Source organism: Rhodococcus sp. ACT016 (assembly GCF_050477185.1).
Taxonomy (GTDB): domain Bacteria; phylum Actinomycetota; class Actinomycetes; order Mycobacteriales; family Mycobacteriaceae; genus Prescottella.
On record NZ_JBEAET010000001.1, the window covers coordinates 2046579 to 2160433 of the forward strand.

General features: G+C 69.2%; 109 protein-coding genes and 1 tRNA gene (1 of these 110 only partly in view). 58 read left to right on the forward strand and 52 right to left on the reverse strand.

Features of this window, described 5'->3' with window-relative positions:
* Window positions 1–167 precede the first annotated feature (167 nt).
* Window positions 168–1163, forward strand: a complete 996-nt coding sequence (locus ACQ5DX_RS09555; RefSeq protein ID WP_430332394.1) for an alkaline phosphatase family protein — start codon at window positions 168–170, stop codon at window positions 1161–1163.
* Window position 1164: 1 nt separating this feature from the next.
* On the opposite strand, the gene ACQ5DX_RS09560 is transcribed toward ACQ5DX_RS09555, so the two are convergent.
* Entirely contained in the window at window positions 1165–2340 is a 1176-nt protein-coding gene (locus tag ACQ5DX_RS09560; RefSeq protein ID WP_430332395.1) for a lycopene cyclase family protein, read from the reverse strand.
* Window positions 2280–3050 (reverse strand): SDR family oxidoreductase, encoded by a 771-nt coding sequence (locus tag ACQ5DX_RS09565; protein WP_430332396.1) that lies wholly within the window; start codon window positions 3048–3050, stop codon window positions 2280–2282. Before ACQ5DX_RS09565 ends, ACQ5DX_RS09560 begins: the two co-directional genes overlap by 61 nt.
* A gap of 160 nt (window positions 3051–3210) precedes the next feature.
* Between ACQ5DX_RS09565 and ACQ5DX_RS09570 the strand changes: the two genes are divergently transcribed.
* Complete coding sequence (locus tag ACQ5DX_RS09570; RefSeq protein WP_430332397.1) at window positions 3211–4842, forward strand: ABC-F family ATP-binding cassette domain-containing protein; 1632 nt, start codon at window positions 3211–3213, stop codon at window positions 4840–4842.
* A 105-nt stretch (window positions 4843–4947) separates the two neighbouring features.
* Window positions 4948–5169: a helix-turn-helix domain-containing protein gene (locus tag ACQ5DX_RS09575; protein WP_430332398.1), complete on the forward strand. Its 222-nt coding sequence runs from the start codon at window positions 4948–4950 to the stop codon at window positions 5167–5169.
* A gap of 277 nt (window positions 5170–5446) precedes the next feature.
* Here the strand turns inward: ACQ5DX_RS09575 and ACQ5DX_RS09580 are convergent, their stop codons facing one another.
* The 3 genes from ACQ5DX_RS09580 to acnA form a co-directional block, all read right to left on the reverse strand.
* Window positions 5447–6103 (reverse strand): maleylpyruvate isomerase family mycothiol-dependent enzyme, encoded by a 657-nt coding sequence (locus ACQ5DX_RS09580; RefSeq protein WP_430332399.1) that lies wholly within the window; start codon window positions 6101–6103, stop codon window positions 5447–5449.
* A 114-nt stretch (window positions 6104–6217) separates the two neighbouring features.
* Entirely contained in the window at window positions 6218–6787 is a 570-nt protein-coding gene (locus tag ACQ5DX_RS09585; protein ID WP_430332400.1) for a TetR/AcrR family transcriptional regulator, read from the reverse strand.
* 102 nt (window positions 6788–6889) lie between these two features.
* Window positions 6890–9691, reverse strand: coding sequence for an aconitate hydratase AcnA (gene acnA / locus ACQ5DX_RS09590; protein ID WP_430332401.1), 2802 nt, complete (start codon window positions 9689–9691; stop codon window positions 6890–6892).
* Between the two features lie 341 nt (window positions 9692–10032).
* Here acnA and ACQ5DX_RS09595 point away from each other — a divergent pair, with 341 nt between their 5' ends.
* The 10 genes from ACQ5DX_RS09595 to ACQ5DX_RS09640 all read left to right on the forward strand — a co-directional run bounded on the left by ACQ5DX_RS09595 (window position 10033) and on the right by ACQ5DX_RS09640 (window position 19267).
* On the forward strand, window positions 10033–10614 hold the full coding sequence (locus ACQ5DX_RS09595; RefSeq protein ID WP_430332402.1) for a DUF6676 family protein: 582 nt from the start codon (window positions 10033–10035) through the stop codon (window positions 10612–10614).
* Window positions 10615–10921: 307 nt separating this feature from the next.
* Window positions 10922–12397 (forward strand): NlpC/P60 family protein, encoded by a 1476-nt coding sequence (locus ACQ5DX_RS09600; RefSeq protein WP_430332403.1) that lies wholly within the window; start codon window positions 10922–10924, stop codon window positions 12395–12397.
* Window positions 12398–12564: 167 nt separating this feature from the next.
* Window positions 12565–13623 (forward strand): AAA family ATPase, encoded by a 1059-nt coding sequence (locus ACQ5DX_RS09605; protein ID WP_430335607.1) that lies wholly within the window; start codon window positions 12565–12567, stop codon window positions 13621–13623.
* 56 nt (window positions 13624–13679) lie between these two features.
* Entirely contained in the window at window positions 13680–14600 is a 921-nt protein-coding gene (locus ACQ5DX_RS09610; RefSeq protein WP_430335608.1) for a DUF58 domain-containing protein, read from the forward strand.
* Window positions 14597–15577 carry a VWA domain-containing protein gene (locus ACQ5DX_RS09615; RefSeq protein ID WP_430332404.1) on the forward strand — a complete coding sequence of 327 codons (981 nt, stop codon included), beginning with the start codon at window positions 14597–14599 and terminating at the stop codon, window positions 15575–15577. Before ACQ5DX_RS09610 ends, ACQ5DX_RS09615 begins: the two co-directional genes overlap by 4 nt.
* A gap of 80 nt (window positions 15578–15657) precedes the next feature.
* Window positions 15658–16380: a 3-oxoacyl-ACP reductase FabG1 gene (fabG1, locus tag ACQ5DX_RS09620; protein WP_430332405.1), complete on the forward strand. Its 723-nt coding sequence runs from the start codon at window positions 15658–15660 to the stop codon at window positions 16378–16380.
* A 54-nt stretch (window positions 16381–16434) separates the two neighbouring features.
* The gene (inhA, locus tag ACQ5DX_RS09625; RefSeq protein ID WP_280760607.1) at window positions 16435–17232 is read left to right on the forward strand and encodes an NADH-dependent enoyl-ACP reductase InhA; all 798 of its coding nucleotides are present in this window, start codon (window positions 16435–16437) and stop codon (window positions 17230–17232) included.
* Window positions 17233–17274: 42 nt separating this feature from the next.
* Window positions 17275–18342 (forward strand): ferrochelatase, encoded by a 1068-nt coding sequence (locus ACQ5DX_RS09630; RefSeq protein ID WP_430332406.1) that lies wholly within the window; start codon window positions 17275–17277, stop codon window positions 18340–18342.
* Between the two features lie 55 nt (window positions 18343–18397).
* A complete protein-coding gene (locus tag ACQ5DX_RS09635) occupies window positions 18398–18706 on the forward strand; it encodes an antibiotic biosynthesis monooxygenase family protein (protein ID WP_430332407.1) in 309 nt (102 codons plus the stop codon).
* A gap of 72 nt (window positions 18707–18778) precedes the next feature.
* Window positions 18779–19267, forward strand: coding sequence for a helix-turn-helix domain-containing protein (locus ACQ5DX_RS09640; protein ID WP_430332408.1), 489 nt, complete (start codon window positions 18779–18781; stop codon window positions 19265–19267).
* Between the two features lie 7 nt (window positions 19268–19274).
* On the opposite strand, the gene ACQ5DX_RS09645 is transcribed toward ACQ5DX_RS09640, so the two are convergent.
* A complete protein-coding gene (locus tag ACQ5DX_RS09645) occupies window positions 19275–20087 on the reverse strand; it encodes a hypothetical protein (protein WP_430332409.1) in 813 nt (270 codons plus the stop codon).
* 66 nt (window positions 20088–20153) lie between these two features.
* On the opposite strand from ACQ5DX_RS09645, the gene ACQ5DX_RS09650 reads away from it, so the two are divergent.
* From ACQ5DX_RS09650 to ACQ5DX_RS09665, 4 genes are read left to right on the forward strand one after another with little or no spacing between them, the layout of a single operon-like run.
* Window positions 20154–20978 (forward strand): DUF3097 domain-containing protein, encoded by an 825-nt coding sequence (locus tag ACQ5DX_RS09650; protein ID WP_430332410.1) that lies wholly within the window; start codon window positions 20154–20156, stop codon window positions 20976–20978.
* 60 nt (window positions 20979–21038) lie between these two features.
* Window positions 21039–21470: an NfeD family protein gene (locus ACQ5DX_RS09655; protein WP_430332411.1), complete on the forward strand. Its 432-nt coding sequence runs from the start codon at window positions 21039–21041 to the stop codon at window positions 21468–21470.
* A gap of 5 nt (window positions 21471–21475) precedes the next feature.
* Entirely contained in the window at window positions 21476–22645 is a 1170-nt protein-coding gene (locus tag ACQ5DX_RS09660; protein ID WP_430332412.1) for an SPFH domain-containing protein, read from the forward strand.
* 4 nt (window positions 22646–22649) lie between these two features.
* Entirely contained in the window at window positions 22650–23033 is a 384-nt protein-coding gene (locus ACQ5DX_RS09665; protein ID WP_430332413.1) for a ribosomal protein L7/L12, read from the forward strand.
* A gap of 15 nt (window positions 23034–23048) precedes the next feature.
* Here the strand turns inward: ACQ5DX_RS09665 and ACQ5DX_RS09670 are convergent, their stop codons facing one another.
* From ACQ5DX_RS09670 to ACQ5DX_RS09685, 4 genes are read right to left on the reverse strand one after another with little or no spacing between them, the layout of a single operon-like run.
* Entirely contained in the window at window positions 23049–23579 is a 531-nt protein-coding gene (locus ACQ5DX_RS09670; protein WP_430332414.1) for a hypothetical protein, read from the reverse strand.
* Window positions 23576–24157: a helix-turn-helix domain-containing protein gene (locus tag ACQ5DX_RS09675; protein WP_430332415.1), complete on the reverse strand. Its 582-nt coding sequence runs from the start codon at window positions 24155–24157 to the stop codon at window positions 23576–23578. Before ACQ5DX_RS09675 ends, ACQ5DX_RS09670 begins: the two co-directional genes overlap by 4 nt.
* A 60-nt stretch (window positions 24158–24217) precedes the next feature.
* Window positions 24218–24883: a TVP38/TMEM64 family protein gene (locus ACQ5DX_RS09680; protein ID WP_430332416.1), complete on the reverse strand. Its 666-nt coding sequence runs from the start codon at window positions 24881–24883 to the stop codon at window positions 24218–24220.
* A gap of 53 nt (window positions 24884–24936) precedes the next feature.
* Window positions 24937–25773, reverse strand: coding sequence for a PaaI family thioesterase (locus ACQ5DX_RS09685; RefSeq protein WP_430332417.1), 837 nt, complete (start codon window positions 25771–25773; stop codon window positions 24937–24939).
* A gap of 171 nt (window positions 25774–25944) precedes the next feature.
* Here ACQ5DX_RS09685 and mutA point away from each other — a divergent pair, with 171 nt between their 5' ends.
* Genes mutA through meaB form a run of 3 tightly spaced genes read left to right on the forward strand, consistent with a single transcriptional unit; the run spans window position 25945 to window position 31119 of the window.
* Window positions 25945–27855 (forward strand): methylmalonyl-CoA mutase small subunit, encoded by a 1911-nt coding sequence (gene mutA, locus ACQ5DX_RS09690; protein WP_430332418.1) that lies wholly within the window; start codon window positions 25945–25947, stop codon window positions 27853–27855.
* Between the two features lie 14 nt (window positions 27856–27869).
* Window positions 27870–30131 carry a methylmalonyl-CoA mutase gene (gene scpA, locus ACQ5DX_RS09695; RefSeq protein WP_430332419.1) on the forward strand — a complete coding sequence of 754 codons (2262 nt, stop codon included), beginning with the start codon at window positions 27870–27872 and terminating at the stop codon, window positions 30129–30131.
* A complete protein-coding gene (gene meaB, locus ACQ5DX_RS09700) occupies window positions 30118–31119 on the forward strand; it encodes a methylmalonyl Co-A mutase-associated GTPase MeaB (RefSeq protein ID WP_430332420.1) in 1002 nt (333 codons plus the stop codon). The genes scpA and meaB overlap by 14 nt, the downstream gene beginning before the upstream one ends.
* Before the next feature lie 77 nt (window positions 31120–31196).
* Here meaB and ACQ5DX_RS09705 read toward each other — a convergent pair whose 3' ends face one another.
* The 6 genes from ACQ5DX_RS09705 to ACQ5DX_RS09730 all read right to left on the reverse strand — a co-directional run bounded on the left by ACQ5DX_RS09705 (window position 31197) and on the right by ACQ5DX_RS09730 (window position 35809).
* On the reverse strand, window positions 31197–31634 hold the full coding sequence (locus ACQ5DX_RS09705; protein WP_430332421.1) for a VOC family protein: 438 nt from the start codon (window positions 31632–31634) through the stop codon (window positions 31197–31199).
* 45 nt (window positions 31635–31679) lie between these two features.
* The gene (locus tag ACQ5DX_RS09710) at window positions 31680–32318 is read right to left on the reverse strand and encodes an HD domain-containing protein (protein WP_430332422.1); all 639 of its coding nucleotides are present in this window, start codon (window positions 32316–32318) and stop codon (window positions 31680–31682) included.
* An 83-nt stretch (window positions 32319–32401) separates the two neighbouring features.
* A complete protein-coding gene (locus ACQ5DX_RS09715) occupies window positions 32402–33394 on the reverse strand; it encodes a GlxA family transcriptional regulator (RefSeq protein WP_430332423.1) in 993 nt (330 codons plus the stop codon).
* Between the two features lie 97 nt (window positions 33395–33491).
* A complete protein-coding gene (locus ACQ5DX_RS09720; protein WP_430332424.1) occupies window positions 33492–34169 on the reverse strand; it encodes a ScbR family autoregulator-binding transcription factor in 678 nt (225 codons plus the stop codon).
* Window positions 34170–34271: 102 nt separating this feature from the next.
* Window positions 34272–35330: a nucleoside hydrolase gene (locus tag ACQ5DX_RS09725; RefSeq protein ID WP_430332425.1), complete on the reverse strand. Its 1059-nt coding sequence runs from the start codon at window positions 35328–35330 to the stop codon at window positions 34272–34274.
* The gene (locus ACQ5DX_RS09730; RefSeq protein ID WP_430332426.1) at window positions 35327–35809 is read right to left on the reverse strand and encodes an OsmC family protein; all 483 of its coding nucleotides are present in this window, start codon (window positions 35807–35809) and stop codon (window positions 35327–35329) included. The genes ACQ5DX_RS09725 and ACQ5DX_RS09730 overlap by 4 nt, the downstream gene beginning before the upstream one ends.
* A 57-nt stretch (window positions 35810–35866) precedes the next feature.
* Here ACQ5DX_RS09730 and ACQ5DX_RS09735 point away from each other — a divergent pair, with 57 nt between their 5' ends.
* Window positions 35867–36577 carry a lysoplasmalogenase gene (locus tag ACQ5DX_RS09735; protein ID WP_430332427.1) on the forward strand — a complete coding sequence of 237 codons (711 nt, stop codon included), beginning with the start codon at window positions 35867–35869 and terminating at the stop codon, window positions 36575–36577.
* Here ACQ5DX_RS09735 and ACQ5DX_RS09740 read toward each other — a convergent pair.
* Window positions 36529–37794 carry a CoA transferase gene (locus tag ACQ5DX_RS09740; RefSeq protein ID WP_430332428.1) on the reverse strand — a complete coding sequence of 422 codons (1266 nt, stop codon included), beginning with the start codon at window positions 37792–37794 and terminating at the stop codon, window positions 36529–36531. The two genes, ACQ5DX_RS09735 and ACQ5DX_RS09740, sit on opposite strands and share 49 nt — an antisense overlap.
* Window positions 37795–37939: 145 nt before the next feature.
* On the opposite strand from ACQ5DX_RS09740, the gene ACQ5DX_RS09745 reads away from it, so the two are divergent.
* Together ACQ5DX_RS09745 and ACQ5DX_RS09750 are read left to right on the forward strand one after the other, a co-directional pair.
* Entirely contained in the window at window positions 37940–38488 is a 549-nt protein-coding gene (locus tag ACQ5DX_RS09745; protein WP_430332429.1) for a DinB family protein, read from the forward strand.
* A 78-nt stretch (window positions 38489–38566) separates the two neighbouring features.
* Window positions 38567–39442 (forward strand): class II glutamine amidotransferase, encoded by an 876-nt coding sequence (locus ACQ5DX_RS09750; RefSeq protein ID WP_430332430.1) that lies wholly within the window; start codon window positions 38567–38569, stop codon window positions 39440–39442.
* 5 nt (window positions 39443–39447) lie between these two features.
* On the opposite strand, the gene ACQ5DX_RS09755 is transcribed toward ACQ5DX_RS09750, so the two are convergent.
* From ACQ5DX_RS09755 to ACQ5DX_RS09770, 4 genes are all read right to left on the reverse strand, one after another.
* Entirely contained in the window at window positions 39448–40695 is a 1248-nt protein-coding gene (locus ACQ5DX_RS09755) for a saccharopine dehydrogenase family protein (RefSeq protein ID WP_430332431.1), read from the reverse strand.
* Window positions 40696–40736: 41 nt separating this feature from the next.
* Window positions 40737–41111, reverse strand: a complete 375-nt coding sequence (locus ACQ5DX_RS09760; protein ID WP_430332432.1) for a DUF2784 domain-containing protein — start codon at window positions 41109–41111, stop codon at window positions 40737–40739.
* A gap of 47 nt (window positions 41112–41158) precedes the next feature.
* Window positions 41159–41554, reverse strand: coding sequence for a universal stress protein (locus tag ACQ5DX_RS09765; protein WP_430332433.1), 396 nt, complete (start codon window positions 41552–41554; stop codon window positions 41159–41161).
* A 102-nt stretch (window positions 41555–41656) separates the two neighbouring features.
* A complete protein-coding gene (locus tag ACQ5DX_RS09770) occupies window positions 41657–43111 on the reverse strand; it encodes an SDR family NAD(P)-dependent oxidoreductase (protein ID WP_430332434.1) in 1455 nt (484 codons plus the stop codon).
* Between the two features lie 208 nt (window positions 43112–43319).
* Here ACQ5DX_RS09770 and ACQ5DX_RS09775 point away from each other — a divergent pair, with 208 nt between their 5' ends.
* The gene (locus ACQ5DX_RS09775) at window positions 43320–44534 is read left to right on the forward strand and encodes a S8 family peptidase (protein ID WP_430332435.1); all 1215 of its coding nucleotides are present in this window, start codon (window positions 43320–43322) and stop codon (window positions 44532–44534) included.
* Between the two features lie 86 nt (window positions 44535–44620).
* Here ACQ5DX_RS09775 and ACQ5DX_RS09780 read toward each other — a convergent pair.
* Window positions 44621–44706, reverse strand: a tRNA-Leu gene (locus tag ACQ5DX_RS09780).
* A 187-nt stretch (window positions 44707–44893) separates the two neighbouring features.
* Between ACQ5DX_RS09780 and ACQ5DX_RS09785 the strand changes: the two genes are divergently transcribed.
* Both ACQ5DX_RS09785 and ACQ5DX_RS09790 read left to right on the forward strand, forming a co-directional pair.
* Complete coding sequence (locus ACQ5DX_RS09785) at window positions 44894–46258, forward strand: M20/M25/M40 family metallo-hydrolase (RefSeq protein WP_430332436.1); 1365 nt, start codon at window positions 44894–44896, stop codon at window positions 46256–46258.
* Between the two features lie 18 nt (window positions 46259–46276).
* Entirely contained in the window at window positions 46277–46807 is a 531-nt protein-coding gene (locus tag ACQ5DX_RS09790; RefSeq protein WP_430332437.1) for a YbhB/YbcL family Raf kinase inhibitor-like protein, read from the forward strand.
* A 130-nt stretch (window positions 46808–46937) separates the two neighbouring features.
* Here the strand turns inward: ACQ5DX_RS09790 and ACQ5DX_RS09795 are convergent, their stop codons facing one another.
* From ACQ5DX_RS09795 to ACQ5DX_RS09830, 8 genes are all read right to left on the reverse strand, one after another.
* Window positions 46938–48008, reverse strand: coding sequence for a quinone-dependent dihydroorotate dehydrogenase (locus ACQ5DX_RS09795; RefSeq protein ID WP_430332438.1), 1071 nt, complete (start codon window positions 48006–48008; stop codon window positions 46938–46940).
* Window positions 48009–48016: 8 nt separating this feature from the next.
* Entirely contained in the window at window positions 48017–48256 is a 240-nt protein-coding gene (locus tag ACQ5DX_RS09800) for a DUF5703 family protein (protein WP_430332439.1), read from the reverse strand.
* Window positions 48257–48262: 6 nt separating this feature from the next.
* The gene (locus ACQ5DX_RS09805) at window positions 48263–49264 is read right to left on the reverse strand and encodes a hypothetical protein (protein WP_430332440.1); all 1002 of its coding nucleotides are present in this window, start codon (window positions 49262–49264) and stop codon (window positions 48263–48265) included.
* A gap of 114 nt (window positions 49265–49378) precedes the next feature.
* Window positions 49379–50245 (reverse strand): heme ABC transporter ATP-binding protein, encoded by an 867-nt coding sequence (locus ACQ5DX_RS09810; protein ID WP_430332441.1) that lies wholly within the window; start codon window positions 50243–50245, stop codon window positions 49379–49381.
* Complete coding sequence (locus tag ACQ5DX_RS09815) at window positions 50245–51303, reverse strand: FecCD family ABC transporter permease (RefSeq protein ID WP_430332442.1); 1059 nt, start codon at window positions 51301–51303, stop codon at window positions 50245–50247. Before ACQ5DX_RS09815 ends, ACQ5DX_RS09810 begins: the two co-directional genes overlap by 1 nt.
* Window positions 51300–52316: a heme/hemin ABC transporter substrate-binding protein gene (locus ACQ5DX_RS09820; protein ID WP_430332443.1), complete on the reverse strand. Its 1017-nt coding sequence runs from the start codon at window positions 52314–52316 to the stop codon at window positions 51300–51302. The genes ACQ5DX_RS09815 and ACQ5DX_RS09820 overlap by 4 nt, the downstream gene beginning before the upstream one ends.
* Entirely contained in the window at window positions 52313–52996 is a 684-nt protein-coding gene (locus ACQ5DX_RS09825; RefSeq protein ID WP_430332444.1) for a heme oxygenase (biliverdin-producing), read from the reverse strand. The genes ACQ5DX_RS09820 and ACQ5DX_RS09825 overlap by 4 nt, the downstream gene beginning before the upstream one ends.
* 116 nt (window positions 52997–53112) lie before the next feature.
* A complete protein-coding gene (locus ACQ5DX_RS09830; RefSeq protein WP_430332445.1) occupies window positions 53113–54048 on the reverse strand; it encodes an aldo/keto reductase in 936 nt (311 codons plus the stop codon).
* Between the two features lie 207 nt (window positions 54049–54255).
* Here ACQ5DX_RS09830 and ACQ5DX_RS09835 point away from each other — a divergent pair, with 207 nt between their 5' ends.
* From ACQ5DX_RS09835 to ACQ5DX_RS09850, 4 genes are read left to right on the forward strand one after another with little or no spacing between them, the layout of a single operon-like run.
* Window positions 54256–55101, forward strand: coding sequence for an undecaprenyl-diphosphate phosphatase (locus ACQ5DX_RS09835; RefSeq protein WP_430335609.1), 846 nt, complete (start codon window positions 54256–54258; stop codon window positions 55099–55101).
* 37 nt (window positions 55102–55138) lie between these two features.
* Window positions 55139–55828 (forward strand): histidine phosphatase family protein, encoded by a 690-nt coding sequence (locus ACQ5DX_RS09840; protein ID WP_430332446.1) that lies wholly within the window; start codon window positions 55139–55141, stop codon window positions 55826–55828.
* Window positions 55829–55867: 39 nt separating this feature from the next.
* Window positions 55868–56461, forward strand: coding sequence for a DUF3090 domain-containing protein (locus ACQ5DX_RS09845; protein WP_430332447.1), 594 nt, complete (start codon window positions 55868–55870; stop codon window positions 56459–56461).
* A gap of 5 nt (window positions 56462–56466) precedes the next feature.
* Entirely contained in the window at window positions 56467–57288 is an 822-nt protein-coding gene (locus tag ACQ5DX_RS09850; RefSeq protein ID WP_430332448.1) for an SCO1664 family protein, read from the forward strand.
* Between the two features lie 54 nt (window positions 57289–57342).
* On the opposite strand, the gene ACQ5DX_RS09855 is transcribed toward ACQ5DX_RS09850, so the two are convergent.
* Both ACQ5DX_RS09855 and ACQ5DX_RS09860 read right to left on the reverse strand, forming a co-directional pair.
* Window positions 57343–57960: an NAD(P)H-dependent oxidoreductase gene (locus ACQ5DX_RS09855; RefSeq protein ID WP_430332449.1), complete on the reverse strand. Its 618-nt coding sequence runs from the start codon at window positions 57958–57960 to the stop codon at window positions 57343–57345.
* Window positions 57961–58057: 97 nt separating this feature from the next.
* Entirely contained in the window at window positions 58058–58264 is a 207-nt protein-coding gene (locus ACQ5DX_RS09860; protein WP_430332450.1) for a hypothetical protein, read from the reverse strand.
* 267 nt (window positions 58265–58531) lie between these two features.
* Between ACQ5DX_RS09860 and ACQ5DX_RS09865 the strand changes: the two genes are divergently transcribed.
* The gene (locus tag ACQ5DX_RS09865) at window positions 58532–58855 is read left to right on the forward strand and encodes a GNAT family N-acetyltransferase (protein WP_430332451.1); all 324 of its coding nucleotides are present in this window, start codon (window positions 58532–58534) and stop codon (window positions 58853–58855) included.
* 81 nt (window positions 58856–58936) lie between these two features.
* On the opposite strand, the gene ACQ5DX_RS09870 is transcribed toward ACQ5DX_RS09865, so the two are convergent.
* Entirely contained in the window at window positions 58937–61063 is a 2127-nt protein-coding gene (locus tag ACQ5DX_RS09870; protein ID WP_430332452.1) for an FAD-dependent oxidoreductase, read from the reverse strand.
* Window positions 61064–61209: 146 nt separating this feature from the next.
* Here ACQ5DX_RS09870 and mshC point away from each other — a divergent pair, with 146 nt between their 5' ends.
* Window positions 61210–62451, forward strand: coding sequence for a cysteine--1-D-myo-inosityl 2-amino-2-deoxy-alpha-D-glucopyranoside ligase (gene mshC / locus ACQ5DX_RS09875; RefSeq protein WP_430332453.1), 1242 nt, complete (start codon window positions 61210–61212; stop codon window positions 62449–62451).
* A gap of 9 nt (window positions 62452–62460) precedes the next feature.
* Here mshC and ACQ5DX_RS09880 read toward each other — a convergent pair whose 3' ends face one another.
* Window positions 62461–63738 carry an ATP-binding protein gene (locus tag ACQ5DX_RS09880; protein ID WP_430332454.1) on the reverse strand — a complete coding sequence of 426 codons (1278 nt, stop codon included), beginning with the start codon at window positions 63736–63738 and terminating at the stop codon, window positions 62461–62463.
* A gap of 207 nt (window positions 63739–63945) precedes the next feature.
* On the opposite strand from ACQ5DX_RS09880, the gene ACQ5DX_RS09885 reads away from it, so the two are divergent.
* Window positions 63946–64512, forward strand: a complete 567-nt coding sequence (locus ACQ5DX_RS09885; RefSeq protein WP_430332455.1) for a nucleoside deaminase — start codon at window positions 63946–63948, stop codon at window positions 64510–64512.
* A gap of 72 nt (window positions 64513–64584) precedes the next feature.
* On the opposite strand, the gene ACQ5DX_RS09890 is transcribed toward ACQ5DX_RS09885, so the two are convergent.
* The 8 genes from ACQ5DX_RS09890 to ACQ5DX_RS09925 all read right to left on the reverse strand — a co-directional run bounded on the left by ACQ5DX_RS09890 (window position 64585) and on the right by ACQ5DX_RS09925 (window position 77775).
* A complete protein-coding gene (locus tag ACQ5DX_RS09890) occupies window positions 64585–65838 on the reverse strand; it encodes an Nramp family divalent metal transporter (RefSeq protein ID WP_430332456.1) in 1254 nt (417 codons plus the stop codon).
* A gap of 111 nt (window positions 65839–65949) precedes the next feature.
* Window positions 65950–66807, reverse strand: a complete 858-nt coding sequence (locus tag ACQ5DX_RS09895) for a glycoside hydrolase family 19 protein (protein ID WP_430332457.1) — start codon at window positions 66805–66807, stop codon at window positions 65950–65952.
* Window positions 66808–67136: 329 nt separating this feature from the next.
* On the reverse strand, window positions 67137–71309 hold the full coding sequence (locus ACQ5DX_RS09900) for a TIGR02680 family protein (protein WP_430332458.1): 4173 nt from the start codon (window positions 71307–71309) through the stop codon (window positions 67137–67139).
* A 13-nt stretch (window positions 71310–71322) separates the two neighbouring features.
* The gene (locus ACQ5DX_RS09905) at window positions 71323–72759 is read right to left on the reverse strand and encodes a TIGR02678 family protein (RefSeq protein ID WP_430332459.1); all 1437 of its coding nucleotides are present in this window, start codon (window positions 72757–72759) and stop codon (window positions 71323–71325) included.
* Window positions 72756–74204: a TIGR02677 family protein gene (locus tag ACQ5DX_RS09910; RefSeq protein ID WP_430335610.1), complete on the reverse strand. Its 1449-nt coding sequence runs from the start codon at window positions 74202–74204 to the stop codon at window positions 72756–72758. Before ACQ5DX_RS09910 ends, ACQ5DX_RS09905 begins: the two co-directional genes overlap by 4 nt.
* A gap of 122 nt (window positions 74205–74326) precedes the next feature.
* A complete protein-coding gene (locus tag ACQ5DX_RS09915; protein ID WP_430332460.1) occupies window positions 74327–75397 on the reverse strand; it encodes a hypothetical protein in 1071 nt (356 codons plus the stop codon).
* A gap of 309 nt (window positions 75398–75706) precedes the next feature.
* The gene (locus ACQ5DX_RS09920) at window positions 75707–76870 is read right to left on the reverse strand and encodes an MFS transporter (RefSeq protein WP_430332461.1); all 1164 of its coding nucleotides are present in this window, start codon (window positions 76868–76870) and stop codon (window positions 75707–75709) included.
* On the reverse strand, window positions 76867–77775 hold the full coding sequence (locus tag ACQ5DX_RS09925; RefSeq protein ID WP_430332462.1) for a PAC2 family protein: 909 nt from the start codon (window positions 77773–77775) through the stop codon (window positions 76867–76869). The genes ACQ5DX_RS09920 and ACQ5DX_RS09925 overlap by 4 nt, the downstream gene beginning before the upstream one ends.
* 51 nt (window positions 77776–77826) lie before the next feature.
* Between ACQ5DX_RS09925 and metH the strand changes: the two genes are divergently transcribed.
* The 6 genes from metH (at window position 77827) to hisG (ending at window position 85090) form a co-directional block, all read left to right on the forward strand.
* The gene (gene metH / locus ACQ5DX_RS09930) at window positions 77827–81396 is read left to right on the forward strand and encodes a methionine synthase (RefSeq protein ID WP_430332463.1); all 3570 of its coding nucleotides are present in this window, start codon (window positions 77827–77829) and stop codon (window positions 81394–81396) included.
* Window positions 81389–82087, forward strand: a complete 699-nt coding sequence (locus tag ACQ5DX_RS09935; RefSeq protein ID WP_430332464.1) for an HAD family hydrolase — start codon at window positions 81389–81391, stop codon at window positions 82085–82087. The genes metH and ACQ5DX_RS09935 overlap by 8 nt, the downstream gene beginning before the upstream one ends.
* A gap of 2 nt (window positions 82088–82089) precedes the next feature.
* A complete protein-coding gene (locus tag ACQ5DX_RS09940) occupies window positions 82090–82941 on the forward strand; it encodes a rhodanese-related sulfurtransferase (RefSeq protein ID WP_430332465.1) in 852 nt (283 codons plus the stop codon).
* 19 nt (window positions 82942–82960) lie between these two features.
* Complete coding sequence (locus ACQ5DX_RS09945) at window positions 82961–83848, forward strand: pseudouridine synthase (RefSeq protein WP_430332466.1); 888 nt, start codon at window positions 82961–82963, stop codon at window positions 83846–83848.
* A gap of 21 nt (window positions 83849–83869) precedes the next feature.
* Window positions 83870–84151: a phosphoribosyl-ATP diphosphatase gene (locus ACQ5DX_RS09950; RefSeq protein WP_172504527.1), complete on the forward strand. Its 282-nt coding sequence runs from the start codon at window positions 83870–83872 to the stop codon at window positions 84149–84151.
* An 87-nt stretch (window positions 84152–84238) separates the two neighbouring features.
* A complete protein-coding gene (gene hisG, locus ACQ5DX_RS09955; RefSeq protein ID WP_430332467.1) occupies window positions 84239–85090 on the forward strand; it encodes an ATP phosphoribosyltransferase in 852 nt (283 codons plus the stop codon).
* 72 nt (window positions 85091–85162) lie between these two features.
* On the opposite strand, the gene ACQ5DX_RS09960 is transcribed toward hisG, so the two are convergent.
* Window positions 85163–85972 (reverse strand): thioesterase family protein, encoded by an 810-nt coding sequence (locus ACQ5DX_RS09960; protein WP_430332468.1) that lies wholly within the window; start codon window positions 85970–85972, stop codon window positions 85163–85165.
* Window positions 85969–86787, reverse strand: coding sequence for a RecB family exonuclease (locus tag ACQ5DX_RS09965; protein ID WP_430335611.1), 819 nt, complete (start codon window positions 86785–86787; stop codon window positions 85969–85971). The genes ACQ5DX_RS09960 and ACQ5DX_RS09965 overlap by 4 nt, the downstream gene beginning before the upstream one ends.
* A gap of 154 nt (window positions 86788–86941) precedes the next feature.
* Between ACQ5DX_RS09965 and ACQ5DX_RS09970 the strand changes: the two genes are divergently transcribed.
* The gene (locus ACQ5DX_RS09970) at window positions 86942–87793 is read left to right on the forward strand and encodes a tRNA (adenine-N1)-methyltransferase (protein WP_430332469.1); all 852 of its coding nucleotides are present in this window, start codon (window positions 86942–86944) and stop codon (window positions 87791–87793) included.
* Window positions 87794–87813: 20 nt separating this feature from the next.
* Here ACQ5DX_RS09970 and ACQ5DX_RS09975 read toward each other — a convergent pair whose 3' ends face one another.
* Window positions 87814–88305, reverse strand: a complete 492-nt coding sequence (locus tag ACQ5DX_RS09975) for a nuclear transport factor 2 family protein (RefSeq protein WP_430332470.1) — start codon at window positions 88303–88305, stop codon at window positions 87814–87816.
* 184 nt (window positions 88306–88489) lie between these two features.
* On the opposite strand from ACQ5DX_RS09975, the gene arc reads away from it, so the two are divergent.
* Window positions 88490–90253, forward strand: coding sequence for a proteasome ATPase (gene arc / locus ACQ5DX_RS09980; RefSeq protein ID WP_430332471.1), 1764 nt, complete (start codon window positions 88490–88492; stop codon window positions 90251–90253).
* Between the two features lie 47 nt (window positions 90254–90300).
* On the opposite strand, the gene ACQ5DX_RS09985 is transcribed toward arc, so the two are convergent.
* From ACQ5DX_RS09985 to ACQ5DX_RS09995, 3 genes are all read right to left on the reverse strand, one after another.
* Window positions 90301–90807: an NUDIX hydrolase gene (locus ACQ5DX_RS09985; protein WP_430332472.1), complete on the reverse strand. Its 507-nt coding sequence runs from the start codon at window positions 90805–90807 to the stop codon at window positions 90301–90303.
* A 69-nt stretch (window positions 90808–90876) separates the two neighbouring features.
* Window positions 90877–91902, reverse strand: coding sequence for a MerR family transcriptional regulator (locus ACQ5DX_RS09990; RefSeq protein WP_430332473.1), 1026 nt, complete (start codon window positions 91900–91902; stop codon window positions 90877–90879).
* A 23-nt stretch (window positions 91903–91925) separates the two neighbouring features.
* Window positions 91926–92582 carry a HEAT repeat domain-containing protein gene (locus tag ACQ5DX_RS09995; protein ID WP_430332474.1) on the reverse strand — a complete coding sequence of 219 codons (657 nt, stop codon included), beginning with the start codon at window positions 92580–92582 and terminating at the stop codon, window positions 91926–91928.
* A gap of 131 nt (window positions 92583–92713) precedes the next feature.
* On the opposite strand from ACQ5DX_RS09995, the gene ACQ5DX_RS10000 reads away from it, so the two are divergent.
* The 5 genes from ACQ5DX_RS10000 (at window position 92714) to prcA (ending at window position 96657) form a co-directional block, all read left to right on the forward strand.
* The gene (locus ACQ5DX_RS10000; protein WP_430332475.1) at window positions 92714–93097 is read left to right on the forward strand and encodes a nitroreductase family deazaflavin-dependent oxidoreductase; all 384 of its coding nucleotides are present in this window, start codon (window positions 92714–92716) and stop codon (window positions 93095–93097) included.
* 59 nt (window positions 93098–93156) lie between these two features.
* Complete coding sequence (gene dop, locus ACQ5DX_RS10005) at window positions 93157–94656, forward strand: depupylase/deamidase Dop (RefSeq protein WP_430332476.1); 1500 nt, start codon at window positions 93157–93159, stop codon at window positions 94654–94656.
* Window positions 94657–94781: 125 nt separating this feature from the next.
* Window positions 94782–94976 (forward strand): ubiquitin-like protein Pup, encoded by a 195-nt coding sequence (locus tag ACQ5DX_RS10010; protein WP_430332477.1) that lies wholly within the window; start codon window positions 94782–94784, stop codon window positions 94974–94976.
* Between the two features lie 41 nt (window positions 94977–95017).
* Complete coding sequence (prcB, locus tag ACQ5DX_RS10015) at window positions 95018–95854, forward strand: proteasome subunit beta (RefSeq protein ID WP_430335612.1); 837 nt, start codon at window positions 95018–95020, stop codon at window positions 95852–95854.
* The gene (gene prcA / locus ACQ5DX_RS10020; RefSeq protein ID WP_430332478.1) at window positions 95851–96657 is read left to right on the forward strand and encodes a proteasome subunit alpha; all 807 of its coding nucleotides are present in this window, start codon (window positions 95851–95853) and stop codon (window positions 96655–96657) included. Before prcB ends, prcA begins: the two co-directional genes overlap by 4 nt.
* Here the strand turns inward: prcA and ACQ5DX_RS10025 are convergent.
* The gene (locus ACQ5DX_RS10025; protein WP_430332479.1) at window positions 96654–98087 is read right to left on the reverse strand and encodes a bifunctional phosphatase PAP2/diacylglycerol kinase family protein; all 1434 of its coding nucleotides are present in this window, start codon (window positions 98085–98087) and stop codon (window positions 96654–96656) included. The genes prcA and ACQ5DX_RS10025 overlap by 4 nt on opposite strands.
* Before the next feature lie 117 nt (window positions 98088–98204).
* On the opposite strand from ACQ5DX_RS10025, the gene pafA reads away from it, so the two are divergent.
* The 8 genes from pafA (at window position 98205) to ACQ5DX_RS10065 (ending at window position 107615) form a co-directional block, all read left to right on the forward strand.
* Window positions 98205–99563: a Pup--protein ligase gene (gene pafA, locus ACQ5DX_RS10030; protein WP_206612394.1), complete on the forward strand. Its 1359-nt coding sequence runs from the start codon at window positions 98205–98207 to the stop codon at window positions 99561–99563.
* A 72-nt stretch (window positions 99564–99635) separates the two neighbouring features.
* Window positions 99636–100631: a helix-turn-helix transcriptional regulator gene (locus ACQ5DX_RS10035; protein WP_430332480.1), complete on the forward strand. Its 996-nt coding sequence runs from the start codon at window positions 99636–99638 to the stop codon at window positions 100629–100631.
* Window positions 100628–101605 (forward strand): helix-turn-helix transcriptional regulator, encoded by a 978-nt coding sequence (locus ACQ5DX_RS10040; RefSeq protein WP_430332481.1) that lies wholly within the window; start codon window positions 100628–100630, stop codon window positions 101603–101605. Before ACQ5DX_RS10035 ends, ACQ5DX_RS10040 begins: the two co-directional genes overlap by 4 nt.
* A gap of 237 nt (window positions 101606–101842) precedes the next feature.
* The gene (gene tatA / locus ACQ5DX_RS10045) at window positions 101843–102115 is read left to right on the forward strand and encodes a Sec-independent protein translocase subunit TatA (RefSeq protein ID WP_430332482.1); all 273 of its coding nucleotides are present in this window, start codon (window positions 101843–101845) and stop codon (window positions 102113–102115) included.
* Window positions 102116–102185: 70 nt separating this feature from the next.
* Entirely contained in the window at window positions 102186–103142 is a 957-nt protein-coding gene (tatC, locus tag ACQ5DX_RS10050) for a twin-arginine translocase subunit TatC (protein WP_430332483.1), read from the forward strand.
* Window positions 103139–105829, forward strand: a complete 2691-nt coding sequence (locus ACQ5DX_RS10055; RefSeq protein ID WP_430332484.1) for a DEAD/DEAH box helicase — start codon at window positions 103139–103141, stop codon at window positions 105827–105829. Before tatC ends, ACQ5DX_RS10055 begins: the two co-directional genes overlap by 4 nt.
* 152 nt (window positions 105830–105981) lie before the next feature.
* Window positions 105982–106821 (forward strand): DUF4333 domain-containing protein, encoded by an 840-nt coding sequence (locus tag ACQ5DX_RS10060; RefSeq protein ID WP_430332485.1) that lies wholly within the window; start codon window positions 105982–105984, stop codon window positions 106819–106821.
* 113 nt (window positions 106822–106934) lie between these two features.
* Window positions 106935–107615, forward strand: a complete 681-nt coding sequence (locus tag ACQ5DX_RS10065) for an SRPBCC family protein (RefSeq protein WP_430332486.1) — start codon at window positions 106935–106937, stop codon at window positions 107613–107615.
* Between the two features lie 321 nt (window positions 107616–107936).
* Here the strand turns inward: ACQ5DX_RS10065 and ACQ5DX_RS10070 are convergent, their stop codons facing one another.
* On the reverse strand, window positions 107937–108881 hold the full coding sequence (locus tag ACQ5DX_RS10070) for a 5'-3' exonuclease (protein WP_430332487.1): 945 nt from the start codon (window positions 108879–108881) through the stop codon (window positions 107937–107939).
* 37 nt (window positions 108882–108918) lie between these two features.
* Here ACQ5DX_RS10070 and ACQ5DX_RS10075 point away from each other — a divergent pair, with 37 nt between their 5' ends.
* Window positions 108919–110073 carry a M24 family metallopeptidase gene (locus ACQ5DX_RS10075; RefSeq protein WP_430332488.1) on the forward strand — a complete coding sequence of 385 codons (1155 nt, stop codon included), beginning with the start codon at window positions 108919–108921 and terminating at the stop codon, window positions 110071–110073.
* A gap of 12 nt (window positions 110074–110085) precedes the next feature.
* Here ACQ5DX_RS10075 and ACQ5DX_RS10080 read toward each other — a convergent pair whose 3' ends face one another.
* Window positions 110086–110484 carry a hypothetical protein gene (locus tag ACQ5DX_RS10080; protein WP_430332489.1) on the reverse strand — a complete coding sequence of 133 codons (399 nt, stop codon included), beginning with the start codon at window positions 110482–110484 and terminating at the stop codon, window positions 110086–110088.
* A 199-nt stretch (window positions 110485–110683) separates the two neighbouring features.
* On the reverse strand, window positions 110684–111097 hold the full coding sequence (locus tag ACQ5DX_RS10085; RefSeq protein WP_430332490.1) for a PPOX class F420-dependent oxidoreductase: 414 nt from the start codon (window positions 111095–111097) through the stop codon (window positions 110684–110686).
* A 44-nt stretch (window positions 111098–111141) separates the two neighbouring features.
* Between ACQ5DX_RS10085 and ACQ5DX_RS10090 the strand changes: the two genes are divergently transcribed.
* The 3 genes in view from ACQ5DX_RS10090 to cobM are tightly spaced (at most 8 nt apart) and all read left to right on the forward strand, a layout consistent with a single transcriptional unit that may run on beyond the window.
* Window positions 111142–111897: an SDR family NAD(P)-dependent oxidoreductase gene (locus ACQ5DX_RS10090; RefSeq protein WP_430332491.1), complete on the forward strand. Its 756-nt coding sequence runs from the start codon at window positions 111142–111144 to the stop codon at window positions 111895–111897.
* Window positions 111898–111905: 8 nt separating this feature from the next.
* Window positions 111906–113138, forward strand: coding sequence for a precorrin-6y C5,15-methyltransferase (decarboxylating) subunit CbiE (gene cbiE / locus ACQ5DX_RS10095; RefSeq protein ID WP_430332492.1), 1233 nt, complete (start codon window positions 111906–111908; stop codon window positions 113136–113138).
* Window positions 113135–113855, forward strand: partial view of a precorrin-4 C(11)-methyltransferase gene (gene cobM, locus ACQ5DX_RS10100; protein WP_430332493.1) — the 5' portion only. 29 nt of this gene lie beyond the right edge of the window; 721 of the gene's 750 nt are visible here — the first part of the coding sequence; its start codon is at window positions 113135–113137; its stop codon lies off the right edge, out of view. Before cbiE ends, cobM begins: the two co-directional genes overlap by 4 nt.

Sequence of the window (113855 nt, forward strand, 5' to 3'; positions counted from 1 at the left end):
TGGTGTGCGCGTGGGAGCGAAGATCATCACCATCTCGAGACATTTCGGCTACATCGGAGCGACCGTGCGGCGGCCGCGAGCTGTCTGCGGAAAACGCCGGACAAACAGTGAGACAACACTTGCGACAAAGGACGACAATTGGTCTAGGCCGATCCAGGCTGTTACTTGTGACAAACAACATCACCTCACCCAAGGTCCTGTCCCTCCTCCTCGCCGCGGGCACCCTCGCTGCCGGTGTCGCGACGGCAACCGCCGGTACCGCGGCCGCCGCGCCCGCCGCCGTCACGAAGACCGTCGTGATCGGCCTCGACGGCACGATGCTCGACTACGTCAAGTCCGCGAACACCCCGAATCTGCACCGCTTGATCGCCGAGGGCACCAGCGGCCAGTCGTCGATCCTCGGCCACCCGACGATCTCCGGTCCGTCGTGGTCGACGATCCTGACCGGCGTGTGGCACACCAAGCACGGTGTCGTCGACAACTCCTTCAACGGTTCGCGTTACGACCAGTACCCGACCGCGTTCACCCGCATCGAGCAGGTGAAGCCGGAACTGCGCACCGCGTCGATCTCGACGTGGGGCGGTATCGCCACGATCGCCGGATCCGGAAACCCGAAGGCCGACGTCGTCGTGACGACGCCCGGCGTCGGCAGCGAAGCGGCGACGGATGCGGCCACCGCCAACGCCGTCGCCGCCGAGATCACCTCCAACGGGCCGGATTTCGTGTTCACCCAGCTCGATCAGGTGGACGGTGCCGGGCACTCGTCGGGCACCGCCGGACCGGAGTACGTGCCCGCGCTCGAGCGTGTCGACGTCGAGGTCGGCAAGATCGTCGCCGCCGTCGACGCCCGGAGCAAGGCCACCGGGGAGAAGTGGACCGTCCTGGTGACCTCCGACCACGGTCACAAGCCCACCGGTGGCCACGGCGGCCAGAGCGCCGAGGAGGCGTCGACGTTCGTGATCGCCCGCGGCGCCGGCTACCAGGCGGGTGCCACCGACGACGACTACACCATCGCCGACATCACGCCGACGGTCCTCGACAACCTCGGCATCGCGGAGCCCGCCGACCTCGACGGCGCGCCGCTGGCGAAGACGGCGCCGCCGGCGACCGGATCGCTCGGCCTGCTGTCGTCCTGGATCCCGACGGGCTCGCTCGGATCCTGAGTCACGGCCGTCGGACGCCGGCCATGGCCAGCGTTCGACGGATCGGCGGCGGCACCGTCCGGAACAGGTGCCACATCGCGCCGATCGTGCCGGGGGCGTCGGCGCGCCGTGACAGGTAGGCGCGCTGACGCTCCACCGGCAGGGAGAAGAAGGCGTCGAAGAACTCGGGCGTCCGGGCGGGGTCGAGGTCGAGCAGGGCGGACAGGCCCACGTTCCGCAACGAGCGCACGATCCGAGCGGGCCACGGCCACAACACCTTTGCGGGATCGGACCCGGAGATCAGTGCCCCGACGACGTCGTCGACGGCGCTCAGCGTCGCCGCCACGCTGTATCCGGTGCCCGGGTGGATCAGTCCCGCCCGGGCGCCGAACGCGGCTACATCGCTGCGAGCCCGATGTGGCTCTACGGGGAACCGGACCCGCTCCACCTCGAGATTCGCGGGCGGCTCGACCCCGCGCGTGCGCAGGCGTGCGTCGAGCCGACAGCGCAGCTCGTCGAGCGGCAGTCCCGGCCGGCCCACGAGGCAGGTTTCCTCGAGCAGGACGGTGTCGTCGCCCAACGGCATCGCATACAGGAACGACGGTGGATCGTCCGGCGCGGCCGCGTTGTCGCGGCGCCAGTCCATGAACCAGCACCCGGCCTCGCCCATCGCGGGCGCCGCCGCCGATGCCGGCACCACGATCCCGAACGCGGTCTGCTCGGCGAGCGCCGGGTCCGGCGACAGGCCGCGGGCGTCGATCACCCGGCCGGCCCGAATCTCGGTCCCGTCGCGCAGCAGCACGACCCGTGTTCCGACCGCCGCCGCGAACCCGCCGACCACCCGAACCCCAGCGAGGTCCAGGCGGCGGTGCAGCGCCCGGTTGTCGAGCACGCCGTACGCGCGGTCGAGAGCCCGTGGGCGGGTGGTCCAGACATGCGGGCGGGCGACCGTTGCCCGCAGCACCCCCGGGCCGAGCCAGTGGGGGAGTTCGTCCACCCACGCCGCGTAGGTCGGCGTCCACGGCCGGTCCGGATGCGGGTCGACCGCGACGACGTCCAGGCCGGCGCGGGCCGCGCGGTGCGCGAGGGCGCGACCGGCGGGGCCGAGCCCGACGACCGCGAGATCCGGCTGCGAGATCAGAGCGCGCCCGTCGCGAGCAGGCCGCCGTCCACCCGCACGGTCTCGCCGGTGATCCAAGCGGCAGCGTCGGAGACCAGGAACCCGACCAGGCCTGCGACGTCCTCGGGCGTGCCGAGCCGCTTCATCGGGTAGATCGACGACGCCTGATCCTCACCGCCGGCCACGAGCGCGGCCGCGAACTTCGTCTTCACGACACCCGGGGCGACCGCGTTGACGCGGATCTTCGGGCCCAACTGCCACGCGAGTTCCTCGGTGAGGCGGATCAGCGCAGCCTTCGACGCGCCGTACGCGGCGATGACGCCGGTGGACCGGATGCCCGCGACGCTCGCGAGGTTGACGATCGCTCCGCCGTGCTCGCCCATCCACGCCCGGTACGCCTCCTGCACGTACCCGAGGGCAGCGACGACGTTGACATCGAAGATCTTGCGGACCGCGTCGAGGTCAGCCTCCATCAACGCCCCGTAGACGGGGTTGATCCCGGTGTTGTTGATGAGGATGTCCAGCGAACCCAGCTCGGACACGGTCCGCGACACCGCGTCGTGTCGCGCGGCGGCATCGCCGGAGTTGCCGGCGATGGCGACGACGTGCCCGCTCTCGCCGAGTGCGCGCAGTTCCATCGCGGCCTCGTCGAGCGGCTCGGCCTTGCGGGCGGTGACGACGACATTGGCTCCGCGTGCGAGGAGCTCGGCGGCGATGGCCTTTCCGATCCCGCGGCTGGCACCGGTCACCAGGGCGTTACGCCCTTGCAGATCCTTCTCGCGTGTCATGGCACCGCACGTTATAGGAGTCACGTGGCCGCCGTGTGGCGCCGGCCGCATGCCACGGTAAAATCGGTGGTTCTTGTGCTCATTTGCGGGCATCACGACGTCCTGGTCACGCCTTCGCGTCGCCGAAGTTGTGCCTGCGGCTCTCACCGAGGAGATTTGCTTGATTACCGCCACCGACCTTGAAGTTCGTGCCGGTGTGCGGACGTTGTTGTCCGCGCCGGGGTCGGCGTTGCGGGTGCAGGCGGGTGATCGGATCGGACTCGTCGGGCGTAACGGTGCCGGCAAGACGACCACGTTGCGGATCCTGGCGGGTGAGGGTGAGCCGTACGCGGGTGCGGTGATCCGCAGCGGCGATCTCGGGTATCTGCCGCAGGACCCGAAGGAGGGTGATCTCGAGGTCCTCGCGAAGGACCGGGTGCTGTCGGCGCGGGGGCTCGACGAGATCATCACGAAGATGGAGAAGCAGCAGGCCATCATGGCCGAGGCGGTCGACGACGCCACCCGGGACAAGGCGGTCCGCAAGTTCGGCAACCTCGAGGACCGCTTCTCCGCGCTCGGTGGCTACGTCGCCGAGTCCGAGGCCGCCCGCATCTGCCACAGCCTGGGCCTGCCGGACCGGGTGCTGAACCAGCAGCTCAAGACATTGTCGGGTGGTCAGCGGCGCCGCGTCGAACTCGCCCGGATCCTGTTCGCCGCCTCCGACGGCTCGGGTGGCAAGTCGAACACCACGCTGCTGCTCGACGAGCCCACCAACCACCTCGACGCCGACTCGATCACCTGGCTGCGCGGGTTCCTGCAGAACCACGACGGCGGCCTGATCGTGATCAGCCACGACGTGGACCTGCTCGCCGACGTCGTCAACAAGGTGTGGTTCCTCGACGCGGTGCGCGGGGAGGCCGACATCTACAACATGGGCTGGAAGAAGTACCTCGACGCCCGCGCCACCGACGAGCAGCGTCGCCGCCGCGAACGCGCCAACGCCGAGAAGAAGGCCAGCGCACTGCGGCAGCAGGCCGCCAAGCTCGGCGCGAAGGCCACCAAGGCGACCGCCGCGCAGAACATGGCCAAGCGTGCCGACAAGATGATGGCCGCGCTCGACGACGTGCGGGTGGACGACAAGGTCGCGCACATCCGGTTCCCCGAACCGGCGCCGTGCGGCAAGACGCCGCTCATGGCGCGCGAGCTCACCAAGGTCTACGGGTCGCTGGAGATCTTCACCGGTGTCGATCTCGCGATCGACCGCGGCTCGCGGGTGGTGATCCTCGGGCTCAACGGTGCCGGCAAGACCACGCTGCTGCGGCTGCTCGGCGGGGTGGAGACCCCCGACCTGGGTGAGTTGGTGCCCGGGCATGGCCTGAAGATCGGCTATTTCGCGCAGGAACACGACACCCTCGACGACGACGCGAGCGTGTGGGAGAACATCCGGCACGCCGCCCCCGACGCGGGCGAGCAGGACCTGCGCGGGCTGCTGGGGGCGTTCATGTTCACCGGCCCGCAGCTCGACCAGCCCGCCGGCACCCTGTCCGGCGGCGAGAAGACCCGCCTGGCGTTGGCCGGGCTGGTGTCCTCGGCGGCGAACGTGCTGCTGCTCGACGAGCCCACCAACAACCTCGACCCCATCTCCCGCGAGCAGGTCCTCGAGGCGCTGCGCAGCTACACCGGCGCCGTCGTCCTGGTCACCCACGACCCCGGCGCCGCGGAGGCCCTCAACCCCGAACGCGTCATCCTGCTGCCCGACGGCACCGAGGACCACTGGTCACAGGAGTACCTCGACCTCATCCAGCTCGCCTGAATCGTCCCGTCTCCGCTGGCTGAGCGAGTTTCCGGTTTGTTGATCACCCGTCGATCGGTGATCTAGCCTGGAAACTGAGTCTCGCTCAGCTGACCGGAGGACGTCATGGCGGAGATCTCAGGGATTTCACGGGGGGCCCGTATCACCGGGGAATCGCGCGACAAGCTACGCGACGACTTGAAGGCGCAGTACGAGGCGGGTGCGAGCATCCGCTCCCTCGCCGAACAGACCGGCCGCTCGTACGGGTTCATCCACAACGTGCTCGTCGAGGCCGACGTGACCCTGCGGCGGCGAGGTGGGCCGAATCGGCGCAAGAAGACTGTTTGACGCATCGTCGGACGGAAGTTCTGGTCCGGAACCTGTCTCGCGGCCATGGTGATGGTCATCATCCGAGGTATCTGCCGCGCGCCATCGGTGTGATTCACCATCGCGATCCACCGGGACGATGGTCTCGACGAAAAGTCGCCGATACCGTCGAGCTCATGGCGTGGTTGGTACTCGTCGCTCCGGGGATCGTCATGCTGGTGGCCGGGGTGGTGTTGCCTCGGCGCGCTCAACTGAGGCGGGCGCGCCATTACGGCGTCGCGCAAGGCATTAGCGTCCGCTAGACGTTCGCCGGCGGCCGACCGGATGAGGAGCCGTCGATCCGTCCGCGCAGTTTTGGCAGGCCGGGACCCTCGAGCTCGTCTGTAATTCCGCCGCGGCCAGCCATGGACATGAGGAGGGCCTCGCCCTGTCCGCGGACTTCAGGTCCGCGTCCCGCAGTCCAGTCCAGGTCTGTTGCGACCAACCGAATGCCCTGGATTCGTCGGAGCGCGCCAATCGGGGGCGCAATGCGCGCGAAGTTCAGAGCGGGCACCAGCCTCTCCGCCGGGATGTCCCGGGGAAGGCCGAGCGGTCGACGAATGTCCTGCTGGTGAATCATCGCGTCGACGAGCGCGATCCGACTCCCGAAAGCGGTGGTGAGCCCTCGGGGCTGCAGGCTGCGGTCGAGCAGGTCGAGCAATTGCTGCGGGGTGTGCTCGGCGAAGTCGTCGAGCCCGATCGCGTTGGCACGGTCGAACCGCAGCCATCCGCGAGTGAACCTGCTCACGACCCCGCCTGCGCTCAACTCCTCGTAGCTCAGCATGTGGGCGACGACGTCGCGGACGCTCCAGCCCGCACACAGCGACGGCGTCTGCCAAAGCTGCAGGGCCAGTGAGTGCAGGAGATTCGCGAGTTGGGTCCGCTCGGCGCGGGCCAACTCCTTCAGGTCACGCATCGCAGTTCCCGGCCGGTCGGCGATCGGTAGGCATGTATGCAGTATCGCTCGAACCCACCGGGGTGTAGGTCAGTTACATGACAAGGATCGAAGTCGATGAAGAGGTGAGTCGGTTCAGGAGTCTCTCCGCCGCACCGATTCCTCGACGAGATCGAGCACGGCCGACAGGTTCTCGGCGCCGTGCCCGGACGCGATGCGGGCGATGAGGCCGTCGAGGACGAGGTCGAGGTAGTCGAGCAGGACGTCGGTGGGCAGGTCGTCGCGCAGCCGTCCAGCGGACTTCTGGTGTTCGAGCCGACGCACCGTGGCCTCGGTCAACTCGGCGCTGCGCTGGGTCCAGTCGCGGGCGAACTCGGGATCGGTGCGCAGACGGCGGGCGATCTCGAGCCGGGTGCCGAGCCAGTCGAATTGCTCGGGGGAGGCCAGCATGTCGCGCATCACCTGGACGAGACCGCCTTCGGCGACCACGTCGGCCATACGCTTGGCGTCCTCGTGCGCGAGCGCCAGGAACAGGCCGTCCTTGTCCTTGAAGTGGTGGAAGATCGCACCCCGGGACAACCCGGTGGTCTCCTCGAGACGGCGCACCGTAGCGCCGTCGTAGCCGTACTGCGCGAAGCACTGGCGAGCCCCGTCGAGAATCTGGCTCCGCCGCGCCGCGAGGTGGTCTTCACTGACCTTGGGCACAGCCGACATCCTTTCGTACGAAACGGAAACGGCGGGCCCGAGACTGACGTCCCGAGCCCGCCGTCAGCGCACTGCGTGATCGCTGATCACACGAACACGTGACTAGCCACGGATCATGTTGCGCAGCACGTACTGCAGGATGCCGCCGTTGCGGTAGTAGTCCGACTCACCGGGGGTGTCGATGCGGACGACCGCATCAAACTCTGTACGAGACCCGTCCGCCTTGGTGGCGGTGACCTTCACGGTGCGCGGCGTGGTGCCCGCGTTGAGCTCCTCGATGCCCGCGATGTCGAACACCTCGGTGCCGTCCAGACCCAGCGATGCAGCCGACTCACCGGCCGGGAACTGCAGCGGGATGACGCCCATGCCGATGAGGTTCGAGCGGTGGATGCGCTCGAACGACTCGGTGATGACGGCCTTGACGCCGAGCAGGCTGGTGCCCTTGGCAGCCCAGTCACGCGACGAACCCGAGCCGTACTCCTTGCCGCCCAGGACGACCAGCGGGATGCCGGCCTTCTGGTAGTTCTGCGACGCGTCGTAGATGAACGCCTGCGGCGCACCCTCCTGGGTGAAGTCGCGGGTGTAGCCACCGGAGACACCGTCGAGCAGCTGGTTCTGCAGACGGATGTTCGCGAACGTGCCGCGGATCATCACCTCGTGGTTACCGCGACGCGAGCCCAGGGAGTTGTAGTCCTTGCGCTCGACACCGTTGGCGTCCAGGTACTGCGCGGCCGGGGTGCCGGGCTTGATCGGGCCGGCCGGCGAGATGTGGTCGGTGGTGACCGAGTCGCCGAGCAGCGCCAGGACGCGAGCGCCCTTGATGTCGGTGACCGGAGCCGGATCCATCGTCATGCCGTCGAAGTACGGCGCCTTGCGGACGTAGGTCGAGTTCTCGTCCCACGCGAAGGTGTCGCCCTCCGGGGTGGCCAGGTTCTGCCAGCGCTCGTCGCCCTTGAAGACGTCTGCGTAGGACTTGCGGAACATGTCCTGGCTGATCGCCGACTTGATGGTGTCGTCGATCTCCTGGGCGGAAGGCCAGATGTCCTTCAGGAAGACATCGTTGCCGTCCTTGTCCTGACCCAGCGCGTCGGTCTCGAAGTCGAAGTCCATCGTGCCGGCCAGCGCGTACGCGATGACGAGCGGCGGCGACGCCAGGTAGTTCATCTTGACGTCGGGGGAGATGCGACCCTCGAAGTTGCGGTTACCCGACAGGACAGCGGTGACCGACAGGTCGTTGTCGTTGACCGCCTTGGAGATCTCCTCCGGCAGCGGGCCCGTGTTGCCGATGCAGGTGGTGCAGCCATAGCCGCCGAGGTAGAAGCCGAGCTTCTCGAGGTACGGCCACAGGCCGGCCTTCTCGTAGTAGTCGGAGACGACCTGCGAACCCGGAGCCATGTTGGTCTTGACCCACGGCTTGGTCTCGAGGCCCTTCTCGACCGCGTTGCGGGCGAGCAGTGCCGCGCCGAGCATGACCGACGGGTTCGAGGTGTTGGTGCACGACGTGATGCCGGCGACCACGACGGCGCCGTGGTCGAGCACGAACTCACCGCGCTCCTCGGAGCGGACGTCGACCGCGTTGGACGGACGGCCCTTCGAGCCGTTGGCGGCCGACGGAACCGTGGCCTCGTCGTTCGCGGTGGACGGCTCGACCGGATCCGACGCCGGGAAGGACTCCTCGACGGCCTCGTCCAGTGCGGAGTGCGCAGCCTCGGCACCGTTGGTGACGTAGGTGACGATGTCGCGGCGGAAGGCGTCCTTCGACTCCGACAGCAGGATGCGGTCCTGCGGGCGCTTCGGGCCGGCGATCGACGGCACGACGGTGCCGAGGTCCAGCTCGAGGTACTCGGAGTAGGCCGGCTCCTTCGCGGCGTCGTGCCACATGCCCTGCTCCTTGGCGTACGCCTCGACGAGCGCGAGCTGCTCGTCGCTGCGGCCGGTCAGGCGCAGGTAGTTGATGGTCTCGCCGTCGATCGGGAAGATCGCTGCGGTCGAACCGAACTCGGGGCTCATGTTGCCCAGGGTCGCGCGGTTGGCCAGCGGGACCTCGGCGACACCGGCACCGTAGAACTCGACGAACTTGCCGACCACACCGTGCTTGCGCAGCATGTCGGTGACGGTGAGCACGACGTCGGTGGCGGTGACGCCCGGCTGGATCTCGCCGGTCAGCTTGAAGCCGACGACGCGCGGGATCAGCATGGAGACCGGCTGGCCGAGCATCGCGGCCTCGGCCTCGATGCCGCCGACGCCCCAGCCCAGCACGCCCAGGCCGTTGACCATCGTGGTGTGCGAGTCGGTGCCGACGCAGGTGTCGGGGTACGCCTGGCCGTTACGGGTCATGACGGTGGGCGCCAGGTACTCGATGTTGACCTGGTGCACGATGCCCATGCCCGGGGGGACGACCTTGAAGTCGTCGAACGCGCCCTGGCCCCAGCGCAGGAACTGGTAACGCTCACCGTTGCGCTGGTACTCGAGGTCGACGTTGCGCTCGAGGGCGTCGGCGCGGCCGAACACGTCGAGGATGACCGAGTGGTCGATGACCATGTCGGCGGGGGAGAGCGGGTTGACCTTGTTCGGGTCGCCGCCGAGGGTGGTGACGGCCTCACGCATGGTGGCGAGGTCGACGACGCAGGGGACGCCGGTGAAGTCCTGCATGATCACGCGCGCGGGCGTGAACTGGATCTCGACGCTCGGCTCGGCCGAGGGATCCCAGTTCGCGATGGCGCGAATGTGATCGGCGGTGATGTTGGCGCCGTCCTCGGTGCGCAGCAGGTTCTCGGCGAGAACCTTCAGCGCGTAAGGCAGCTTCTCGGTGCCGGGCACGGCCGAGAGGCGGAAGATCTCGTACGAGTTGTCTCCGACCTCGAGCGTTCCCTTGGCGCCGAACGTATCAATACTGGTGGTCACGTCAGCTCCACTCGTCTTTGAGGTTCGCCGTCGACGGGGCTGTGTCGACGGCTGAAGCGAGGCACGCGAACAGTGCCCGGTTCGATCGGCGAACCGAACCCGACAGTTCCGCGGGCGTCTCGGAGCAAGTCTAACAGTACGCTTGTCCTGTGAGACTGCAGGGTCTGGCGACGGAGTGTGTGCAGCGTCGGATCGGCACGCGTCGGTCCAATCCTCACGCAGTCGGCGCGCGGGCGCAACGGAGGGAGACGCTGCGGCGATAGGTCGTCACGTACTGTGCTTTCCAGGCTTCCCCCGCCTGCCCCGCGAGTCCCTGTCTGCCCACCGATCCCGGATGAGAGATGCCTGCTCCTATCGCGCCCGCCCGCCTGCCGTTCGCTGCCACGATTCCCGCCGACGTGTCCGTGGACTCGGTGCTCGCGGATCTGTCGGACGGCGGTGTCTCGGCACCGGAAGCGGACGTCGCGGAACTTCGCGCCGTCGTCGCGCGCGCGAACGAGCACGGGGTCGATCTGAAAATCGTTGTGCTCGAAAAGGATCCGTGGCGTCCCGAGCAACTGCGCGATCTCGCGACCGAGGTCGGTACGGTCGACGGCGGCACGGTGCTGGTTCTGAGCCCGTCCGCGCCGGGGACCTACAGCGACACCGTCAGTCGCGTCGTGCTCGAGGGTGCACAGGACCGCACCTACACCGGGAACGCGGTGCAATCAGCCGACAATTTCGTCGACGAGATCACCGCACCTCACATGTCCTGGGGGCTGATCACGGCGCTGCTCGTGCTCGTCGTCGCGCTCGTCGGCGGGGTGTCGTACGTCGCGAAGGTCCGTCGAGGACCGTCGTCGACGGCGGGCGGGCCCGCCTCCTCGCAGTCGGTCGCGGAAGCCTCCACTGCGGACGCGGAATCCGACCGACTCGCCGACTGATCGGGGCTCGCCGGCCGCGCGTCGCGGACTTGGCCGCGGGTACCCGCGCCCCCGTATCCGACCAATTCTCTCGGGTGGAATTGCAGCGCCGACATTTGTGACAAGAGTTCACCAGAGCGCGCGAAGTGTCGTACGGTGCCAATGGCTCTTTTTGGGGAAGAAGTGTCGCAAGAGTGATGTGACGATTCGCGTGACAGGTGTGTCGTCACGTGACCTGTGCGTCCCCCGGCGGTCCGCCGCCGGGGACGTACCTCCCCGCACGGAACGGGCATACAGCCGTTCCCGTCGCAGCAGTAGGGAGGATGTTGTGAGGCGAAGGAGTTCACGCGCAGGCGTGCGACGTCCGGGCTTCTCACGTGCGCGGTCGCGGCTCGCGCGGGTGGTACTGGGTGTCGGTGTCGTCGGTGCGCTCGTCGTGGGCATGCCCGGCATCACTGCCGCGGTGCCGCCGCCACCGCCCAATCCGTCCGACGCCGAGATCGAGAGCGGCAACGCCCAGGTGTCTGCCGGTGTCGCGCAGGTCGGTGACCTGATCAATCAGGTCGCGACCGCGAACCAGCAACTGGCTCGGCTCGACGACGACGTCGCGATCAAGCGCGAGGACGTCAACCGCGCGCTTGTCGACCTCCAGTCCGCCCGGGACGCGGCCGACGCCGCGGGAGGGCTGGTCACCCAGAGTCAGCAGGCGCTGCGGGACGCGAGCACGCAGATCGAGCAGGCGCAGCAGCGGTTCACCGACTACGCGGTCGAGAGCTACACCAAGGGACGCAACGTCGCGTCGCTGTCGTCCTTCTTCGGCGCCAAGGGGCCCGATGACATCCTGGATCGAGCCCAGGTCATGCGACTGCTCTCCGCGAGCCAGAAGGCAGTGCTCGAGAACCTGCAGCGGGCGCGGACCGAACAGGCCAACAAGGATTCGGCGGCGCGTGAAGCCAAGCAGCGCGCAGACGCTGCGGCGAACGCGGCCGAGTCCAAGAAGACCGAGGCCGAGCAGGCCATCGCGAGTGCCCGCGCCGCTCTGCAGGAACAGGCGTCCCGCAAGGCCGAGATCGAAGCGTCGCGGAATTCCGCGCAGACGCAACTCGACGCCGCCCGCGACAACGTGGCGGGTCTGCAGGGGCAGCGCGAGGCCTACACCGCGTGGGACAACCAGCGCCGAGCGGAGGAAGCGGCGGCCGCCGCCGCTGCAGCGGCAGCGCAGGAGGCGGCCCGGCGCGCCGCCGAGGACCGCGCCGCGCAGGAGCGGGCAGCGCAACTCGCGGACGGTCAGCGCCCGCACACCCAACTCGACGAGGACTCCGGTGGCTGGTCGCCGCCCGCGCCGGCGAAACCGAAACCGATGGCCCCGGCCGTCACCGGTAGTGCAGCTATCGAGACGGTGATCGACCGCGGCATGTCGCAGCTCGGCGTCCAGTACGCGTGGGGCGGCGGCAACGAGAACGGCCCGACGCTCGGGATCCGGGACGGCGGTGTCGCCGACAGCTTCGGGGACTTCAACAAGGTGGGCTTCGACTGTTCGGGGCTGATGATCTACGCGTTCGCCGGTGTCGGGATCTCGCTGCCGCACTACACCGGCTACCAGTACACCGCGGGCACGCAGGTGCCGTCGTCGGAAATGCGCCGCGGCGACATGATCTTCTACGGCGCCAACGCGAGCCAGCACGTCGCGCTGTATCTCGGGGGCAGGCAGATGCTCGAGGCGCCGCAGTCCGGTTCGGTCGTTCAGGTTTCGCCGGTGCGATGGGACGGGATGACGCCCTACGCTGTCCGAATGGTGTCCTAGCTCACGGCGGCTGGCGTCGTCCTTGTGTCGGGTATCGCCGGCACCTGGAATAGTTGAGCGGACAGGCAAGTCGATCCGATCGATCTAGGTGGAAGCGGGGATTCTTGGTGACCTCACGTGACGGTGCTGTGGCGGGATCCGGCTCGGAGGGAGCGGTGCACGGGGGCATGGGAGGTCCGGCCGCCGATCTCGCGCGGGACGTACAGACCCTCGAACGCGCGATCTACGAGGTCAAGCGCGTCATCGTCGGGCAGGACCGGCTGGTCGAGCGGATGCTCGTCGGTGTGCTCGCGAAGGGCCACGTGCTGCTCGAGGGTGTTCCCGGTGTCGCCAAGACGCTCGCGGTGGAGACGTTCGCGAAGGTCGTCGGCGGTTCGTTCTCCCGCGTCCAGTTCACTCCGGACCTCGTTCCGACGGACCTGATCGGCACCCGGATCTACCGGCAGGGCCGGGAGGAGTTCGACACCGAACTCGGACCCGTCGTCGCCAACTTCCTGCTCGCCGACGAGATCAACCGCGCGCCGGCGAAGGTGCAGTCCGCGCTGCTCGAGGTGATGGCCGAGCGGCACGTGTCGATCGGCGGCAAGACGTATCCGATGCCCGAGCCGTTCCTCGTCATGGCAACCCAGAACCCGATCGAGAACGAAGGCGTGTACCCGCTGCCGGAGGCGCAGCGCGACCGCTTCCTGTTCAAGGTCCTCGTCGACTACCCGTCTGTCGAGGAGGAGCGCGAGATCGTCTACCGCATGGGTGTCGCCGCGCCCGAGCCGAGCCAGATCCTCGACGCCCAGGAATTGGTCCGGCTGCAGGCGGTGGCGAGCAATGTGTTCGTCCACCACGCCCTCGTCGACTACGTGGTGCGGGTGATCGCCGCGACCCGCACGCCGCGGCAGTTCGGCCTCGACGACGTCGCCGGCTGGATCGCGTACGGAGCCTCCCCGCGTGCGACGCTCGGCATCATCTCCGCGTCGCGCGCGCTCGCGTTGCTGCGGGGCCGCGATTACGTCGTCCCGCAGGACGTGCTCGAGGTCATCCCTGACGTGCTGCGGCACCGTCTGGTGCTGTCGTACGACGCGCTCGCCGACGAGGTGTCGCCCGACGACGTGATCGTCCGGGTGCTCCAGACTGTCGGGTTGCCGCAGGTCGGTGCGCAGCCTGTGGTGCAGCCGGCGCCGCCGACGTTCGAGCCCGGCGCGGTGCCCGCGGCGACCACCCCGCTGCAGTGAACTCGTCTGCGGCCGCGGTGCCGTCGTTCCGCTCCGGATCGTTGCGCGATCCGGAGATGACCGCCGCGCTGCGGACGCTCGAGCTCACCGTCCGCCGACGGCTCGACGGCGTCCTGCACGGCGACCACCTGGGCCTGATCCCGGGCCCGGGCTCCGAGCCCGGCGACGCGCGCGAGTACCAACCGGGCGACGACGTCCGACAGATGGACTGGTCGGTGACCGCCCGGACCACGCACCCGCACGTGCGGCAGACGGTGGCCGACCGTGAACTCGAGACGTGGCTCGTGATGGACCTGTCGTCGAGCCTGGACTTCGGCACCGCGTCGTGCGAGAAGCGTGACCTCGCGATCGCGGCCGCGTCGGCGGTCACGTTCCTTTCCGGTGGCAGTGGGAACCGGATCGGCGCGATCGTCGCCACCGGGGACCGGCTGCAGCGCATCCCGGCCCGCGGCGGGCGCATCCACTCGCAGGCGATGCTGCGCCGGATCGCGTCCACCCCGCACGCCGCGGACGGTGTTCGCGGGGATCTGCGCGGTGCGCTCGAATCTCTCCGCCGGCCACAGCGTCGCCGCGGGCTGGCGGTCGTCGTCAGCGACTTCCTCGGACCGATCGACTGGGAGCATTCGTTGCGGGCGCTGTCGGGTCGACACGACCTCCTCGCGGTCGAGGTCCTCGACCCCCGCGACCTGGAACTGCCCGACGCGGGCGACGTGGTGCTGTTCGATCCGGAATCCGGTCGGACACGCGAGTTCTCGACGACACCGAAGCTGCGCGCGGACTTTGCGCGCGCAGCGGCCGCGCACCGCGCGGACGTCGAGGCGACGCTGCGCAGGTGTGGCGCGCCGCGGCTGAGCCTGCGCACCGATCGGGACTGGATCGCCGACGTGGTGCGGTTCGTCTCGGCCCGTCGGCACAGTTTCGGCGCCCCGTCGTCCCGCACGGGGTCGGCGGGCGCGGGCCGGGTGGCGCGCGGATGAGCTTGTCGCAGTTCACATCCCCGTGGTGGTTGCTGTTCCTGGCGGTCGTTGCCGTGCTCGCCGTGGGATACGTGCTGATCCAGCGCCGTCGGCAGAAGCACGTGTTGCGGTTCGCGAACATGGAACTGCTCGAGAAGGTGGCGCCCAACCGGCCGAACATCACTCGGCACCTACCCACGGCACTGCTGCTCGTCGGTCTGCTGTTCCTGACCGTGGCCCTCGCCGGGCCGACCGCGGACAAGCGGGTCCCGCGTAACCGGGCGACGGTGGTGCTCGTGATCGACGTCTCGCTGTCGATGAAGGCGACCGACGTCGAACCGAGCCGCCTCGCCGCGGCGCAGGAGGCCGCCAAGTCGTTCGCCGACGGGCTCACGCCCGGGATCAACCTCGGCCTGGTTGCGTTCGCCGGCACGGCCTCGGTGCTGGTGTCGCCGACCCCCAACCGGGACGAGACCAAGGCCGCGATCGACAACCTCTCGCTCAGCGAACGCACCGCGACCGGTGAGGCGATCTTCACGTCGCTACAGTCGATCGACACCCTGGCGGCCGTCCTCGGCGGCAGCGAGCAGGCGCCACCCGCGCGCATCGTGCTGCTGTCCGACGGCAAGCAGACGGTGCCGGAGAGCCCGACCGACCCCCGCGGCGGATTCACTGCGGCCCGCCAGGCGAAGGAGAAGGGCGTCCCGATCTCCACGATCTCGTTCGGCACCAGCCACGGGACCGTCGAGATCGAGGGCGACCGGATCCCGGTCCCGGTGGACGACCCGTCGCTGCGTGAGATCGCGGACCTGTCGGGTGGCAGCTTCTTCACCGCCTCGAGCCTCGAAGAGCTGCGCGACGTCTACGACACCCTCGAGGAGCAGATCGGCTTCGAGAACGCCCGCGGCGACGCCAGCCGGCCGTGGCTCGTACTCGGCGTGCTGTTCAGCGCCGCCGGGCTCGCGACGGCCCTGGTACTGCGCCAGCGGCTGCCCTGACCTCTGCTACACGACCGTCCAGTTCGTCGATTTCCTCCACCTACGCCCGCAATCGATGGTCGAGCAGATAGGTTGATCGCATGTCGAATACCAGCACCCCGCCCCGCTCCGTGCTCGTGACCGGAGGCAACCGCGGCATCGGACTCGCCGTCGCGCAGCGCCTCGTCGAAGACGGACACAAGGTTGCCGTCACCCACCGCGGATCCGGGGTGCCGGAGGGGCTGTTCGGCGTCAAGTGCGATGTCACCGACGCGGACTCGATCGACCGCGCGTTCAAGGAGGTCGAGGAGCACCAGGGGCCCGTCGAGGTCCTGGTCGCCAACGCGGGAATCACCGACGACACGCTCCTGATGCGCATGGACGAGGAGCAGTTCTCGCGCGTCATCGACGCCAACCTGACGGGTGCCTTCCGCTGCGCCAAGCGCGCCAATCGGGCGATGCTGCGCGCGCGCTGGGGGCGGATGATCTTCCTGGGTTCGGTCGTCGGCCTCGCCGGCCAGGCGGGCCAGATCAACTATGCGGCGTCGAAGGCCGGTGTCATCGGCATGGCCCGGTCCATCACCCGGGAACTCGGTTCGCGCTCGATCACCGCGAACGTTGTCGCGCCGGGCTTCATCGAGACCGATATGACCGCGGATCTGTCGGACGACCTCCGCGATACCGCGAAGAAGTTCATCCCGCTGCAGCGGCTGGGTCGGCCCGAGGACGTCGCCGCGGTGGTCAGCTTCCTCGCCTCCGACGACTCCGGCTACGTCTCCGGCGCCGTCATCCCCGTGGACGGCGGCATGGGCATGGGCCACTAGTCCCGTCCGAAACCTCACGCACTCACAGACTTTCATACAGGAGGACCATCACCCATGGGCGGACTGCTCGAGGGCAAGACCATTCTCGTCACCGGCATCATCACCGACGCGTCGATCGCGTTCCACGTCGCGAAGGTGGCGCAGGAGCAGGGCGCGAAGGTGATCATCACCGGCTTCGACCGGCTGCGGTTGATCGACCGGATCGCGCAGCGCCTGCCGCAGCCGGTGCCGCCGGCCGTCGAGCTGAACGTCCAGGACGACGAGCACCTGGCGACCCTCGCCGACCGCGTCCGTGAGCTGGCCCCGGAGGGCATCGACGGCGTGGTGCACTCGATCGCGTTCTCGCCGCGGTCGGGTCTCGGCGCACCGTTCCTGGACGCGCCCTGGTCGGACATCTCGAACGCGATGGAGATCTCGGCGTACTCGTACGCATCGCTGGCCAAGGCGCTGCTGCCGGTCCTCAACGACAACGCGTCGATCGTCGGCATGGACTTCGACCCGTCGCGCGCGATGCCGTTCTACAACTGGATGGGTGTGTCCAAGGCCACCCTCGAGGCCGTCAACCGATACGTCGCCAAGGAGGTCGGCGGGCGCGGCATCCGCTCGAATCTCGTTGCGGCCGGCCCGGTCAAGACTCTCGCCGCGAAGGCGATCGCGGGCGACGCGACCGGCCCGGGTGCCGAGCTGAACAAGCTGAACACCGCGTGGGACGCCGCCGCCCCGATCGGCTGGGACGTCGACGACCCGACGGCCGTGGCCAAGAGCGTGTGCACGGTGCTGTCGGACTGGCTGCCCGGCACCACCGCGTCGATCATCTACGTGGACGGCGGCTTCCACGCGGTGGTCGGCTGACCCGTCCGCGGCGGCGGTTCGGGGACGGGCGAGAATGAGGGCATGAGCGGTCACCGGGACACGGAATTCGACGCACTACTCGTGCTCTCCTTCGGAGGACCCGAGAAGCCGGAGGACGTGCGACCGTTCCTCGAGAACGTCACCCGGGGTCGGGGCGTCCCACCGGAGCGCCTCGACGCCGTCGTCGAGCACTACATGCACTTCGGCGGCGTGTCCCCGATCAACGCCCTCAACCGCGACATCATCGCGCGGGTCGAAGGCGAATTGCGCGAGACCGGAATCGATCTGCGGGTCTACTTCGGTAACCGCAACTGGGATCCGATGATCGAGGAGACCGTCGCCCGCATGCGGGAGGACGGCGTGCGCAATGCGCTCGTGTTCCCGACGTCGGCGTGGGGCGGTTACTCGGGGTGTCGGCAGTACCACGAGGACATCGTCCGGGCGCGCGCCGCGGTCGACGGCGCCCCGACGCTGTCGAAGCTGCGGCAGTACTACGACCATCCGTTGCTGATCGCCTCGTTCGCCGATGCGATTCGTGCTGCGCGGCAGGAGCTTTCGGAGGACGTCCGGGACCGGGCGCGGCTGGTGTTCACCGCGCATTCGGTCCCGGTCGCCGCCGACGCGAACGCCGGGCCGCCCGCGGAGGGTGGACACCTCTACAGCCGCCAGGTCGCCGAGGCGGCGCGCCTGTGCGCGGAGGCGGTCGGCGTCGACGAGTTCGACCTGGTGTGGCAGTCGCGATCGGGTCCGCCGCAGGTGCCGTGGCTCGACCCCGATATCTGCGACCACCTCGACGCGGTCGCGGCGTCGGGCGCACCGGCGGTGATCGTGTGCCCGGTCGGGTTCGTGTCCGACCATCTCGAGGTGGTGTGGGACCTCGACACCGAGGCCCGTGCCAAGGCTGCGGAACTGGAAATCGAATTCGTGCGCGTCGCCACGCCTGGCACCGATCCGCGATTCGCCACGATGGTGCGGGAGCTCGTCGAGGAACGACGCTCGGGTGCGGCGCCGGCGCGGCTCGGCCGCGAACCGCTGCTGGGCACCTCCGTCGACGGACGCCTGTGCGCCGTCGACTGCTGCGCGCCGGTCCGCCGGCCGGGCACCCGCTGATCCCATCGGGGCTCCTGCTTGACCTCAACCACCGTTGAGTTTCTAGGTTCGCTGAATGACCGAGATTCTGCGTATCGACAAGTTCCACGTCCCCGAGTCGTCCCTGGACGAGTTCCTTGCCAAGGTGCGGGAGACCCACGACGTGCTGGGGCACATGGACGGCGTCGTCGCGAACGATGTTGGCCGACTGCAGCAGGGCGACAGCCACTTCAACGTGGTGACCGTCGTGAAATGGAGGGACCGGCCCGCACACGATGCGGCTGGGCGTGTCATGGCTGAACGTGCCCGCACCTCCGGTTTCGACAGAGCCGAGTTCTGGGAACGACTCGGCGTCGAGGCTGATCTGGGCACGTATGCGACGTAGGCGTTCCCTCATCGGAGTGGTGCACGCGGCCTGTTTCCGGATGGAAACCACTCGGCGGGCTATGTTGGGCGGGTGCACGACAGCCTCTACCACCGTTTCGAGTTCACCTTCATCGTTCCGCTGCTGACGGTTTCGCGGGAGGCGACGGTCCAGAAGGAGTTCGACGGTCGGGTCCACGATCACGGCGGCCTACAGCTATTGACCGTGACGGCGGAGGGTATGCGCTGCGCGACGGCGGGGATGAGCCTGGTCGACCACCTGGTGGGCGAGGGAGTTCGCCCGCTGCGCACCCACCCGGACCTGGTGACGCGTCAGGACATCGCCGATCGCGCCGGTGTGACCCGCCAGGCGGTGGGGCAGTGGGTGCGCGGAGTTCGCCAGCGCGGCACCCCGTTCCCGGTCCCGTTCAACACGGTCTCCGGTGGCATCTGGCTGTGGGGCGACGTGTACGCGTGGCTACGCCGGCACGACTACGGCCGCGAGACGGGCCTGCGGTACCCGACGCTGGACGAACACGTCCGGATCGACCGGCACATCGTGATGAACCACCGCGACGGCTGACGTCGGATCAGGCGCGGTGCGTGGAGCGGGCGCAGGCCGACACGGCCGCCACCCGAGCGGTCCGTACCGCCGTCCACAGCGGGCGCAGCAGTTCCTCGCGGGCCGCGGCGCTCGACGCCGACGGGGCTTCGGTAGGTGAATCGTTCTCGGCCACAGCGAGAATCGTGGCCACCTGGTCGGCCGAATCGAGGATGCGCAGCGCGCGGGTCGGCACGGTGTCGGGGTAGCGGTGGTGTGCCCGGTCGTCGAGGGCCTCCGCGATGCGTCTGCGCGGGTCGGTGCCCGGGCGTCCGGTACGCACCGACGACAGCTGCAGGAGGGCGTCGGCGGCGTCCCGGATCGCTTCCCGCATCGCGTACTCGGCCGCACCGAGTCCGGTGTGCTCGCCGGGCGCCGGTACGGTCGCGATCGGAAAGACCGTCCAGCGCAGCACATCCGGTCCCTCGACGACGGGGACGAGTCCGATGCCCGGCTGACCGGTCTCGCCGACGAGGACGCCCTCACCGGCGTCGAGGGCGGCGCGGGCGAAGCCGGTGCCGGCGGGCAGCCCGCGGACGTCGCCGGGCGCGGGCAGCACCAGTCGGACCTCGGCGGCGTCGGCCGCGGCGGCCTGGCGCACCAGACGGAGCAGGATCGGACCCGCGCCGTCCTGCACACCAGGCCAGTCCAGGCCGACCGACAGCGCGGTCGCGGCGTCGGACGCGCCCACGATGTGCATCGGCGCCCACTGGTGCAGGGCGTCGATCACGTCGTCGGGGGCACTGTCGCCGGAGAGCCAGGAACCGGCCCACACGGTCAGCGTCGCGCTGGGAGAACTCACGGTAAACGAGCATAGGACGGCGTGGCGGGATCCGCGCCCACCCCCGCTCGCATAGCGTGAGGTGCCGTGAACGCGAGCAACAAGTACGGCGACATCTTCGCCGGTCATCCCCGGACCCGGAAGCCCCAGACCCCGCAGGTCGCCGCGGATCGGGATCTGGTGGTCGAGGACGCCGCCACCGGATTCTGCGGGGCCGTCGTCGGCATCGAACGCACCTACGACGGCGACTTCGTGCGCCTGGAGGACGCCGCCCGCCGCACCCGGTTGTTCGCGATGCGCGAGGCCGCGTTCCTGATCGACGGCCGTCCCGTCACCCTGGTCCGGCCCACGCCGCAGGCGCAGAAGGCGCCGCAACGGTCGGCATCGGGGTCGACGAAGGTCGCGGGGCTGCGTGCCCGCACGGCGCTGCCCAGCCGGATCTGGGTGGAGGGCGTCCACGACGCCGCGCTCGTCGAGCGGGTGTGGGGACACGACCTGCGCGTCGAGGGCGTCGTCGTCGAGCACCTCGAGGGCCTCGACAACCTGGCCGACCGGCTGGCCGAGTTCGAGCCGGGGCCGGGCCGCAAGGTCGGTGTCCTCGTCGACCACCTCGTCACCGGTTCCAAGGAGGAACGGCTGACGCAGGGGCTCGGCCCGTACGTGATGGTCACCGGGCACCCGTACATCGACGTGTGGGAGGCGGTGCGGCCGAAGGCCGTCGGTATCGAGGCGTGGCCGCGGATCCCGCACGGCCGGGACTGGAAGACGGGCGTGTGCGACACCCTCGGCTGGGGAACCCCGCAGGACGGGTGGCGTCGGGTCTACGGCGCCGTCGACAGCTTCCGGGACCTCGAGGCACCGCTGATCGGCGCGGTGGAACGGCTCGTCGACTTCGTGACGGCGGACCAGTAGTAGTCCACGGCGGGAATTCTCCCGCGTCTCGCTCAGCGGAACCTCTGGTTAGATGGTGCTGTGGCAGCTCTGATTTGGCTGGTGGCGGGGGTGTTGTTGGCGGCTGCGGAGGCGTTGGCGGGCGAGTTCTTCCTGCTGATGCTTTCCGGTGGCGCGCTGGTGACGGCCGGCTTCAGCGCGGTGACCGACTTTCCGGTCTGGGTCGATGCGATCGTCTTCGGCGTCGTGTCGCTCGCCCTCGTCGTGGGGGTGCGGCCGGCGTTGTTGAAGCGTTTCGAGAAGCCGCCGCTCAAGCTGATGAATACTGCTGCCTTGCCCGGCAAGCAGGCGCTGGTCCTCGAGGAGGTCGCCGCGCACAGTGGTCAGGTCAAGCTCGACGGTGATGTGTGGACCGCGCGTCCGCTCGACGTCACCGAGGTGTACCCACCGGGGACGACAGTCACGGTGATGGAGATCGACGGCGCGACCGCCGTCGTATGGAGGGGACCGTAGGAGAGATGGCTGCACTGATAGTTCTGGCGGTACTGGTCGTACTCGTCGTCATCGTGGTCTGGAAGTCGGTGGCACTGGTGCCGCAGGCCGAGGCTGCCGTGATCGAGCGCCTGGGCCGCTATGCGAGGACCGTGTCCGGTCAGTTGACGTTCCTGGTGCCGTTCGTGGACCGGATCCGGGCGAAGGTCGACCTGCGGGAGCGGGTCGTGTCGTTCGCGCCGCAACCGGTGATCACGCAGGACAACCTGACGCTGTCGATCGACACGGTCGTGTACTTCCAGGTGACCAACCCGCAGGCCGCGGTCTACGAGATCAGCAACTACATCGCTGCGGTCGAGCAGTTGACCATCACCACGCTCCGCAACGTCGTCGGCGGCATGACCCTGGAGGAGACGCTGACGTCTCGCGACTCCATCAACGGGCAGCTGCGCGGAGTGCTCGACGAGGCCACCGGCCGGTGGGGTCTGCGCGTCGCCCGCGTCGAGCTCAAGAGCATCGATCCGCCGCCGTCGATCCAGGAGTCGATGGAGAAGCAGATGAAGGCCGACCGCGAGAAGCGCGCGATGATCCTCACTGCCGAGGGACACCGCGAATCGGCGATCAAGACCGCCGAGGGCGCCAAGCAGAGTCAGATCCTCGCGGCCGAGGGTGCCAAGCAGGCGTCGATCCTCGGGGCCGAGGGCGAGCGCCAGTCGCGGATCCTGCGCGCGCAGGGTGAACGGGCCGCGAAGTATCTGCAGGCGCAGGGCGAAGCCAAGTCCATCGAGAAGGTGTTTGCCGCGATCAAGGCCGGCCGACCGACTCCCGAGATGCTCGCGTACCAGTACCTGCAGACGCTGCCGCAAATGGCGCAGGGTGACGCGAACAAGGTGTGGCTGGTGCCCAGTGATTTCGGTGACGCCCTCAAGGGCTTCGCGAAGACGCTCGGCGCCCCCGGCGACGACGGCGTGTTCCGGTACGAGCCCAGCCGCACCGACGACGAGGACCTGCCCCGTCCGGAGGACGACTCCGAGGAGATTGCCGGCTGGTTCGAGACGAAGGCCGATCCCGCAGTCGCCCAGGCAGTTCGCGCGGCCGAGGCCGTGGCGCGGACCCCTGTCGATAGTCCGCTGTCCCAGGAGCACCTGCTCGGTGGCTCCGAGCAGCACGAGGAGCTGCCACCGGGACAGGTGTAGTTCCGTGCTGCGCTGGTTGGAGCGCGAACCGGTCCAGCGTTGGGCCGGGACGCTGTTCCTGGCGTGGTTCGTCGTCCTGATCGGACCGTCCGCCGTCGACCGGATGACGTCCGAACCGTCGGCGTGGGACTGGGCGTGGCTCGGCATCGTCGTGTTCGCCCTGGCAGTCTCTGCTGTGTCCACGGTGCGGGCGTGGCGGAACCGGAACGAACCGCGGGGTGGGACGGCTCGGGTTGCGCCGGCGGACGTTCCGGTCGGGGACGTGCGTGCTGCGATCGCGTCGACGTTCGAGCGGATCTCGGCGATCAAGGCGCTGCGCGAGATGCATCCCGGGCTGGGACTGCGCGACGCGAAGGACCTCGTCGAGTCGCAGCCGCCGTATCGGTAGTCGACGCTGGTCCTGTCAGGTGACCAGCGCGCGCCCGACACCGGCGACAGCGATCGCCCACAGGACGCTGGTGAAGGTGCCGATGATGAACTGCTCCGACGCGTGCGGTTCGCGCAGTTCGGGGTAGCGGGCCAGGCCCTTGACGGCCAACACGATCGCGATGCCCTCGGGCCAGCCGGCGAGGATGGATACCGCGACGGCGGTCCGCTCCAGCAGGCCGATCACGCGGCCGCCGCGGAGCGGGCCGTCGTCGGGTTCCGGTCCGGCGTCGGGCTGCTTGCGTGCGAATCGGAAGGCGGCGAGCACCATCGGGGCGCCGCCGGTCGCTGCCGCGGCCACCGTCAGGACGTACGTGGCGCCGAGGGCGAATCCGTGGACCGGTGGCGCGGCGGTGGCGGCGAGTGCCGCACCGGCCAAGGCGAGAACGGCAGCGACCGGTGCCAGTTGGGCGACGATCCCTGCAGGTCGGGAGGCTGCCCCCAATCGCCCCGCCACCGTCCCCACGAGCGCCGCGATCCCGATGAGCGTGAGGCTGAGTGCGGTCATCGATCGGCCCTCCCGAGCAGTCGTGCGGCAAGCCGCCGTCCGGCTACCTCAGCCTGCCATCCTGCCGCGGAAAGACGTTGCGACACGGCTTGTTTGCTGATCCCGAGTTCGGCGGCGGCCTCGGCCTGGGTGAGTCCGCGTTCCATCAGCTCCACCGCGGCCCGACCCTGCGGCGACCGCCGCGCCACCAGCAGTGCAACCAGGGAGAGGGCCGTGTCGGCGTCCAGCGCCGCATCCGGGTCGGCGGCCTCGACGGCCACGGCGGCGGGCGCCTTCTTCGCCCGTTCGACGGCGGTCCGTGCCGCCTCGAAGGCCGGACCCCGACCCGCCCGCGTCTGGACGGGGAGCGGTTCCTCGACTGCCCCGACGCCCACGCCGACACTCCAGTGCCCGCGGCGGACGAGATCGAGCGCGAGATCGACGACGGTCGCCGGGTCGTCGGCGACCGCCTGGACCTCGTCACCTGCGGTGCGTTCGAACGGTCGCAGGAGTGGGCGCTGCGCGAGGTCGGCCAGGAGCGGCGCGACGCGGTCGATGTCGCGTCGACTGCCGCGTTGGTCCACAGTCAGGACGTACATAGAGCAAGGCTAAGAGCTTGATTCGTCAATATCAAGCTTCAGGGCTTTACTTCTTGAAGTTCAGTCTCGATCCTTGACCGGTGCGTTCGTGACGGGTGTTCGGGCGTCGACGAACAGTCCGAGGACGCCGACGGCGATGCAGACCCCGGACACCGCCAGCATTGCCGGATCGGTCTTGCCGGTGAGCGCGTCCGCCAGCAGTACCACGCCGACTGTGCCGGGGAGGGCCCCGACGACGGTCGCGACGGTGTAGGGGAACACCCGGATCGACGACACCCCGCAGCAGTAGTTGACCACCGAGAACGGGATCGCGGCGATCAGCCGGAGGGATCCGACCGCGAGCCACCCGCGGCGCGCCAGGCGCTCGTCGACGGCCTTCACCGCCGGGTGGGTCAGATGGGCGGCGACCGCGTCGCGACCGATCGCCCGCACCACCAGCAGCGCGAGAACCGCGCTGACCGTCGTGGCGGCGAGCGCAACCGCGATGCCCGTGGTCGCCCCGAACAGCACACCCGCGCTGACCGTGAAGATGGTGCGGGGGATCGGCGCCATCGTCACCACGACGTGCACGAGGAAGAACAGCACCACGAAACCCGGGCCGACGGCATCGGCCCACGCCCGGATCTGGTCGATCGACGGGTGCGGAACCATCGCGGCGACGACGAACAACACCGCCAACCCGGCGAGGGCGCCGAGAACTCGGGGATCCCTCAGTCGCGCAATCACGATCGGTCAGGATACCCCCGCGGCCGCCGCGGCTCCGGCACGAACGCGTCGCCTCAGTGCGCCGGCGCGGCGGGACTGCTCGGCCGCCGACACGTGACGGTGGCGACCGCGCACACCCGGCCGTCGGCGCCGGTGCTCGTCACGCGGGCGACCGCGACCGAGCGACCGGCCCGAATCACCTCGGCGGTGAACACGACATCGACGTCGACCGGCGCCGGGCGGAAGTAATTGATGCGCATCGACGCCGTGTGCATCGGCGCGTCCGGGGTGCTGAGGGCCGCGTTGCCGACCAGATCGATCGCGCTCGCCTGGATGCCGCCGTGCATCACCCCGAGCTTGTTCGCCAGGGCCGAATTCGGGGGCACGACGAGACGGACGCCGTCTGCGCGGTCCAAGCGTCCGCCGAGGCGCGTGAGCGGAGACGCCGAGGCCGCGGGCATCGTGTCGGCGTCGGCGAGCGGACGCACGATGCCGGTGCTGCGGTCGGCGCTGCCGTCGACGAAGTTGCCCCAGGCAGTCCCGGTCGCGACCAGGGTCCCGGCGCTGTCGCGGATCTCCGTGGCGCCGACCCCGCCGTCCTCTGTGATCGTCACCACACGGCCGTCGGCGCGGACTTCGGGGCCGATCCAACCGGTCGGTGTGATGAAGTCCACTGACAGATCCGCGGTGACGAGGCCGGTGCGTGCGCCCCGGTGGTCCCAGAGCGTGAACCCGAGGATGTCGTCGACGAGAATGCCCAGCGTAGCGGTGGGGGAGACGGCCCCGGTGTCGAGGCCGTCGATATCCATGACGATGCGGTTGAAGCCGTCCAGTCGCTGCGGCGAACGCATTCGGAACAGCCGCTGCGGGGTGATCGACACACCTTCTTCCAGGACGTTCGCAACGCTCATGATTCGAGGCTAACGAACCGCGGGTGGCCTCACGCGGGCGATGGGGCGGGTGCGGTTAGCATCACAAGTCAGGGGACGGTAATCGTCCCATTTGTTTGTCCGATTGTTCTGTCCGATTGGAAGACCGTTCGCCATGAGCGATCGCACACGAGAGTGAGAGGGAGTCGCCCCGTGTCACCAGCTTCAGAAGCCGAGGACGCCGCGCGCGCCTACTCGGAATGGCAGCAGGCCGTCGCCGGCGTGCTCGCCAAGTCGCGTCGAGTGGACGCCGCCGAGCTGGGCCCGGAACCGCAGAAGCTTCTCGAGACCACCACGTACGACGGCGTGACCGTGTCGCCGCTGTACTCCGGACGCGACGAGCTCCCCGAGTCCCCGCTGCCCGGACAGTTCCCGTTCGTCCGCGGCGCCGACGGCAGCCGTGACGTCAACGCCGGTTGGCTGGTCGCCGCGCTCTTCGGTCAGGACGCGCAGAACGCCGCCGAGGTCAACCGCACGATCCTCGACGGCCTCGAGAACGGCGTCAGCGCCGTCCGGCTGTCGCTCGGCGGCGAGAACCTCCCCATCGCCGCGCTCGACCTCGCGCTCACGGGTGTCCTGCTGGATCTGGCGCCGCTGACGCTGGAGGCCGGTGCCGACGCCGTCGCCGCCGCGCAGCAGCTGTTCACGCTCCTCGACGCGCGTGCCGCCGCCGGTGACGGCGTGACCGACCGCGCCCAGGTGCGGGTCGGACTCGGTGCCTCGCCGCTCACCGACGCGTTCTCCGGTGCCGCCGGCGTCGAGCTCGCGGACGCGGTCGCTCTCGCCGACACCGCCTCGGCCCGGGCCGAGGCGGTGCGGGCGATCACGGTGGACGGCACCGTTTTCCACAACGCGGGCGCCGGTGACGCCGAGGAGCTCGGTGCGGCCGTCGCGGCCGGCGTCGAGTACCTGCGGGCGCTCACCGAGCAGGGCCTGACGATCTCGGCGGCCCTGGGTCAGCTCGAGTTCCGTCTCGCGGCCACCGACGACCAGTTCCAGACCGTCGCGAAGTTCCGTGCCGGACGCCAGGTCTGGGCGCGGGTCGCGCAGGTGTGCGGTGCCTCCGAGTTCGGTGGCCAGGTCCAGCACGCGGTGACCTCGGCGGCGATGATGTCGCAGCGTGATCCCTGGGTGAACATGCTCCGCACGACCCTGGCCGTGTTCGGGGCCGGTGTCGGCGGCGCCGACTCGGTGACCGTCCTGCCGTTCGATGTCGCGCTGCCCGTGGGTGCCGCAGGCGTCTCGAAGTCGTTCTCCGACCGCATCGCCCGCAACACGCAGTTGCTGCTGCTCGAGGAGTCGCACCTCGGACGCGTCCTCGATCCAGGCGCCGGATCGTGGTACGTCGAGCAGCTGACGCAGCAGGTCGCCGACAAGGCATGGGCGTTCTTCCAACAGATCGAGGCCGCCGGCGGCTACCGCGCCGCGCTCGCTGCCGGTCTCGTCACCGATCGCATCGCCGCCACCAAGGCCGCTCGCGACGCCGACATCGCGCACCGCCGGACCGCGGTCACTGGCATCAACGAGTTCCCGAACCTAGGCGAGGCCCCGCTGCCCGCAGGCGCCGCCGAGGCCGGTTCCACCGTCGCCGGCGTGACCGTCGCCCGCTACGCCGCCGCATTCGAGGCGCTGCGCGACCGCTCGGACGCCTTCCTCGCCGCGAACGGCGCCCGGCCCCAGGTGCTGCTGGCACCGCTGGGCTCCGTCGCCGAGCACAACGTGCGCACCACCTTCGCGACGAACCTCCTCGCCTCGGGTGGCATCGAGGCCGTCAACCCGGGTCAGCTGGATCCGGCCGACGGCGGGATCGCCACGGCCGTCAAGGAGTCGGGCGCGACGATCGCGGTGCTGTGTGGCACCGACAAGCGCTACGGCGAGCAGGGCGCCGCGGCTGTCGCCGCACTCCGCGAGGCCGGCATCGAGCAGGTGCTGCTGGCCGGACCGGAGAAGATCTTCGCCGAGGTCGAGGGTGCCGAGCGCCCCGACGGATTCCTTACCGCTCGCATCGACGCAGTCGCGGCCCTGACCGAACTGCTCGGCGCTATCGACGGTGACAACAAGTGAGTGGGAGCATCGAAGTGACAACGAACGAGGTCAAGCACCTCATCGGCAGTTTTGCCGACGTCGCGTTGACGGACCCGGAGTTCCCACAGCCGGCCGCTCCCACCGCGGAGCAGACCGAGGCGCTGGTCGAGAACCTCGCGACCGCCAACAACTACACCGCCGAGCAGGTCGTGTGGTCGACGCCCGAGGGTATCGACGTCAAGCCGGTCTACACCAAGGCCGACCGCGACGCCGCCGAGGCCGACGGCTACCCGCTGGGCAGCTACCCCGGGGCGGCCCCGTTCCTGCGCGGCCCGTACCCGACGATGTACGTCAACCAGCCGTGGACCATCCGCCAGTACGCGGGCTTCTCCACCGCCGCCGAGTCCAACGCGTTCTACCGCCGAAACCTCGCGTCCGGTCAGAAGGGCCTGTCGGTCGCATTCGACCTCGCGACGCACCGCGGCTACGACTCCGATCACCCGCGCGTGCAGGGTGACGTCGGTATGGCCGGTGTCGCGATCGACTCGATCCTCGACATGCGTCAGCTGTTCGACGGCATCGACCTGTCGCAGGTGTCGGTGTCGATGACGATGAACGGCGCGGTGCTGCCGATCCTCGCGCTGTACGTCGTGGCCGCCGAGGAGCAGGGCGTCGCCCCCGAGCAGCTGGCCGGAACCATTCAGAACGACATTCTGAAGGAGTTCATGGTCCGCAACACCTACATCTACCCGCCGAAGCCGTCGATGCGGATCATCTCCGACATCTTCGCGTATACGTCGGCGAAGATGCCGAAGTTCAACTCGATCTCCATCTCGGGCTACCACATCCAGGAGGCCGGTGCGACCGCCGACCTGGAGCTGGCGTACACGCTCGCCGACGGCATCGAGTACATCCGCGCCGGACTCGACGCGGGCATGGACATCGACAAGTTCGCGCCGCGCCTGTCGTTCTTCTGGGCGATCGGCATGAACTTCTTCATGGAGGTCGCCAAGCTCCGCGCCGGGCGTCTGCTGTGGGCCGAGCTGGTCGAGAAGTTCGCTCCGAAGAACTCGAAGTCGCTGTCGCTGCGTACCCACTCGCAGACCTCCGGCTGGTCGCTCACCGCGCAGGACGTCTTCAACAACGTCGGCCGCACGTGTGTCGAGGCGATGGCTGCGACGCAGGGCCACACCCAGTCGCTGCACACCAACGCGCTCGACGAGGCGATCGCGCTGCCGACCGACTTCTCGGCCCGCATCGCCCGCAACACGCAGCTGCTGATCCAGCAGGAGTCGAACACGGTCCGTCCGATCGACCCGTGGGGCGGCTCGCACTACGTCGAGTGGCTCACCAACGAGCTCGCGAACCGGGCCCGCGCCCACATCGCCGAGGTCGAGGAGGCCGGCGGCATGGCGCAGGCCATCGGTGAGGGCATCCCGAAGCTCCGCATCGAGGAGGCTGCGGCCCGCACCCAGGCCCGTATCGACTCCGGTCGGCAGCCGCTGATCGGCGTCAACAAGTACGTGCCGGACGAGCCGGACAGCATCGAGGTCCTCAAGGTCGACAACACCAAGGTGCGCGCCGAGCAGATCGCGAAGCTCCAGCAGCTGCGCGCCGAGCGCGACGAGGCCGCCACGCAGGCCGCACTCGCCGAGCTCACCCGCGCCGCCGCCTCGACCGAGGGCGGCATGGAGAACAACCTGCTCGCGCTGGCGATCGACGCGGCCCGCGCCAAGGCGACCGGTGGTGAGATCTCCGACGCGCTCGAGAAGGTGTACGGGCGCCACCAGGCCGAGATCCGGACCATCAGCGGTGTCTACCGGGACGAGGCCGGAAAGGTGAGCAACATTTCCAAGGCAATCGAGCTCGTCGAGCAGTTCGCCGAGGAGGAGGGACGTCGTCCCCGCATCCTCGTCGCGAAGATGGGCCAGGACGGTCACGACCGAGGCCAGAAGGTGATCTCCACCGGCTTCGCGGACCTCGGCTTCGACGTCGACGTGGGACCGCTGTTCCAGACCCCCGAGGAGGTCGCCCAGCAGGCGGCCGACGCCGACGTCCACATCGTCGGTGTGTCCTCCCTCGCCGCCGGTCACCTCACGCTGGTGCCGGCGCTGCGGGAGGCCCTCGCCGCGGTGGGTCGCCCCGACATCATGGTCGTGGTCGGCGGCGTCATCCCGCCGGGCGACTTCGAGGAGCTGTACCAGGCCGGTGCCGCTGCGATCTTCCCGCCCGGCACGGTTCTCGCCGACGCGGCGATCGGTCTGCTGCAGAAGCTGTCGGAGCAGTTGGGACACGATCCGATTGCCGCCGACTAACCGTCCGCCGCTCGATCTGGCTGCGCTCGGTGACGCGGTCCTGGAGGGCCGGCGAAGTGACGTCTCCAAGGCGATCACTCTCGTCGAGTCCACTCGGGCCGATCACCGGGAGCAGGCGCAGCAGCTGCTGCTGCGCCTGCTCCCGCACGCCGGCAACGCGATCCGAGTCGGTATCACAGGTGTTCCCGGCGTCGGCAAGTCGACGACGATCGAAGCCCTCGGGATGCATCTGCTCTCGTTGGGGCACAAGGTTGCCGTGCTCGCGGTCGACCCGTCGTCGACCCGGACCGGCGGCTCGATCCTCGGCGACAAGACCCGGATGCAGAACCTGTCGGTGGAGCCGAACGCGTTCATCCGGCCGTCCCCGACGTCGGGCACGCTCGGTGGTGTCGCGAAGGCGACCCGCGAGACGATGGTGTTGCTCGAGGCCGCCGGCTACGACGTGATCCTCGTCGAGACGGTCGGTGTCGGGCAGTCGGAAGTGACGGTCGCCAACATGGTCGACACGTTCACGTTCCTCACCCTCGCGCGGACCGGTGACCAGCTGCAGGGCATCAAGAAGGGCGTCCTCGAGCTCGCCGACATCGTCACCGTCAACAAGGCCGACGGCAAGCACGAGACCGAGGCACGGGTCGCGGCCCGCGAACTGTCCGGTGCGTTGCGCCTGATATATCCGCACGACGCGCTGTGGAAGCCCCCGGTGCTGACGATGAGCGCGCTCGAGAACATCGGCGTCGACAAGTTCTGGGACGAGGTGCTCCGGCACCGCAAGGTCCTCGGTGACGCCGGCGAACTCGAACGCAAGCGGCATCAGCAGCAGGTGGACTGGACGTGGTCGATGGTCCACGACCAGTTGCTGCGGCGCCTCGACTCGAACGAACGGGTCAAGGCGATTCGCGGCGACGTCGAGGCACAGGTGCGCGACGGGTCGCTCACCGCGGCCTTGGCCGCGCACCGGCTTCTCGATGCGTTCGACGGAGCCGAATAGCGTTCACAGCACTGTTTCTCGCACGCGGGCCCCACACCACCGGCAGTGGTGCGGGGCCCGCGTCGTCGCCGGACCGGTCAGATGTCGGTCGTCAGGCGCACCTGCCCGGACGGATCGACGCTCCACCCCGGGTTGTGGCAGATCTCCCAGATCACGCCGTTGGGGTCGGCGAAGTGGCCGTGATAGCCGCCGAAGGCGGCCCGCTGCGGATGTTTGACCAGTGCCGCACCGGCGCGCACGGCCTGCGCGATGAGCACGTCGACGGCCTCCGCGCTGTCGACGTTGTGCGAGAACGTGATTCCCGTGGTCGCGACGTGCGTACCGGGGCGTCCGATGTCGTTGCGGAACTTCTCGGCATCGAACAGGCCGAGCACCGTGCCGGGCGCGGTCTGGAAGAAGATGATTTCCCCGGGGACGTCCAGCAGCGGTTCCCATCCGAGCCCGCCGCAGTAGAACTCGCGCGCCGCATCGAGATCCGGCGTCGCGAGCGTCACGAAGTGGATGCGTTGGTCCATACCGGGCAGTGTGCCCGAGGCGTATGGGCCCCGCAGCCGGAACGATCACTCGGGCCAGGCGTTGTCGCGGATGATCTCGACGAAGTCCTTCCGCCGGAAGGTGGGGTCGAAGTGCGCCAGGACGTCGTCGTTCATGGTGCCGAAGGTGGTGTCGGGTCGATCCACCATGCCCTCGTAGAACGCCTTCAGGATCCGGTTCTTGAAATCGGGGCGTGGATGTGCTGCGACCACCTCGGCTCGCTGCTGCTCGGTGATCTCGTCGAGATCGATTCCGAGGACGTCGGTCTCGACGCCGAGGGGCACGACGGCGACCTCGGGCCCCAGGTGCAGCGGCACCTCGGGAGTCGTGTGCAGCGCGATGGACAACCACACGTCGCGAGCCTCCTGCTCGGAGCGGCCGTGTTCGAGCAGGAAGCTTCGCGCCACCTCGGCGCCGTCGAGTTCGAAACGCCGATTCGCGGTCGCATACGTCGATGTCAGGCCGAGATCGTGGAACATGCCGCCCACGTAGGCGAGTTCGAGATCGACGTCGAGTCCGCGAGCGGCCGCCTTCAGCGCGCCCCAGAGGAACACTCGGCGCGAATGGTTGAACAGCGTCTCGTCGGCAACCTCCCGGACGAGCGAGGTGGCTTCGCGGACCAGATCGGTGTCCGGGACGGTGATTCCTGCAATGATGTCGGGCATTGGGGCCTCCAGAGTCGAGCTTCTCGTTGCCTGCTTCCACTCTTCCGAACGGCTCGCCTCCGGCCCACCGCGTGAACCGACGGCTATCCCACAGATCCGGACACCCGTTCGCCGTTTCCCGTGCCGGTCGTCGCGAACCGCCCGCGGTACTGGCTCGGTGAGATGCCCAGCCGGGCGACGAAGGTGCGGCGCATCGTCTCGGAGCTGCCGAATCCCGCGGCCCGCGCGGCCGCCGCGACCCCGTGGCCTGCGTCCAGGAGCGCCCTGGCGTGATCCAACCGCACCTGTTCGACGAATCTCGCTGGGGTGGTGTCCAATTCGGTCGCGAACAGCCTCGCGAGATGGCGCGGACTGACCCCGACCCGGGCCGCGAGGGAATGGGTGCTGTGGTCGAGTGCGGGCTGTGCCGAGATCAGGTCGACGACGGCCCGGACGGTCGGCGTGCGCGCGGGCCGGACGTCGAGGGGTGCCGAGAACTGGGACTGTCCGCCCGGGCGCTGCATGAACACCACGAGACTGCGCGCCACCGCGCGCGCCAGATCTGGCCCGTGGTCCTGCTCCACCAGCGCCAGCGCGAGGTCCACGCCGGCGGAGACGCCCGCGGACGTGAACACGCCGCTGTCCTCGACGAACAGGGCGTCGGGCAGTACCCGGATGTCCGGGTACCGGCGGGCCAGCAACTGCGCGTGCCGCCAGTGGGTGGTGGCGCGCCGCCCCGACAGCACCCCGGCGGCCGCGAGGGTGAACGAGCCCGTGCAGATCGACACCAGACGACGCGCCCGCGGGTGGAGTCGGCGGACCGCGGCGATCAGATCGTCCGGAACGGGATCGCTGACCAGCACGTCGCCGCCGGACACGACCACGGTGTCGGGCTCCGACACCTCCGCGGCCGTGCCGTCGACCGGTAGCCGAATACCTGCCGACGTGCGCACGGGCGTCCCGGACGGCGACGCATAGCTGAGCGAATAGTCGGCGCCGAACACGTTGGCCTCGGCGAACACCTCCGCCGGCCCCGCCACATCGAGCATCTTCACGCCGTCGAACACTATGAAGACGACTGCTCGACCATGCGCCACGGCTCTGCCTCTCGTGTCGATCGCTTCCACGAGTATTGCAGGACGCCCGCGTCGCACAGTCGCTCGACGCCGCGAAGCCGGCCGGCTCCGATTTCGGTCAGGCGCCCACGGACGAATTCGCCACCGGTGCGATCGATTCGACCGGCGCTGCCCAGCGGGCACCGCGAATGTCGGCGAGTTCGGCGGTGTCGCGCGTGGTGGCGATGCCGGGCAGCAGCAGTAGCCACATCTCGTCGATGCGCTGCTCGAGGTCGCTGCGCCGGGCCAGGACTTGCGACACCAGCTGGACACCGGTGAACGACCCGATCAGGAACCGCGACAGGATGTCCGGTTGGACCGACGTGACGATCTCTCCGCAGGCGACACCGGACTGGATGATCAGCCGGCTGCTCTCGATACAGTCGAGGTACGGCCGGTCCGCTCCGTCGGCGCCGCCCAGCTCGAGTGTGAGCCGGGAACCGGCGCGAACGATCGGATCGCTGCTGATCTGCCTTCCCATTTCGTGGCACAGCATCACGAGCTGTCGAAGGGGGCTGGCGCCGGTCCGGGCGATCGCCCTCGCGGTGTCGACCGAGGTCCGGTGGTGTTCGTCGATGACGACTCGCGCGAGCTCGTCCTTCGATCGGAAGTGGAAGTAGAGCGCGCCCTTCGTGGTGCCCGCTCCGTCGACGATGTCGCCGAGACTTGCCCCCTCGAACCCGGATTGCTCGAACATTCGAGCTGCTCCACTGATGATTTGTTGCCGTGTTGCCACGGCGCGTGCCTGTCGTGCCACGTGTACCGCCTTATTTCCCGACTTGTCGATCCGGCGTGGCGTCCAACCTGCACTAGCCGATTGGACGTTCAACCAGATCGACGAAACGGTACCAGTCAGGAGCTAACGGTCGGTCCGGTTCGAGGATGCCGCCACGACCTTCGCCATCCCGGCGATCCGGTGGATCAGGTCGTCGAGAAATGCGTCGACATCGGTTTCCGAGGTGATGCGCGCATTGGGTGATCTTCCCCACAATCCGTGCCAGTCCGCGACGGTCTGGCCGCGGGTTATCCGGCCCTCGGTCTCGACGTCCACGGTGGCGCTGCGGTACGTGGCGATGCCCGGGTCGAGCGCGACCGCTGCCGCGAACGGGTCGTGCATGTGCGCGATGAATCCCTGCCCGTGGTCGCGGTGGAACTCGAAGTAGAAGCGCACCGCGTCGGACAGATGGCGCACAACGGGATTCGAGGTGGCCGAGCGGGTCGACGGGTGGTCGTCGGTGCGGATGATCTCGGCTGGCGCGCTGTCGGCGAGTTCGGCGAGCCGGTGCAGATGCTCGGGCCGCAGGATGATCCTCTCGGTGATGTCGAGGCCGCAGACGATCGGCGCGCGATCCTCAGGAACCGCAGAGAATGCCGCGAAGACCTCGGCGGCAGCCTCCGGGTCCACCGAGATGTTCCATTCGGCGACGGGCGTCGTGTTGCCCGGGTGCTGGAACGCGCCGCCCATCACGACGAGGCGGCGCAGCCGGCCGGGGAGTTCGGGATCTGCGCGGATCGCGAGCGCGAGGTTGGTGAGCGGACCGGTGACGAGCCCGACCAGCTCACCGGGATGCTCCCGGGTGAGGTCGATCCACGCCTGCGCGGCGGTGCGGTCCGACGGGCGGTGCGTGGGCTGGGGGAGAACGGCGTATCCCAGGCCCTGCGGCCCGTGTGTGTCCTCGGTGGTGCGCAGCGGCGCGCTCAGCGGGCCGTTGGCGCCCACGGCGACCTCGATGTCGCCGCGCCCGCACAGTTCCAGCCAGGCCAGGTTGTTGATCGTGACCTGGGCGGTGGGGACGTTGCCGGCCGTCGACAGGACGGCGACGATCTCGGCGTCCTCGCTGCCGAGCAGGTACAGCAGGGCGAAGGAATCGTCGATCCCGGTGTCGACGTCGACGATCAGCCGTGTGGGTGCGTTCATGACGCCGGACCTGCGACTACGACGTCGCTGCGGTGTTCGACGGGAAAGTTGACCGACCGCGCGATGAAGCACGCGTCGTGTGCGTCGGAGTGCAGTTGCTCGGCGGCCGCCACCATCGACGGGTGCGCCACCGTCACCCGCGGGGCCAGAACGACTTCGGTGAACTGGCCGGAGCCGTCGGGGTTCTCCTGCATCCGTCCGGTCGGGTGGTCGGTGTATCCGGTGACGACGACGCCCGCCCTCGCGGCGAGCGCGAGGTACGACAGCATGTGGCACTGCGACAGCGCGGCCACCAGCAGTTCCTCCGGATTCCAGGCGTCCGGATCACCCCGGAAGGCGGTGTCGGCGCTGCCGCGCAGCGGCGCCTTCCCCGGTGCGGTGACGGTGTGCTCGCGGTCGTAGTCCCGGTAGCCGCTGGTTCCGGTACCGCGGTCCCCGGTCCACGCGATATCGAGGGCGTAGCTGTGTTCTGCTGCCATGACTCTCATCATTGCGGATTGCCCGGTCAGCGGTGGACCACGACCTAGCATGTGACCGTGAGAGCTCAGCAGAACATGCCGATTCGGCTCGTGTGGTGGGTGTTCGGGGCGTTGGCGCTCGTCCATCTGGCGGCGCAACTCGTCGGCGCGGACGCGGCAGCGGACGTCACGCAGTGGTTCCTGATGCCGGTGCTGGCGTCGGTTCTGTGGCTGTCCACCGCTGCCCCGCGCAGCCGGTTGGTCGTTCTGACGCTTGTCGCGCTGGGGTTTTCGTGGCTCGGTGACTCCGCGCCCGACCTGGCGGACGGCGACACCGCGTTCCTGCTGATGGTGGGCTTCTTCCTGCTGGCCCAGATCACCTACATCGTGGCGTTCGCGCCGTACACGACACCAACCGTGCTGCGCCGCAACCGCGGGGTCGTGGTGGCGTACGTCGCGGCGGTGGTGCTGCTGGTCGCGGCGTGTGCACCCGGTGCGGGCGTGCTGCTGGTACCGGCGCTCGTGTACGGCGCGGCATTGGGTGTCATGGCGGTGTTGTCGGCCGGTGTGATCCGGACCGCTGCGATCGGTGGCGGCCTGTTCCTGGTCTCGGACGGGATGATCGCGCTGGGCGCGTTCGCCGATTGGTTCACCCCGCCGGTCGAGGGCTTCTGGGTGATGGCCACCTATATCGCCGCGCAGGTACTGATCGTGCTCGGTGTGCTCGCGGCGGACGGGGGTCACCAGCGCGGCGCGTCGGCTCCCCAGGTTCGGGCCGGGAACGGGTAGTCGTCGAACTCGGCGAGCACCGGGCGGGCCGTGGTGAATTCGCCGTGCGTGACTACGGCGTCCGGTCCAGGTATGCATGCGGCCGGCGGAGACTGCCGGCGATCCGGCCGGTCGAGCAGCCACGCCGCGGTCCGCGCCAGGGCGACGCCGACGTCGCGTCCGGCACCGTCGCCGCGCGCGGCCACGAGGGCGTCGACGACACCGGCGGCCAGCAGGTAGCCGGAGGCGTGGTCGAGCACCTGGGCGGGTAGCGCGCCGGGGCGCCCGTCGTCGCCCTCGATCAGGGCGATGCCCGACGCGGCCTGCACGATGCTGTCGAATCCGCGCCGCCCGGCCCACGGGCCGGTTTGCCCCCACGCGCAGACGCGACCGTGGATCAGGCCCGGCCGCGCCGCCGCGGGCTCGCCGACCAGGGCCTCGAGCGCGCCGGGTCGATAGCCGGTGAGGAGCACGTCCGCGGCGGAGACCAATTGCCGAAATCGGTCCCGGGCCGCCGGATCACGAAGATCGAGCAGCGCCGTTCGCTTGCCCTGGCCGGTCTCGAGGTGTTGCCACTCGATCTCGGGCAGTTGCGGAGGGTCGACGCGCAGCACGTCCGCGCCGAGAAGCGCGAGGGCGCGCGAGGCGACCGGACCGGCCAACACCCGCGTGAGATCGAGGACACGCACACCGGCGAGGGGCGCCGTGCCGGTGCCGGACCACCGCTGCGGACCTCGGTCGGCGCGGGCGCGGACGGTCACGAGGTCGCCCCCCGCCGCGGCGATACCCGGTTCCGACGACGCCCATTCCTCGGCCGTCCGGACCCGGACCGCGATCGCACCCGCCGACGCGGCCAGCTCTTCGATGTCGGCGGCCGACAGAGCCGCGACGTGACGCCGGAACCGCTCCCGATCGCTGGACTCGTCGAGTCCAACCGTGTCGAGCAGGCGGTCGCGGTGATGCGGGTAGTTCGCGTGGGTGCGGATCCATCCGTCGGCGGTCGCGAAGAAGCCCGACAGCTCCGCGAACGCGTCCACCGGCCGGCCGTCGACGCGAAACATCTTGTCGCCCGCGAAGGATGCCGCGATCCGTTCGGGGTGCAGCGCCGTGACGTGCGGCGGGAAGCCGAGCGTGACGCGCACGGTGTTCGCCGCCGCTTCGAGGGCCGAGACGGCGTGGGCGGCGAGGTCGTACACGGGTAGGCGCGCCGCGAGGTAGTCGTGTGGTCCGGTGCTCACGACGTCGAGGCTAGGGCCGGTGGGCGGCGAGCACGCTTCGACACGCGATTTCTCCGTATCGGAGCAATAGCGGACCGAAGTTGTCCGCAATCGGCAATAGCGTGGTTTCAGTCGAGAACACCGAACCTGATCGAAGGGCAACGAGATGACCGAGAAGCCGACCCAGAACACCACCATCGGCGGCGAGCGGGCCGACATCCTGGCACTGCTCGCGGACCAGCGGCACAACTTCCTCATCACCATGCGCGGAATCGACGACGAGCAGGCCCGCGCGCGCACGACGGTCAGCGAACTGACGCTCGGGGGTCTGCTCAAGCATGTCGCGCGCACCGAGCAGAACTGGGTGACGACGATCCTCGAACGCGACGAAACCGCCGAGTTCGACATGGAGTGGGCGATGCAGCAGTACCGGATGACCGAGGAGGAGACCGTCGCCCAGCTGCTCGCCGAGTACGAGGAGACGGTGCGGGCGACGGAGGCCGCCGTCGCATCGCTCGACGACCTGGACATGCTGGTCCCGCTTGCGACCGCGCCGTGGGCCCCGGAACGCGAGTGGTGGACCGCCCGCCGGGTGCTGCTGCACATCCTGCGCGAGACCGCGCACCATTCGGGCCATGCCGACATCATTCGTGAGTCGCTCGACGGCGCGAACACGACGCTCCAGATGGGCGCCGACGCCGGCATGGAGTTCTGAGTCCGCGAACGCGCACGGCGGCGCCGCGACCGCGGTCATACTGGTCCGACACCGCCCCTCGAGGCGAGGAGGACGACGATGTGTCGACTGTTCGGGATGTCCGCGGCGCCGCACCGCGTGCACGCGACGTTCTGGTTGCTGGATGCGGAGGACAGTCTCGCGGAACAGAGCCGGCGCATGCCGGACGGCACCGGGCTGGGCACCTTCGCGTCCGACGGGACGCCGCGGGTCGAGAAGCAGCCTCTCGCCGCGTACGAGGACCGGCAGTTCGCGCTCGAAGCCCGGGAACGTGAATCCGAGACCTTCGTCGCGCACGTCCGGTACGCGACCACCGGCGAAGTAGTCCCCGCCAACACGCATCCCTTCGAGCAGAAGGGGCGGCTGTTCGCCCACAACGGGGTGATCGAGGACCTCCCGACGCTCGAGGCCGAACTCGGCGACTACCGCGACCTGGTCCGCGGCGACACCGACTCCGAGCGGTTCTTCGCCCTGATCACCCGGCACATCGACGAGCACGACGGCGACGTCGGGGCCGCCGTCGCGGCCGCCGTCGGGTGGATCGCCGACAACCTCCGCGTCCTCGCGCTCAACTTCGTGCTGGTGAGTGCCGACGAGATGTGGGCGTTCCGATATCCCGACGCGCACGACCTGCTGGTGCTGCTGCGTCGGCCCGGTGGACCCGGCGGCCGCCGGCATCTCGAACATGCCAGCGGCGCCGGGACCGTGCGGGCCCGCTCCGGTGCGCTGGCGACGCTGCCCGCCGTCGTGGTCGCCACCGAGCAGATGGACGAGGATCCGGGCTGGGAATCGCTGTGCCCGGGCGAACTGCTGCACGTCGAGCCGAACCAGGAGGTGGCGCGGACGATGATCCTCGACCGCCCGCCGAAGCACCGCCTCACCCTCGACGACCTCACCGGCCGCGCCGCCGCCGCGCAGGCACCGAGCCACCGTTGACGCGGCTACTGCCGCCGCGCGTGGATGTCGAGCCCGGCGTTCCTCAGCCGCTGGACCAACACGTCGCCCAATGCGGTGGCCGGCGTGAGGACGCCGCCCCCTGAATCCGGCAGCGCATCGCGCTCGAGTGCGAGCGCCAACGCGGACTCGCCGAACATCACCGCGGTCGCCGCGTAGCCGGGGTCGCCCTTCGCGGCGACGCGGGCGGTGTACCGGGCGCCGGTCGTTGTCCGGCCCTGCACGTCCATCGTGAAATGACCGCTGCGCTGGGACTTTTCGCTCGGCCCCTGTCCCGGCTCGGGCAGCACCCGGTCCAGCAGCCACCTGGTCGGCGGAAAGGCCAGTCCGGCGACGAGGGCGCCCATGCCCGCGGCCACCCCGCCGGCGATCGCCGGGGACGCGAACGACGATCCGACGTTCATCACCTCGCGGTACCGGAACCGCCTGCCGTACGCGTAGCCGGTCAGAGCGTTGCTGCGGCGCACCACGCGAGTGTTGTACGGCCCCATGAAGAACGGTGCCTTCCAGCCCGACAGCCCCGGAGCGATGTCCGACCCGCGGACCAGTGCCATGTCCGACTGGCGTCCCAGATCCGGTTCGGCGGCGCGATCCGGGCTGAGAGAGTAGGGCGACGCGGTCAGTCGGCGCAGCGCCGCGTCGTGCTTGGTCATGTCGATCTGGGTGCGCAGCGAATCTATCGTGCCGCCGCTGACCCCGCCACGCATCGACGTCACCACCAGCGTCGTGTCCGTCAGCTCACCGCCGCCGTCCGCCTCGACCTGCCGGTGCAGGACGTGGACGCCGAGGTCGGACGGAATGGAGTCGAAACCACACGAATGCACGATCCGGGCACCCGACGACGCCGCGGTGTCGTGGAAGAGGTCGATGCTCTCCCGCGTGAACGGGGTCTCCCCGGTGAGATCGACGTAGTCGGTGCCGGCCTCGGCGCACGCCCGCACCAGTGGCAGTCCGTACTTCGCATACGGTCCGACGGTCGTGGCGACGACGTGCGCGGTGTCCGCGAGGGCGCGCAGCGAGGCGTCGTCGGTCGCGTCTGCGCGCAGCAGTGGCCAGTCTTTCGCGGCCGACCCGAGTCCGGCCCGGACCTGCTCGAGCTTGTCGACGGACCGCCCGGCGAGTCCGATCCGCGTCCCGGCCGGCGCCTTCCGGGCGAGGTACTCGGCCACGAGTCTGCCGACGAAGCCAGTGGCGCCGTAGACGACGACGTCGAGATCGCGTGCGCGTGAGGTCATGCACCAACCTTACTTGCGGGTAAGGATGTGTGCGACCGATGTCACACCGCGGCGTGCAGACGCTCGCGTCGTCGGATCACGACGTAACCCACCCACGACACCACGACACAGATCGCGGCGAGGGCCCGAACCAGGTTCAGGGCGTGCTCGGGGTACACGACGCCCGTCAGATAGTGCGCGATGAACCCGGAGGACGGAAGCTCCGCCTCGCCGCCGCGTTCGCGGGCCCAGTTCTCGAGGTTCGTCAGCGGGCATTCGAAACCGATGAGCACGCTCCCCAGCCCCCAGGCGGCCGCGACCAGGTGCAGCCAGATGGTGCGGTGCCAGCGCCACGCCAGGAATCCACCGAACACCACGTAGCCGATGAAGACCAGGTGGACGAGGACCGTAGCATCCGCCAACGCCCGATACAGCACCGCGACACACCTCCCGTCGCCGGGATGTGAACACTCTCCTGCTCAGGCTACTGCGGTTCTTTGACGACCAGAACGGGAACGTCGACCTCGAGCAGCACGCGCTGCAGCGAGCGTTCGAGGAGGAACTTCCCGACCGGGGTCATACGGCGGCTACCGGCCACGAACAGTCCGGCGCCGCAGTCGGCGATCAGATCGATCAGTGCGCCGACGCGATCACCGCTGTGCTCGGCGGTGCGGATCTCCCACGACGATCCGACGACCTGCCCCTCGTCCAGCGCCGACTGGGTGGCGGCCCGGACCGCCTCCGACTCGGCCGGAGACGCCGCGTCGTCGACGATCTGCAGCACCAGCAGTTGTTCGTGCCGCTGCAGCGCCTCCCGCGCGGCGTACACCAACGCATTGCGGCCTTCCGGACTGTCGCTGAATGCAACGGCGATGGCCATGGAGCCTCCCGGGTCGGTCGATGTCGGTGCGTTCGTCCAGTATCCCCGGTTCGTTGGGGAATCCGGGTGTGGCACACATCGCTTCCCGACTGTCGCCCCGGACTACCAGGGGGACGGTTCGTAGTCCTTGAGGAAGCATCCGTGCAGGTCGACGCCTCGCTCACCCTGCACGATCGGGTCGTAGACGCGGGCCGCGCCGTCGACGAGATCGAGCGGGGCATGGAAGCCCTCGTCGGCGAGACGCAGCTTGGTGTAGTGCGGCCGCTCGTCGGTGATCCAGCCGGTGTCCACCGCGGTCATGAGGATGCCGTCCTCGAGCATCTCCGTGGCGCTGGTGCGGGTGAGCATGTTCAGCGCCGCCTTCGCCATGTTGGTGTGCGGATGCCCCGGACCCTTGTATGCGCGGCTGAACTGGCCCTCCATCGCCGAGACGTTCACCACGTACTTGCGCCGCGCCGCCGCCGCGGCCATCGCCGGACGCAGGCGGGAGACGAGGATGAACGGGGCCACCGAGTTGCACAGCTGCACCTCGAGCAGCTCGATCGGGTCGACCTCGTCGACGGTCTGCACCCAGCTGTTGGTGTGCGCGAGGTCCGGCAGCAGGCCGCCCGCGTCGATCGCGACTCCCTGCTCGATACGCGCCGGCGTCGCCGATCCCGCGACCAGCGCGAGCGAGCTGACCTCGTCGGCCGACAGGTTCGCCGACGCCACGAGTGCCGTCGTCGACAGCGACCCGGCCAGTGCTGCGGGGTGTGCCTCGCTGGTCTTGCCGAACGTCACCACGTCGGGCAGCTCGCCGGCCGGGAGCGGACCCGACTCGGCGTCCGCGAGTGCGCTGTACGCGCCGGGGGAGCGGCGGACGGTCTGCGCGGCGTTGTTGATGAGGATGTCGAGCGGGCCCTGCGCCGCAACGGAATCGGCGAGCGCGACCACCTGTGCGGGATCGCGCAGGTCGATCCCCACCACCCGGAGGCGATGGATCCAGTCGGCACTGTCTTCCATCGCCTTGAACCGTCGGATGGCGTCGTTCGGAAACCGCGTGGTGATCGTCAGATGGGCGCCGTCGCGCAGCAGTCGCAGCGCGATGTACATGCCGATCTTGGCGCGGCCACCGGTGAGCAGGGCGCGTCGGCCGGTGAGGTCGGTGCGCTGGTCCCGCTTCGCGTGGCTGCTCGCCGCGCACTCGGGGCACAGCTGGTGGTAGAAGGCGTCCACCTGGGTGTAACGCTGCTTGCAGATGTAGCACGGGCGCGGGCGGATGAGGGTGCCCGCGGTGGCGCCGACGGTGTTCGACGTCAACGGAATTCCCGCGGTCTCGTCGTCGATGCGCTCGGGCGACCCCGTCGCGGTGGCCGCGACGACCGCGCGATCGGCCTCGGACACGGCGTCGCGGGTCTCGTTCCGGCGACGGCGCTTGAGCTTCTTGAACAGGTTGCCGACGGCACGCTGGAGCGTGACGGAGTCGGGGTGGTCGGCGTCGAGCTGCGACGCCTCCGACAGCACCCGCAGGCAGACGTCGAGGTCAGCGGGATCGATCCCCGTCATCGGTTGTGCCATCGGTTCGAAACTCAGTCCTGATCTCGTGCGGGTATCCGGCCCGACGTGGGCTGGCCGACGCCCGAGTCTACCGACTACGCGAACCGGGACTTTCGGGCGTCGCCCTGGTGACACCGGGCGTGCGCCGGAGGAGCATTTGAAGTACCAGGGGGAGTGCCCTGGGGGCAGTTCCCCGCTCGAGAGATGACACTCGAGGAGGGTGAGGACAATGAAGGAGTCGAAAGGGCCGTCCGGCCAATCCGGCTTGGACGCCACGCCGACGAGTAGTGCCGTCGGCACATTCGAGACGTTGCACGCGGAATCGGTGGTGCCGGTCGAACCGCCGGTGCAGAAGGAAGGTCCGTTCCTTCCCGAACTGACCGAAGTCGATCTGTTGGTCCGGGCGCCGCAGGCGCGCCGTGACTTCAACGTGTCGGGATCCGGCGTGACCATGGCGGTGCTCGACACCGGACTGCGGTCCACGCACGTCGATTTCGCGGGAAGGGTGCTGCCCGGCCGCAATTTCACGGCCGACTACGGCGGCGATCCCGCCGAGGTGGCGGACGGGCACGGTCACGGTACGAGCGTCGCGGGGATCGCGGGTGCGGGCCGCATTCACACCGGTGTCGCGCCGAACGCACGAATCGTGCCGCTCAAGGTGCTCGGGAACGACGGCACCGGCCGTTTCGCAGACATCCGGGACGCGTTGGACTGGGTGCTCGATCGGCGGGAGTCGCTCGGGATCTCGGCACTGTGCCTGGCAACCGGCGCAGCCGACAACCGGACGACCGACACCGACATGCCGGGCGACGCGATCGGTGCGCTGCTGCAGGAGCTCACCGACGAGGGCGTGTGCTGTTGCCTCGCGGCCGGTAACGACTACTACGCGCACGGCGGCATGCAGGGTATGTGCTACCCGGCGATCTTCCGTCAGACGATCAGCGTCGGGGCCGTGTACGACGCCGACGAGGGCAGCTTCCGGTACCGCGACGGCGCGAAGGCGTTCGCGTCGGACTCCGACCGGCTCACCCCGTTCACGCAGCGGCTGCACCGCACAGTGGGCGGGCCGTGCGCGACCGACACGTTCGCGCCGGGCGCGCCGATCACATCGTCGGGCATCCTCAACGACACCGGCGAGTCGATCCAGTACGGCGCAAGCCAGGCGACGCCGGTGGTGCTGGGTGTGGTGGCGCTGCTGCAGTCGTTCTACCTGCGGACGATGGGGCACCTGCCCGGTGTGGTCGACGTCAAGCGGTGGCTCATGCGCGGTTCGACGGTGGTCTACGACGGGGCCGACGACCACGACAACGTCAACCACACCGAGCTGACCTTCCCGCGTGTCAGTGCGATGGGTTCGTTGTTGGTGTGCGCGAAGGATCTCGCGGTGCGGGAGTTGACGAAGGCCGACCGTGCCGGAATGAGGACCGAGGCGATGCCGCATTGATGATGCCGCACTGATGTGGAACACCCGAGAACGAGAAGACCCCGGTTCCGAGGAACCGGGGTCTTCTCGTCTGTCTCAACTCAGAGTGTCCGAGGGGGGACTTGAACCCCCACGTCCGTTAATAGGACACTAGCACCTCAAGCTAGCGCGTCTGCCATTCCGCCACTCGGACTCATTCGTTGCTCGCATGTCTGCGAGGCATTCAGTTGTTTTTCGTTTGCCCCCGCTCTCCGGGTGCCAGGAAAGATTATCCGATATTGCTCCAGGTCCAAAATCGGCTGGTCAGACGGTGTTTTTACGCCATATCCGGCTACTTGTCGGCTCGCGTGCGACGCGTCCGACGGTGGTAGGAAAGTGGGGTGGCATCAATTGACGAAGCAGTGTCCTCGCGCGGGCCGGTAGGCCGCGCGGAATCGGAGGTCGTCGACCTCGTCAGCGCGCTCATCCGGTTCGACACCTCCAACACCGGTGAACTCGAGACCACCAAGGGCGAGCGCGACTGCGCGCTCTGGGTGAAGGAGAGGCTCGAGGAGGTGGGATACGAGACCGAGTACGTCGAGTCGGGTGCGCCGGGACGCGGCAACGTGTTCGCGCGCCTGCGGGGCGCGGACCCGCAGCGCGGGACGCTGATGATGCACGGTCACCTCGACGTCGTGCCGGCCGAACCGGCCGACTGGAGCGTGCACCCGTTCTCCGGCGCCGTCGAGGACGGCTATGTGTGGGGACGCGGAGCCGTCGACATGAAGGACATGTGCGGCATGATGCTGGCGCTTGCCCGCCAGTTCAAGGTCGAGGGCACGGTGCCCCCGCGGGACATCCTGTTCGCGTTCGTCGCGGACGAGGAGGCCGGCGGCAAATACGGGTGCCAGTGGATGGTCGACCACCGGCCGGACCTGTTCGAGGGCGTCACCGAGGCGGTCGGCGAGGTCGGCGGATTCTCGCTGACCATCCCGCGCGCGGACGGCACCGAGAAGCGCCTGTATCTCGTCGAGACGGCCGAGAAGGGCCTCGGATGGATGCGGTTGACCGCGAAGGCCACCGCGGGCCACGGGTCGTTCCTGCACGAGGACAACGCGGTGACGATGCTGGCCGACGCGGTGTCCCGGCTCGGCAACCACACCTTCCCGCTCGTGATGTCGGACTCGGTGGCCGAGTTCCTCACCGTGCTCGCCGAGGAGTCGGGGGTGGCGTTCGACCCGAAGTCCCCGGACATCGACGGCGCGCTCGCCAAGCTCGGCTCCATCGCGCGGATCATCGGCGCCACGCTGCGCGACACCGCGAATCCGACGATGCTCAAGGCCGGCTACAAGGCGAACGTCATTCCGCAGACCGCCGAGGCCGTCTTCGACTGCCGCGTCCTGCCGGGACGGCAGGCCGCATTCGAGCGGGAGGTGGACGAACTCATCGGCCCGCACGTGACCCGCGAGTGGATCACCAAGCTCGACTCCTACGAGACGACGTTCGACGGTGACCTCGTCGACGCGATGAACGATGCAATCCTGGCGCACGACCCCAACGGGCGCACCGTCCCGTACATGCTCTCCGCGGGTACGGACGCAAAAGCGTTCGCGCGATTGGGGATTCGATGCTTCGGCTTTGCTCCGCTGCGGCTGCCGCCGGACCTGGACTTCGCCGCGCTCTTCCACGGCGTCGACGAGCGTGTGCCGGTGGACGCGTTGCACTTCGGCACCCGAGTGATGGAACACTTCTTGCTGCACAGCTGATCGCGAGAGAGGAATCTCATGGCTCACAACCCGTACGACGGACTGCCCGACTTGCCGTCCTTCACGCTGACGTCCGAGGACGTCACCGACGGTGCGCCGCTGAAGAACGATCAGGTCAGCGGGATCTTCGGTGCCGGTGGACACGACATCTCCCCGCAGCTGTCGTGGTCCGGCTTCCCCGCGGAGACCAAGAGCTTCGCCGTCACGATGTTCGACCCGGACGCGCCCACGGCATCGGGCTTCTGGCACTGGGCGGTCGCCAACATCCCGGTCACCACGACGTCGCTGGCCGCGAATGCCGGTGACGAGAACGGCTCCGGCCTGCCCGCGGGCGCCGTCACGCTGCAGAACGACGGCGGTCTCGCCCGGTTCCTCGGCGCCGCCCCGCCGAAGGGGCACGGCCCGCACCGCTACATGTTCGCGGTGCACGCGGTGGACGTCGATCACCTCGACATCACGCCGGACTCGAAGCCGGCGTTCCTGGGCTTCAACCTGTTCTCGCACGCGATCGCGCGCGCGGTGATCACCGGAACCCACGAGCAGAAGTAGGTCACAGACCGCGACGGCCCGCCGCCTCAGGGTGGCGGGCCGTCGCGGTCCGGTGTAGATCAGCTGTGTCCGCCCCAGCTGGGGGTCTGCGCCATGAGCGAGGACGTCAGCTGCCGGGGCCTGCTCCGGACTACGTGCGCGCGCCCGCGCCCACGGCGTCGGAGATCGACCGGAAGCCCGCCTCGCGGACCTTGCGGGCCAGTCCCTTGTGCAGTTTGCGGGCGTAGAACGGGCCGCCGTAGATGAAGCCGGTGTAGCCCTGGACCAGCGTCGCGCCCGCGAGGATGCGCTCCCACGCCTGATCGACGGTCTCGATACCGCCGACGGAGATCAGCACCAGCTTGTCGCCGACGCGCGCGTGCAGGCGTCGAAGCACCTCGAGCGAGCGTGCCGCGACCGGTGCGCCCGACAGGCCGCCCGCACCGATCTCGTCGATGCGCGACTGCGGCGTGTTCAGGCCGGTGCGCCCGATCGTGGTGTTGGTCGCGACGATGCCGGCCAGTCCCAGCTCGACGGCGAGATCGGCGACGGCGTCGACGTCCTCGTCCGACAGGTCGGGCGCGATCTTCACCAGCACCGGGATGTGGACGGTGTCGAGCACGGCCTGCAGCAGCGGCCGCAGCGCCTCGACCGCCTGCAGGTCACGTAGGCCCGGGGTGTTGGGGGAGCTGACGTTGACGACGAGGAAGTCGGCCAGCGGTCCGAGCAGGCGCGCGCTGGCGGTGTAGTCGCCGGCTGCCTCCTCCGCGGGCACGATCTTGGTCTTGCCGATGTTGGCGCCGATCGGCACGTCGCCACGCCGATGCCGCAGGTAGTTGGCCGCGTTCCCGGCGCCGTGGTTGTTGAAGCCCATGCGGTTGATCAGCGCTCGATCGTCGGGGAGACGGAACAGCCGCGGCGCCGGGTTACCGGGTTGCGCCTGCGCGGTGACCGTGCCGACCTCGGCGAATCCGAAGCCCATCGGCCCCCACGTGTCCACCCCGGTGGCGTCCTTGTCGAAGCCCGCCGCCAGGCCGACGGGGGCCGGGAAGTCCACACCGAACGCGCGGGTGCGCAGCACCGGATCGTCGACCACGAGCACCTTGGCGACCAGCGCGCGGATCGGCGCGAACCGGGTGACGAGTCGCATCGCGGCGAACGCCAGATGGTGGATGCGTTCCGGCGGAACCCGGAACATCAGACGCAGAAACAGGTAGTACACGAATCTCCCTAGATTCCAGGTGCCGGAACGTGATGGGTGGTCTTGCGGCGACGGAGCAGGACGCGGCGGCTGCCGTCGGTGTAGAGGCGCACACGCGAGAGTTCCCAGCCGCCGAACTCGGCCTGCAGGGCCAGGCGCATCGATGCGCTGACACGGGTCACGTCACGGGGCAGACGCAGCGGGAGGTACTCGAACTCGTCCGATTCGATGTCCCACTCGCGGGGCAGTCCACGACCACGACGTGACACGGCGGCTCACCCCGCTGCCAACGGGATCCGCTGCAGGCCGTCCCCGGTCGCGGACCCGACCAGGAGGGCGCCGCCGGCGGTGTCGACGGTGACCGAGTTGGGCTGGCGGACGGTGTCGTAGCGGGCCTTCTCGACGGGGATTCCCGTCGAGATGTCGTAGCCGATCACCTTGTTGTCCCCGGTGGTCGTCACCCACACCAGGTCGGTGCGATCGTCGTACGCGATGCCGTACGGGGCGTCCGCGATCGGGTAGCGCTGTCGCATGATCAGCGGGTCGGCGGTGAAGACCAGCAGTTCGTCGCCGCCCGTGTCGGTGACGAGGATGCGGCCGTACTCGTCGGTGACGAGCTGGGTCGCGCCTTCGCCCGCACGCAGCGCCATCCCGAGCGACGAGCCGTCGACGTCGATCTCGGTGAGCGAGGTCTGCCGACGGTCGAGGGCGCTGAGATCGCCCTTCGCCAGGGCGAGGGCATCGACGGATGCGAGGCCGGAGATCGTTGCGGACACCGCACCGGCCGGGTCGACGACCTGGATCCGGCCGCTGGCGAGACCGACCGCGAGCTTGCCGTCGGGCAGGTACACCGCCGATCGTGCGTCGCCGTCGACGGTGATCGACGACTTCTCGCCGGACGTCGTGTCGACGATCTGCACGCGGCCGTCCATGGGGAGCAGCACCCGCCCGTCCGGGGCGACCGTCAACTGTGCGGCGCGGCCGTCGAGCACGACGTCGCGCGGTGCGCCGCCGCCCTCGCCCTGCAGCAGCAGGCGGGTGCCGTCGTCGACGAGGATCGCGGTGGTCTTCGAGGCAGGGTCGAATGCGAGTGCGTCGATCTGGTGGCCGAGGTTCTGGACCGTGCCCGCCGGGGTCGCGCCCGCGGGGGACACGGCCGCGGTGGCGGGCTCGATCGTCTGCAGGTTGTCGCCGTCCTTGTTCGACGAGCACCCGGTGAGTAGCAGCAACGCGGCCCCGATCGCGGTGGCGGTGATGCGCGGTGCGGGTACTCGCATGGATGTGCTCCTCGGGTGATGCCGGCGTGCCGCTCGTGGCACTTGCCTTCTAGCATCCATGATCGACGGGGCGCGCCGGAATCCGAGTCACCCCTCGCGTGAGGCTCGTGACACTCACAGCGTGCTGTCGGCCGGTTCGTCGCGCCGCGGTTGGACGAGGGTGGCCCCGGAGCGCGGGTGCGCGAACACCTCGACCGGATGCCCGTACACGCGGCTCAGCAACTCCTCTGTGAGCACCTCGGCGGATGGTCCGTCGGCGGCGGAGCGCCCGTTCTCGAGGATGCAGATCCGGTCCGCGTACGCCGACGCCAGCCCCAGATCGTGCAGCACCACGACGACCGCGGCCCCGTTCGACGCGCGCTCGCGGGCGATCCGCATGACGGCTTCCTGGTGCCCCAGGTCCAGCGCCGCGGTCGGCTCGTCGAGGAGGACCGTCTCGGTCGACTGCGCGAGCACGCGGGCGAGTGCCACCCGGGCGCGTTCACCGCCCGACAGGACGCTGAACGGGCGGTCGGCGAGGTGTCGGACATCACAGACGTCCAGGCAGTCGTCGATCATCTTGTCGTCGTCGGCCGCGCGCGGGGTCCGTTGCCACGGCGCCCGGCCCATCCGGACGACCTGCCGGGCGGTGAACGAGAAACCAACGGTGTGCTGCTGGGGCAGCACTGCGCGACGCCGAGACATCTCGCTCGGCGACCAGTCCGACAGCGGTCGCCCGTCGAGCTCGACGACCCCTGCGGCCACCGGCTGGTCACCGGAGAGGGCCGCCAGCAGCGTCGACTTGCCGGCGCCGTTGGGTCCGACGAGCGCGAGCACCTCGCCGGCGCGGACCTCGATGCTGACGTGGTCGAGGACGGTGCGTCCGCCGCGCTCGACGCTGATGTCGGTGGCGCGCATGGTCACCGCACCGCTGCCGGTGGGGGCGGGGACGTCGTCGGCGCGGCCGAACAGGCTCCGCGAGCGTTCGAGAAGTGATGCCATCACGCCCACCCACCTTGACGCGACCGCGTGCGGCGCAGCAGCCAGAAGAAGAACGGTCCGCCGACCAGTGAGGTGAGCATGCCGAGGGGAAGGTCGGCGTTGGGCACCAACGTGCGGGCGCCGAGGTCGGCGGCGAGCAGGACGACCGCGCCGCCGAGCACGCTGGCCGGCAGCAGCAGGCGGTGGCTCGGTCCGACGAGCATGCGCATCACGTGCGGCACGACCAGTCCCACGAACAGGATGATGCCGGTGAACGCGACACCGGACGACACCAGGACGGCGACGATCACGATCGCGAACAGCCGCAGCTTCTCGACGTCCACACCGAGATGCCGGGCCGCGCTCTCACCGAGCGCCAGCAGATCGAGCTTGGACGCGATCAGCATCGACGCGGCGATGCCCGCGATCGCCATCGGCGCCACGATCGCCACCGCATTCCAGGTGGCGCCGTTGAGGCTGCCGAGCTGCCAGAACACGATCTGATCGCGGGCCGCGGGGCTCGCGACGAACGTGAAGAAGGCGATCAGGCCGCCTGCGAACGCGTTGATCGCGACGCCGGTCAGCACCAGCGTGACCACCTCGGTGCGGCCCTCCGACCGCGCCAACAGGTAGACGAGCATCGTGGTGATCAGTCCGGCGACGAACGCCGCGCCCGCCACGGTGGGACCGGCGGTGAACGCGCCACCGACGACGATGGCCGCGCTGGCGCCGACCGCGGCGCCCGCGGACACGCCGATCACGCCGGGCTCGGCGAGCGGATTCGAGAACACGCCCTGTAGTAGGGCGCCGGAACAGCCGAGGGCGGCGCCGACGAGGATCGCGAGAACGACCCGCGGGAACCGCACCTGCCACAGCGTCACCTCACCGCTCGGGTGCGACGGCATGGGGCCGACGTCGAGCCCGACGCGGTGCAGGATGCTGCCGAGGACCTCGGCTGGGCTGGTGGGTACCTGCCCGATGCAGGCGGAGACCAGGGCGAGGACGGCCAGCAGGATCGCCAGGCCCGCGATGACCGTCCCCGCACGGACTCGTGGGCGGGTCGTGACTACTGTGCTCATTCGTTGCCGGGGTGGTAGATCGCGTCGGACAGGGCGGCAAGGACCTCGCCGGTGTTGGGACCGAAGCTGAGCAGGGTGGTGTCGGACATGTCGACGACGCGCTTGTTCTGCCCCGCGGGGGTCTGCGCGATGCCGGGAACCTTCGCCAAGCCATCGACCCCACCGATGGACTGCAGCCCGCCGGTCATCATCAGCAGGACGTCGGGCGCGGCGGCGATCATGGCTTCGCTGGTGATCGGCACGAACTCGTGGGTGAGGCCGGACGCGGTGCCGGCGTCGGTCGCCCCGAGGGCCTCGATCAGCGAATCCGCGCCGGATCCGGGGCCCGCGAGCATTGTGATCGACGGTCCACGCATGTAAAGGAACGCGATCTTGAGCTTGTCGCCGTCCTGCGGGACGGACGCCGTCGCGTCGGCGATCTCCTTCTCGGTGCGCGCGACGAGTTGCTCGCCCTGGGCGGGGACACCGAGTGCCTGCGCGACGGCGTTGATCTGACCGGGCAGGCCCTCGAGCGTGCGTTCCGGATCGAAGTACACGACCGGGATCCCGGCGGCGCGCAACTGGTCCTGCACCGACTTGGGGCCGATGCTGGTGTCGGTGAGCACCACGGTGGGGGCGAGATTGAGGATCGCCTCGGCGCTCAGCGCCTGACCGCCCGGGGTGATGTTCGGGATGTCCTTCGCGGCCGGGAAACCGGACGCGGTGTCGCGGCCGACGATGTTGTCACCGAGACCGAGCGCGAACACCGTCTGGGTGAGCGTGCCGTACCGGTCCGCGGTGACGATCCGGCTGACGTCGGTGACCGTGACGTCGACGCCGTCGAAGCTGCGCACGGTGGCGGGAAGCTGCGGTGCCGGGTCGGTCGTGACCGGACGCGGGTCCGGGTCCGCGACGACGGCCGTCGTCTGGCCGCGCTGTTCGGTGTCGCCGGTCGTGACCGAGGTGCACGCCGCGAGCGCCAGCGTCGCCAGGACCGCAGTCCCGGCGACGGCGAGTTTGGAGAAGGGTCTCATTTCACAAGGTAACGATCGATGTCGGCTTCGAGGTCGGCGAACAGTGCACCGTTGAGTCCGTACGCCAGGTTCACTTCGGCGATGAAGCGGGCCTGCTCCTCTGCGTCCAGCGGCGCCTGATCGAGCTTGGCCCGGTACTCGTCCTTGAACACCTTGGGCTTGGCGATCTGGTCGAAGATGTAGAACCGCAGGCCGTCCACCTCGTAACCGTACGCGCGCTCGAGCATGCGGCGGATGATCTGACCGCCCGACAGGTCGCCCATGTAGCGCAGGTAGTGGTGCGCGACGAAGTCGGCGGGCGAGGTGAAAGCGACCTCCTCGAGACGCGCGACGTACCGGGCGGTGGCCGGCGTGGCGGCGATCTCTTCACGCCACTGCGGGCCGAGGAGGAACTCGAGGTCGGCGGCCAGCGACGGCAGGCGGATCAGCTCGGGTGCGATGAACGGCGCCGCGAGCGGATCGCCGGCATGGGACTCACCGGCTCGCTCGAGCGCCTCGTACACGAGGTACGTCTGCGCCAACAGCGCCGCGTAGCCGTCCTTCGTGAGCTTGCCGCCCAAGAGGTCACCGACGAATCGGGACTGCTCGGTCGCGCGGTGTGCCGCGTCGGTCTCGGCCTTGATGCGCTCGGCAAAACCGGCGACCTCGTCGACCGTGGCTCCCTGATCGAGCACGTCCATGTGATCTCCTTCACGATGAAAAATGTCAGACACGATGGAGCGAGGTTAGCCTATCCTGCGCACCGTTGTCGTTGCTAATCACCGCAAATCAACCGAAAGTTGGACGCGCGACCGGATCAGGCGCTGACGTCGTCGAGCGCCGCCGCGATCGCCGGCGGAAGTTCCAGCTCCTCGGCCGACAACACACCCGTGAGCTGTGCGAGATCACGCGCACCGACCACAGCGCTCGCGACACCGGGCCGATCGCGCGCCCAGGCCAGCGCGACCGCGAGCGGCGAGGTGCCCAGCCCGTCGGCGGCGGTGAGCACCGCGTCGACCACCCGCACCGACGTCTCGGTGAGGTAGGTGCGGACCTCGGTGGCGTGCACCTCGTCCGCCCCGCGGGAATCGGCCGGGATGCCGTCGCGGTACTTGCCGGTCAGCACGCCCCCGGCGAGGGGGACCGCGGCGAACACGCCGACGCCGTGATGGACCGCCGCCGGCAGCAGTTCTTCCTCGACGCCCCGGGCCAGCAGTGAGTACTCGGCCTGCGTCGCGACCAGCCGACCGGGACCCCGATTGCCTGCCGCGGTCGCGAGCTGCCATCCGAGGTATCCGCGGGCTCCGGTGTAGCGGACGCGGCCGCTGGTCACTGCGTAGTCGAGTGTCGCCGCGATCTCGTCCACCGGAGTCAGCGGATCCCACGTCGCGACCTGCCACATGTCGAGGTGGTCGGTGCCGAGTTCGCGCAGCGTCGCATCGAGTTGGGTCAGCAGGCCGCGGCGGGAGCAGTCCACCCGCTGCCCGCCGGGGGCGGACGGGTTGATCCCCGCGCTGGCGCTGAGGATGAGGTACTCGCGCGGCACGACGTCGTCGAGCAGTTCCGCGAGAATGCGCTGTGCCTTCCCGTCACCGTAGGCGGGGGAGGTGTCGACGAGCGTGCCGCCCGCGTCGACGAACGCAGACAGCTGCGCGGCGGCCTCGTCGCCGTCGGTGTCCCGTCCCCAGTGCAGGGTGCCGAGACCGAGCCTCGACACTCGTAGTCCGCTCGTTCCGACTGCTCTGTGTTCCATAACCGTCCACGTCTCGACACCGGATGTTCACCTCGGCAGATCGGGTCCGCCGGTCAAGAACATTAGTGGTGCGCACGGCGCGCCGAGAACAGCCACGCCGGGTACCGTCTGTCCGGTGAAACTTGGACCACACGTGTGTATTCCGGATGCCCACAACTGCATCCGCCGTCCGGCTCCCGCACCGAGTGGCCCGGGGTTCCGCGCATGATCGGGGAGGCCATGACCTGGCTCCAGGCGATCGTGTTGGGCGCGGTTCAGGGTCTGACCGAGTTCCTACCGATCTCGTCGTCGGGGCACCTGCGGATCGTTTCGGAGATCTTCTTCGGCACCGATGCCGGTGCGTCGTTCACGGCCGTCACCCAACTCGGTACGGAGGCAGCGGTTCTGCTGTACTTCGCGCGTGACATCGCTCGCATCGTCGTCGGCTGGTTTCGTGGCCTCTTCCACGCCGAGCATCGCAGCGATCTCGACTACCGGATGGGTTGGTACGTCATCCTCGGCACCATTCCCGTCGGTGTCCTCGGATTCGTGTTCAAGGACGAGATCCGTACCGTGGCAAGGAATCTCTGGTTGATCTCGACGATGCTCATCGTGTTCGCGCTCGTGATCGCGGCCGCCGAGTACTACGGCACCAAGAAGCGCCCCCTCGAGGAACTGCGCGCCAAGGACGGCATCGTGATGGGAACGGCGCAGGCGCTGGCGCTCATTCCGGGTGTCTCCCGCTCGGGCGGCACCATCAGTGCGGGTCTGTTCCTCGGGCTGACCCGTGAGGCCGCGGCCCGGTACTCGTTCCTCCTGGCCATTCCGGCGGTGCTGGCGTCGGGTCTGTTCAGCCTGCCGGACGCTTTCGAGCCGGCGGGCGAGGGCCTCAACGCGTCCGGGGCGCAGCTGCTGGTCGCGACGCTGATCGCGTTCGCGATCGGTTACGCCTCGATCGCGTGGTTGCTGAAGTTCGTCGTGAACCACTCGATGTACTGGTTCGTCGGATACCGGGTCATCCTCGGCGTCATCGTGCTCTCGCTACTCGCCACGGGTGTCGTATCGGCGACGTGACCGGGTTCCGGACCGTGCCGCAACTAGGCTGGAGCGCATGACGGTCATTCTGCTGCGTCACGGGCGCTCGACGGCGAACACGTCGCGCATTCTCGCCGGCCGGTCTCCGGGCGTCGCGCTCGACGAGGTCGGCGTCGAACAGGCCAAGGGTCTGGTGGACCGGCTCGCCGGTCTCGCGATCGAGGAGATCGTGCATTCACCGCTGTTGCGCTGCGAGCAGACGGTGGCACCCCTCGCCGTCGACCGAGGCCTCGAACCGCGAACCGACGAACGCTTGATCGAGGTCGACTACGGGCAGTGGACCGGTCGCGAATTGAAGGACCTGGTCGAGGAGCCGCTGTGGAAGGTCGTCCAGCAGCACGCCTCGGCGGCGGTGTTCCCCGGTGGCGAGGGGCTGGCCCAGGTGCAGTCCCGGGCTGTCGCCGCCGTCCGGGAACACGATCGTCGGCTCGCCGACGCTCACGGCCGGGACGTGGTGTGGATCGCGTGCAGCCACGGCGACGTGATCAAGTCCGTCCTCGCCGACGCGGTGGGAACCCATCTCGACGGGTTCCAGCGCATCGTGACCGAGCCGGCGTCGATCAGCGTGGTCCGGTACACCGCCACCAGACCGTTCGTCCTGCGGATGAACGACACCGGCAGCGATCTCGCCGGATTGGACGGCGGCGGTCGGTCACCCGACGCGCAGCAACCGGTTCCCGGCGGTGAGGTGGGCCGTGACCGGTAGGCGGATAATGAAGCGGTACGCATAGTTCGAGGAGGTGCAATGCCACGCGCGATACACGTTTTTCGCACCCCTGATCGATTCATTGCGGGGACGGTCGGCGAGCCAGGTGACCGGTCGTTCTATCTCCAGGCCGTGCACGATGCGCGGGTGGTGAGCGTCCTGCTCGAGAAGCAGCAGGTGCAGGTGCTCGCCGACCGCATGGGGTTGCTGCTCGACGAAGTGCATCGCCGGTTCGGTACCTCGGTGCCACCCGAGGGCGGCGAACTCGGCGACCTGAGTCCGTTGGTGACGCCACTGGACATCGAGTTCCGGGTCGGCACGATGGGTCTCGGTTGGGACGCCGAGGCCGAGGCGGTCGTCGTCGAGTTGCTCGCGGTGAGCGAGACGGAGTTCGACGAGTCGGTCGTTCTCGACGACGCCGAGGAGGGACCGGACGCGGTGCGGGTGTTCCTCACCCCGGTCCAGGCGCGAGAGTTCGCGCTCCGCTCGGAGCGGGTGGTGGCAGCAGGACGGGCGCCGTGCCCCCTCTGCGGTGAGCCGCTGGGCGCGGACGGGCATGTGTGCATTCGCACCAACGGTTATCGACGAATCGCCGGATTCGATTCGTCGGTCGAGTTCGGGGAAGAGCTCTGACGTCGGTGCCGGTCGACCCGATGGATCCCTCGGCCCGCACGCTGCTTGCCGAGGGGGAGCTGACGCTGGTCGGCCGGATCGTGCACGCGAGCAACGCGACGTTGGTGTGCGACGCGTCGTCTGACGGGCAGTCCGTGCGGTGCGTCTACAAGCCGATTCGAGGCGAGCGCCCGCTGTGGGACTTTCCCGACGGCACGCTCGCCGGCCGGGAGGTCGCGTCCTACCTGATCTCGGAGGCGCTCGGGTGGGGCGTCATTCCCCACACGATCCTGCGTGACGGCCCGCTGGGGCCGGGCATGGTCCAGCTGTGGGTCGAAACGCCCGATCGGCATCCGGAGTCCGGCGGGCAGCTCGATCTGGTGGACATCTGCCCGCCCGAAGAGGTACCGCCGGGGTGGCTCGAGGTGCTGCGCGCCTACGACGTCCAGGGCGTCGAGGTCGCCCTGATCCACGCGGACGATCCGCGGTTGCAGCGGATGGCGGTGCTGGACGTCCTGCTCAACAATGCCGACCGCAAGGGCGGTCACGCGCTGGAGGGGATCGACGGGTCGGTGTACGGCGTCGACCACGGGATCTGCCTGCACGAGGAACCCAAGCTGCGCACGGTGTTGTGGGGGTGGGCGGGCAAGCCGATCGCCGACGACATGATGGCCGACATCGAGGCGCTCGCCGACCGTCTCGGTGGCGACGAACTGCCCGCGGTTCTGGCCGAGCACATCACGGACCGTGAGGTCGACGCCTTGCGCACCCGCGCGAAGGCGCTCGTTGCATCCCCGGTGATGCCGCATCCGGTCGGGTCCCGGCCGATTCCGTGGCCCGCGTTCTAGCGGGAATTACGTAGTACCGCAATCGGTTCTGTGCCGCCGGCCGATCGGCCGCGACTAGCCGGTCGTTCCCGGTGGCGGTGCGGCGACGAGCGCGGCGACCTGTTGGCGGGCTTGCTTCAGCCACAGCGCACGGGTCTGCTCGTCGGAGTCGTTGACGGTGCGGAACACGACCCGCTGGACGTCGCGGATCCCGACGTAGGGCAGCACGCATGCCGCCCAGATTCGTTCGAGGGGATCACCGAATTCGGCGTGCTCGCGGTCGGCCGGCGTGTCCGAGGTGTTGAGTATCAGGGCGCGCTGCGCCCGCAGGAGCCCGACCGGTTCGCCATCGGCGGTCTCGAGCTTGTACGCCACGGCAGGCGCGAGTACGCGTTGCACCCAGCCGGTCAGGATCGCCGGTGGCATGCCCCACCAGTTCGGGTGGACGAACACCAGTGCGTCCACCGTCCCGAGCTCGGCCTGATGCGCACGTACGAGGGCATCTGCCTGCGCACCGGCGTCGGCGAGGGTATCGGTCTCTCCTGCGGTCAGACACGGATCGAACCCCTCCGCGTACAGGTCGTGCGCCACCACCTCGGCCTGCAGGGCCGTCAGTTCGGCGACGACCGCGTCGAACAGGGCCCGATTGAAACTGTCGGGGCGAGGGTGTGCGAGGTAGACGGCTACGCGCATGCCCAAGACAGTGCCACAGCGCACGTCCGGGCCGGAACGGTGCATGTGGCGAGCCCCGACGCCGGGGCGACCGCCGCACGAACATCCGGGGGATCGGTCAGGGGAGGTGCATCAGCTGCCGGGCGAGAGTGAGGAGGCGGCCGGCGAGTTTCATGACGGGGATACCCAGCGGAATCAGGATGAGCGTCACGCACAACACCGCGCCGACGAGCCACAGCACGGCCGCGACGATTCCGAGCACCGTGCTGAGCAGGGCTGTGACGATTCCGAGGAGCGCGTTGAGCAGGCCCTCCAGCGCTCGCACGTCGACCTCCTGGTTCCGCCGGCGCGCCTCCGCGCCGGCTCGGACCCTCTTGGCTGGCCGCGAACTGACCGGCCGCGAGGCCTTGGGCCGATCGGCCGAATGTCGGGCGCGATGCTCGATCGCCTGCGAGTCGGTGTGGGTGCTTTCCCGATGGTGTTCCCGCAGGGGCGCGGCTCAAACCCGCGGGGTGCTGTGCCGCCTCGGTGGGGAGCTGCTGCGCGATCATCTGGGCTACGAGGATGCGCTGCCGGTTCCGGTCGCGCCCGGATGCGTGCGCGGTCGTTCGCACTTCGCCGCGCTGTGGTCCCCGGCGGGACTCGACGGCTATGTGGCGGCCGAGTATTCGGCCGACCGGACCCGGCAGGAGAATTCACGGGTATTGGGCACGGGTCAGTGCTGCTCGGTTCCGTACTCGAATTCGCGGTCGAGCACGACCGGCAGGTGGTGTGGCTGGACGTGCTGAAGGAGAACGACGGCGGGCGGCGTCTGTACGAGAGGCACGGGTTCACCGTCGCAGGGGAGTTGCCCTTCGCGACCGATCTGCGCGAGATCGGGTTCTGGGTGATGACGCGACCGACTGATGGGCGCTAACGACTCGCCCCGACGTCACCGGGGCCCGTCTCCTCTGCGGGTACGGGCCCCGTTGACGACACCGCGATCCTGCGGTGGAACCTACAGCGCCGTGGCGACCTTCCACGCCGAGTGCATCGCGCCCTCGATGTAGTCGACCTCGGTCGCGTCACCGACGACGCGGACCTCCACGCCGGCCCGGGCCAGCTCGTCGGCCAGCGGCGCCGACGCCGAGACACCCGAGGCCACCACGACCATGCTCGCCGGCGCGGACAGGGTCTTGCCGCCGACCGTGAACTCGACGGTCTTCGGGGTGATGCGCTCCACCGTCGCGTGGCGGTGGATGTTCACACCCAGCTCACCCGCGTGCTTCACCGCGGTCCAGCGGCGCGGCATCGCCATCGGCACACCGAGCTGCTGACCCTCCGCGAGCAGGGTGACCCGGCTTCCCCGCTCCGCCAGGAACTCGGCCAGCTCGAGTCCGACGAGTGATCCGCCGATGACGACGACGTTCTTGCTCATCGGCAGGAACTTGAGGAACTTGCGGCTCAGGTCGCGGATCTTGGCGGGGCTCTTGGTGATTCCGACGAGCGCGCCCAGCTTGCCCATGGTCCGCAGGAACAGCGACTGGTCGGAGACGTCTCCGGTGCCCGTCATCAGGGCGCGCAGGGTGTCGCCGGTGTGGACGTGGGGCAGGTTTCCGCCCGGCACACTCGGGCGCTCACGCACCGCACCCGTGGCCACCACGACGACGTCGGGCGCGAGCGCCTTGATGGTCGCGGCCGTGGCCTCGGTCTTCAGCCGGACGTCGATGCCGAGCCGCTCGACCTCCTGGGTGAGCCACTTCAGCAGGCGCTCGTTGTCGGGCGTGGTCAGCGTGGAGAACCACAGGGTGCCGCCGAGGCGGTCGGTCTTGTCGAGCACGGTGACCCGGTGTCCACGCTCGGTCGCGACGCGGGCGGTCTCGAGGCCACCCGGACCGGCGCCGACCACGACGACGTGCCTGCGCTTGGTGGTCGTGGGGAAGGGCAGCAGCGTCTCGTTGCCCAGCGCCGGATTGACCGCGCAAAGCGGGGTGTCGTCCCAGAAGTTCTCCTGCACGCACACGTAGCAGTTGATACACGGGCGGACCTGTTCGGCGCGCCCGGCCTTCAGCTTGTCGACCAGGTTGGGGTCGGCCAGCAGCTGACGGCCCATCGCGGCGAAGTCGGTGCGGCCTTCGGCGATCATCTTCTCGCCGACCTCGGGAAGCATGCGGCCGACGGTGATGATCGGAATCGACACCGCGCGCTTGATGACGCCGGCGTTGTCGGTGTAGAAGCCCACCTTGTTGGGCAGCGGGCCGTCGGTGAAGTTCGCGAACGCGTTCAGTGCGGTGCCGGTGACGTGGATGGCGTCCGCGCCGGCCTTCTCGAACATCGCGGCCGCGCCGGCCGCCTCGGCGGGGGTCAGGCCGTCGGACTCGCCGTACTCCTGCCCGGCCAGACGCACGATGACCGCCAGGCTGTCGCCGACCTCGTCCTTGACCGCGCGGATCACCTCGCAGGTCAGTCGCGCCCGATTCTCCAGCGACCCGCCGTACTCGTCGGTGCGCTGGTTCGAGTAGCGGCTCAGGAAGCCGCCGAGGACGTAGTTGTGGGCGCAGTGGATCTCCACCGCGTCGCCGCCGGCCGCCTTCACACGACCCGCCGCCTCGGCGAACATGCGGACCAGCCACTCGAGGTCCTCATGGGTGGCCTCGTGGTAGCTGGCCTTCTTGCCCTCCTGGATGGCAGCCATCTTCCCGAGTTCCTCGGGGGTGCAGTCGGCCATCGCGCTCATGTCGCCGGGCGGCTTCGGAATGGACGGCACCAGCTGCGGGCGGCCGTCCAGGGTGTCGATCCGGGCGACCTTGCCGTGGTGCGTCATCTGCACGCACAGCTTGCTACCCGCCTCGTGGATCGCGTCGGCGAGCGCCTTCAGGCCGGGGATGAACCGATCCTCGGACAGGCCCGGCTCCTTGCGGCTGGTGCAGCCCGCCGGGTACGCGACGGCGCAGCAACCCGTGATGATCATCCCGGTGCCACCGGCGGCACGGGCGGCGAAGTGGTCGATATCGCCCTGGTGGATCTCACCGTCCTCGCAGAGGTTCATGTCCATCGCGGGGAGCACGACCCGGTTGTCGAGCGTGATGGGCCCGATCTTGCCGGGGGCCAGGAGGTTTGGGAATGCGTCGTCTCGGATCGTCACGACCGGAAAGCTAGTGACCGAGCACACCGCGATGGTGCCGTTTCCCGCTCAACGGGACTGCTGTGGGGCGATCGGCGGGGCACGTGGGACCTCACCGACGACGCCGCGCGTCAAGGCGGAATCGGGTCTCCACTAGGCTCGTTGCCATGCAGTCTTGGTCCGACACCGCTGTCCCGTCCGTGCCTGGTCAGGGCCCGGCTCTCCGGCTCTACGACACCGCGGACCGGCAGGTCCGGCCGGTCACCCCCGGCCGGACGGCGAAGATGTACGTGTGCGGCATCACGCCGTACGACGCGACGCACCTCGGTCACGCAGCGACCTATCTGACGTTCGATCTGGTGAACCGGATCTGGCGTGACGCGGGTCACGACGTGCACTACGTGCAGAACGTCACCGACGTCGACGACCCGCTGTTCGAGCGGGCCGAGCGCGACGGCGAGGACTGGGTGGTGCTGGGTATGCGCGAGACCGCACTGTTCCGCGAGGACATGGAGGCGCTGCGCGTGCTGCCGCCCCGTGACTACATCGGTGCGGTGGAGTCGGTCAACGAGGTCGTCGAACTGGTCGAGAAGTTCGTCGCCTCCGGTGCGGCTTACGTCGTCGACGACCCCGAGTACCCGGACGTCTACTTCCGTGCCGACGCGACCGACCAGTTCGGTTACGAGTCCGGCTACGACCGCGCCACGATGGACCACTTCTTCGCCGAGCGCGGCGGCGACCCGGACCGTCCCGGCAAGAAGGATCCGCTCGACGCGCTGGTGTGGCGCGCACAGCGCCCGGGGGAGCCGTCGTGGCCGTCGCCGTTCGGTCCGGGCCGTCCCGGCTGGCACATCGAGTGCGCGGCCATCGCCCTCAACCGGATCGGATCCGGCTTCGACGTCCAGGGCGGCGGCAGCGACCTGATCTTCCCGCACCACGAGTTCTCCGCGGCGCACGCCGAATCCGCCACCGGGACCGGGCGTTTCGCGCGCCACTACGTCCACACCGGCATGATCGGGTTGGACGGCGAGAAGATGTCGAAGAGCCGGGGCAATCTGGTGTTCGTCTCGAAGCTGCGCGGCGAGGGCGTCGACCCTGCCGCGATCCGGCTCGGGCTGCTCGCCGGCCACTACCGGACCGACCGTGCGTGGACCGACGAGGTGCTCGCCGACGCGCAGGCGCGACTGGCGCTGTGGCGCAAGGCCGCCGCGCTCGAGTCGGCACCGTCCGCGGAGGACACGATCGCCCGCCTGCGTCAGCACCTCGCCGACGACCTGGACACGCCCAAGGCGCTCGACGCGATCGACGGCTGGGCCCGCCGGGCCGTCGACCACGGCGGACCGGACGCGACGGCACCGGCCGCGCTGGCGACCGCGGTGGATGCGCTGCTGGGTGTGGACCTGCGCTGACGGCTCCGGTCACAGCCGGGTGAACTGCCCGCGGTCCTCTTCGAACTCGGCGAGGATCTCCGAGGTCAGGGTGGGCCGGGTGTCGGCGATGGCGGTCAGGTAGTCGTCGGTGGTCGCCGGCCGCCCCGACCGCTCGGACACCTCGCGTTCGAACGCGGCCTGCGACCCCTTGCGGGCCGCGAACTCGATATCGGCCGGGGTGAACAGTTCGCTGGCGGCGACGAGTCGCTCGAGGTCGACGTGCTGCGCCGACTCGCCGAGATACCGTCGCCACACGGCGCACCGCGCAGGTGCGTCGGGCGGACCGACCGGGATGAGGTAGTCGAACCGGCCCGGCCGCAGGAACGCCGAGTCCAGCGACCGCACGGAGTTCGTCGCGCACACCATCAGGCGGTTGTCGTTCTCGCGGAACGACGGGATCAGTTTGAGCAGTTCGTTGGTGACGCCGTGGGCCGGGTTGGTCGCGAGTCCGGTTCTGGCACTGGCGATCTCCTCGACCTCGTCGATGAAGAGCACCACCTGCTCGAGGTCGGCGAGATCGGCGAACACCTCGCGGAGGGACGCGGCGAGTCCGCCGGGTCCGGACGCCGCGAGGCGGGACGGGAACAGTTCCACGAACGGCCAGTCGAGACGCGACGCGATGGCCTTCGCGAAGCTGGTCTTGCCGGTGCCCGGAGGCCCGAACAGGATCACGGCCTTCGGCGGTGTGACACCGTACTGGTCTGCGAGGTCGGGGTGTTCGAGGGGCGACACGACCCGGAGTTCGATGACGTCCTTGACGGCCTCCATCCCGGACATCCGATGCCACAGGCCACCCGGCATGACGCGCCCGCCGAGTTCGCTGAGGAGGGTCTTGTCCGGGCCGAGCGGCTCGAGCAGTTCGTAGTAGACGAGTCCGTCCCGGCGCAGGTAGCCGGAGTGCTCGAACGCGGCCGAACCGGTGGCAGCCTCGGGCATCACCGCCGAGATCCGGTGTGCGCCGGCGCTTCGCAGTCGCCGCTCGAGGTGGGCGAGCAGGTCGCTGCCGATTCCGCGGTTGCGCCACCGCGATCCGAGTGCGACGAGCAGGATCCACGCGCGTTCGCCGTGAACCTGCGCCACCGCCATGCCGACGAGTTCGTCACCGACGACCGCGACGACGGCGGGTTGGCCCGCGCGTGCCGCGGCCATCACTTCGGCGAGGGTGAAGACCGGTTCCGGTGATCCGGGCACCCGACTCTGGTCCCAGATCTGAATGGCCTGATCCAGGTCGTCGTTCTGGAAGTCTCGCAATCGCCACACCGGCATGTGCGTTCACCTCGATCCCGTCGTCGGCGTCCCTCCAGTAGACACGTCGGGGTGTGCGCTGTCAGGGCGTGTGTGGAATCGATTCGGCTCCGAAACGCGATAAAGCGCCAGGTCACAGCGTTGATTCGATGGAAGTCCGTGTGGTGGGCCTCACCCGGTCGGTAGATTGTGTCGAGGTCTACCGCGACGCTCGGAGGCGAAGCGCACATGACACCCGACGAACTGATGAACGAGGCGTGCAGGCTCGCGATCGAGTCGGTGACGAACAACTGGGGCGGGCCGTTCGGCGCGGTCATCGCCCGCGACGGCGAGATCGTCGCGCGGGGACAGAACCGGGTGCTGCTGACCGGTGACGTCACCGCGCACGCCGAGATCGAGGCGATCCGCAAGGCCGTTCAGGTTCTGAACGCGGAGGCACCCAGCATCGCCGACGAGCACCGCAACGAGTCGACGCTCGCCCTGATCCCGCGGCCGGAGGGCTCGCCGGACACATTCCCCGAACGTGCCCGCATGCTGACCGGGATGGAGATCTACGTCAGCGGCGTGCCGTGCCCGATGTGCATGAGCGCTGTCTACTGGTCCCGCCTCGATGCGGTGTACTTCGCGAGCGATCTCGCTGCGACCAGCGGCATCGGATTCGACGACGCGTTCCAGTACGAGGACTTCACGAGGCCGCTCGCCGACCGGTCCATCAAGATCGAGCAGATTCGTCCCGACCTCGGCGCCGCGGCGTACGCAACCTGGGCCGCGAAGCCGGACAAGCATCCGTACTGACGTGGCGGACAAGGGATGCCACGTGCCGACCGCCGGTGACCGTGGTCGTTGCCGTGACCGTTCGTCGTCGTGTCAGCTCGATCCGGTGACAGTGAGCCACAGCAGTGCGATGTTGAGTGCGATGATCAGTCCGGCGCACACCCACGCGATCGCGGTGGTGGCGGGTGCGTTGCGTTCGGGGCCCATGAGTTCGCGATCGGATGTCATGCGCACCAGGGGAATCAGGGCGAACGGGATGCAGAGGCTCAGCACCACCTGGCTGAGAATGAGCGCATAGGTGGGGTCCACGCCGATGCCGAGAACGATCAGCGCGGGAATCAGCGTGACGATGCGGCGGGTGAGGACCGGGATCCGCATTTTCAGCAGCCCGTGCATGATCTCGGATCCGGCCGCGCAGCCGACCGACGTGGATGCGAGGCCCGACGCGAGCAGACCGACACCGAAGACGATCGCGACGCCCGGGCCCAGCGCCGCCTGAATCGCAGCGTGTGCGCCCTCGATGCTGTCGGTGTCGGGAACGCCGCGCAGGGCCGAAGCCGCCAACAGCAGCATGCCGATGTTGACGCCGCCGGCAACGACCAGCGCGCTCGCGACGTCCCAGCGGGTGATGCGCAGCAGCCGGTGCAGGCGGGGGCCGTGTCCCGCGGCACCGTGCCGGTCGCGGGCGAGTGCGGAGTGCAGGTAGATCGCGTGGGGCATCACGGTGGCACCGAGCATGCTCGCGGCGAGCAGGACGGTCTCGGCACCGTCGAACCGCGGGACCAGACCCTCGAGCGCCTCGCCGCCGGAGACATCGGTGAACGCGAGCCCGGCGAGGAACCCGATCGTGATGATCGCCAGCAATCCCATGACGACGAACTCGAACGTCCGCTGTCCGCGGCGGGACTGGACCGACAGGATCAGCATCGACACGACGCCGGTGATCAGTCCGCCGAGAAACAGGGGCAGACCGAACAGCAAATGCAACGCAATGGCCCCGCCGATCACCTCGGCAAGGTCGGTTGCTGCCGCCATCACCTCGGCCTGCAGCCAGAACGCTCGCCGGTTGCCGGTGCGCAGCCGTGCTCCGAGCATCTCGGGCAGCGAGCGCCCCGTGACGAGTCCGAGTTTGGCCGACAGGTACTGGACCAGCACGGCCATGCCGTTGGCGAGGACCAGCACCCAGATCAGCAGGTAACCGTACTTTGCGCCGGCGGTCAGGTTCGCGGCGACGTTCCCGGGGTCGACATAGGCGATGGCGGCGACGAACGCCGGTCCGAGAAGGGCGACGGAACGCAAACCGCCCCGCGGATGATGCGGGGCGGGTGCGTCGATATCGGTGCTCACGGATCTCCACAGGGGGCGTCTCGAACAACCGACCATCGGTTATTCGCTACTTCGCACTATAGAGTTCGGTGGCCCGAAACCTCAACCGGATGGGGTCCGGCCGGCCACTCTCTAGTGGAGGATGGACAGTGCGCGCTGGAAGCTGTCGATGCGCTGCATCAGACCGTTGGTGCCGCCGTTGACGATGCGGGAGACGCTCTCGATGCTCCCGGTATCCGAGACGGCGTTGAGGTTACGGGACTGCCAGTACCAGGCGGCGGTCTCGAACGCGTTCTCCGGCGTCGCCATCAGTTCGGGGTGCGCGATGAAGTCGATGCCGAGGTAGTTGCTCACGCTTTGGTAGTTGTCGCGCCCGGTGACCTGGATCGCACCGCGGCCCTTGTATCGCTCACCGTCGCCCGGGGCGAAGTTGCCCAGATCGGAACGTCCCTCGTAGGCGCGGCCGGACGCGTACTCCTCGAAGGTGCGGAAGGAGTCCGACTCCACGACGAGCTGCGCGATGAATGCGGCCTTGCGCACGGGCGTGTCGATGCCGGCCTTGGCGAGTGCCTCGTTGAGCGGCGCGACGTACCCGGCGAGCTGCTGGGGCGAAACCTGCGGCACGATGCCGACGAGCTCGTCCAACGTGACCGAGGCGGGGCTCGGCGGCGGCGGGGGCGGGGGCGCGATGGCCGGGATGATGCTGGCCTGCGGGGCGGCGGCGGGTGCCGGGGTCGACTCGGGCAGGTTCAGTGCCTTCAGCAGGCCCGTCGACTCGAGGAACTGCGCGGGTGCGACTGGGGCAGCCAGTGCTGGCGGCGGGCCCGGTAGGGGCTGCGCCTGGCTCGAGGCGAGCGGTCCGAAGACCGCGTTCCCGAGCAGGCCCGCGGCGGCCATGGTGGCAACGCCGGCGATGCGGGCCCGTGAGATGAAGCCACAACGGGAGGTGGTCGACGTCTGGTCGAAGGTGTTCGTACGCGAATCATGCAAGGTTCGTGCTCCAGCTTCGGGCTGCAGACGGGGCAGCCTCCGGACGTGAGCACCGGTAGAGTCGGGAAGAGGTTGTTCCGACCGTTGCAGTTGCATCACCCGGTGGTCACGGCAAGGTCACAACCAGATAACAGGCGCCGCGACTGAAAGCGCAAGTTGCGGAGACGAGGGTCACAATTAGGAAACATTGTGACCTGGGCCACATGATGTCCGGAATGTGTGACAGGTCTTTTCGCCCGCGGTGATGGTCGACACAGACGTCGGCGCCGCCACCCACACGCGTTCGGTGGGGCAGCGGCGCCGTTACGGACCGGCCGGTTCTCCGGCGGCTACACCTCGGCGAACTCCAGTCCGCCCTGCGCGGTGGAGGGCACCCGGCGGCGCATCGGCGAGCCGAGGGCACGGGCCAGATTGCTGCCGTCGTGCTCCGCGAGCAGTTCGCCGCCGGACCACACGAGCAGTGCCGCGCTGACGCTCTGCTCCGCGGTCGAGTGCGCGAGGTCGTAGTGCGCGCAACCCGGGACGCCGGCGTACGTGATCCACAGGTCGTAGCCGGTCATGAACAGATCGAGATCGAACTGCACGCTCAGACCGAGCAGTTCGCTGCGGCCGTTGTCGTCGACACCGGCGAACGCCTCGTCGAGCCCGAGCAGCCGCGGCGAGTGGGGATCGGCCGACGACAGCATGACGTGCGCCGCGGCGAACAGCGGCAGGTGCAGCGACACCGACTGCTCGCCGCCCGACAGCGCGCTGTGCCGCGCCACCGTGAGGCGGTCCTCGCTGCCGTCACCGCCGATCAGGGTGAACGAGAACACCCGCCAACGCCGGTAGTCGAGCGCGGCCGCCAGGATCTCCGGGTACGACCGCTCGGGGTGGGCGGCCCGGGCGATACGCACCTGCGCGGCGAAATGTGCTCGGATGGTTGCCAATTCGTCGGCACTCAGCGCGGACGGTGCTCGATCGAGGAGCTTCGACACCGCGCGCGAGCTGTCGTCGAGGTTGTCGGCGAGGACCCAGTGGACACCGATCGTGCTGCCCGACGACATGCGTCGCTCACGCATCTCGGCGCCCATCTGGGCGATGAGGTCGCGGGCGTCGGCGGTGCGCTCGTGGATCTGCTGGGCGAGGCCGGTCAGCAGAGCGTCCTCGAGGATCCGCCGCTCCGAATCCGTCAGCAGTACTTCCTGGTCTCGGCGTGCCGCGCCGATCCGCGTCGCGAATTCGCCGATCGACGAGTAGCCCTGGTCGTCCTGCACCCGGACGACGGTGAGCCCGTCCGGTGCGTCCCACTGCAGGCGGTAGTCCTGCCCGGCGGCCGCCAGCTGGGCGTCGAAGTCCTGGAGTGCGGCGGTCAGCGCCGACCGCGTCGACTTCTTCGCGTTCTCGCTGGTCTTCACCGACGCGGTCGCCGCGTCCATCGCGCGGTACAGGGCCTCCACCTCGGGCGGCAGGATCGGTGCGTCGGGATCGCCCTCGGTGGCGATCCGGTACACCAGCTGGTCCGGCGTCAGCCACGCCGCCGAGCTCTGCGGCCACGCGTGCTGCGTCTCGACGCCGAGCAGATCCAGCAGGTCTCGTCGTGCGTAGGGCGCGAGTCGGTTTGCGTCCGAACGGGTTTCGGTCAGCGCGCTGCGCAGGGTCTCGATCGCGGCGGCATGCGCCCCCTCAGCCTTGCCGATCTGCTCCACGGCGGCGTCGTACGCCTTGCGGGCCGCGCGCTGTTCGGTCTTGCATACCTCGATGCGGGCGCGGGCCTGCTCGAGGTCGGCGTCGATCTGCTCGGCGCTGGCGCCGAGCGCCTCACGGAGCGTCTCGAGCCGGGAGACCTGCTGGGCGTAGTTCTCCTCGGCGACGGTGGCTTCCTCGACGAACTCCTCGGCGTTCCCGCGCGCCTCCTCGAGGCGGTCGTTCGCCTCTCGGTGCAGTTCGAGTTCCTTCTCGTGTTCGCGCCGGCAGCGCAACAGCTGCTCGCCCTGGTTCTCGAAGTGCCGGATCGCGGCGGCGACCGCGTCGACGTCGCGGGCCTGGTGTGACGTGCGGTGCGTGACGGCGACCGCGCGCAGCTGCTTCTCCTTGGCGGTGTGGTCCGCAATGGCCTGATCGAGTTCCTCGCCGACGGAGGTGGTCGACTCCGATCGGGTGCGCAGGGCGCCGGCCGACTCGGTGAGCTTCTTGATCGCGGCGAGCACACCGGTCGTCCGCGGCAGCGCCTTGGCGGCGCCGGCCAGGCGCTCGAGGACGGCGGCGGTCTCGGCCTCGGCGTCGCGGGCGGCCGCGAGGGCCTCCTCGGCGGCCGCGATCTCGGCGTCGAGTTCCTCGAGCCGCTGGGCGCGGCGTCGTTCGCGCGCGGTAGTGCCGATGTACTCGGCGTCGGTCTTGACGTGACGGCCGCGCTGGACGCCCTGCCAGAAGTGGCCGTCCACCCCGACACCGACCGCGGCGGTCGAGCCCGTGCCGGTGCGGTCGAGGGCCACCGATTCCAGGATCGCCTGCACGATCGCCTCCGGCACGCCCGCGTCGGGCTCGACGGCGAGGACGTCGGCCAACGTCGGGCCGTCCGGGCGACGGTCCTCCGGCAGCGGCGTGAGGAACTGTTCGGACTCGACGTCGGGTAGCGTGCCGTCACCGCCGAAGACCCAGCCGTCGAGGAGGTTCGCGGCGGCCAGGGCCGACTCGACACCGGCCGCGATCGCGGGCTCGACGTCGTCGGCGAACCGGACCAGGCGCCACAGCGGTGCCCCCGTCAGACCGGCGCGGTCGCCGGTGCGGAAGGGGAATCGTGCCGGGGCGTCGTCGTGTTCGGCGGCGACCCGCTTGCGGTCGGCGCGTAGCGCGGCGATCCGCTCGGTGGTCGCGGTCTGTTCGGCCACCGCGTCGCGTCGCTGGGCCCGCTGCTCGTCGAGCGCCGACTGCGTCTGTTCGTGCAGAACGGTCGTCAGCGCGGGGGAGTCGTCCTCGCCGGCCTGGGCGAGCGCAGTGTCCAGCGCGGCGAACAGGTCCGCGGTCACCCCGATCGAGGCGTACTCGGTGGAGTGCTCGGTCCACCATCCGCGCAGTGCGGCAGCGCAATCGGCGCGGGCCAGTTCGACGGCCGCCTCCGTCTCGGCGACCGCGGCCTGCGCGGTGTCGAGCAGTTCACGGCCCTTGTCGGCGGCGCGGGAGGCACGGTCGCGCTCGGTGGTCGCCTTCTCGACCGTGGCGAGCGCCGCGCGGACGGCGCGGACATCGCCGTCTCGCTCCTCGGCGTGCCCGCGGACGGCGGTCGTGATCTGGTCGGCGCGCGCGCCCTCCGGCAGCGGGGTCCACGCGATGCCGGCCTGCTCGGCGGCCTCGGCGAGTTCCTCCTCCGCACGCACCATCGCGGCGCTCGCGCGGCGGACGGCGTCGGCCGCCCGCGCAGCCTCGTCGGTGCGCTGCTCGAGGGTCGCCTGCGACTTGCGGGCCTTGTCGGCCTGCTGCGCGGTGGACACCTTGAGCTGTTCGACCGCGGCCGCGAGGTCGTCGAGCTGCTGCTTGCCCTCGTAGGCGCCGGAGCGCTGCAGGGTCTCGAGGTCGGCTCGGGCCTGTTCGAGGGCGCGCTCGGCGACGGTGAATCGTTCCTCGGCGAGGAGGCGCTCCTCCTGCCGGGTCGTCTGGAGCGTGAGTGCCTGGTCGAGGACGGCCTTGGCCCGGTCGACCGCCTCGAGGCGGCGGGCCACCTGCTCGACGTCGGTGCGGGCCTGCTGCGCCAGGTACTTCGAGTACACCGTCACGAAGCTCTGCGCGGCCTGGTCGGCGGCGGCGAGGCCCTCGAGTGCGCGGCCCACCTCCTCCATGTCGCTGAACGAGCGGGCCGCCTCGAGCACCAGCTGCTCGTCGAGCGGGCGCAATCCGTCGGTGAGTGCCTGCGACAGGCCCTTCGGGTCGAGGTTCTTCGCGAGCTGCGGCCGGCGCAGGGTGAGGATCAGGTTGATCAGCTGGTCGTAGCGCTCGGCTCCGAGACCGAAGAGGCGGGCGTCGATCGCGGCGCGGTAGTCGACGGGGCGGTCGGTGATGGCGTCGCTGCCGAGCTGCTCGGCGAGCTGCTTCTTGGTCAGCGGCCGATCGTCGTTGCCCAGCAGGGAGAAGTCGACGCCCACGCGGCCCTCGGCGACGAAGTACCAGCGCGTGACCTTGTCGTTCTGGCGGGTGGCGCGCATGCCGATACCGACGGTGACGGCCTCCGGGTCGTCCTGCGGGCCGCGGCAGAACTCCATCCACACGTACGAATGCGCCGAATCCTGGCCGCGGTAGAGCAGATTCGACTTCATCGTCCGCTCCTCACCCGCGAACGGGTTGAGGCGACGCGGCTCGATGCGTCCGTCGAACACGAACGGGAACAGCACCTCGAGCGCCTTGGTCTTGCCTGAGCCGTTGGGCCCGCGCAGCACTAGGCGGCCGTCGGCGAACGAGAACTCCTGGTCGCGGTAGTCCCACAGGTTGACGATCCCGGCGCGGGTCGGCTTGAAGCGCGCGTGTGCCATGCGAAAGATGCCTCTACTTCTCTACTGTTACGTCGCTACGGGGGTGCTCGTCGGTGTTCGAAGGTTCGCCGGGAACGGGTTCGTGGAAGAGGTCGGACTGGGCCGTGCGGTCGCGGATGTTGACGACGACGCCGCGGAAGCGGGCGATTGCCGGCAGCACCAGGACGCCGTCGTCGACGCGGCGGACCAGGTCCAGACGATCGAGCAGCGCCACGGCGCTGCGCTGCAGCCCGGCGTGATCGGCCTGCCACTGCGCGGCGAAGGTGCGTCCGAACTGGTGGACGAGTTCCTCCACCGCCGCGGTCAGCCACGCGTCGTCGAGCAGCGCGTAGCGGGCCGGTTCGGGACGGTCGTCCACCGGCGTGAACAGGTCGGCGGCCACGTCCTCGCTGTCCTCGGCGAGCTGCTCGAAGATCCCGGCGCGGGGAATCGCGGCGTCCAGGTGGGTGATCAGGTCGCGCTGATCGGACGCGGGCAGCGGGTGCCGGGGGAGTTCGGGTGCGTCGAGATCGAGTACCCGGTCGGCCATCTCGCCGGCCAGCAGCAGCGCGACCTGCGCGACGGTGCCCGTGCTGGGGAACCGGACGTCGGACATCCGGCCCGACGGGTCGATCATCGCGATGCCCTCGGCTCGGCGCTCGGCCACCAGCCCGGTGAGGTCCTCGACGTCGGCGGCCGTGCGGGGGAGCGCCAGTTGGAGACGTTCGTCGTCGGTGAACTCGTCGGCGTAGACGACGGGGCGTTCGACCAGTGCGCGGCGCATCCGGCGGGCGATCTCGCGCGGATCGGCGGGGCGGTACCCGATCGCGTCCTCGTCCAGCGGCTCCATCTGACCGGCGAGCAGCGACCGCGCCGACGTCAGATGCTGCAGGGCCCGCGGCGGCCGGAACAGCGCGACGACCACCGACCGGTCGATGTCGTAGAGCGCCTCGCCCGCATCGGGATTCGACGCCCATCCACCGGCGTCACCGTCGGCGAGGACGATCGCACCACGGGCGGCGAGCCAGCCGACGGCGTCGACGAACGCGTCGCGGTCCGCGGCCCGGTCCGTCGACAACGCCACCCCGGGCACCTGGGCGGCCTCGGCGGCGACGTGATCGGCCAGCTCGGACAACGTGATCTGGTTGCCGGCCCGGCCGAGCGCCGCGAGCGCGAGCGCGAGGTACGCGTAGCGGTGGCGGTCGAAGGTGCGGTCGTTCGCGGTCCGGGCCGGGGTGCCGGGGGAGAGGCGGTCCGACACGGTGAACAGGCGGGCCGTCGTCTCGGTCACCTCGAGGCGGTACCCGAACAGTTCGAGCAGGTCGTCGCGCAGTTCGGTGGCCCACCGGCGCAGCAGCGGCAGCGCGAGGCGGTCCGGGTAGGTCTGCGTCACAAGGTGATTCGACAGGATGACGCGGGCGGCCCGCTGGTACGAGTCGAGGTCCAGCGGGGAGACGGTGCGGTTCCTCACTTCACGCTCACCTGCAGTCCGTCGAGGTGGAGCCGACCGCGGGCGGTCTGCACCACCGTGGATTCGGTGTGTGGGCTCAGCGTCAACCGGACACCGTTCTCCGACCCGGTCGAGCTGGGAACCGTGCCGCTGACCGGCACCCGCGCGGTGAGCGCGGCGTTGAGCAGGCTGAGCAGGACATCGGTCTCCTCCGCGTCGAGCACGCGGTCGTAGGCGCCCTTGGCGGCGAGCGACGACGCCGCGACCGCGCGGGCGCGCTGCCCCGCCAACTGCTCCTCCCGCAACCGCCGGATGCTGCCCTCGTTGCGCTGGACCCGCGACGGCATGCCCGGTGACGCCGCGCGCCCGGTCTCGGCGAGCGTGCGGGAGATCTCGACCGGCGTGGCATCCCACCACGACCGCGAGTCGGGGATGATGTCGGCGTCCGGGTGGACCATCGACAGGTGTCGCGGGCGACCGAGGTCGAACACGAGCTGGAACAACGCGTGGGCCGACTCCTCGGTGGGGGTCGCGGCGAACCAGCCGGCCAGGTGCCTGAGCTGGCTTTCCCGGCTCACGCCGCCCCGGCGGGTCTCGGTGACGCGGCGCAGCAGCGACAGCACGGCCGCGATCGCGCTCATCGTGCCTTCCCGCAACCGCTCGGATTCGCTCGGCCCGGCGGCTGCGACGAACCACTGGGCCAGCCCCGACCAGCGTGCGCGCCAATCGGATTCGCGTTCCTCCCGGGACATGAACAGGCGCTCGTCGCTGGCGGCCGCGCGTGCGATCAGTGAATCGATGCCGGTGGACTCGACGAGCTCGATCGCCGCCGCGAGCTTGGGCGCGTAACGGGCAAGGTCCGAGCTGAACTCCCGCATGTGGCTCAGCAGCGCGTCCTTGTGCGCGAGGAAGGCCTCGGGGGTGATCTCCGTGGTGCGCACCAGATCCCCGAGCATCAGGTAGAACTGCGCGGCCCGCGCGGCCATGTCGGTCAGCGTGGAATCCAGGCGCGCGAGCTTGCGATAGATCAGATCGTCGTCGCCGCGGCGATTGGCCTCGGCGAGTTCCTCGAGGTCGGCGAGCAGGTCCGGCAGGGCGAGCCGGGACAGCGTCGCGTCCTCGAGCCGGGCACCGAGCAGGTCCTCGACGGCCCGGAACGCCAGGTACCCCGCCTGACTGAACTGGTACACGAAGTGCCGGTTGCGGTACTCGGCCAGCGTGGCCGCGCGGCTGCCGTCGTAGCTGCGCTCCAGGACGCCCCACGTGTGCAACTGTTCGAGGAGCGGGGTGATCTCGGCCGTGGTGAGCACGCCGTGCGGATCGTCGCCGGCGGTGCGGGCCAGGATGTCCGCGACCTCACCGGCGTGCAGCAGGACGACGTAGTTCGCGCGGGCATTGTCGAACGCGCGCAACACCCACAGGTACTCGGCGCGTTTCTCCGCCGTCGTGAAGGAGAACAGTCGCAGCCGGTCCTCACGCGCGGCGAAATCGACGTCCGTCGAGGACTCGGCCGTCCGCGTGTCACCTGAATCGCTCACTCGTCACAGCCTAGGGCGTCGGCGGGTCCTCGAGCGAACAAGCCGGTCGGTCACCGCGTGCGCCGCAGCGCACGACGCCACGAGGATTCGTCGGCGGTGAGTGTCGTCAGCAGGTACTCGGCGGCATCGGGGTGCCGGAACGGGCCGGCGACGAGGTCCGCGTAGGCGTGCGCGGGTGCGACACAGCGCAGTCCGTCGCGGTACTGCATGCGATCGAACACCACCGCCGACCACGGCGTCGCCACCACCACGTCGGCCGCGCCGTCGACGGGCCGCAGATCCAGGGCGGCGGCGAACGCGTCGACGTCGTCGGCGTACACCTCGAGCACACTGGGCGTGGCGTAGTCGGTGGCGCCGATCCCGGTGACGGCGTAGCCGAGATCACCGTTGGTCGCGGCGAGACGGGATCGGAGGTCGTCGAGACCTGCCGGTGCGGCGAAACCGCGTGTCGGACAGGGTTTACGATCGGCCGCCCAGGCGCGCAGCATGTGCGGCCAGCGGACGTCGCTGATCGGCCCGCGTGGCAGGCGGGTGAGCAGTTCACGCTCGAAGAGCACCTCCACCACCCGGTACGCCGCGCCCGTCGAGGCGCCGGAGAGTCGGATGAGTTCCGGGACCGACATCTCGCCGGCATGATCTGCGAGCGCGCGGACCACACGTTCGGACGGTTCGCCGGTGAGGACGCCGGAGGGTCGGCCGGGGCCCCGCCAGGGGTCGGCGTCGGCGCCCCGATTGCGCACCCAGATCGCAGGGCGTGGGGCGACCAGGTTCACGTTGCCCGTCGCGTCCGCGTACGAGATCTCGTGCCCGTCGAGTTGCCGGCGCACCGGGTCGGACAGGTAGTGCGCACACACGAATGCCCGATCGCCGTCGGACACTTCGGCGGCGATGCGCGCGACGTCGCCGCTGAGAACGCCCTTGGAGGTGACGATCGAGTAGGAGACCGTGTCGCCGTCGGGCGCCGTGATCAGCAGACGATTCGGTGCCGCGGGGGAGCGGGGGCGGTCCGCGGACACCGACCAGCCGTGGGGGAGATGGGTTTCGAGCCACGCCACGGAGCGTCGGTAGATGTCGATGCTCCGTTCGGGCCGCGGATTCGGCGCAACGTCTGCAATGGTCACATCCGCAACAGTAGTCACTCTGTGCGCAACGGAAACGGAAGATAAGCCGAATCGACCGCGGGCGTGTCGCGGTCGGAAGTCGGTGTGGGACGGAACTTATGGAAATCCCGAATCGGTTCCGGCGTCGGGTCACCACAGAAAGCCCGGACGCGGGCCGCCCTCCGGTCGGTGTCGCGGAGTGCACCCGTTCGTCCGCGCCGATTTCATCGGTACAGAACGGAGTCGACGAGTTGTCGAATTCCCTGATCGGACGAGGTGCAGCACGGGGTCACCGCCGAGCGCTCCGAGCAGGAGGCGCCTGAACCGGGGTCAGGAGTCGGGAGCCGGCGCGCGACCTGGTCGGGGCATGAGGAGCGGCGGCAATACGGCCAGCAGCAGCGCGGGGAGCAGGAAGCTCAGGCCCGGGTGGACGGCGTACAGCGGGGTCAACGCGAGCGGCGCCAGCGCGGCCCCCGAGAATCGGAGCGACTGCACCACCGACACGGCGCCACCACGGTTTCCGCCCTCGGCGCCGAGGACCGCGGCGTTGACCCCGACGAGCACGAACTGCGAGGCCACACCCGCGACGAACCAGCCGAGGGCGGCGACGGCGGCGCTGCCGACTGTGCCGACGATCGTCACCAGGACCGCGCCCGCGAGGGCGCCGACCATGACCGTGCGCCGCGCACCGATCCGGTCGATCAGAGTGCCGACGGGGCGTGCGGTGAGGATCCCGGCGACGCCGAACCCGGTCAGCAGCAGGCCGCGGGCGGCCGGGTCCATCCCGAACACGTCCTCGGCCCGGAACGCCAGGAGGAATCCGAGTCCGCCGAGCGCGCCCCAGCCGAGCAGTGCGACCAGGCCGACGCGGAGCACCTCGGGACGCAGCGCGTCGCGCAGGCGGGCGCCGCTCTCGGCCGGGGCGTCACGGGCGGCGTCGGGCAGTCCGATCGCGCCGAGCAGGCCGGCGACGAGCGCGATCGCGAGGAACGCCAGGCGCCAGTTCACCTCGGCAGCGAGACCGCCGATGAGCGGCGCGCTCGTCTGTCCGGCTGCCTGCAGCGCGCCGAAGGCGCCGAGCGCGCGGCCCAGTTTCTGCGGCGGCGTCATCGCGGCGAGCGCCGCGAGGAGCAGGGGAGTGGTGAAGGCGTTCGCGCTGCCCTGCAGCACCCGGGCGCCGAGGAACAACTCGAGCGTGGGAGCCGCGAAGCACGCGACGGAGGTGGCGAGGTACACGCCGTACGCCGTCCGCACCGTCCGCATCCGCCCCCAACGCGTACCGAGCGTTCCGGACACGAGCATGACCAGCGCGAACGGCAGCAGGTAGGCCGTCAGCGAGGTCGCGGCCGCGGAGGCGTCGACGCCGAGTCCGTCGCCGATCTCGGGCAGCATCGACGTGACGACGCCGCCGCCGAACGGCCCCAGGAACCCGCCCGCGTACAGCGCGGCGAGTTGGACGCGGGTGCGAAGGCGCGGCGAGTCTGCGCCGCTCACGCTCCGAATCGTCCGGGCCCGCGGCGGCGCAGGTACCGCTCGAACTCGGCGGCGAGCGCATCGCCGTCGATCTTGGAGATCGCGTCCGAGATGTCGGCCTCGGCGTCGCCGCGCTCCTCGAGGGTGCGCACGTACTCCGCGATCTCCTCGTCGTCGCGGGTCATCTCCGACACCGACTCCTCCCAGTCCTCGGCCTGGTTGGGCAGGTCACCGAGCGGCACCTCGACGTCCAGGACGTCCTCGACCCGCTGCAGCAGCGCCACGGTGGCCTTGGGATTGGGCGGCTGCGAGACATAGTGCGGAACCGCGGCCCAGAACGAGATCGCCGGCACCCCGGCCTTGACGCACGCGTCCTGCAGGACGCCCGCGATGCCCGTCGGGCCCTCGTAGCGGGAGTGCTCGAGATTGAAGCGTTCGGCCGCCTCGGCGCTGTACGCCGTTCCGGTGACCGGGACGGGGCGGCTGTGCGGGGTGTCGGCGAGCAGGGCGCCGAGGATCACGACCGTGTGGACGCCGAGCTCCTCGACGAACTCGAGCAGTTCCTTGCAGTAGCTGCGCCACCGCATGTTCGGCTCGATGCCGCGCAGCAGCAGCACGTCGCGCTCACTGCCGGGAGGCGAGCACACCGACAACTGTGTGGTGGGCCACACGATCTCGCGGGTTACACCGTCGACCTGCCGGATCATGGGCCGATTGACCTGGTAGTCGTAGTAGTCCTCGGAATCGAGTTCGGCGAGCGGTTCGGCGTCCCACGTAAGCTCGAGGTGCTCCACGGCACCACTCGCGGCGTCGCCCGCGTCGTTCCAGCCTTCGAAGGCTGCGATCAGGACGGGGTCGCGCAGAGTCGGCACGGCCGCATCGGTATCGGCCGATGCAGAGGTGTCGGGGAACTCGGGGGAACTCACGTACCCAGCCTACGACCAGCGGCCGTCGAGCCGCCCACTACTCTGGACGGCATGTCTGCACCATTCCACTCTGCCCTGCTCGATGCGCTGAAGCAGCGCGTTGTGATCGGCGACGGCGCCATGGGCACGATGCTGCAGGCCGCGGATCTGACTCTCGACGATTTCCTCGGGCTCGAGGGCTGCAATGAGATTCTGAACGAGACGCGCCCCGACGTGCTGCGCGACATCCACCGCGCGTACTTCGAAGCCGGCGCCGACGCGGTCGAAACCAACACGTTCGGCTGCAATCTGCCGAACCTCGCCGACTACGACATCGCCCACCGCATCCGCGATCTCTCCGAGCGCGGCACCCGCATCGCGCGTGAGGTGGCGGACGAGATGGGGCCGGGCCGGGACGGGATGTCCCGCTTCGTCCTGGGCTCTATGGGTCCGGGCACCAAGCTGCCCACGCTCGGTCACGCGCCGTTCGCAGTGCTCCGCGACGCCTACACCGAATCGGCGCTCGGCATGATCGAGGGCGGCGCCGACGCGATCCTCGTCGAGACCTGCCAGGACCTGCTCCAGGTGAAGGCAGCGATCATCGGTAGCCAGAACGCGATGGAGAAGCTGGGCCGCCGCCTGCCGATCATCACGCACGTCACCGTCGAGACCACCGGCACGATGCTGCTCGGCAGCGAGATCGGCGCCGCGCTCACGGCCCTCGAACCGCTCGGCATCGACATGATCGGCCTCAACTGCGCCACCGGACCGGACGAGATGAGCGAGCACCTGCGGCACCTGTCGCGGCACTCGACGCTGCCGGTGTCGGTGATGCCGAACGCCGGTCTGCCGCAGCTCGGCCCGAACGGTGCCGAATACCCGCTCTCGGCAGAGGAACTCGCGATTGCTCTCTCGGGCTTCGTCAGCGAGTACGGCCTCGCGTTCGTGGGTGGCTGCTGTGGCACCACCCCGGAACACATCCGTCAGGTTGCCGAGGCGGTCCGCAAGGTGGAGAAGGCGCAGCGCACCCCGCAGCCGGAGGACGGCACGTCGTCGCTGTACCAGGCGGTGCCGTTCGACCAGGACGCCTCGATCCTGATGATCGGTGAGCGCACGAACTCCAACGGGTCCAAGGCGTTCCGCGAGGCGATGATCGCCGAGGACTACCAGAAGTGCATCGACATCGCGAAGGATCAGACCCGCGACGGCGCGCACATGCTCGACCTCAACGTCGACTACGTCGGTCGCGACGGCGCCGCCGACATGGCCGCGCTCGCAAGCCGATTCGCGACCGCGTCGACGTTGCCGATCATGCTCGACTCCACCGAACCCGACGTCCTGCGGGCCGGCCTCGAGCACCTCGGCGGCCGCAGCGCCGTCAACTCCGTGAACTACGAGGACGGCGACGGCCCCAACTCGCGCTACCAGCGAATCATGAAGCTGGTCAAGGAACATGGTGCCGCGGTGGTCGCGCTGACCATCGACGAGGAGGGCCAGGCCCGCACCGCCGAGCACAAGGTGCGGATCGCCGAGAGGCTGATCCAGGACATCACCACCACGTGGGGGCTGTCGCAGTCCGACATCATCATCGATGCGCTGACCTTCCCGATCTCGACGGGTCAGGAGGAGGTGCGGCGCGACGGTATCGAGACGATCGAGGCGATCCGGGAGATCAAGCGGCGCTACCCGGACGTGCACTTCACGCTCGGCATCTCGAACATCTCGTTCGGTCTCAACCCGGCTGCCCGCCAGGTGTTGAACTCGGTGTTCCTGCACGAGTGCACCGCTGCCGGCCTCGACACCGCGATCGTGCACGCGTCGAAGATCCTGCCGATGGCACGGATTCCGGACGAGCAGCGCGAGACGGCGCTCGACCTGGTCTACGACCGTCGTCGCGAGGGCTACGACCCGCTGCAGAAGCTGATGGAGCTGTTCGAGGGCGTCTCCGCTGCGTCGGCGCGTGCATCACGGGCCGAGGAGCTCGCGGCGCTGCCGCTGTTCGAGCGTCTCGCGCGCCGCATCGTCGACGGCGAGCGGAACGGCCTCGAGGCGGACCTCGACGCCGCGATGCTCGAACGCCCGCCGCTCGAGATCATCAACGACACGCTGTTGTCCGGTATGAAGACCGTCGGTGAGCTGTTCGGCTCCGGCCAGATGCAGCTTCCGTTCGTGCTGCAGTCGGCGGAGGTCATGAAGGCCGCGGTCGCGCACCTCGAACCGCACATGGAATCGACCGGTGACGAGGGCAAGGGCCGCATCGTGCTCGCCACCGTCAAGGGCGACGTCCACGACATCGGCAAGAACCTGGTCGACATCATCCTGTCCAACAACGGGTACGAGGTCGTCAACATCGGCATCAAGCAGCCGATCGCGACCATCCTCGACGTCGCGCTCGACAAGAAGGCCGACGTCATCGGCATGTCAGGTCTGCTCGTGAAGTCGACCGTCGTGATGAAGGAGAACCTCGAGGAACTCAATGCCAAGGGTGTCGCCGAGCAGTTCCCCGTTCTCCTCGGCGGTGCCGCGCTCACGCGTTCGTACGTCGAGAACGACCTGTCCGAGGTCTACCAGGGCGAGGTGTCGTACGCGCGCGACGCATTCGAAGGCTTGAACCTGATGGACACGATCATGGCCGTCAAGCGCGGCGAGGGTCCGGCGCCGGACAGCCCGGAAGCCCTTGCGGCCGCCGAGAAGGCGGCCGAGCGCAAGGCGCGGCACGAGCGCTCCAAGCGGATCGCCGAGAAGCGCAAGGCCGAGGCGACGCCGGTCGAGGTGCCGGAGCGGTCCGACGTCGCGACCGACATCGACATTCCCACTCCGCCGTTCTGGGGCACCCGGATCGTGAAGGGCATTGCGCTCGCGGAATACTCGGGCCTGCTCGACGAGCGGGCGTTGTTCCTCGGACAGTGGGGTCTGCGTGGCCAGCGTGCCGGCGACGGACCGACGTACGAGGAACTGGTCGAGACCGAGGGACGCCCGCGTCTGCGCTACTGGCTCGACCGTCTCAGCACCGAGGGCGTGCTGCACCACGCGGCCGTCGTGTACGGGTACTTCCCGGCGGTGTCGGAGGGCGACGACGTTGTCGTTCTCGAGTCACCGGATCCGGATGCGGCCGAGCGGTTCCGGTTCACGTTCCCGCGTCAGCAGCGCGACCGGTTCCTGTGCATCGCCGACTTCGTGCGGTCGCGGGTGGATGCGCGTGTGACCGGTCAGGTCGACGTGCTGCCGATGAACCTGGTGACCATGGGGCAGCCCATCGCGGACTTCGCGAACGAACTGTTCGCCGCGAACTCCTACCGCGACTACCTCGAGGTCCACGGCATCGGCGTCCAATTGACCGAGGCGCTGGCCGAGTACTGGCATCGCCGGGTCCGCGAGGAGCTGATCATGCCCGGCGGCCACAACGTCGCCGAAGAGGACCCGGCCAACGTCGAGGACTTCTTCAAGCTCGAATACCGTGGCGCGCGTTACTCGTTCGGCTACGGTGCCTGCCCCGACCTCGAGGATCGGCGCAAGCTCGTCGCGCTGCTCGAGCCGGATCGGATCGGCGTCGAGCTGTCCGAGGAGGTCCAGTTGCATCCCGAGCAGTCGACCGACGCGTTCGTGCTGCACCACCCGGAGGCCAAGTACTTCAATGTTTGATCGAACGGGGATGTCCTCGTCGGGTACCTTGCGCGCGGTCCTGTGGGACATGGACGGCACGCTGCTCGAGTCGGAGAACCTGTGGGACATGGGTGTTCGGGAGCTGTCGCTGCACCTGGGCGGTCCGATGTCGGAGGAGACCCGGCTCGCCACGATCGGGGCGTCCAGCCACAACGCGCTCACCACGGTGTTCGCATCGCTCGACCTGGACCCACATCCGGACGCGCTCGCCGAGGCGAAGCGCTGGCTGTACGCCCGGATGGGGGAGTTGTTCGCCGCCGGGCTGCCGTGGCGTCCGGGCGCGCAGCAGGCGTTGCGAACGGTGCGGTCGGCGGGCCTGGGTTCGGCGCTGGTGACCAACACCGACCGTGAGTTGTGCGAGTTCGCCCTCGACACGCTCGGGCGCGAACACTTCGACCACTCGGTGTGCGGTGACGAGGTGCCGGCCGGCAAGCCGGATCCGGCGCCGTACCTGCGTGCCGCGCAGTTGCTCGGGGTCGACCCGGCGGACTGTCTCGCAGTGGAGGATTCGCCCACCGGCGCGGCGGCGGCGGACGCCGCGGGTTGCACCGTCCTGGTGATCCCGTCCATCACCGATGTGCCGGCGTCGTCGAATCGGGTGTTCCGCACGACGCTCGAGGGCCTGACCGCATCCGACCTGTTCGCGCTCCATCGGCAGGAGGTGGCCTGACCGTGGCCACCCCGAAGATCGTTCTGTTCTACCGGTTCACGCCGCTGGCCGACCCCGAGGCGATCCGGTTGTGGCAGCACACGCTGGCCGCGTCGAACAATCTCACGGGCCGGATCCTGATCTCCGAGCACGGCATCAACGCGACGGTCGGCGGCGACATCGCCGACGTCAAGCGGTACGTGCGCGGCACGCGGTCGTACGCGCCGTTCAAGGACGCCGACATCAAGTGGTCCGACGGTGCCGGTGACGACTTCCCGCGGCTGTCGGTGAAGGTGCGGCCCGAGATCGTCACGTTCGGCGCGCCGGACGAGTTGAAGGTGGACACCGACGGCGTCGTCGGCGGCGGTGTCCACCTGTCGCCGAACGAACTTCACGAACTCGTCGAGCGCCGCGGCGACGACGTCGTGTTCTTCGACGGGCGCAACAAGTTCGAGGCCGAGATCGGACGGTTCCGGGATGCGGTGGTGCCCGACGTCGCGACCACTCGCGATTTCGTGTCCGAACTCGACAGCGGCCGCTACGACCATCTCAAGTCCAAGCCGGTGGTCACGTATTGCACCGGTGGGGTGCGCTGCGAGGTGCTGTCGGCGCTGATGCGCAACCGCGGGTTCGAGGAGGTCTACCAACTCGACGGCGGAATCGTCCGCTACGGAGAGGCTTTCGGCGACGACGGCCTGTGGGACGGCTCGCTGTACGTGTTCGACAAGCGCATGAACCTCGACTTCACCGACCAGGCGGTGACCCTCGGCCGGTGCACGCTGTGTCAGGCGCCGACGTCGCGGTACCGCAACCATCCGGACGTCAACGGACGCGAGCTCACGCTCGTGTGCGCGACGTGCGTGCCCGACGAGTGACTCGTCGAGGACACTGACGATGGCGCGCGTCCCGCTCCCGGTGCGGGACGGACTGGGCCCGGACCGTCTCCGGATGCCGGCCGGGCTCGCGGTTCCCACCATCGTCGAGTACCTGTCGACTCACCATCCGGGCGAGGATTGGGCTGCTCGGATCGCTATGCGGGAGTTGGTCGACGAACACGGCCGCGTCGTCGACCACGACACCCGCTACCAGCCGACGCGATTCGTGTATTTCTATCGGGAGCCGGCCCCGGAGGTGCCGGTGCCGTTCGACGTCGACGTCCTGCATCACGCGGGCGGACTTGTCGTGGTGGACAAGCCGCACTTCCTGTCGACCATCCCGCGCGGAGCGCACATCCGGGAGACCGTCGTCGTGCGGCTGCGCCGCGAGCTGGATCTGCCGGAGCTGGTCCCGGTGCACCGGCTGGACCGGATGACCGCCGGCGTGCTGCTGTGCACCGCCGATCCCGCGCTGCGGCGGCCGTACCAGGAGATGTTCGAGCGGCAGCGGGTACGCAAGGTGTACGAGGCGATCGCGCCGTACCGTGACGGCGTCGAATTCCCGCGGACCGTGCGCAGCCGGATCCGCAAGGTCCACGGCGAGCTGACCGCGTACGAGGAACCGGGAGAACCGAATTCGGAGACGCGGATCGAGATGGTCGAGCGTCGCGGCGACCTCGCCCGCTACCGGCTGTACCCGCGGACCGGACGCACGCATCAGCTGCGGCTGCACCTGAACTCGCTCGGTGCGCCGATCGTCGGCGACAACTTCTACCCGCAGTTCCGGCGCCGCGACCCGGACGACTTCACCGACCCGCTGCGGCTGCTCGCCCGCAGCCTCGAGTTCGCGGATCCAGTCACCGGTGAGACCAGGCGATTCGAGAGCCGACGGCTCCTGGAGTACTGAGTGCGGGCGGTCTCGTGTCTCGTGAGACAATCGATACCCGTGAAGACCTTCGAATCCCTGTTCGCCGAGCTGACCGAGCGCGCCGCTTCCCGCCCTGAGGGATCCGGCACCGTTGCCGCGCTGGACGCAGGTGTCCATGCGCAGGGCAAGAAGGTGCTCGAGGAGGCCGGCGAGGTCTGGATCGCCGCCGAACACGAGACCGACGAGGCTCTCGCCGAGGAAATCTCTCAGCTGCTCTACTGGGTCCAGGTCCTGATGGTGGGCAAGGGACTGAAGCTCGAGGACGTCTACCGACATCTGTGACGGCATCCGTCGTCACCACTGACGGCTGCCGGTGATCGCACTCTTCTGTCGAACAACCTCAGCCAATCGTCCCGGAAGGACCACCCCATGCTGCGCGTCGCAGTACCCAACAAGGGATCGCTCTCGGAATCGGCCAGCCAGATTCTCGCCGAGGCCGGATACCGCCGCCGCACCGACTCGCGCGATCTGACCGTCCTCGATCCCACCAACTCCGTCGAGTTCTTCTTCCTGCGCCCCAAGGACATCGCCATCTACGTCGGCTCGGGCGACCTGGACCTGGGCATCACGGGCCGCGATCTCTCGCTCGACTCGGGTGCCCCGGTCGCCGAGCGGCTCGCGCTCGGATTCGGGGGGTCGACGTTCCGCTACGCCGCTCCGGCCGGCAAGGAATGGAAGATCGAGGATCTGGCCGGTCTGCGTATCGCGACGTCGTACCCGAACCTGGTGCGCTCGGACCTCGCGGCACGCGGCATCGAGGCCACCGTCATCCGCCTCGACGGCGCGGTCGAGATCTCGATCCAGCTCGGGGTCGCCGACGCGATCGCCGACGTCGTCGGATCCGGCCGCACCCTGCGCCAGCACAACCTCGTCGCATTCGGTGAGTCGCTGTGCGATTCCGAGGGTGTGCTGATCGAGCGCGAGGGCTCCGACCAGTCCGACCGCGCCCGTAACCAGTTGATCGCCCGCGTCCAGGGTGTCGTGTTCGCCCAGCAGTACCTGATGCTCGACTACGACTGCCCCAAGTCGGTCCTGGACGAGGCCGTCAAGGTCACGCCGGGCCTCGAGTCGCCGACGCTGTCGCCGCTGGCCGACGAGAACTGGGTCGCCGTGCGGGCCATGGTGCCGCGCAAGGGCCACAACTCCGTGATGGACGAGCTCGCCGACCTCGGTGCGAAGGCCATCCTGGCATCCGACATCCGCTCCTGCCGCGCCTTCTGACGCACAGCAACTTCGAACAGCGCGAGGGCGGCGGCTCCCAGTGGGGAGCCGCCGCCCTCGCGCTTCGCGTCCCTAACGGGCGCGGATCTGCAGAGTCTGGTTGATCCGTCCCACCGCGCCGGTCTCGTCGTAGATCACTCCAGCGCACATGCCGACACCGTCGGGCCCGTACGAGGTCTCCGACGACAGGCCGATCCACTCACCGTCCGGGACTCGGAACAGGTGCACCGTGAGATCGGTGTTGAGGAAGGTCCACTCGCCGGGGTGGATCTTGGCGCCGACGCCGTTGGAGACGTCGACGACGGTGAACAAACGCTGGATCGGAGTCAGCGACTCGCCTTCGACCAGAACGGGATTGGGCCGGGCCCACAGCTGGCCGGGGCCCTCGCCGCCGATCTCGGCGAGCCAACGCCAGTCGAGGCTCGTGACGAATCCGGTGCCCCAGAACGGGCCGCCCATCTCGATCTCGTGGCCCTGCGACACCGGGTCGAGGGGGGCATCGGCGGCGTGCTCGACGGTTGTCGTGTCGACCGTCTGCATCCGCCAACCGGTGCCGCGCGCGACCGCGCGCGACGTGCCGTCCGGCCCGGCGGCCCACAACTCGGAGACCACCAGTTCGACACGCTTGCCGGGTCGCTCGACCCACGAGCGGACCTCGATGTCGCTGATCGGAATTGGACCCAGGATCTCGACGACGACCCGCGTGAGACGGGTGTCGGGGCGCTGTGCGCAGCGCTCGAGCGCGCGAACCAACAGTGCCGACGGCGGGGCGCCGTGCTGCATCGTGTCGGCCCACGTGCTGGCGGTCAGTGGGGTCGACCCGAATCGTTCGACGCCGTCCGACGTCGCTCCGAGTGGAATGTAGTAGGCAAGATCGCTCACTCGACGGTCTCCTCGAAATCCGAACTGGCCGTGGGGGCGACGTCCGGCCAACCCGGATACGGGGGCGGCGTCCCTCCGAAGGCCGGGCAACGGGTTCTATGGTCGCACCAGTCACACAGACGGCTCGGGTTGGGGCGGAAGTCACCCGATTCCCCGGCTTCTCGGATGGCCGTCCAGATCGCCGAAAGCGTCCGCTCGAACCGGCGAAGTTCTGGTTCGTCCGGCTGATAGGTCAGCGCCTGGCCGTCGCCGAGGTACAGCAACTGCAACTGAGCGGGGACGACGCCGCGCGTGCGGAGCAGCACCAGCGCGTAGAACTTCATCTGGAACAGGGCCTTGGTCTCGCCCTGCTCCCACGGAGCCCGCCCGGTCTTGTAGTCCACCACCCGGACCAACCCGGTGGGGGAGACATCGATCCGGTCGACGAAACCGCGCAGCAGCACACCGTCGTCGAGTTCGGTCTCCACGCGCAACTCGCAGGCCTCGGGCTCGAATCGGGTGGGGTCTTCGAGCTTGTAGTAACCGGCTACGAGTCGGCGTGCCTCGGTGAGGAAGCGCCCACGCTCGTCCGGTGTGACGAGGTTCACGAGGTCGGGTGACTCGTCGAGCAGGCGGTCCCACGCCGGCTCCACGAGGGCGCGGGCGCGGTCGGGTACCCGTTCGGCGGCCGGCAGGGCGAACAACGCCTCGAGCGCCGCGTGCACGACCGAACCCTTCACCTGCGCCTTCGACGGAGTCTCGGGAATGCGGTCCAGCGCCCGGAACCGGTAGAGCAGCGGGCACTGCTTGAAATCACTCGCCCGTGAGGGTGACAGGGCGGGGCGACGCGGCGGCTTCCGATCGTGCGTTCGACCGGCCGGGGAGTCGGTGTTGGCAGGGGGTGTCGGAACGATCGTGCTCACACCTGGCAGGCTATGCGCTGGGCCCGACACGGTGTCGGGCACCACGGACGAACGGAGTGGGCTCGAGATGGCATCAGGCGGACTGGGACGTAGCGGACCGTTTCAGGTCGGTGACCGCGTCCAACTCACCGATGCCAAGGGCCGCAAGTACACCGTGGTGCTGGAGCCGGGCAAGGAGTTCCACACCCATCGCGGCGGGATCCTGCACGATGCGCTGATCGGCACCGACGAGGGCAGCGTCGTCACCTCGACCAACGGAACTCCGTACCTGGCGCTGCGCCCGCTGCTCACCGACTACGTGTTGTCGATGCCGCGAGGCGCCCAGGTGATCTACCCCAAGGATGCGGCGCAGATCGTGCACGAGGGCGACATCTTCCCCGGAGCGCGGGTGCTCGAGGCCGGTGCCGGATCGGGCGCGCTGACGTGCTCGCTGCTGCGCGCGGTCGGGCCGACGGGGCGCGTCACGTCGTACGAGGTGCGCGAGGATCACGCCGAACACGCGGTGCGGAACGTCGAGACGTTCTTCGGCGAGCGTCCCGAGAACTGGGACCTGACGATCGCGGATCTGGCGGAGTACGACGCCGACGTCGACGGCAAGGTCGATCGGGTGGTGCTCGACATGCTCGCGCCGTGGGACGTGCTCCCGGCGGTGTCCAAGGCCCTCGTGCCGGGTGGCGTGCTGGTGGTCTACGTCGCCACGACGACCCAGCTGTCGAAGGTCGTGGAGGCGATGCGTGAGCAGGAATGCTGGACCGAACCCCGGTCCTGGGAGTCGATGGTGCGTGGCTGGCACGTGGTCGGACTCGCGGTACGCCCCGAGCATCGGATGCAGGGCCACACGGCCTTCCTCGTCACCGCGCGCCGCCTCGCCGAGGGCACGGTGACCCCCAAGCCGCAGCGCCGCCCGAGCAAGGGCTGACGCCGCGGCGGGGCGATCCGTCAGGAGCAGCTCAGGCGGCCCATGCCGAAGATCTCGCAGGTCGACGCGTCGGAGATCACCCACTGACCGTTCACCTGGGTGAAAGTGACCGGGACCGGCGCGCCGCCGTGCGGGCCCGCGATCTCGGTGACGGCGGTGACGGTGCCGTTCTCGCTCTTGACCTCGGTGACCTTCGCGGTCAGGGGGTAGCCGGCGAGGACCCCGTTGAACTGCTCGACCGTGGCGGTGCGCTCGGCACCGTTCTCGATGACCGCCGTCTTCTCGGCGACCGGGGTGGCCGGGTCGAAGAAGATCGTCAGCTGCTTCTCGAGGACCTCCGCCGAGGGCGCTGCTGCGGCAGCAGCGGCCGAGGTCGTCGCACTCGTCGTGGCCGACGACGCCACCGAGGTCGTCGTGTCTGCCTTGTCGGACGAGTCGTCGGAGCTGCAGGCGGTCATTCCGAGAGCGGCGACCAGCACACCGGCGGCGACGAGGGACTTGCGGATGATCACAGTGAGGCCTTTCGTTCTGGGTCGATCGGACATGACCGGCCGTGAGGAAAGGCAAGGCTAACATGGCTGGAGATGCCGACTTCGAGGCCGAATAGCGACACCGGTACCTGTTCGAACACGTGTCGCACCCCGCTTTGCCCCCTGTGCCGGTAGCGTTGATAGATCGGACTGGGAGGAGCTGCAGATGAACCCGACAGAGAATCCGGACCCGGTTGCGGCGGCACGCGAACTCGACGCACTGAGGGCCGAGGCGGCGGCACTTCGTAGGCAACTCGCGGAATCGCCCGAACAGCTGCGTGAGCTCGAGTCGCGAGTCGACTCACTCACGATCCGCAACGGCAAACTGATGGACACCCTGAAGGAAGCCCGGCAGCAGCTCATCGCCCTGCGTGAGGAGGTCGATCGGCTCGGGCAGCCTCCCAGTGGCTACGGCGTTCTCCTGAGCGTGCACGACGACCAGACGGTCGACGTGTTCACGTCCGGGCGCAAGATGCGCCTGACGTGCTCCCCGAACGTCGACGCCGAATCGCTGTCCATGGGGCAGACCGTTCGCCTCAACGAGGCGCTGACGATCGTCGAGGCGACCAGCTTCGAGCGCATCGGCGAGATCTGTGCGCTGCGTGAGGTCCTCGACGACGGCAACCGTGCGCTGGTCGTCGGGCACGCGGACGAGGAACGCGTCGTGTGGCTCGCGGCCCCGCTCGCCGAGCTCGCGTTCGAGGACGTCGTCAAGGATCCGGATTCCCCGTCGCGCAGGCTGCGGCCCGGCGATTCCCTGCTGGTCGACACCAAGGCCGGATACGCGTTCGAGCGGATCCCCAAGGCCGAGGTCGAGGATCTGGTCCTCGAGGAGGTCCCGGACGTCGGCTACCACGACATCGGCGGTCTCGGACGGCAGATCGAGCAGATCCGCGACGCGGTCGAGCTGCCGTTCCTGCACAAGGACCTGTTCCACGAGTACGCGCTGCGGCCCCCGAAGGGTGTCCTGCTCTACGGTCCGCCGGGCTGCGGCAAGACCCTCATCGCGAAGGCGGTCGCGAACTCGCTCGCGAAGAAGATCGCGGAATCCCGCGGCGAGGACAGCAAGGAGGCCAAGTCCTACTTCCTCAACATCAAGGGCCCCGAGCTGCTGAACAAGTTCGTCGGCGAGACCGAGCGGCACATCCGGATGATCTTCCAGCGGGCGCGCGAGAAGGCGTCCGAGGGCACACCGGTGATCGTGTTCTTCGACGAGATGGACTCGATCTTCCGCACCCGCGGCTCGGGTGTGTCGTCCGACGTCGAGACCACCGTCGTCCCGCAGCTGCTGAGCGAGATCGACGGCGTCGAGGGGCTCGAGAACGTCATCGTGATCGGTGCGTCGAACCGCGAGGACATGATCGACCCCGCGATCCTGCGTCCCGGCCGGCTCGACGTGAAGATCAAGATCGAACGCCCGGACGCCGAGTCCGCGCAGGACATCTTCTCGAAGTACCTCACGGAGACCCTGCCGCTGCACGCCGAGGATCTGGCCGAGTTCAACGGCGACCGGGCCGCGTGTGTGAAGGCAATGATCGAGCGGGTCGTCGACCGGATGTACGCGGAGAGCGACGACAACCGTTTCCTCGAGGTCACGTACGCGAACGGCGACAAGGAAGTGCTGTTCTTCAAGGACTTCAACTCGGGCGCGATGATCCAGAACATCGTGGACCGGTCCAAGAAGTACGCGATCAAGTCCGTGCTCGACACGGGTTCGCCCGGTCTGCGGGTCCAGCACGTGTTCGATTCGATCGTCGACGAGTTCTCCGAGAACGAGGATCTGCCGAACACGACCAACCCGGACGACTGGGCGCGGATTTCCGGCAAGAAGGGCGAGCGGATCGTCTACATCCGCACGCTGGTCACCGGCAAGAACGCGAGCGCCAGCCGCGCGATCGACACCGAATCCAACACGGGGCAGTACCTCTGACCACCTCTGACCACCTCTGACCACCTCTGACTACCGGTGACTACCGGTCAGTCGAAGTAGTTCTCCAGCAGGGCCCGGGTGTCCGGCACGAACGGCCACTCCGGGTCCTGCAGGTGCCGTCGCAGTTCGCCTTCGGTCCACCACCATCCGTCGGTGATCTCACTGGCCTGGTGGTGGACCGGGCCGTCGTAGTGCGCCTCGAACGCGTACAGGTGGCAGCGCAGCGGAGCGCCGTCCCACGTCCCGTCCCAGGACACGCGGGCGATCGGCGTGAGGTCCACGCCCGTGACACCGAGTTCCTCCGCGAGTTCGCGCCGCGCGGTCACCTCCGGCGTCTCGCCCGGATCGACGACACCGCCGGCCAGGCAGTCGTACATGCTCGCGAAGACGGCCTTGTCCGGTGCGCGCCGGTGGACATAGATGCGGGTGCCGTCGAGCGAACGCAGCAGCACGCCGGCGCTGGCGTGCCACAGCCCCTCGGCGTACACCCGGGTCCGGGGCGCCTCTCCGACCGGATTGCCGTGGGCGTCGTAGATCGAGACGACTTCGTCCATGGAGTCATCGTCGCACCGACCAAAGCGAGGCCGACGCCCCGGGACGTTTGGGAAGCCCGACAGGGCCGGTCAACGCGGCGTTCGGCGCCGGCTCCGTCCGCGGTGCTGAACGTTCACGATCGCGGCCGCCGTGGCCGCGACGGTCCGGTCGTCGTCGTGGGTCAGTCGGGTGAGGGCAGCCCGCGACGCCGCGCCGGGAATCTCCGCGAGTGCCTGCACGATTCGCAACCGCGCCGGCGCGTCATCCGTGTTGTCGAGCTTCTGTTGCATCACCCCGACGACGCCGTCGGCCGAGGACGCGACCGCCGTCAGCAGCCCCAGCACCTCGGCGGCCTCGACGTCGCGCCGCCCCGCGACAACCATCTCGAGGAGGACGGGCACAGCGTCGTCGCCTCCCCGTGAGCCGAGGGCGAGGGCTGCGCGCTCGCGGACCGTGGCGTCCGCATCATCGAGAACCCGCTGCAGCAGTTCCGTTGCTTCCGCGGTGGGTATCGCCGCGATCGCCGCGGTAGCGCGACGTCGGACCTCGACCGTCGCCGAATCGAGGCCGACGGCCAGCTCCGGGAGACCCCGGCCGGCGGCCCTCGCCAACGACCAGTGCAGCGCTCCGGCAACATTGGGATCGTTCTCGGCCAGGACCGCCTCCACCAGTGCGTCGACGGGTAGCGGCCCGTTCCCGTCCTGGGACAGGATCGCCTGTTGACGGTGCCCCGCGGACTCCGATTCGAGCGCGCGCAACAGAGTGACGGTGCTCAGGACGTCCTCCCATTCCGCCGGGGCAGCGGCGTCCACACGTCGGAGCGTCGCGAGCAGCTCCTCCTCGGCGGCGATCCGTTGGCGCGTGTGCCGGATGAGATCACCCACCAGTTTGGCCGGCGCGAAGTCGGGCTCGTCCAAAGCGCGTTTGGCGTCGCGCAACGAGAGCCCGAGGGCCCTCAGACTTTCGACGTGGAACAGCCGTCTGATGTCGTCGGCGGAGTACTCACGGTAGCCACCCGAGGTGCGGCCCGTGGGTTGCACCAGTCCCAGCGAGTCGTAGTGGCGCAACATCCGGGTGCTCACACCCGAACGCCGTGAGACCTCGCCGATCAACATCCCGTCTCCTCACTCGTCACTTGTCATTCGTCGGAACCGGCAACCGCGACACGCTTCGCCATCTCGAGCGAGAGGACGAATCCGCTGTCGGGGTCGTGGTACAGCCGTTCGGTGGCCTCCGCGTGGGCCCGAACGTGCGGATCGGAACTCGCGGCGGCGGCGCCCACAACCGGGAGGGCTGCCTCCCCGAGCCCCGCCAACGCGCGGCTCAGGCTGAGCTGCATGTCCCGGTCTCCCCGGCCCAGCTCCGACGCCAAGTCGGCTGCGAGCGCACGCTCGCTGCCGGGCGGCACCAGGGCCACGGCCGCCCGCCAGGCGCTGCGCACGACGTCGTCGTTCGCGTCGTGCACCAGCGCCGACACTCCGGGCCAGGCACTGCGATCACCGATCTTCGACAGAGTGTGCAGGGCCTGGCTGCGGGCCTGCACGCGATCGAACTCGAGCTCGCGGACCAACAGCGGCACCGTGATCTCGGCGGGCAGGCGGCACAGCGCCCAGGTCAGCATGTCTCGGACGAAGAAGTCCGGTTCGACTGCGCACCTGGCGACGAGTGTCTCCGCTAGACGGGGATCGCGATCCGTGCCGGCGGAGAGTGCGGCCCGGAGTCGGCCCGACGGATCGGTTGCGGCCAGAGCGTCGACGAGATGGGCGTTCGGCCCATCGTGGTTGGTTGTGTTCACGAAAACGACCTCCTTCGCCGATCATTCGACCCCTTGACACTGTGTCAGGGTCAAGCGCGTCGACGAGCGCGTTCGACCGAGCGCGCGTAGCGGATCGAGATACGCTGACACGAACGAGAGGTGGTGGCATCGTGCCCCTTCCACGTTCACTCGCCCGGGCGAACCGGGTCGGTCTCAATCGGGTTGTGGTGCTCGTCGCCGGCCACCTGCCGGGGTTCGGCCTGGTCCACCACCGCGGTCGCCGTTCGGGTCGCGCCTACACCACGCCGGTCAATGTGTTTCGGATGGGAAACGGCTACCGGTTCGCCCCGACGTACGGCGCGAACAGCGACTGGGTGCGGAACGTGCTCGCCGCGGGGGAGTTCGATCTCACCGTCCGAGGCCGGAACGTGCACCTCGTGGACCCGAAACTCGAGACCGACCGGTCGGCGCGGTGGGCGCCGGGTCCGGTGGCCTTCGTGCTGCGCAGACTGGGTGCCGACACGTATCTGCAGTGCCGCCAGGTGAGTACATGAATGCCGCGCAGTCCGCGGTCACACGGATGCGCACGCCCGGAACGATCTAGGCTCGTGCCATGCAGCGGATCATCGGCATCGAGGTCGAGTACGGAATCTCGTCACCCAACGAACCTTCGGCGAACCCGATTCTGACCTCGACGCAAGCCGTTCTCGCGTACGCGGCGGCCGCGGGCGTTCCCCGTGCGAGGCGCACGCGGTGGGACTACGAGGTGGAGTCTCCGCTGCGCGACGCGCGCGGATTCGACCTGGGCCGGATGGGTGGACCCGCGCCCGTGATCGACGCCGACGAGGTGGGCGCGGCGAACATGATCCTCACCAACGGGGCGCGACTGTACGTCGACCACGCCCATCCCGAGTACTCGGCTCCCGAGGTGACCGATCCACTCGATGCCGTGATCTGGGACAAGGCGGGCGAGCGGGTCATGGAGGCCGCCGCCCGGCACGCGTCCAGCGTCCCCGGTGCTCCCCGGCTGCAGTTGTACAAGAACAACGTCGACGGCAAGGGTGCGTCGTACGGCACCCACGAGAACTACCTGATGTCCCGCGATACGCCGTTCTCTGCGGTGATCACCGGCTTGTCGCCGTTCTTCGCCTCCCGGCAGGTCATCTGCGGCTCGGGTCGGGTCGGGATCGGACAGTCCGGCGACGAGGCCGGATTCCAACTCTCCCAGCGCGCCGACTACATCGAGGTCGAGGTCGGACTGGAGACGACCCTCAAGCGGGGAATCATCAACACCCGCGACGAACCGCACGCGGACGCCGACAAGTACCGGCGGCTGCACGTGATCATCGGCGACGCGAATCTCGCCGAGATGTCGACGTATCTGAAGGTGGGCACCACCGCGCTCGTGCTCGATCTCATCGAGGCCGGTGTCGAACTCTCGGATCTGCAGCTCGCCCGCCCGGTCACCGCGGTGCACCACATCAGTCACGATCCGACGCTGCGTGCGACCGTCGCGCTGGCCGACGGCCGCGAGCTCACCGGTCTTGCGCTGCAGCGGATCTACCTCGATCGAGTGGCGAAGTTCGTCGACCGCGAGGGCAACGACGATCCGCGCGTGGCCGACATCATCGACAAGTGGGCGATGGTGCTCGATCTTCTCGAACGCGACCCGATGGAGTGCGCGCACCTGCTGGACTGGCCCGCGAAACTGCGTCTGCTCGAGGGCTTCCGGAACCGGGAAGGGCTCTCGTGGTCGGCGCCGCGCCTGCACATGATCGATCTGCAGTACTCCGATGTCCGGCTCGAGAAGGGCCTCTACAACCGCCTGGTGGCGCGCGGATCGATGGAACGCCTGGTCAACGAGCAGCAGGTGCTCGATGCGGTGAACAACCCGCCCACCGACACGCGAGCCTTCTTCCGTGGTGAGTGCCTGCGCCGGTTCGGCGGCGACATCGCGGCCGCCAGCTGGGACTCGGTGATCTTCGACCTGGGCGGAGAATCGCTGGTGCGGATTCCGACGCTGGAACCGCTGCGGGGCAGCCGCGCCCATGTCGGCAAGCTGCTCGATTCCGTGGACACCGCCGCTGAGCTGGTGGATCAGCTTACGAACTGATCACACCGGCGAGTCGCGGTCGCTGCTTGCAGCCCGACGGGCGCCGTCCGTCGGTAGGGTTAGGGTCCGAGCAGGACTCGTCGAGCATGCGCCGACGAGTCCCGGTGAGAAGGAGGTCGGTGGCTATGGCCCAGGAGCAGACCAAGCGCGCCGGTGGTGGCGACGACGACGACGCCCAGATCGGCGAGGGTGCGGCGGGGCAGGAGCGCCGCGAGAAGTTGGCAGAAGACACCGACGATCTGCTCGACGAGATCGACGACGTGCTCGAGGAGAACGCCGAGGACTTCGTTCGTGCCTACGTCCAGAAGGGTGGCCAGTGAGGGCGGATCGTGCAGGGTTGTCGTCGTCCGACGGCCTCGGAATGAACACCGGGTTCACCTACGGGTCGAGCATCTCGTCGTTCTCCGAGCACCTGCGCCTCCATGCCCCGGAGCTGCTGCCCGGGAATCGAATGGACATGAGCCGCACGGGTTCCGACGGCGACACCGCGGACATCGCGCCGCACGGCACCACGATCGTGGCCCTGACGTTCGCCGGCGGCGTCGTGATCGCCGGTGATCGTCGGGCCACGATGGGAAACCTCATCGCCAGCCGTGACGTCGAGAAGGTGTTCGTCACGGACGACTACTCGGCGGCCGGGATCGCCGGCACCGCCGGGGTCGCGATCGAGCTGGTGCGCCTGTTCGCGGTCGAACTCGAGCACTACGAGAAGATCGAGGGCGTCCAGCTGACCTTCGACGGCAAGGCCAACCGCCTGTCGTCGATGGTGCGGGGCAACCTGGGAGCGGCGATGCAGGGGCTGGCGGTCGTTCCCCTGCTGGTCGGGTTCGATCTGGATGCGGCGGATCCGGAGCGGGCCGGCCGCATCGTCTCGTACGACGTCGTGGGCGGCCGGTACGAGGAGCGCGCCGGATACCACGCGGTCGGGTCCGGTTCGTTGTTCGCGAAGTCGTCGCTCAAGAAGCTCTACCGCGAAGGCGGCGACGAGGATTCGGCGCTGCGAATGGCGATCGAGGCGCTGTACGACGCCGCCGACGACGACTCGGCGACCGGTGGACCCGACATGGTCCGCTCGATCTACCCGACCGCGGTGACGGTCTCCTCCGCGGGCGCGGCGTACGTGCCTGCGGAACGCACGGCCGAACTGGCCCGAGCCGTCGTGGCCGGCCGTACCGAGGAAGGACGCACCCCGCGATGACGCTTCCGTACTACGCCTCCGCCGAGCAGATCATGCGCGATCGCTCGGAGCTGGCGCGCAAGGGAATTGCGCGCGGGCGCAGCGTCATCGTGCTCACCTTCGCCGACGGTGTGCTGTTCGTCGCGGAGAACCCGTCCACCGCATTGCACAAGGTGAGCGAGCTGTACGACCGGCTCGGTTTCGCCGCGGTCGGCAAATACAACGAGTTCGAGAACCTGCGTCGGGCCGGGATCGTCCACGCCGACATGCGCGGGTACTCGTACGACAGACGAGACGTGACCGGTCGTTCGCTGGCCAACGGCTATGCGCAGACCCTCGGCACGATCTTCACCGAGCAGCCCAAACCGTACGAAGTGGAGATCTGCGTCGCCGAGGTCGGACCGCACGGATCGGGGCCGCAGGCGCAGCTGTACCGGATCACGTACGACGGGTCGATCGTCGACGAGCAGCAGTTCGTGGTGATGGGCGGAACCACTGAGCCCATCGTGACCGCATTGCGCGAGTCCTACCGTCCCGCCATGGAACTCGCCGAAGCCGTCGCGGTTGCGGTCAAGGCCCTCCAGGACGGGACACCGACCGGTAACAGCGACGTCGAACGACGCACGTTCGGCGTGGCGGGTCTCGAAGTCGCGGTGCTCGACCAGTCACGGCCGAGGCGGGCGTTCCGCCGCATCACGGGAGCCGCGTTGGAGGCGATGCTGCCGGCGCCGTCGGCCCCGGCCCCGGACAAGGGCGAGGAGAAGGCGGGCGGAGCGAAGCCCTCCGCCGGCGACGAACCCGAGGCTCCGAGCAGCTCGGACTAGCCGCCCGCGAGCTTGCGGTAGAGGACCACACTCCGCGGCTCGCTCCGGAACTCGAAGCGGCGGCCGTCGGCGACCACTTCGCCGTCGGTCGCCAACGCGACGGCCTCACCGTCCCCGTCGACCTCCACGGTCAGCGTCGCGGCGTCACGCTGCACGTAGGTCGTCGACGAACCGAGCGTTCCCGTGAGCGCCGTCGCCACGAGCCGGGTGCGGGACAGGCGTCGGTCGGCCCTGATGTACCGCACGTCGAGCGTGCCGCGATGAATCTGCGGGCGCGACATCGGCACCTGGTCGGCTGGGGAGTACCGCCCGTTTCCCACGAACAGCATCCAGATCGAGTGACGGGTCCCGTCGATGGTCACGTCCAACGGCTGGGCCCCGGTGAGGACGCGCGCCATGGCGAGTGCCGCGGCCGGCCACTTGCCGAGCCGGGGCTGCCAGCGTTCGCGCAAGCGCACCGAGTCCGGGTAGCCGCCGAGGCTGGCGGTATTGACGAACGTGGACGCCTTACCGTCGTCCACCTGCACCCGGCCGAGGTCGACCAGCTCGGCGCTGCCCTCGCCGACCGCCTCGGCAGTGGACGCGACGTCACCGACGCCGGCGTCGCGGGCGAAATGGTTGAGCGTTCCTCCCGGGAACACTGCGAGCGGCAGGTCGTGCCGGTCGGCCGCGGATGCGACGGTGACGACGGTTCCGTCTCCGCCGCACACACCGAGCGCTTTCGGTGATCGTGCCGTGATCGCCTCGTCGAGTTGGGTGTCGAAATCGCGGTCGGGATCGAACTCCACGACCTCAGCCCTCGGAAGCGCCGCCTCGAGTTCGGATCGGGTGGCGTCGTCGTCGGTCCCCGAGCCCGGGTTGACGAACACGATCATGCCGTCGCCGTCGGGTAGGGCTCGTGTGCGGCGGTCGGGCCCGAGTGTCGCGGGCTCCTCGTCGCGAACGGCCCACCATCGCCGCGTGGCCAGCGCGACGGCACTCCCGACGCCCATGCCCACCACGACGTCGGACGGCCAGTGCACGCCGGTGTGAACCCGCGAGTACGCCACGGCGGCGGCCAGCGGGGTGAGGACGGCGCCGGCAACCGGGAATTCGAGCGCCACACCGGTCGCGAACCCCGCGGCAGAGGCGGCATGCCCCGAAGGGAACGACGACGAGTTCGGTGCGGGGAGCCCGCGCCGCGTCGCGAACTCGCCGGTACCCGCGGGCGGGCGTCGGCGCGGCAGCAACGGCTTGAGTGCCGCGTTGGTCAGGGCGCTCGCACCGGCCACCGCGAGGATTCCGCGGGTGGCTGCCCGACGCGCCCGTCCGCCGGCCAGTCCCGCGCCGGCAGCGATCCCCATCCACAGCACGCTGTGGTTCGCCGTGGTGCTCAGCGCTCGCAGCCCACCGTCGAGCCAGGACGGCGGCAGAGCGGTACTCAGGCTCATGAGAACGCGGTCGGTACGTTCGACGAAACATCTCACTTCGGCCACGTTCCCACCCTAGGGCGGCGCGACTGATCCTGAACGGCAAGGCAATCGCGTTCGGCGCTGTAGTGTCGAAGTGTGCAGCGACGAATCATGGGAATTGAGACCGAGTTCGGTGTCACCTGCACCTTTCACGGTCATCGACGGCTGAGTCCGGACGAGGTTGCCCGCTACCTCTTCCGGCGGGTGGTCTCGTGGGGCCGCAGTTCCAACGTGTTCCTCCGCAACGGCGCGCGGCTGTACCTCGACGTCGGGTCGCATCCCGAGTACGCAACCGCCGAATGCGACAGCCTGCTGCAGCTCGTCAACCACGATCGCGCGGGTGAGCGTGTGCTCGAGGAACTCCTGGTCGACGCCGAGCAGCGTCTCGCCGAGGAGGGCATCGGCGGGGACATCTACCTGTTCAAGAACAACACCGATTCGGCCGGGAACTCGTACGGCTGTCACGAGAACTTCCTCGTCGTGCGGGCCGGAGAGTTCTCGCGCATCTCGGACGTGCTGCTGCCGTTCCTGGTGACCCGGCAGTTGATCTGCGGCGCCGGAAAGATCCTGCAGACGCCCAAGGCCGCGACGTTCTGCCTGTCGCAGCGTGCCGAGCACATCTGGGAAGGCGTCTCGTCGGCGACGACGCGCTCGCGTCCGATCATCAACACCCGCGACGAGCCTCATGCCGACGCCGAGAAGTATCGCCGCCTGCACGTGATCGTCGGCGACTCCAACATGTCGGAGACGACGACGATGCTCAAGGTCGGGACCGCCGCGCTGGTCCTCGAGATGATCGAGGCCGGGGTGCCGTTCCGGGACTTCGCGCTCGACAATCCGATCCGGGCGATCCGCGAGGTGAGCCACGATCTGACCGGCCGGCGCCCGGTGCGGCTGGCCGGCGGCCGCCAGGCGAGTGCGCTCGACATCCAGCGCGAGTACTACTCGCGGGCCGTCGATCATCTGCGGACCCGGGAACGGGACCCGCAGGTCGATCAGGTGGTCGATCTGTGGGGCCGGACGCTCGACGCGGTCGAGAACCAGGACTTCGCGAAGGTCGACACCGAGATCGACTGGGTGATCAAGCGCAAGCTGTTCCAGCGCTACCAGGACAAGTACGGGATGGAGCTCTCCGATCCCAAGATCGCGCAGCTCGACCTGGCGTACCACGACATCAAGCGTGGGCGCGGCGTCTTCGACCTGCTGCAGCGCAAGGGACTGGCGAAGCGAGTCACCGAGGACGAGACCATCGAAGCGGCCGTGGAGACACCTCCGCAGACCACCCGCGCCAAGCTGCGGGGCGATTTCATCGCGGCAGCGCAGGACGCCGGCCGTGACTTCACGGTGGACTGGGTGCACCTGAAGCTCAACGACCAAGCGCAGCGCACGGTGCTGTGCAAGGACCCGTTCCGCTCGGTCGACGAGCGGGTGGAGCGGCTCATCGCGTCCATGTGATCGCGGTGCGACCGGGCAGTTCGCCCGTTTTGCTACCACTCGGTCCGGTCTGTTGCCACTAGGCTCGGCGGCGTGGCGATATCCAAAGTCGAGCGGTTGATGAACCTTGTCATCTGCCTGCTCTCGACCCGGCAGTTCCTCACTGCGGAGAAGATCCGGGAAAGCGTGGCCGGCTACGACGAGTCGGCGAGTCACGAGGCGTTCAGCCGGATGTTCGAGCGGGACAAGAACGAGCTGCGCGACCTCGGCATTCCGCTCGAGACGGGACCGGCGGGCCGCTTCTCGACAGTCGAGGGGTACCGGATCAACCGGGATGCCTACGAGCTGCCCGACGTCGATCTCGATGCCGCAGAGGCGGCCGCGGTCGCGGTCGCGGTGCGTCTGTGGGGATCGCCCGAACTGACGGCGGCGTCCCAGAGCGCGTTGATGAAGCTTCGTGCGGCCGGGGTGCAGGTCGATGCGGAACTCGACGCCGTGCCGGTGTCGGCGATTCCTGCGCGCACCCGCGGATCGGAGTCCGCGATGCGGCAGCTGCTCGAGGCGATCGACGCGGGCCGCGCGGTGACGTTCCAGCATCGTGGTGCGCCCACCGAGGAGTTCGTGACCCGGACCGTGGAGCCGTGGGGTGTGGTCACGTTGCGTGGCCGCTGGTATCTCGTCGGGCACGACGTCGATCGCGACGCGACCCGCACGTTCCGGCTGTCGCGCATTGCCGATCCCGTCCGGGCGATCGGTCCGGCGAATGCGGTGCGTAAGCCCGCGGACGTCGATCTACGGTCCGTCGTCGACGCGGTCACCGGCGCCGGGTCCGTGACCGGTATCGCGGTGGTGTGGGTCGCAGAGGGGCGGGCGACCGAGCTGCGTCGCCTCGGCACCATTCGGGGTACGCGTGAACTCGGCTCCCGGCCCGGTGCGGTCCTGGAGATCCCGGTGCGGTCGTGGGACTGGACGGCTCGTCTGATCGCGGGCCACGGGGTCGATGCGCTTGTGCTCGAGCCGGAGGCGCTGCGTTCGGCGGTCAAGGAGAAGCTCCGTTTCGCCGCGGAGAGCGTGGAGGTGGAGCGGTGAGCGTCCGACTGTCCCGGCTGGCTCGACTGCTGAACATGGTGCCGTACTTCATGGCGAACCCCGGCATCAGCAAGGACCAGGCGGCCCGCGAGCTCGGTGTCTCCGTCCAGAATCTGATGAAGGACCTGGACCAGCTGTGGGTGTGCGGGCTGCCGGGGTACGGCCCCGGCGACCTGATTGATCTGTCGTTCGACGAGGACACCGTGTCGGTGATCTTCTCGGCCGGCATGGACAGGCCCCTGCGTCTGACGTCGACGGAGGCGACGGTGCTGCTGGTCGCGTTGCGCTCACTGGCCGAACTGCCCGGAATGGTCGACCCCACAGCAGCGCAGGGCGCGATCGCGAAGATCGAATCGGCGGCGGGAACCGCGGCGCGCGCGATGGGCGGAGACGGTCCGGACGAGGAGGGCACGTCGGGTGCGGCACCGGAGAATCCGGTCGCGGCCACCGTCCGCTCGGCATTGCAGCACGATCGCGCCCTCCACCTGACCTACTACTCGGCGTCACGCGACGCGGTATCGGAGCGCGTCGTCGATCCGATCCGGTCGCTCCTGGTCGACGATCACACCTATCTGCAGGCGTGGTGCCGCCAGTCCGAGGGAGTCCGGCTGTTCCGGTTCGATCGGATCGACGCCGCCGTGGAACTGGACGAGGCGGCGACACCGCCGCCGCAGGCCCTGGGGACAGACGAGCATCTCGAGCTGTTCAGCGCCGACGCCGGGCTCCCGCTCGCGCGTCTGCGGATCGCGGCGTCCCACGGCTGGATTCTCGACAACTACCCGATGGACCCGGTGGAGACGCTGCCGGACGGCTCCGTCGAGGTGACGATGCGGTACGGCTCGCTGGAATGGATGGCTCGCCTGGTCCTCGGTTTCGGGTCGGCCGCGCGTGCACTGGGACCGGCGGAACTGGTCGACGCGGTGCGGGATCGAGCGCGGGCCGCCCTCGATGCGTACGACGCACTCGGGGCGTGAGACGGACCCGATCCGACGCCGAATGCACGCGCCCGAATTGTCGTGTCGATCCGGCGGAACGGCCCCGTGGAGACGACGAGAAGAGTAACTTCGAATAGCGGTTGCGTGAACTGGATCGCCGGTAGGTGCGCAAACCGCTCCGGTTGGTTGTTAAGTCACGGTGAACAGGACATTTGCACCAGGACCGACGCAGACACGTCCGGTAGCATCGTTGGCGTCTGATATTTGGAGGTAGTAATGACCGGAGGCTTCAGCCTGTGGCACTGGGCCATCGTGGCGCTGGTGGTCGTCATCCTGTTCGGTTCCAAGAAGCTGCCGGAAGCGGCTCGCGGGCTCGGTAGATCCCTGCGGATCTTCAAGAGTGAGGTCAAGGAGATGCAGAACGACGGCAACCCGTCGGCGAGTGCTGCCTCCGATCCGGCTCCGTCCGCCCAGCTGCCGTCCGCGCCGCTCGATGCCACGGTCGTGGAGACCCCGCAGCAGCCCCGCACCGAGCCGAAGTCGGCCTAGTTCACGTTTCACGAGCATCCGGGGTGAGTTGATCACCCCGGATCACTGCTGACCAAGGCTAGGGCCCATAGTGCGAATTCCGTTCGACCCGCGTCGGAGCAGGCGCAGGACAAATCCAGACGGCACCATGTCGCTCGTCGAGCATCTCTACGAGTTGCGGACGCGTCTGCTCATCGCGGTTGGCGCGATCCTCGTGACGACGCTCATCGGGTTCTTCTGGTACTCGACATCGATCTTCGGGATCGAGAGTCTCGGCGAACTGTTGCGTGGACCGTACTGTTCACTGCCGGCGTCTAGTCGTGCGGAACTGAGCCCCGACGGAGCGTGTCGACTACTGGCGACCGGCCCGTTCGAGCAGTTCATGCTGCGCCTGAAGGTCGCACTGACCGCCGGCATCGTGCTGGCGTGCCCGGTCTGGCTGTACCAGCTGTGGCGGTTCATCACCCCCGGCCTGTACGCGAAGGAACGCAAGTATGCGATGGGCTTCGTGTTCTCGGCGTCGGCTCTGTTCGTCGCCGGTGCCGTCCTCGCCTACCTGGTCGTCGCCCAGGCCCTGCACTTCCTCCTGACGATCGGTGACAACGTCCAGGTCACCGCGCTCAGCGGCTCGCAGTACTTCGGCTTCGTCATCAACGTCCTCATCATCTTCGGCGTCAGCTTCGAGATTCCGCTGCTGGTGGTCGCGCTCAATTTCGTCGGCGTGCTGTCCTACGCGAAGCTGAAGGCGTGGCGTCGTGGCCTGATATTCTCGCTGTTCCTCTTCGCGGCCATCGCGACGCCCGGGCAGGATCCGTTCACGATGATCGCCCTGGCCGCCGCGCTCACGGTGCTCCTGGAACTGTCGATCCAGATCTCCCGCGTCCACGACATGCGCAAGACCCGGCGTGAGGCCGAGGATCTCGCGGCACTGTCGGACGAGGAGGCCTCCACGATCTCCGCGCCCACCGGGATCGACGATGTGTCCCCGGTGCAGCCGTCCGCGGCACCGAAGCCGGCATCCGCGCAGGACTACTCGGATACGTTGTGAGGCCACGAACCCAACTCGATGCGTTCACCGAGCAGCTGAGTTTTCCGCTCGATCCGTTCCAGATCGAGGCGTGCGCCGCGCTCGAGGCCGGTCACGGTGTGCTCGTGTGCGCGCCGACCGGCGCCGGGAAGACGGTCGTCGGTGAGTTCGCTGTCCACCTCGCTCTCGAAGCGGGCCGCAAGTGCTTCTACACGACGCCGATCAAGGCGCTCAGCAACCAGAAGTACGCCGAGCTGAGCGAGCGTCACGGCAAGGACGCCGTCGGTCTGCTGACCGGTGACACCAGCATCAACTCGGACGCCCCGATCGTGGTCATGACGACCGAGGTGCTCCGCAACATGATCTATGCGGAGTCGCCCACGCTGCGTGGGCTGTCCCACGTGGTGATGGACGAGGTGCACTTCCTCGCCGACCGGTTCCGCGGCGCGGTGTGGGAAGAGGTCATCCTGCATCTGCCCGAAGATGTGCGCCTGGTCAGTCTGTCCGCGACCGTCAGCAACGCCGAGGAGTTCGGCGCGTGGATGGAGACCGTGCGCGGCGACACCACGATCGTCGTGGACGAGACCCGTCCGATCCCGCTGTGGCAGCACATCATGGTGGGTCGCCGACTGTTCGACCTGTTCGACGCGAAGGCGACCCCGACCGGTGGACGCGAGATGGTCGTCGACCCGGACCTCGTGCGCCACGTCAAGCAGCGCCTGGCGCTCGATCGGATGAACTCGTGGGAGCCGCGGGGACGCGGTCGATCGGGCGATCATCGCCCGTTGCCGCGGCCCGAGGTGATCGCCCGCCTCGATGAGGAAGGGCTGCTGCCCGCAATCACCTTCATCTTCAGTCGTGCCGGCTGCGAGGCGGCGCTCGCGCAGTGTGTCCGATCGCGGCTGCGGCTCACGACACCGGAACAGACCGAGCGCATCCGGGAGATCGTCGACAAGCACACGCGGGACCTGCCACGCGCCGACCTCGAGGTGCTCGGCTACTGGGGCTGGCGCGAAGCGCTCGAGCGGGGTTTCGCCGCGCACCACGCCGGCATGCTGCCGGCCTTCCGCGAGACCGTCGAGGAACTGTTCGTCAACGGACTCGTCCGGGCCGTGTTTGCCACCGAGACCCTGGCGCTGGGCATCAACATGCCCGCCCGGTCCGTCGTGCTCGAGCGGCTCGTCAAGTACAACGGCGACACCCATGCGGAACTCACCCCCGGCGAGTACACGCAGCTCACCGGTCGGGCCGGGCGCCGCGGCATCGACGTCGAGGGCCACGCGGTGGTGCTGTGGCAGCCGGGTGTCGAGCCGGCCGACGTCGCGGGCCTGGCGTCGACGCGTACGTTCCCGCTGCGCAGTTCCTTCCGCCCCGGATACAACATGTCGATCAACCTGGTCGACCGAATGGGCGCGATCGAGTCGAGGGCACTGCTCGAGCGGTCGTTCGCGCAGTTCCAGGCTGATCGGTCCGTCGTCGGTCTCACGCGGGGAATCGAGCGCAACGAGGAAGCCCTCGCGGAACTGCGCGAGCGCCTCGGCGGCGCCGACGGAGAGTTCTTCGAGTACGTACAGATCCGGGAACAGCTGCGCAGCCGGGAACGTCAGCTCGAGCGACAGAAGCGGAGCGACCGGCGAGGCGAGGCCGTGGAGTCGCTGACCTCCCTACGCCGCGGCGACGTCATCGCCATCCCGGTGGGCAAGCGGTCGGGCCTCGCGGTGGTCCTGGAGAGCGATCAGGACCGCGGCGATCCGCGCCCGCTGGTGCTCACCGAGGAGAAGTGGGCGGGCCGGGTCAGTGCGGCGGACTTCCCGGTGCCGGCACGAGCACTCGGGCGGATGCGGCTTCCCCGCCACGTCGATCACCGCACGGCGCGCGTACGCCGCGACCTGGCGTCGGCGCTACGCAGCACCGGCATCACCCCACCGCGGAGGTTCAAGCGCGACAAGGGCGGTCGGGAAGACCGGGAAGTCGTGGAGCTGCGGAAGGCGCTGCGCGCGCACCCGTGCCACACCCGGCCCGATCGCGAGCAGCTGAGCCGCATCGGTGAGCGCTACAACCGGCTCGCGCGAGAGACGGAATCCATGCGCCAGAAGGTAGCCGCGACGACCAATTCGCTGGCGCGGACCTTCGACCGGATCGTCGCGTTGTTGACCGAGCGCGGGTTCATTGCCGCGGGTGCGGATCCGAAGGCCACCGAGGACGGTCAGCGACTGAGCCGGATCTACTGCGAGAGTGACCTTCTCGTGGCCGAGTGCCTGCGCCGTGGGGTGTGGAGCGGGCTGTCGCCGGCGGAACTGGCCGCGGTCGTCTCGTCCGTCGTGTACGAATCGCGGCAGGACGCCGACGCCCCGGACCGGGGACCGACGGTGCCGATCCGTCAGGCGTTGGTCGATACCGCCCGGGTGTGGGGCGAGCTGCGGGCCGACGAGATTCGGCACAAGCTGCCGCTCACTCGCGAACCGGATCCGGGTTTCGTGACCGCCGTATACCAGTGGGCCAGTGAGGAACCACTGGTCGATGCGCTGGTCGCCGCCGGCTCCGGCGGGAAGGAGCTGTCGGCGGGCGACTTCGTGCGGTGGTGCCGACAGGTGATCGATCTGCTCGACCAGGTTCATTCGACGGCGTCGGATCCGGGCGTCGCGAAGGCTGCGGCCCGGGCGGTCGGGGCGATCCGGCGTGGCGTCGTCGCTGTGGCTGCGACCTGACGCTCGACCCTTTCGAGGCCGGGCGCCGGTGGTTCGGGCCGGGTGAATGCGTAGTGTGGCGGTGATATCTGACAAGGGAGGGGACTGGTCGTGGGCCTGACAGACGGCTTTTCGGGCGGGACCAGCGCAGACCAGTCGAGGAGGCAGTGTTCATGAACGCTCCGCAGGGACCCAACGACGCCAACCCGGCGTGGGCGTCATCCCCGGAACAGTCCGACAACCCGGCTCCGGCCCCGCAGGGTGCGCCGACGACGCCGGAGTCGCAGGAGCCGAACCCGTTCGCCGCCAATCCGTACGCGAACACCGGATTTCCGGCGCCGGAGCAGGGGCAGGTGGCCGGCCAGTACAACCAGTACGGTCAGCCGTACCCCGCGGCGCCGACACCGCCGTCCGCGCCGACGGCGCAGTGGGGCGCGGCCGCACCGCAGTGGGGTCAGCCGGCGCCCACTCAGCCGACCCAGCAGCCGTGGAACTCCCAGCCCTCCGGTACAGGACAGCCGGGGCCGGCGCCGCAGTGGGGCGCCCCCGCCTCAGGACAGCCGCAGTGGGGCGCGGCGCCGGGCGGCTATCCGCAGCAGGGCGGATACGCACCGCAGCCGGGCTATCCGCAGCCGCAGTTCGGTGCCCCGCAGCCGAACCAGTGGGGCGCACCGGCGATGCCTCCGACCGCGTCGTCGTCCGGCAACAATAAGGTCCTGATGTGGGTGGGGATCGGCGTGGCCGCGGTGGTCGTCGTCGGTGGCATCGTGTTCGCGACCACGTCGCTCGGCGGGAAGACACTCGATCAGAACGCGGCCCAGAAGGGCGTCGAGCAGATCGTCACCGAGTCGTACGGTGCGCGTTCGGTTTCCAATGTGAGCTGCCCGTCCGGGCAGAAGGTCGAGCAGGGCTCGTCCTTCCAGTGCTCGTTGACCGTCGACGGCACGCCCAAGACGGTGACCGTCACCTTCACCGACAACGAGGGCACGTACGAGGTCAGCCGCCCGAGCTAGCCGTGTGCCCCTGCTAGGGACTGACCCCGAACGGGGTTGATCGAAGGCGCGGGCGGCGTAGGATTCGCCCGGTTGTCGAATAGTGCGACGGTCTCGGTGGGGGAGGAACACGAATGGTCGAACGTCCCGAACGTCCCGAGCGTCTCGGTGGCCGGTGGACCGGGGGCACGAAGTCCACGTTTCTGGCAGCCTGCGTGCTGTCGACGGCGATCGTGCTCGGGGGCGCGGGAGTTGCGGGGGCCGAACCTGTTTCGGCGTCTCACTCCACGCTGGACGCGGAGTGGGACGCCTCGTGGGTGGCCTACGAGTTGGAGAACAGCCAGGCCGGCTCGGCGCTGGTGACCGTGAACGTCACCCTGCCGATCACCATCGACGCCCCCATCGATCGAGTGTTCCCGGTGTATTCGAACTTCGCCAACGGCGTCGGACGGCACCCGTTCCTGCGTGGCGTGCTCGACCGCCGCACGTACACCGAAGGCGGCGCCGACGTCCGGGAGTTCATCGCCCTCGAGGACATCCCGGCCGGACCGGTGACGATCCCGGGCCGCACCGTCGGGCAGCAGCGGGTGTACGCCGCCGATCACTGGTACAGCACCGATACCTGGGACATGCCCGGCGTGATCACCCACCAGAAGGTCACATTCGCCGAGGACGGCGACGCGACCACGGTCACCGAGCACCTGACGTTCTCGGCGCCGGCCGCGCTGATCGACTACACCGTGAAGAACGGCGTGTCCTCGCACATCGCGAACCAGCAGGCCATGCAACGCGACATCGAGAACGGCACGCTCTAGCCACTGATCGCGACGCCGCGGATGCATCGCGCGTCTGTCGGGGACCTCTGACGATCGAGCGGTTCTTCGAGCGCGACGTGGGGTTCCCAGCGATAGCACCACGTGGATAACGGTTGGCCGGATTCGTCGAGTTCGGGACCCACCCTGGTATAGACCTCGTTCGCGGAGGTGGTGATTGTCGGCGGCAGGGGGATCGAAACGTCCTTGGAGTCGCCGTGTTGCGGTCCGCCGTAGAGCCATGCCGTGACGACGGTTCGAGCGGAACGTGACTGATCACTCACCGGCTTGCTCGTATCGGGCCCCGGAACTGCCCGGACAAACTCAGGCGCGTTCGACCGCGAGCGCGGCCACCAGTCGGGCCACCGAACGCTCGATCCCCAGGGTGGCGGCGACTTCGGCGAGCCGATCGGCATCGACAGGAGCCGCGGGCAGCGTGTCCGGGCGGGACAGTTCGACGTCGGCGTCGGTGACGACCCGCACCACCGGCAGGGCCGCGTCGATGTAATCGGCGGCCGCCGCGAGTTTCGCGCGAACCCCCTTCGCGACGTCGCTCGACGGGTCGAGCGCGGCCGCGCGCAGACCCTCGAGGGAGCCGTGGTTCAGCAGCAGCGCCGACGCCGTCTTCTCGCCCACTCCCTTGACGCCCGGCAGGCCGTCGGAGGAATCACCCCGCAGCAGAGCGAGTTCGGCGTATGCATCGCCCGCACGGTCGGCGGGTACGCCGTACTTCTCGGCGACCTCGGCGGGACCGAACAGCTCCGCCTTGGCCAGGCCCCGGCCCACGTACAGCACCCGCACCGGAACCGGGTCGTCGGACACCACCTGGAGCAGATCGCGGTCACCGCTGACGACGACGACCGGGTCGCTCTTCTCCTGCGCGGCAAGCGTTCCGAGCACGTCGTCGGCCTCGAAACCGGCGGCGCCCGCGGTCGCGATACCGGCCGCGCCGAGGACGTCCATGATCATGTCGACCTGCGGGGTGAGGGTGTCGGGGACTTCCTCGACGGAGCCGTCGGATTCCTCCGCGACGCGGTGCGCCTTGTACGACGGCACGGCGTCGACGCGGAACTGGGGCCGCCAGTCGAGGTCGAGGCACACCGCGAGCCGGGACGGTTGGGTGCGGGTGATCAGGGCGGCGACCATGTCGGTGAACCCGCGCACGGCATTGACGGGACGTCCGTCCGGCGCGGTCATCGACTCGGGCAGGGCGTAGTACGCCCGGAACCACAGACTCGCACCGTCCAGCAGCAGCAATGGTCCACTCATGCGCCTCATCCTGCCAAACGGCACTAGCCTGGTGCTCATGAGTTCCCACAGCGCCGGCTCCGACCGTTCTACTGCATCCCGGTTCCCGACGGCGGTGTACGCCGACCGTCTGGCCAGAGCCGCGCAGTTCGCCGAGCGTGCCGGACTCGACGGCCTGCTCATCACCCCAGGGCCGGACCTGCGCTACCTGATCGGGTCACGCGCCGATTCCTTCGAGCGTCTGACGTGCCTGGTGGTTCCGTCCGACGGGAACGCGCCGTCGGTCGTGCTGCCTCGGCTCGAGCTTGCGTCGCTGGGAGATTCCGCGGTGGCCGAGCTGAACCTGCCGGTGCACGACTGGGTCGACGGCGTCGACCCGTACGACGTGGTGTCGTCGCTGCTGCCGGAGTCTCCGCGCACCGCGGTCACCGACGCGATGCCGGCGCTGCATCTGGTCCCGCTGGCGCGCCGGTTCGGGACGGTGCCGGTGCTGGCGACCGGCGTCCTGCGCGAGCTCCGGATGATCAAGGACGACGCCGAGATCGAGGCGCTGCGCCGGGCGGGCGCCGCCATCGACCGGGTGCACGCCCGCATGGGCGAATGGCTGCGTCCGGGGCGCACCGAGGCCGAGGTCGCGGCGGACATCACCGACGCGATCCTGGCGGAGGGCCACACCGAGGCGGCGTTCGTCATCGTGGGATCCGGTCCGCACGGCGCCGACCCGCATCACGAGGTGTCCGATCGGGTCATCGAATCGGGCGACATCGTGGTCATCGACATCGGCGGCCCGGTCGAGCCCGGCTACAACTCGGACTCCACCCGCACGTACAGCCTGGGTGAGCCCGACGCGGAGGTCGCGGAGCAGATCGCGGTGCTCGAGGCGGCGCAGCGCGCAGCGGTCGAAGCGGTGCGTCCCGGCGTGACGGCGGAATCCGTCGACGCTGCGGCGCGCGATGTCCTCGCCGTGGCGGGCCTGGCAGACGTGTTCGTCCACCGCACCGGACACGGCATCGGGCTGTCGGTCCACGAGGAGCCGTACATCGTCGCCGGCAACACGGTCGCGCTCGAACCGGGCATGGCGTTCAGCATCGAACCGGGAATCTACTTCCGGGGGCGGTGGGGCGCCCGGATCGAGGACATCGTCGTGGTGACGGCCGACGGCTGCGAGTCGATGAACCTTCGCCCGCACGGGTTGACAGTCCTCCCCGGATGAGGTGCGTTCCGGTCAGGCGATGAAGTTGCCGAACGTCGGGCTCACCTGGCACAGGGGCAGGCTGCCCATGTCGATCGTGCCGAACACGGTGGCCCGAATGTCTCCGTGGCCGGTTTGTACTGTTTTCGAGTAGTACGGGTAGGTGCCCTCGAGCGGTGCGATGCCGACAGCGCCCGTGGAGAGGTTGATCCACGCGACGGTCACCTGCCCGGCAGCGGGGATCGGGGGCGCTGCGGGGAACGTCTCGAACCGGATCTCGCCGGGCCCGATCGGTGGCGTCTGCTCGGGCCCGGACTGTCCGGTGGCCCCGGTCAAGGACATCAGGCTGCCCTGGTTGGGGCAGCCGATCGTCAGGGCCGGGGGACCGAACGGGTGCGGTGGCAGTGCGTTGGCCCTCGCGGGTACGGCCATTGTGGCGACGACGGCCGCCGGAATTGCCCATCGCAGGACCCGACGTGGACCGGACCGGTGCGTCGTCGGCAGGTGTGTCCGTCGAGGTGTCATGACCATCCCCACTCGGGTGCGCTGGTGACGTCCTCACACGGTACCGCCGCCGATGACGCCGAATCCACATTCGGTTCGGCCGAATATCGGTGTAAATCAGACGATTTCACCGATCGACGAGGATCGCCGACCCCATCACACGCTCGACCCAGATCTCGATGACCACGCGGGTCGGGTTCTCCCGCGGCGTGCGGTAGCGGGCGGCGTACCGCTGCTCGCCCTCGAGCACCGAGGCCCGATCGGACAGCACCCGGGCGGGTCCCTCGAGGGTGAGCCACCGCCCACCGTCGACCTGACTGACCGCACCGTAGCCGCCGCGGTCGGCGTTGCGGGCCTTCTGCGACGCGTCGTTCGTGATGACCCGGACGATTCGGCGCTCCGGATCCCACGTGAAGCCCACCGCAACCACGTGCGGGGTGCCGTCCTTGCGCAGGGTCGTCAGCGTCGCCAGGTGTCGTTCGGTGAGGAAGGACGCGGCCTCTGCAGTCAGGTGGGAGGGATCGGACGGGATTCTGGCCATGCCCCGACGGTACTCGAGCGCCCCGAATCCAGGACACTGGAGTCATGAGTGACACGGAGTACGCCCCTGGATCAGTGGTGCTGCTGGGCGGTCGCAGCGAGATCGGATTGGAGATCGTGCAGCGGTTGGCGCCGGGCCGCGTCGTCGTCCTCGCCGCACGACGTCGCGGCGACCTGGAACGGGAGTGCCGGACGGTGCTCGACGCGGGAGCGACCGAAGTGCATTGCGTGGAGTTCGATGCCGACCGCGTCGCCGATCATCCCGCGGTGTTGTCGGCGATTGCCGAGCAGCACGGTCCCATCGGGGTCGCCATCCTCGCTTTCGGGGTACTGGGCGATCAGGCGTTGGCAGAGGAGGACGCCGGCCACGCGCTCGCGGTGGTCCACACCGACTACGTCGCGCAGATCAGCGTGCTGACACATCTGGCGAGCCTGATGCGGGCGCACGGTTCGGGACAGATCGTGGTCTTCTCGTCGATCGCAGGGACACGGGTGCGGCGCGCCAACTATGTATACGGGTCGGCGAAGGCCGGCCTGGACGGCTTCGCGAGTGGACTCACGGACGCGCTGCACGGCAGCGGTGTCCGGTTGCTGCTCGTGCGGCCAGGATTCGTGATCGGCCGGATGACCGAAGGCATGAAGCCGGCGCCGTTCTCGAGCACACCCCAACAGGTGGCCGACGCCGTCGCACACGGGCTGCGGAAGGGCAGCGAGCGGGTGTGGGTGCCGGGTCTGCTTCGCCCGGTGATCTTCGGGATGCGACTGCTGCCGCAGTTCGTCTGGCGGCGGCTGCCCAGGTGAACGAGCGTGTGACCGATGCGATCTTCGTGGTGGGAATCGGCGCCGACGGCTGGGACGGCCTGTCGCCCCGAGCCCAGGCCGCCGTCCTGGATGCCGAGGTCCTGATGGGATCGACCCGGCAGCTCGCCCTGGTTCCGGACTCGCCGGCGCTGCGGGTGTCGTGGCCGTCACCGATGCTGCCGGCACTGCCGGGGCTGTTCGACGAACATCGCGATCGCCGCGTATGCGTGCTCGGGAGCGGCGATCCGATGTTCCACGGCATCGGCGTCACCCTCGGCCGTGTGCTCGGACCCGAGCGGCTGCGGGTGATCGCGCACCCGTCGTCGGTGTCGCTGGCGTGCGCCCGGCTGGGCTGGGCTCTACACGAGACCCCCACGGTGAGCCTGGTGGGCCGCCCGGTGGCGACGCTCGCGGCGAGCCTGATCGACGGCGAACGCCTGCTGGTCCTCAGCACCGACGAACACACTCCTGCCGCCGTCGCGGACCTGCTGCGCGACCGAGGTTTCGGGGACACCGAGATCGTGGTGCTCGAGCAGTTGGGCGGCCCAGGGGAGAACGTCGCCCGAGGCCGCGTTGCGACCTGGGAGCGGGCTCCCGGCGATCCGCTCAACGTGATCGCCCTCGACCTGCGAGCGACGCCGGCGGCGCAGCGGCTCACCCGGACGCCCGGCCTGCCGGACAGCGCATTCCGCGGTGACGGGCAGATGACCAAGCACGAGGTGCGGGCACTGTCACTGTCGACCTTGGCGCCGGCGCCCGGGGAGCTGTTGTGGGACGTCGGAGGCGGGTCGGGGACCATCGGCATCGAGTGGATGCGCACCGATCCTCGCTGCCGCGCGGTCGCGTTCGAACGCGAGGAACGGCGGGTGGCGCAGATTGTCGACAACGCGGAGCGGCTCGGTGTGCCGGCGCTGCGTGTGTGTGGTTCGGCACCAGCCGCGTTCACCGGCGAGACGTCGGTTCCGGACGCGATCTTCGTCGGCGGCGGCGTGACGCAGGACGGCATGCTCGACGCGTGCTGGGAGCGCCTGCGACCGGGTGGGCGGATGGTCGTCAACGCCGTCACCGCCGAGTCGGAGGCGCTGGTCCTGCACTGGCATGCGCGGGTAGGGGGACAGCTGCGCAAGTTCCAGATCTATCGCGGTGAGCCGCTCGGCGGGTTCACTGCGTGGCGACCGCAGTTGCCGGTGGCCCAGTGGGCGGTTGTCAAGCCGCACAGCACCGAAAGGGAAACGCTATGACAGTCCATTTCATCGGCGCCGGGCCCGGTGCCCCGGACCTGATCACGCTGCGCGCGTCGCGCGTCATCGCCGAGAGCCCGGTGTGCCTTTACGCGGGCAGCCTCGTGCCGGCCGAACTGCTGACGCTGTGCCCGGACAACGCGGACGTGATCGACACCGCCCGGATGAGCCTCGACGAGATCATCGAGCAGATCATCGCCGCCGACGCGGCCGGCCTCGACGTCGCGCGGCTGCACTCGGGTGACCCGTCGATCTATTCGGCGGTGGCCGAACAGGTTCGACGCCTCGACGTGGCGGGTATCGCGTACGACATCGTGCCGGGCGTTCCGGCGTTCACCGCGGCCGCGGCGGCGCTGGGGCGTGAGCTCACGGTTCCGGGGGTGTCGCAGTCGATCGTGCTGACTCGGGTGTCGACGCTGTCGACGGCGATGCCGCCGGGCGAGGACCTGCGTTCACTCGGGCGCAGCGGCGCCACCATGGTGGTGCATCTGGGTGCACACCGGATCGAGCAGATCGTCGAGGAACTCTCGGAGAACTACGGATCCGACTGCCCGGCAGCGGTGGTCGCGTTCGCGACCCGACCCGACGAGGTGGTGTTGCGGGGCACGCTCGCGACCCTCGTCGACCAGGTGCACGCTGCGGGCATCACGAAGACCGCGGTGGTGATCGTCGGACGGGTGCTCGCGGCCGAGGGATTCCCGGACAGCTACCTGTACT

Excerpts from the sequence above, each read along its gene's own strand:
- ACQ5DX_RS09605 (WP_430335607.1), top strand. The coding sequence starts at position 12,565 with ATGGGAGGTCCGGCCGCCGATCTCGCGCGGGACGTACAGACCCTCGAA.
- prcB (WP_430335612.1), top strand. The coding sequence starts at position 95,018 with ATGAACACCGGGTTCACCTACGGGTCGAGCATCTCGTCGTTCTCCGAG.
- ACQ5DX_RS09610 (WP_430335608.1), top strand. The coding sequence starts at position 13,680 with ATGACCGCCGCGCTGCGGACGCTCGAGCTCACCGTCCGCCGACGGCTC.
- ACQ5DX_RS09790 (WP_430332437.1), top strand. The coding sequence starts at position 46,277 with ATGGCTCACAACCCGTACGACGGACTGCCCGACTTGCCGTCCTTCACG.
- ACQ5DX_RS09885 (WP_430332455.1), top strand. The coding sequence starts at position 63,946 with ATGACACCCGACGAACTGATGAACGAGGCGTGCAGGCTCGCGATCGAG.
- ACQ5DX_RS09755 (WP_430332431.1), bottom strand. The coding sequence starts at position 40,695 with ATGACCTCACGCGCACGCGATCTCGACGTCGTCGTCTACGGCGCCACT.
- ACQ5DX_RS09830 (WP_430332445.1), bottom strand. The coding sequence starts at position 54,048 with ATGGAACACAGAGCAGTCGGAACGAGCGGACTACGAGTGTCGAGGCTC.
- ACQ5DX_RS09810 (WP_430332441.1), bottom strand. The coding sequence starts at position 50,245 with ATGGCATCACTTCTCGAACGCTCGCGGAGCCTGTTCGGCCGCGCCGAC.
- ACQ5DX_RS09635 (WP_430332407.1), top strand. The coding sequence starts at position 18,398 with ATGACCGAGATTCTGCGTATCGACAAGTTCCACGTCCCCGAGTCGTCC.
- ACQ5DX_RS09725 (WP_430332425.1), bottom strand. The coding sequence starts at position 35,330 with ATGAACGCACCCACACGGCTGATCGTCGACGTCGACACCGGGATCGAC.
- ACQ5DX_RS10070 (WP_430332487.1), bottom strand. The coding sequence starts at position 108,881 with ATGAGTGGACCATTGCTGCTGCTGGACGGTGCGAGTCTGTGGTTCCGG.
- ACQ5DX_RS09880 (WP_430332454.1), bottom strand. The coding sequence starts at position 63,738 with ATGCCGGTGTGGCGATTGCGAGACTTCCAGAACGACGACCTGGATCAG.
- dop (WP_430332476.1), top strand. The coding sequence starts at position 93,157 with ATGCAGCGGATCATCGGCATCGAGGTCGAGTACGGAATCTCGTCACCC.
- ACQ5DX_RS09935 (WP_430332464.1), top strand. The coding sequence starts at position 81,389 with ATGTTTGATCGAACGGGGATGTCCTCGTCGGGTACCTTGCGCGCGGTC.
- ACQ5DX_RS09990 (WP_430332473.1), bottom strand. The coding sequence starts at position 91,902 with ATGTTGATCGGCGAGGTCTCACGGCGTTCGGGTGTGAGCACCCGGATG.
- ACQ5DX_RS10075 (WP_430332488.1), top strand. The coding sequence starts at position 108,919 with ATGAGTTCCCACAGCGCCGGCTCCGACCGTTCTACTGCATCCCGGTTC.
- hisG (WP_430332467.1), top strand. The coding sequence starts at position 84,239 with ATGCTGCGCGTCGCAGTACCCAACAAGGGATCGCTCTCGGAATCGGCC.
- ACQ5DX_RS09945 (WP_430332466.1), top strand. The coding sequence starts at position 82,961 with ATGGCGCGCGTCCCGCTCCCGGTGCGGGACGGACTGGGCCCGGACCGT.
- arc (WP_430332471.1), top strand. The coding sequence starts at position 88,490 with ATGAACCCGACAGAGAATCCGGACCCGGTTGCGGCGGCACGCGAACTC.
- ACQ5DX_RS09805 (WP_430332440.1), bottom strand. The coding sequence starts at position 49,264 with ATGCGAGTACCCGCACCGCGCATCACCGCCACCGCGATCGGGGCCGCG.
- ACQ5DX_RS10090 (WP_430332491.1), top strand. The coding sequence starts at position 111,142 with ATGAGTGACACGGAGTACGCCCCTGGATCAGTGGTGCTGCTGGGCGGT.
- ACQ5DX_RS09815 (WP_430332442.1), bottom strand. The coding sequence starts at position 51,303 with ATGAGCACAGTAGTCACGACCCGCCCACGAGTCCGTGCGGGGACGGTC.
- ACQ5DX_RS09900 (WP_430332458.1), bottom strand. The coding sequence starts at position 71,309 with ATGGCACACGCGCGCTTCAAGCCGACCCGCGCCGGGATCGTCAACCTG.
- ACQ5DX_RS09710 (WP_430332422.1), bottom strand. The coding sequence starts at position 32,318 with ATGCCCGACATCATTGCAGGAATCACCGTCCCGGACACCGATCTGGTC.
- ACQ5DX_RS09730 (WP_430332426.1), bottom strand. The coding sequence starts at position 35,809 with ATGGCAGCAGAACACAGCTACGCCCTCGATATCGCGTGGACCGGGGAC.
- ACQ5DX_RS09820 (WP_430332443.1), bottom strand. The coding sequence starts at position 52,316 with ATGAGACCCTTCTCCAAACTCGCCGTCGCCGGGACTGCGGTCCTGGCG.
- ACQ5DX_RS09840 (WP_430332446.1), top strand. The coding sequence starts at position 55,139 with ATGACGGTCATTCTGCTGCGTCACGGGCGCTCGACGGCGAACACGTCG.
- ACQ5DX_RS09675 (WP_430332415.1), bottom strand. The coding sequence starts at position 24,157 with ATGTACGTCCTGACTGTGGACCAACGCGGCAGTCGACGCGACATCGAC.
- ACQ5DX_RS09970 (WP_430332469.1), top strand. The coding sequence starts at position 86,942 with ATGGCATCAGGCGGACTGGGACGTAGCGGACCGTTTCAGGTCGGTGAC.
- ACQ5DX_RS09745 (WP_430332429.1), top strand. The coding sequence starts at position 37,940 with ATGACCGAGAAGCCGACCCAGAACACCACCATCGGCGGCGAGCGGGCC.
- ACQ5DX_RS10025 (WP_430332479.1), bottom strand. The coding sequence starts at position 98,087 with ATGAGCCTGAGTACCGCTCTGCCGCCGTCCTGGCTCGACGGTGGGCTG.
- prcA (WP_430332478.1), top strand. The coding sequence starts at position 95,851 with ATGACGCTTCCGTACTACGCCTCCGCCGAGCAGATCATGCGCGATCGC.
- ACQ5DX_RS09595 (WP_430332402.1), top strand. The coding sequence starts at position 10,033 with ATGCCTGCTCCTATCGCGCCCGCCCGCCTGCCGTTCGCTGCCACGATT.
- ACQ5DX_RS10065 (WP_430332486.1), top strand. The coding sequence starts at position 106,935 with ATGGTCGAACGTCCCGAACGTCCCGAGCGTCTCGGTGGCCGGTGGACC.
- tatA (WP_430332482.1), top strand. The coding sequence starts at position 101,843 with ATGACCGGAGGCTTCAGCCTGTGGCACTGGGCCATCGTGGCGCTGGTG.
- ACQ5DX_RS09580 (WP_430332399.1), bottom strand. The coding sequence starts at position 6,103 with ATGCGTGACCTGAAGGAGTTGGCCCGCGCCGAGCGGACCCAACTCGCG.
- ACQ5DX_RS09845 (WP_430332447.1), top strand. The coding sequence starts at position 55,868 with ATGCCACGCGCGATACACGTTTTTCGCACCCCTGATCGATTCATTGCG.
- ACQ5DX_RS09670 (WP_430332414.1), bottom strand. The coding sequence starts at position 23,579 with ATGACCGCACTCAGCCTCACGCTCATCGGGATCGCGGCGCTCGTGGGG.
- mshC (WP_430332453.1), top strand. The coding sequence starts at position 61,210 with ATGCAGTCTTGGTCCGACACCGCTGTCCCGTCCGTGCCTGGTCAGGGC.
- inhA (WP_280760607.1), top strand. The coding sequence starts at position 16,435 with ATGGGCGGACTGCTCGAGGGCAAGACCATTCTCGTCACCGGCATCATC.
- ACQ5DX_RS09855 (WP_430332449.1), bottom strand. The coding sequence starts at position 57,960 with ATGCGCGTAGCCGTCTACCTCGCACACCCTCGCCCCGACAGTTTCAAT.
- ACQ5DX_RS09775 (WP_430332435.1), top strand. The coding sequence starts at position 43,320 with ATGAAGGAGTCGAAAGGGCCGTCCGGCCAATCCGGCTTGGACGCCACG.
- ACQ5DX_RS09630 (WP_430332406.1), top strand. The coding sequence starts at position 17,275 with ATGAGCGGTCACCGGGACACGGAATTCGACGCACTACTCGTGCTCTCC.
- ACQ5DX_RS09615 (WP_430332404.1), top strand. The coding sequence starts at position 14,597 with ATGAGCTTGTCGCAGTTCACATCCCCGTGGTGGTTGCTGTTCCTGGCG.
- ACQ5DX_RS10080 (WP_430332489.1), bottom strand. The coding sequence starts at position 110,484 with ATGGCCGTACCCGCGAGGGCCAACGCACTGCCACCGCACCCGTTCGGT.
- ACQ5DX_RS09825 (WP_430332444.1), bottom strand. The coding sequence starts at position 52,996 with ATGGACGTGCTCGATCAGGGAGCCACGGTCGACGAGGTCGCCGGTTTT.
- ACQ5DX_RS10085 (WP_430332490.1), bottom strand. The coding sequence starts at position 111,097 with ATGGCCAGAATCCCGTCCGATCCCTCCCACCTGACTGCAGAGGCCGCG.
- ACQ5DX_RS09750 (WP_430332430.1), top strand. The coding sequence starts at position 38,567 with ATGTGTCGACTGTTCGGGATGTCCGCGGCGCCGCACCGCGTGCACGCG.
- ACQ5DX_RS09985 (WP_430332472.1), bottom strand. The coding sequence starts at position 90,807 with ATGGACGAAGTCGTCTCGATCTACGACGCCCACGGCAATCCGGTCGGA.
- ACQ5DX_RS09565 (WP_430332396.1), bottom strand. The coding sequence starts at position 3,050 with ATGACACGCGAGAAGGATCTGCAAGGGCGTAACGCCCTGGTGACCGGT.
- ACQ5DX_RS10060 (WP_430332485.1), top strand. The coding sequence starts at position 105,982 with ATGAACGCTCCGCAGGGACCCAACGACGCCAACCCGGCGTGGGCGTCA.
- metH (WP_430332463.1), top strand. The coding sequence starts at position 77,827 with ATGTCTGCACCATTCCACTCTGCCCTGCTCGATGCGCTGAAGCAGCGC.
- ACQ5DX_RS10010 (WP_430332477.1), top strand. The coding sequence starts at position 94,782 with ATGGCCCAGGAGCAGACCAAGCGCGCCGGTGGTGGCGACGACGACGAC.
- ACQ5DX_RS09685 (WP_430332417.1), bottom strand. The coding sequence starts at position 25,773 with ATGAGCGTTGCGAACGTCCTGGAAGAAGGTGTGTCGATCACCCCGCAG.
- fabG1 (WP_430332405.1), top strand. The coding sequence starts at position 15,658 with ATGTCGAATACCAGCACCCCGCCCCGCTCCGTGCTCGTGACCGGAGGC.
- ACQ5DX_RS09660 (WP_430332412.1), top strand. The coding sequence starts at position 21,476 with ATGGCTGCACTGATAGTTCTGGCGGTACTGGTCGTACTCGTCGTCATC.
- ACQ5DX_RS09705 (WP_430332421.1), bottom strand. The coding sequence starts at position 31,634 with ATGGACCAACGCATCCACTTCGTGACGCTCGCGACGCCGGATCTCGAT.
- ACQ5DX_RS09865 (WP_430332451.1), top strand. The coding sequence starts at position 58,532 with ATGCGTGCGCGGTCGTTCGCACTTCGCCGCGCTGTGGTCCCCGGCGGG.
- ACQ5DX_RS09575 (WP_430332398.1), top strand. The coding sequence starts at position 4,948 with ATGGCGGAGATCTCAGGGATTTCACGGGGGGCCCGTATCACCGGGGAA.
- ACQ5DX_RS09770 (WP_430332434.1), bottom strand. The coding sequence starts at position 43,111 with ATGGCACAACCGATGACGGGGATCGATCCCGCTGACCTCGACGTCTGC.
- ACQ5DX_RS09765 (WP_430332433.1), bottom strand. The coding sequence starts at position 41,554 with ATGGCCATCGCCGTTGCATTCAGCGACAGTCCGGAAGGCCGCAATGCG.